The organism is Paenibacillus sp. FSL R7-0179 (assembly GCF_038002265.1).
Lineage (GTDB): Bacteria > Bacillota > Bacilli > Paenibacillales > Paenibacillaceae > Paenibacillus_AQ.
On sequence record NZ_JBBOCC010000002.1, the window covers coordinates 2,209,016 to 2,324,358 of the forward strand.

Genomic DNA, 115,343 nt, shown 5'->3' on the forward strand with positions numbered 1-115,343 from the left:
TCCAGCAGGAGCTGCTGAAGATCAAGCGGCCCACCATTGCGGTGTTCTGGGGAGATCATCTGCCTGCGCTCAGCGCCGGGATCTATACCGCAGCCGGCTGGGATCAGGAGCCAAGACTGAAGCATGAGACGAAGCTGTTGGTACTCGCTAACTTTGAGATCGGGAAGGAGCCGCTCGGGACGCTCAGCCCGGCTTTTCTCGGCCCTGCGGTCTTCCGGTTATCCGGACAGACTTTGCCGGCTTTTTACAAGCTGCTTGAGCAGGTACGGGCGGAAATTCCCGGACTCAGCAAGAAGGTGCTAATCGGTCCGGGAGATACGGGAATCCTGAAGGAGCTAACCCCGGAGCAGCAGGCGCTGCTGGCTGACTACCGTCTAGTTGAATATGACCTGCTGGAAGGGGAGAAATACGCGGAGTCTCTGATGTTCTGAGCACTCCGCCAGGGGTTAACGCAGCCCCACATCATGGAAGCGGTTCTCGATCGGCTCCCGCAGCAGCAGACGGATGGACTGGATCGCTGCGGTCTCGATCCGCTGAGCTTCCCGGAGGAGCGGGAGCAGGCCTTCAGCATCAATGGAGCAAGGAGTCTCAGGAGCTTGTACAGGCTTTTGGATTAGAGTGCCGGTAATTTCGTTATATACAGCAGCCAGAGCTGCATAATGTTCTGCAACACCTTCAACTTCAGGCCAGTACAGGCTCGCTTCCCTGGCGTAGGCTGCCGTATCCTGTTTCATTCTTGCATAGAAAATCAACGTCTCATAGGCTCCGGCAGCATCGTAGGTCTTGCCCGCCAAGGCTTCCAGCATGGCATCATAGGCCTTAAGGCCGCAGGCATATTGCGATTCCGGCAGCATCGGATCATGAACCTCTGCCTTGTACACCGCTTGGATGAAGGACTCTCTGATTACCTGAAGAGTATCTTTTTGGACCTGACCTTCATAGATCTGGCCGTACCAATATGGCGACTCATTTCTTCCGAGTTGATCATAAGGCAGCTCCAGCTCTGCGGCAGCATCGCTTTCCTTGTAATAGAAGAGCTGCCGCTCATCATCACAGCGGGTAATCACTACGAAACGGTCTTTCCAGCAGACCACGCCGGTGCCCTGCTCAAGGGATTGGCGGATTGCCGCAATAGCCTGCTTCTGATAGAGAGGGAAGGTGGGACTGAAGTTAAAGCCTGCACCCTGACTGGCGATAATGCCGATCAGATCAGCCGCTACGAAATGTTCAGCTGCCCAGTTATAAGCCGTAGCAGAATCCGGGTGAAGCTGCCTGTGCACGGACAGGCGGAAACATAAGGCCGTCATTCCGGCCAGCATGGGCTTCGAACGCGTGAACCAGCCTTTAGCCGACAGGACCTGATGCATGGCATCCGCAAAAGAAGATGCGAGCGGCACACGCGGCTGATCCGCAGTGGCTGAAACTTGCTTGTTATGATGGTCATTCATCGTGCGGTATGCGCCCCCCATCTTGGCAGAGTGGACCGCTTACGGTCCGGGTACTGTCCAGAGATTATTTTGACCCGCCCCATGGCCTGCTCCTCAAGCTCCAATGCCCTCTCCAAAGCAGCACAGAGGGACGGAAGCTGCTCCTCATTCAGCACCTTGCCGCTGTTATTCTCTGAGATTGCAGCCGCGAGCGGCCCCCTCAGCTCTTTCGCCAAGTCAGCATACAAGTGCTGAACCTCCTCCAGCCCGGGCAATGCGGACTGAACCTCCCGCAGATAAGCGGAGATTTCAATCCGTGATGTCTGGAAGGATTCCAGGATGTAGACAGCACCGTTACTGTCGAACCCGCCCTCCTGTAGCACCCGGATCAGGAAGCTGTAGGCCAGGCGGCCTGAAGCTATACTCAAGTCGGGTAGTGTTTTGTAAGGCGTATCCCAATCCTCCAGCGCAAGCCGCAGCGACTCCAGCACAGCATCTTTCAGCGGAATCTTCACTCCATCCCCCACATAGTGGCAAAACCAGAAGGGCGTGAAGTTAAGGCCGAAGTTGTCATACAGCACAACCTGTGTCTCGCCGGACCAGCCATCCTGCACATAGAACACCCGGTCATCCTCATCATAACCATGGATCACGCCGAATTCCGGTATCCAGTAGATGCAGGCCCGGCCACGGTCCAGACTCTGCTTGACACTGTCAATAGCGATCCGTTGATACTCCCCGAACGAAGCATGTCTGGTTCTCCCGCCGTCATATTGGAAGAAGATGCCGAGGTTATCGGCGGCCGCACTATGCTCTATGCCCCACTGCCCATAAGCCGTAACGGACAAGGGGAGGAGCTTCTTGTGCACGGTGAATTTGAAGGCCATGCCGCTTAGCCCGGAGAGCATGAATTTTGGACCCTCGAATAAACCGGCGGCAGTGGTTACGGCATAGAGCGCATCGGTAAAAGATTTCGATTCACGCTTCATCTGAACGTCAAGAATTACGCCTGATCGTTTGCTCACTGTTCATTCTCCTGTTCATCCAGCCGTCTCACTGCTGCTTCGCAGATGCTGCGGAGCTTGTCCTTCAGCCATTTGGGGGACAAGAGGGCATTCCACTCGGCCTGGAGCAACTGAGCAATAAACGCGCTGGTATCATAAAAATCAACCTCATAGACCTCATCAGCGGCGGCGCGGAGCTGATAACCGCCCCATGAGCTATCCTGAGGTATTCCGTTCATACGGATTCTCGCCGTGAATGGCTTCAAGGGTCTGGTCTGTTCTGCCGTTGCCGCCGGACCGTCTTCTCCGGCTGCAAAAACCCTGCCAGTCAACGTTAGCTGGCGGATGCCGGACAGGCTGAAATACTCACTCCGTCCGTCGCCCTCCACAGCTGCCACCAGATAATCTTCCTCTACCCGCCGGCTTAGCTGCTGGGGGCAGAGATACAACTCCTGCGGAGTGTCCTGCCCGTTCCGGTAGAGAACATGGACCACCCTGCGGGCCCGGATCGCCTGCTCCAGCATCTCTATCATCTGTATATGGTGGGCATTCACTTCAAAGACGGGCAGCTTAAGCTCCCTATCCGTAAGAGGCTGTTCGGTGAACCGCTCCAGCAGACTCCCGACCTTGCGGATACTCTGGGCATTCTCATAATCATAATGGCTATACCGGTAAGCCAGATATTTAAGCACCCGCTGCTCCTCGTCCGTAATGTACAGATGAGGCAGCACGAAGCTGTTGTCCTCATATATATATCCGCGCTGCTTCGCCACATACCGGAGCGGAGCCCGGAGGGATTCTGTCAGGTATTCAATATCCCGCTGCGCCTGGCGCCCTGAAATTTCGAACTGCTCCGCCAGCTTCCTGCTGTTCGGATAAGCAAGCTGGCGAATCTGCTGGTCAAACCACTGGATCCGGTGGATATGGCTCATACTGCGGCTCCGCTCCTTTCTGTAAGCCTCCAGTATAGCTGGTGGTGACGCATTAGACCAGAGGTGAGCATTCCCCGTCAAGAAACAAGGATGCTGCCCGGCATCCATGCGCGAAGCATGAAGCAGGGGGCATCCTTGCGTCAGTTTACCGGTTTGCTGCGTCCACTCTAACCTGCGTGGCTTTGTCACAGCGCTTGCAGACCTTCAGGGCGGTGCCGTCGGATTTTATTTTGGTGTAGAGCAGCTTGATTCGGGTGGACCCGCAGACAGGACAGGTGCCGCGTCCACGGGATGGAAGGGTCCAGAGTACCCGTCCGCGTTTGGTTTTTGACATTCTTGTAATCCTCGTTTCATTGAATTGATGGTACCTGTCCAGTATAAATCAGCTGGTACGACATAAAATGTCGCAGCAGATAATGATCTTTTAACTATAGGCCCTGTAACGTAATTGACGGAACGGCTGCCAAGCCAGTAGACTAGATTGGACTTAGATGGAAGAACCTGGGGTTTGCGGACCTTCGGCATTCATGAAAGGGGTTACATATGTGAAAAAGCTTGGGCTCGTCTACGTGCTGTTAATCGGCATCTTCGTGCTCTACGTGCTGAATTACAAGCAGCAGGGGAATGCGGCAGATCCGTGGGAGACTACCGGACTGCGCGGTAATATTGAAGACAAATACGTGATGGTTACGTTCCAGATCGGCATTGATTACTGGAAAAGCGTACTGAAGGGCTTCGAGGATGCAGCAGAGGAGCTTAATGTATCCGTCGAGTATCACGGCTCCACCCAGCACAACGCGAGTGAACAGATGACGGTGCTGGAACAGACCATCGCCAAGAAGCCGGCGGGAATTGCCATCTCGGCCGTGAATTCCAAGCTGCTTACAGCGACGATCAACAAGGCTGTGGAGAGCGGTATTCCGGTAGTGCTGTTTGATTCGGGCGCTGAGGGCAGCAAGGCGTATTCCTTCCTGGGAACAGACAATTACAATGCCGGAACGAACGCGGCGGATAAGATGGCCGAACTGACCGGGGGCAAGGGCGAGGTCGCCATTATCACCACACCGGAGCAGCATAATCATCAGCAGCGGACGGACGGCTTCACGAATACAATCCGCAGCAAATACCCGCAGATGAAGCTGGTGGCGGTCAAGGATGGGCGGGGAGATCAGGTGGCGTCCAGGGAGGCTGCCGAGCAGCTGCTGGTGCGGTATCCGCAGCTGGCCGGGATTTTTGCCACAGAAAGTAATGGCGGTATCGGGGTTGCGGAAGCCGTGGAAGCCGCCCCAGGCAGCGGACCGGTCCCGCAGATTATCAGCTTCGATACGGATAAGGGCACGCTCGATCTGGTGAAGGAGGGCAAGATTGCTGCAACCATGGCCCAAGGCACCTGGAATATGGGGTATTGGTCACTGACCGAGCTGTTCCATCTGCACCGTGATTTGGAGGCTGATCCTGAAGCCTATGCCAATAACAAGCCCCTGCCTGTCCCCGATTCTGTAGATACCGGAATTGATGTGGTCACGCGGCAGAATGTGGATAATTATTATGCCAAATAGGCTACAGAGGGGGAGCCAGAGATGCGCAAGACCGGCGTGACAATGGAGAAGCTGAAGCTGAATAATATGCCGATCCGCTATAAGCTGATTATTCACTTTTTGCTGATTAGCATTCTGCCTTCCATTGGACTGGGGCTGTTGATTGGCTGGACGGTGGACCGGATCGTGGAAGAGCAGAGCACCGAGAACACGATGCAGCTCATCCGCAAGGTGAATACGGCCATAGAGAGTGATGTAGAGAATCTGCAGAAAATCACATACCTGATCTCGTTCGATCCGGGCGTCCAGAAGTTCCTGAAGGGAGAGACGACGGTTCCGGCACAGCCGGACCCCGCCGCAGGCAACGGGGAATCGGCGGAATACAATATCCGCAAATTCCTGCAGGGCTTCACTACGCTGAGCTCCGAGATTGCCGGCATTATGCTGGTTAACCGTGAAGGCGGTTTCATCAGCAATGAGATGTATACCCGTTCCGGTACAAGGCTGACGGAGGAGACCTGGTACAAGCAGGCTGCTGAGAATAAGGGGATCTTCCTGATTGTCGGGCATCCGTATGGCCGTGCGGTCAGGTCCCATGTGGACTATAAAGAGAGCGAGGTGGTCTCGGCCGTTCGGGCCATTGTGAATCCTGAGACGCAGGTGGTGCAGGGCGTGGTGCTGGTGGATCTGAAGCTGCGGGTAATCGCGGAGACGGCCAGAGATGTCACGCTCGGCAAGACGGGATATCTGACGGTGGTGGATAATCGCGGAGAGATGATTTACGCGCCGCAGCACCCTTTGATGCGTACTATTCCGGCAGGTTTGTTCACCGAGTCCTCGGGCATTACCTCGGAGACGGTAGACGGGCGTAAGCTTCAGCTGATCTACCGGACCTCGCCGTTTACCGGCTGGACCACGATGGGCGTGTTCCCGATGGATGAGTCGGCTTATGGAATCCGCGAGATTACGTTCAATGTTGTCACCTTTGTCTTTGTGGTCTGTATGCTGGGCATGACCGCCTCGTTCTATCTGGCCTATTCGATCTCCCGTCCTATCGGGCAACTGGCCTCCTTCATGAGCAAGGCGCAGTCCGGCGATCTGACGATCCGCTACTGGGGCAGCCGTTCCGATGAGATCGGGCTGCTCGGCCGCAGCTTCAATACGATGCTGGCCCAGATTGGCCGGCTGCTATCCCTGACCGAGCTTCAGGCGCGGCAAAAGCGTGAGGCGGAGCTGCGCAGTCTTCAGGCGCATATCAAGCCGCATTTTCTGTACAATACCCTGGATACGATTCACTGGATGGCCCGCAGCAAGGGAGCGGAGGATATCGCCGAGGTGGTCCAGTCCCTCTCCAGGCTGTTCCGGCTGGGCTTAAGCAAAGGGAGCGATATCATACCGCTCTCCGATGAGCTGGAGCATATCGTCAGCTACCTGAAAATTCAGTATGTCCGTTACAGCACCAAGCTGACCTATTCCATTGAAGTGGAGCCGCACTTACAGGAGCTGTATGTGCTTAAGCTGCTGCTGCAGCCGATGGTGGAGAATGCGATCTATCACGGCATCAAGGAGCGCCGCGGCCCCGGACACCTCTCCATAGCTGTTGTGGAACGGGATAATGACCTGTACCTTACCGTACGCGATGACGGCGCTGGGATGTCTGAAGATAAGCTGAAGGAGCTCAGGCGGCGGCTTGAAGCGGTAGGTACGGAAGAATTAGAGCGTACAGAGGCGGAAATGGCTGGAACAGGCAGCGCAGGAAGCGGCTATGGCATATTGAATGTGCAGGCGCGGATCAGGCTGACCTACGGAGTGCCGTACGGCATCCAGATTGAGAGCGGGCAGGGGCAGGGGACACTTGTAACCGTACGTCACCCGGTTGTTCGTGAGAATTACCCGGAGAAGCATTAGGATAGAGGAGGATGATCTGTACATGATGGACAAATGGAAAGTAATCATTGCCGATGATGAGCGCATTATCCGGGAAGGCATCCGGCAATGCGTGGACTGGGATAGCCTCGGTATGGAGGTTGCCGCAGAGGCAGAAGACGGGGAGGAGGCGCTGGAGCTGGCCGTGGAGCACGCCATTCATATCGCCCTGGTCGATCTGAACATGCCGATTATGCATGGCATGGAGCTGATGAAGCGGCTGCGGGAAGCGCTGCCCGGCTGCAAGATTATTGTAATCACCGGCCACGATGAATTCGCGTATGCACAGGAGTCGATCCGGCTGCAGGTGAATGATTATATTCTCAAGCCCGCGGAGCCGAAACAATTGATGCAGGTGCTGCGGGGCGTCCGCGATGAGCTGGAGTCCGAGCGGCAGCAGAGCCAGCATCTGGAGCAGGCCTCCCGGCAGCTGATGAAGAACTTCCCGCTGCTGCGCGAGCGCTTCTGCCAGGAATGGCTGGACGGCAATCTCAGCCAGGCGGAGATCAGGGAGCAGCTGCAATTCCTCAAGCTCCCGCCGCAGCGGCCGGAGCTGATCGGCATCATCCGCTGGAGGTGGGAGGGCCGGCAGCCGGCGATGAAGGAGAAGGAGCGGCAGCTCTTCCTGTTCGCCATTGAGAATATCACTACCGAACTGCTGGACCCGTATCCCAAGGTGATGTTCCGGGACGCCGCCGGACTGATTGTTGTCCTGCTCTGGGATGCCGCCGGTGAGCGCATCCTGGCCGGAGTGGAGGCGGCTGTGCGCAGCCATCTCAAAATCGCCGTTGAAGTCGGCATCCGGCTGATCCTGGGAGAGATCACTGAGCTGGCTGCCGCCTACCGCAGCTGCCGGGTGGCGTTGGTCAAGGAGCAGCCGCTATCGCCGCTCGTCCGCAGGGCAAAGCAGCATATCCTGGAGCATTACAGCGAATACGGGCTTACCCTGGAGGCGACAGCAGGGCTGCTTCAAGCCTCCCCGGTCTATCTGAGCCGTCTGTTCAAGCAGGAGCTGGGCGAATCCTTCGGCACGTATCTGACCCAAACCCGTATCCGCAGGGCCGCCCAGCTTCTGCATTCAACCGACCTCAGTATTAACGAGGTGGCCGAGCAGTCGGGCTATGAGACCCAGCATTATTTCAGCGCCGCCTTCAAGAAGCAGACCGGTGTGGCTCCGCTGCAGTTTCGTAAAGGGGTGCAGGCTGAGGTACGCAAGTAATAGAAGATCAGATTAATAGTGGGGAATGCTTCCGCAGCTATCTATAAGCGAGGGGCATTCCTTTTTGCATATATAAAGTTATATTTTCACAAAAACAGTAGCCTCAGTGTAAATACGGTACGTGCTCCCTGTTGCTATACTCGATTTGTCACACGGGAACACCTGTGGAAGACATCAGAATAGTTCAGGGGGTAGTGCAGGAATGAAAAGATATTCAATGATCACGCTTCTGCTAACACTGGTACTCATCTTATCTGCATGCGGCAACAGCGGTAATTCATCCAGCAGTGCCGGCAGCTCTTCCGGCGGCGGGGATACATCCAAGGGCAAGGTGGGCATTGCGATGCCGACCAAATCTTCAGAGCGCTGGGTGAATGACGGCAACAACATGGTCAAGGAGTTCGAGAAGCTGGGCTACGGGACGGATCTGCAATATGCGGAAGATGTTGTCGAGAACCAGGTGTCGCAGATTGAGAATATGATCACCAAAGGCGTGAACGCCATTGTAATCGCTTCAATTGACGGCGAGGCGCTGACGGATGTGCTCCAGAAGGCACATGACGCCAACGTTAAGGTCATCGCCTATGACCGTCTAATCAAAAAAAGTGAATTCGTAGACTACTATGCGACCTTCGATAATTTCAAGGTGGGCGTGCTGCAGGGCTCCTACATTGAGGAGAAGCTTGGCCTGAAGGACGGCAAGGGCCCGTTCAACATCGAGCTGTTCGGAGGATCGCCGGATGACAACAATGCCTATTTCTTCTTCGATGGCGCCATGTCGATTCTGAAGCCGTACATCGATTCCGGCAAGCTGGTGGTCCGCAGCAAGCAGCTTACAATGGATAAGGTAGCTACGCTGCGCTGGGACGGTGCCGCCGCCCAGTCACGGATGGATAACCTGCTGAGTGCGAACTATGCAAGCGATAATCTGGACGCCGTCTTGTCTCCATACGATGGCATCAGCATCGGCATCCTGTCTTCACTCAAGGGTGTAGGCTACGGCTCCGGCGACAAGAAGCTTCCGGTAGTTACCGGACAGGACGCCGAGCTGGCTTCCGTGAAGTCCATTTTGGCCGGAGAACAGACGCAGTCGGTATTCAAGGATACCCGCGAGCTGGCTAAGAAGGCGGTGGAGATGACCGAGAGTGTACTCAAGGGAACCGAAGCCGAAGTCAACGATACCACTACCTACGACAATGGTGTCAAAATCGTCCCGTCCTACCTGCTGGAGCCGGTCTCTGTGGATGCAGGCAACGTGGATAAAGTGCTGGTAGACGGCGGCTACTATACCAAGGAACAGCTGGGACAATAGCCGTCATAGCGCAGGTCTAGCGGGTACCGGCGGCAGCCGTGAAGTGCAAGGAGCGCCGCCGGAGAACCGCTGCACAGTCACAAGGAAAGCTGGGTGAGAGGCACGTGAGTGAGATTATTTTGGAGATGAAGGGCATTACCAAGACATTCCCTGGCGTCAAAGCGCTCTCGGGCGTCAATCTTCAGGTGAAGGCAGGCGAGATCCATGCCCTTTGCGGAGAGAACGGGGCAGGCAAGTCCACGCTGATGAAGGTACTTAGCGGCGTGTATCCGCACGGGACGTATGAAGGGGATATTTTATACCAGGGACAGGTATGCCAGTTCAAGGATATCAAGGACAGCGAGGGCCTGGGGATCGTCATTATCCATCAGGAGCTGGCGCTGATTCCGTATTTGTCGATTTCGGAGAACATCTTCCTCGGCAATGAGCAGGCCAGACGCGGGGTGATCAACTGGAACGAAACGACGGTCAAGACGAAGGCGCTGCTGAACATCGTCGGCCTCAAAGAATCGCCGTTTACAGGAGTCTCAACGATAGGTGTCGGCAAGCAGCAGCTTGTAGAGATCGCAAAGGCGCTCTCCAAGGAAGTGAAGCTGCTCATTCTCGATGAACCGACAGCGGCGCTGAATGAGGATGATAGTGAGAATCTGCTGCTGCTCATTCTGGAGCTGAAGAAGCAGGGGATATCCTCGATTATCATTTCCCACAAATTGAACGAAATCGAGAAGATAGCGGATTCCGTCACGATTCTGCGGGATGGACAGACCATTAAAACCTTGGATATGAAGCAGGATGCCGTTACCGAGGATGTCATTATCAAAGGCATGGTCGGGCGCGATCTGACGAACCGTTACCCTGAGCGGACACCTAACCTAGGCGAGACGATCTTCGAGATCCGCGACTGGAATGTCTATCACGAGACACAGGCGGACCGCAAAATGCTGGATCAGATCAATCTCCACATCCGGCGCGGAGAGGTAGTCGGTATTGCCGGGCTCATGGGCGCAGGGCGTACGGAGCTGGCGATGAGTGTGTTCGGCAAGTCATATGGCAAGCGGATCAGCGGCCAGACTTTTATGCACGGCAAGGAAGTGCACCTGAATAACATCAGTCAGGCGATTGAGAACGGGTTAGCCTACGTGACCGAGGACCGCAAGCATTACGGCCTGATCCTGATCGATGATATCAAGCGGAACATCTCGCTCAGCAGCCTGAAGAAGCTTTCCCGTCACGGTGTCATTAATGAGAACGAGGAAGTGCTGGTCGCAGAGGAATACCGCAAGAAGCTGAACATCAAGACCCCCAGCATCCTGCAAAAAACCGTGAATCTCAGCGGCGGCAACCAGCAAAAGGTGGTGCTCAGCAAATGGATCTACGCCCAGCCGGATGTTCTGATCCTCGATGAGCCTACCCGGGGCATTGATGTTGGAGCGAAATATGAGATTTATTCCATTATCAACAGTCTGGCCGCAGAGGGGAAGGGTGTGCTGGTCATTTCTTCCGAGCTGCCGGAAATTATCGGGATGTGCGACCGGATCTACACCATGTGCGAAGGGCGGATCAGCGGGGAAGTGGAGCGGAAGGACGCCACGCAGGAGCTTTTGATGAAATTCATGACACGAAGCAGGGGGTAACACCGCATGGGAGCTATTAGTGAACTGTTCAAAAAAAATATCCGCCAATACGGCATGATCATTGCCTTGATCTTTATTTCGGTGTTCTTTCAAATTCTGACGGACGGCATTCTGCTGAAGCCGCTGAACGTGACCAACCTGATTCTGCAGAACAGCTACATCCTGGTGCTGGCTATCGGGATGGTGCTGGTAATCATCACTGGGCATATCGACCTCTCGGTCGGCTCGGTAGCTGCCTTCATCGGGGCCCTGTCGGCCATTATGATGGTGGATATGGAGCTGAATCCGGTACTGGCGGTAGTCATCTCGTTGCTGATGGGTGCGCTGGTCGGAGCCTGGCAGGGCTTCTGGGTCGCTTATGTCAAAATCCCGGCGTTCATCGTTACCTTGGCGGGCATGCTGCTGTTCCGTGGTCTGACGATGATTGTGCTGAACGGGCAGTCGATTGCACCGTTTCCTAAGGCTTTTCAGAAGATCAGCTCTGGCTTCATTCCCGATGTCGCAAGCGTGGGTTCGCTGAATATGCTGACTCTGATCATCGGCGTTCTGCTGTCGCTGCTGGTGATCTATCAGGAAATCCGCAGCCGCCGGATCACGGTGAAGTACGGCTTCGAGCAATCTCCGGTCTGGATGTCCGTTGCCAAGGCCGCAGCGCTGGTGATCGTCATCAACCTGTTCACCTATGTGCTGGCGCAATATAACGGGATTCCTAATATCCTTGTGATTCTGATGGTGCTGATCGTGATTTATTCCTTCGTCATGAACCATATGACCATGGGGCGGCATATCTATGCCCTGGGCGGCAATGAGAAGGCGGCAAGTCTCTCCGGCGTCAAAACCAAACGGGTGACCTTCTGGGTATTCGTCAACATGGGTGTACTCGCGGCCCTGTCCGGACTGGTCTTCGCGGCCCGCCTGAACTCGGCCACCCCTAAGGCCGGTACGAACTTCGAGCTGGACGCCATCGCCGCCTGCTTCATCGGCGGAGCATCAGCGTCCGGGGGGATTGGAACCGTGGTCGGCGCGATCATCGGCGGTCTGGTCATGGGCGTCATGAACAACGGCATGTCGCTTGTCGGCCTCGGCGTAGACTGGCAGCAGGGAATCAAGGGACTGGTGCTCCTGCTTGCCGTAGGCTTTGATATCTATAACAAGTCGAAGACAGCCTGAACTAAGGATAAAAACGGGCCGGGACTGCTCCAGATGGGGCGGCTCCGGCTTGTTCGCCAGAATTTATATGTTTTGGGGTCCCCGCAAAGTACCTGAGTCATCACCTACGCTAAAGCCCCACTTTGTGGGGTTATTTGGCGTTCAAGTCTTCCCGCGCAGCTTGCAGCAGGTGCCTCTAGCATGGATAATAGCACCTAAGGTGTTTTATATTTCATGAATAGTAACAGGAGGCTACAGATGCAGATTATTGCCATGCTGACCATGCTGATTGACCATGTTGGGCTGATCTTTTTCCCGGGGGAGCTTGCCTGGAGATATGTGGGGAGAATTGCCTTCCCGATCTACTGCTACGCGCTGGCGCAAGGCTATATTCATACCTCCTCCAGACCCCGCTATCTGCGGCGGCTGTTTGTGATCTCTGTGCTGGCGCAAATTCCGTACAATCTGGCGATTCATCCGGGAGGCTGGAACGTCGTCTTCACCCTGCTCCTCTCAGCGCTGGTCCTTGCCCTGCTTGATAAGCTGCCCAATCTGTGGGCGGGTATTCCAGTAGTGGTAGCCGCTGTGCTGCTGATGGATGCGCTGCCGCTTGACTACAATGCCTACGGACTGCTGCTGGTGCTGATTTTCCGGTATACCCGTTCTTATGTGCTCGTGCTGGCGCATTTGGCGCTGAATGTATTCTATCTGTTCTATTATAATTGGCTGGTGCAGATGGCCAGCATTATTCCGACCGTTCTGATTGCGCTGACCCCGGGTTTTTGGGTGCTGCTGGAGAAGAGACGTCTGCCGCGCTGGGTCTGGTGGAGCTTTTATCCGGCCCATTTAGCAATCCTTGCCATGGTAAAGTTTCTCTTTTTCAAAGAATGGGTATTTATAGAATGGCGGAGTTTATTTAGCGTATGAGGGTTCATCATTTCCAGGTGCTGTATTTACAAATTGATGCTCCTCTGAGATGATGGGTACGTTGCCAAATTATGAGCTAGAGGAGACATGCTATGAAGAAAATGAAAGCAAGAACCAAATGGCTGGTGCCGATTCTCGCCCTGCTGCTGATTCTGTCAGGCTGCCAGAGCGTTGGCGGCTTCGATGTCAATAAGGCACTGCTGGGGGATCTGGATGTTAAATCCTCTGAATCAAGCACTACGATGACCCTGAGCGCTGTTCCTGCCGCAGGCATCACCGCAGAGGACCGGGAAGTTGTTGATCTTATTAATTCCTTATCACTTACGCTCGGCCATGTGAAGGTTCAGGATAACGGCAATGTCTCGGCCACAGGAGTTGTGGGTTACAAGGAGTTCAAGATTCCTTTCTCCCTCTTCACCGACCAGAAGAACCTGGTCTTCACCGCTGAAGGTGCGAAGCAGCCGTTCTACATGCCGCTTCAGAGCAATGAAATGCTGCTTGGCCTGGAAGTAACTGATCCAGCCAAGACTTTGGAATTCACCAAGCTGGCCTCCCAGTTTGTGATCAAGAATCTTCCGAATCCGGGTGCGATCACAGTGACATCAGTAAATGAATCCGTATACGGCCAGCCAACCAGCTTGACGAAGCTACATACGGAAATTACAGGAGAAGAGCTTCCAGTATTGCTTAAGAGTTTCCTGAGATCTGTGTCTAAGGATACCGAAGGCTTCACTGCCCTGATCAGCGGTCTATATGATTATATGTATCCGCTCATCAAAGACAGAGCTGAAGATCTGAACAGCATTGGTCTGGGCGATATTCCGCTGGAGGACAAAGAAGGGGTAGTTACCGTAGTGCATGATGCAGCCAAGCTGGCTGTGGATGCTCTCCTGCTGGTCTATGACAAGCAATTGGAGAACCTCTATGAGAGCACTCCTGAACTTAAGACTGTTCTAGGCAAGGATACCAAGCTGAGCGCGGATATCTTCGTGGACAGCGGCTTCCATGTCCGCAAACAGAACATCGACTTCAATGTCGCTCTTCCGGCCGATGAATATCTGCCGCTGCAGAGCATCAACATGAAGCTGGTATCCGAAACTTGGAATGTGAACGGTCCTGTTACCGCTGATGCGATCAGCACAACAGGTGCAATTGATTACTCCATGGGAGATCTTACTCCAGGGGAGACCCTGAGAAGCTTCGAACCTAATTCACAGGTATATAAGCTGCTCAAAGAAGAGATGGGAATCACCGCTAAGAGCCTGATGATCGCACCGGACGACGATTATTATTATCCGGTTGTGAAGAATGGCACTACCTATGTTCCGCTGCGCTATGTCGCAGAGGATCTGGATGCTAAGGTAGAGTGGGATGGACCTAACAAGTCGATCAAGGTTACCGATGATGTATACGGCGATCAGCTCGTATTCAAAATCGGTTCCGCGCAGGCACTAATTGCCGGCAAGACCGTGAAGCTTCCGTTAGCGGTATTCGTAGATGAGTACGGAGATGCTAATGTGCCGCTGCGTGTATTGGCCGAAGGCCTGCATGCTACGGTTGAAGTAGATGATGACGGCTATATCTGGATCGAACGTCCGTAAGAAGTAAGGCAATAATCAAGAAGCCGGGACCCCTGAGCAATCAGGCGGTTCCGGCTTCTTTTGATAGATAAGAATTTATGTGTTTTGGGGTCCCCGCAAAGTACCTGATTTATCATCGAAGCTAAATCCCCGCTTTGTGGGGTTATTTTGTGCTGGAGGTAACGGGTGTATCCTTGACAATATAGGTTTACTGCAATAGACTTAACATCAGTAGGTCTACTGCAATAAACTTATAAGGAGTGAACAGGATGGAACCCTACAAATTATATGATGCCGAATATAAATTTGCTTGCCTGATCTGGGACCATGAACCGATTAATTCCACTGAGCTGGTGAAGCTGAGTCTAGCGGTACTGGGCTGGAAGAAGTCCACGACCTATACCGTGTTAAGAAAGCTATGTGAGCGGGGAATTCTCAGGAACGAAGGGGCTGTGGTCACCGCCATCATCCCGAAGTCGGAAGCACAGCGGCATGAGAGCCGGACGGTCGTGGACAAAGCCTTTGGCGGCTCGTTGCCGCAGTTTTTGACTGCTTTTCTCGGGGATAAGAAATTATCGGCCAAGGAAGCTGCGGAGCTGAAGAGGATTATCGAGGAGGCCTCTCAATGACGGACCTGTGGATCAGTATTCTGAACATGAGCATTACCGCCAGTTATGTGGCCGTCGCCGTGATGCTGGCGAGAGTCCTGCTGCGGCGCGCTCCCAAAATCTTCTCCTATATGCTGTGGTCAGCAGTAATGATCAGGCTGATCCTTCCGGTTAGCTTCACTTCAAGCTTCAGTATCCTGAAGCTGGCAGGGCCTGCGGGCCCGTCCGGCACAGGGCAGCTGCAATTCGTTCCGAAGAACATCGGGATGCAAGCACAGCCTGCGGTGGAGACCGGAACAGCTTCTCATGGAAGTCTGTTGAACAGCCTGCTTCCGCCGGCTTCACCTGCAGCAAGCGTGAATCCGGTGCAGATCATCCTGTGGGCCGGCAGTATGATCTGGCTGACAGGCGCTATAACACTGCTGCTGTACAGCGTGTTCTCTTATGTAAGAATCATGCGCAGAGTCCGTACGGCAACCCTGGTGAATGGGCATGTTTTTGAGACCGACCAGATTATGACTCCTTTCGTCTTCGGCTTCTTGAAGCCAAGGATCTACATTCCGGCCGGAGTGAGCGAACAGGAGCTGTCCCATATTCTGCTGCATGAGCAGACTCATATTGACCGGCGGGATTATCTGGTCAAGCCGCTGATGTTCCTGCTGGTCATTCTCCACTGGTTCAATCCGCTGATGTGGCTGTCTTTTGTGCTCATGAGCAAGGATATGGAGATGTCCTGCGATGAAGTGGTGATCCGGAAGCTGGGTCCGCAGGTTAAAAGCAGCTACTCAGGCTCCCTGCTTGGCTTCTCAGCCCGCCGGAGCGGTCTTATGACCGGCAGCCCGCTGGCTTTTGGCGAGAGCAGTGTGAAGGCCCGGATCAAGCATATTCTGGCGTACCGTAAACCGACTTCAAGGAGTATGGCCGCTTGTACCCTGCTTATTGTGATCTTGCTTATTGGATGTACAGCCAATCCGAAGACTGTGGAGCCCCCGGCGCAGGTGTTAGATTCCGGTTATGCGGTGGATCAGCTGCTGGAGAGCAAAACAAAGTATATTGGGGACGCCAGCAAAGTCACAGCGCTGCTTGGTGCAATGCCGCTGCCGGAAGGACTGGAGAGGGCAGGCATTGAGCTGACAACCGGCTCCCGCCCGTATGCATTAACCGTCAATTATACAGTGAATGATATTAAGGGAATGTGGAACGATGAGCTTCAGGCAGTAAGCCGTGACCCTCTCCTGAAGAATTCGGTCCTGCTGTTCACCCTCATCGATAATGCAGATATCATTCATTATTCGCTTGCGGATGAAGGGATAAGTTACAGCTTCACATTTACCAGAGAAGAGGTGGATAAGCTGCTGGGCGAGGATGTCCGTCCGTCTGGAGCGGATGAAGCTGGCCTTCGTAGGCTGATCGACCGGCTGGAGAGTGTCAAGCTTACACCTTAGCAGCCGCTTTTTACAGAACATTTACAGAACACTGCTCTACCTTTTATCTAATGCTTGAACTCGGATGATAGTCTGGAATGAGGTATACATTCTAGGGTCAAGGGAGCAATAGATATGCAAGCAGAGAAGCAGGCGGTGCCGGGAGACCATCGGAGGGGGAAGGCTGGGGTGTTACTTGAGATCCTGCTTGTATCCGCCAAACTGGGTCTTACCTCCTTCGGCGGACCGGTCGCCCATCTGGGTTATTTCCACAATGAGTATATCCGCCGCCGGAAATGGATGGATGAACGAAGCTATGCGGATCTGGTAGCGCTCTGTCAGTTCCTTCCCGGTCCGGCGAGCAGTCAGGTGGGGATTGGCATCGGGATGGTGCGGGCAGGCTGGCTGGGCGGGTTGGTCGCTTGGCTGGGCTTCACTTTGCCCTCTGTCCTGGTACTGGCCGCGTTTGCCTTCCTGCTTCAGGGCTATGATATTGCCGGTGCTGGCTGGATTCACGGACTGAAAATCGTAGCTGTCGCGATTGTTGCCCAAGCCATCCTTGGCATGGGGCAGAAGCTGACCCCGGACCGGGAAAGAGTGACCATCGCGGCTATTGCGGCAGCTGTTACATTATCGTGGCAGACCGGCTACAGTCAGATTCTATCGATTGCTGCAGCGGGCATAGCCGGGTTATGGCTGTACCGCCACAGTTCTGCGGAGAGTTTGACGAATGTTCCGGTCCCCATTCGCCGGTCCTCCGGCATCATTTGTTTAGCGTTGTTCGGCTTACTCCTGATTGTCCTCCCATTCCTAAGAGGGACGGCGGAGACTGGAGGAATAGCGATATTTGACAGCTTTTATCGTTCCGGTGCTTTGGTATTCGGCGGCGGACATGTCGTGCTTCCGCTGCTGGAACAAGAAGTAGTTCCTACAGGCTGGGTGAGCCCAGCCGATTTCTTGGCGGGATACGGGGCCACGCAGGCTGTACCGGGTCCGTTGTTCACTTTTGCAGCCTATCTTGGAGCAATGACCGACGGTGTTCCCGGGGCCACCCTGGCCACGCTCGCAATTTTCCTGCCAGCCTTTCTGCTGGTTGCAGGCGCACTGCCTTTTTGGAACAGCTTAAGAAGGAGCCCCCGGATTCAAGGAGCCTTAACCGGAATCAATGCCGCTGTGGTCGGTATCCTGCTTGCCGCCTGGTACGATCCCCTGTGGACGACAGCCATCCTCGCCCCGCTGGACTTTGCCTTGGCTATCATTCTGTTCATAATGCTGGTCTTCTGGAAGCTGCCGCCTTGGTTGGTTGTGTTAGCCGGTGCGGCGGGTGGAATGGTGATCGGGGGAATGTGATCGCTCTATATAGAACTGGCCGTTGCAACTTTGCAGGGTCAGTTTTTTGTTGTGGGTTTCTTTTTGCCACCAGAATCATCCAATCCTAACATTGTAAGCCCATTGATCGTATGATAAAATAGTAATATAGATATTGAAATAGGTAACCTAATTCAAAAAAAGAGGAGACAAGTCAAATTGAGTCAAAATGATTTGAAAATAGGTCTTTCCAATAAAGAAGGTCAATTAGGATTCATGTCTGCAAGAGGAGGTCCCCGGGAGGGAGCAGGCCGCAAGAACATAGGTGTAACGAAAAAAGTCTCGGTAACCTTAACTAATGAGCTTTGGGAGAAGGTCGAACAGCATTGCGCAGAGCATAAATTGTCCCGGTCGGAGCTGATCCGATCTCTGATTGAATCTACCGATTTGTAATGTAGTTTATGGAAGCGGGTGAAGCCAGTGCGGGTCAACGTCAGCAAGGATATTCTTCTCAAAGCTCTTCAGCAAGTGTTAAGGGCTGTGCCGGCAAACCATGTGATTTCCATACTGACAGGCGTTCATATACAAGCTCGAATGAATGAACTTATAGTTACCGCAAGCAATAGCAGTATGACTATCCAATATCGCATTCCTCAAGAGAATACAACCTTGACGCTTCAGAGCAATGGGGAGGTAGTTGTACCGGCAAAGTATTTCTGCGAAATTATACGTAAGTCTGACTCTGGTATGATTACTTTGGAAGTCGACAGTTCCTTAATGCTTACCATCTCCTCAGAACATACACGAATTCGGTTATGCGGAATAGATGCCGCAGATTATCCGGCGATACACCCTGCTGAGAACAATGCTGCAACTAAATTTGTAGTTACAAATCATACATTGAAGGCTTCCATCCTACAGGTGGCAGGGGCAGCTTCTTCATCAGAACATAGGCCTGTGTTGACAGGAGTGTCTTTTCAATATCGAAATCATCGTCTACAGTTAACGGCTACTAACGGTATACGTCTAGCTTCCCGGACTATAGATGTGGAACATGAAGCTGAGATGGAGAGGCATATTATTATTCCTGGCAGAAATTTAATTGAAGCGGTTAAAATTATGGACGGCGAGGCCAGAACAACAGAAGTTGAAGTAACCAATCGTCATGTTAGATTCACTGCTAACCATATTATGGTTCAATCTGCTTTAATTGAAGGGGAGTACCCGTCCCTGCACCATGTGATTCCGCACACTTTTATATCAGAGATTACAATTAGAATAGATCCTCTGTTAAAAGCGGTAGAACGGACGACGGTATTGGCCAGTGAAAGTATTGTAAGGTTAGAGACCACTGCCGACAGACTACGATTGTTATCCCAAACCGCAGAAATTGGAGATATTGAGGACGAGGTATCTATACTCGAGAAGAACGGGGAGGATTTCACGATCTCGCTAAATGGAAAGTATGTTGCAGACATCCTTCATGGTACGAGTAGCGAGTTCATACGGTTGAGATTCACCGGTAAAATGAGCCCGATAGTCATACATCCGTTGAATGATCTTTCTTCAACTTTTTTTCTAATTACTCCAGTGCGAACCGCAAAGTAAGCGTAAGGCATAGCCCTGTTATCCGTAAATATAAAGCAAAAATATGCATTCCTATTTTTTCCAAGACCTAATTCAACATAATAACAGAGCGCAAAGAAACAGTCTATATTTTTTTCCTGGAATGGAATAGAGTGAAGTAGCCGGCAATACAAGAAGAAGCGGAGTGTGGTTACTTGAAATTTCAATGTCATCTGGGGACTGCTGAGTTGCAGGAGTATGTGGAGAAGGTCTTAGGCACGAGTTATACAGTCGTAAAGGTCAGCAGGATGGAGGGCGGTGCCCAGAAGGTGGTCTATAAGCTCGACTGCAGCAATGGGTTCTCCTGTATTCTGTACGTGTGGGACCTGATCATGAATTATTTTCAGGAAGAAATCGTTAATCATAACCTGCATGCAGAGTCCTATGGGAGTGAATTATTTGAGAGTAATAACAGGTTCTTGATAGAGCATGCGATCCGCACACCAATACTCTATGATTTGAATAAGGACAGAGACCGGTACGATTTCGATTATGCGCTGGTTGAGTATGTAGCCGGACAAGAGGCCGGGGGATATTTCAAGCATCCGGACCGTAAGGTTCAGGATAAGGTCTTCCAGCAGGTGGGAGAGATGATTCATGCCATGCATAGGATTCAGAGCAGAACCTACGGTAAACCGGATCAGACTGCGCCTAACAACACACAATGTCATTTGCATCAATTATACAATGGGATCGAACAGCTAACTTACGCCGCAGAGCATGTGGAAGCCATCCGTAAGAATCAAGGGAAACTGCTCGACAAACTATATAGTCTGGAGTCCAAAATAGTACCCCGAAACAGCTACGGATTCATTCACGGGGAGCTTGGACCCAATCATGTGATCGTAACGGATCAGCTGGAGCCTTACCTGATTGATATTGAAGGAGCCGAATTCTATGATATTGAACACGAACACAGCTTCCTGGAGATGCGTTTTGGGAAGCACTACCGCTATCTGAAAGATGTTCAGCTCGATGAGAACCGGAAGCTGTTCTATAAGTTCCATCATCATCTCTCATTAATCTCAGGCGGGTTGAAGCTAGTTCACCGAGGCTTCCCTGACCAGCAGCTCGCACAAGGAATTGCCGATCATCATACAGAGTGTGCGCTCCAGTTCATAGAAGCATAAGCCTGGAACAAGCCTCGCTTTCGTACACCGGAAGGGAGGCTTTGCTGTCAGCTATTGTGTAGTCAGAACCATCTCCAGCGAGGTATTGCTCTCTTCTGCGTGCTCCGCCATACTGCGGATATATCCGGACATGAAGCCGCCCTCCATACTCTCCCACAGCTTGAATCCCGGCATCGCCCGAATCTCCTCCAGCGAATCAGCAGCATTCCCGGCAAAATACTTCACGTTCAGCTTCGACATCACCTCAGCCATCAACTGCTTCTGCGCTTCTGTGAAGCTGCTCTCCTTAAGCCGGCTCATCGCTTTGTCATACGAGTTCTCTGCGAAGATCTGCTCCGCATACGCTTTGAAGTTCAGCAGGTGCGGATCGGTCTTGTGGTTGGCCTTGGCCCAGCCGTCAACATCTACTTGAGTGGTATGGTAGGTCACGGCCCGTGATGCGGGATCGAAGGTCATTCTGCCGTACTGGTGCGGATTCACCGCCATGGCGCTTGTAGCAATATCATAGACAGGTAAGGCCGGATCTATAGAGGCTTCTGGAGGATCGCGGCGGATATCCTGCATATGAATATGCCCGGACAACACCAGATTTAGCCCGTTCCGGCGAAAAGCCTTCATCGTCTCCTGACTGTTATTAAGCTTGAACCCGGATACGGCCATGGAGGTGTGGCTCAGCAGATTATGATGCATCACGGTAATCACAGCTGCATGCTCCTGAGCGGCCAGCTTCACATTATCGTCAATCCAGGCAAGGGTGGAGGGCAGAAGGCGGCCGTCGGTCTGCGGAAAATTATATTCTTCGTTATGAGCATACTGCGCACTGTCAAGCATCAGCAGCCACAGGCCGGGTGCGGCCTTCACCGCATAGCTTAAGCTGTCCGCATCCCGCGAGACCGCCTCGTTATATCCGAAATCGTCATAGATGCGCAGGAAATCCTCTACGTTAATATGCTTGGCCACGACCTGCTTGTCACCGTCGAACGATCTGGCCCAGGGGTTGTTGATATCATGGTTGCCCGGAATGACGTAGACGCGGGTTCCCGCAGCTTCCATCCGGTGCAGCTTCGCAGCCAGCTCCTCATGACTACCTGCTTCCCCGTTATTCGTAAGGTCGCCGCTCAGAATGAGGAAGGCCGGCTTGTTCTGTTCCACATCCCGGACCAGGGCTTCGGTCAGCTCATCGCTGTAAGGAAGCATTTTGCCATCGCCGCCTGTGACATAAGTCTGGAAGGCCTGCCCACCGTCCTCCAGGGCTTTGTCCAGATAATGTGTATCGGTGGCGACCCAGAAGGATACTGGTTCTCCGGGTTCTGTAGCAGGGGTCACGGCCCCGGCGGCGGCTGGAACAGCGTTCAAGGCAGAAGAAGCGGAGTCTTCACACCCGCTGAGGATGAGGAGGGAAGAGAGGAGCATCATTAAGGTGAGCTTCACCATATGAGTTGTGCGGTTATGAAGCGGGACGCGCATAGCTTAACCTTCTTTCTGTATTTTAGCTGAATCATTGTAGCTTATTTATGACAGGGTTGTATATACGATATGTTAGCCGTTGTTTCTAAACCTCCAGAATAGCTTATAGAAAATAGTGGAAGGTGCATAATTGAACTCAATTCAGCGACACTAAGAGCGGATATACAAACAAAGAGCTGGTACAGGAAAAAGTTGTGAATGATGTGTTGTATTCAGACCGGAAAAGTGTTACAATTAAAAAAAGTAAGTTACTTAATTTAATGGAGGTAGTTATTTTATGTCTAAGACTTTTTTTGAAGCGGTAAAAGGCAGACGTTCCATATACGCCATCAGTAAAGAATCCCCAATCTCTGATGAACAAATTCAGAAGATTGTTGAAGAGGCCGTTCTACATAGCCCAACTTCCTTCAACTCGCAAAGCTCAAGAGCTGTCGTATTGCTGGGCGAACAACATGATAAGCTGTGGGATATTACAGCTGAGACCCTGCGCAAGATCGTTCCTACTGAACAATTCGAAGGCACGGCTCAGAAGCTGTCCTCCTTCAAAGCCGGCTACGGCTCCGTGCTATTCTTCGAAGATCAGGCAGTGGTGAAGCACCTGCAGGAGAATTTTGCCCTGTATGCTGAGAACTTCCCGATCTGGTCCAACCAGTCCTCCGGGATTCTGCAATTCGTAGTATGGACTGCCTTCGCAGAAGCAGGTCTGGGTGCATCCCTACAGCACTATAACCCGCTGATCGACGATGAAGTGAAGGAGACCTTCGGTATTGCTGCGGACTGGAAGCTGATTGCCCAGATGCCATTCGGCAACATCCTGACGCCTCCTGGCGAGAAGGAATTCCAACCGATTGAAGAACGCGTGAAGGTCATTAAGTAAGAAAACCCTGCGATAAGCAGTTTAGAACCTCCCTGATCCGGCTAAGTATGAATATAGCCAGATCAAGGAGGTTTTTGTCATGCCATGGAATAAGGAGAACTACCCGGATTCACTGAAGAACTTCACTGCGCCTGTTCGCAACAAAGCGGTGGAGATTGCCAATGCGCTGCTGGACGACGGATATGAGGAGGGGCGGGCCATCGCCATCGCCACTGCACAGGCCAAAGAGTGGGGCGAGAATCACGATAAGCAGATCCGAAAAAAAGGGCAATAGCAGCTCACTCTGCACGAACAATAATTGAGGCAGACATCTGAACACAAATAAAAAGGACAAGCGGATGAACGCTTGTCCTTTTTATTGTAGCCTTCTATATTGTTATAGCTTGTACCAATATCGCAATCTTTATTTCGCAGCAGGAGCTTCCGTTGCCGCAGCAGGAGCTTCACTGGCTGCCGGAGTAGCGGATGCATCCGGTTTGTCGGTCAACGTATTGGTGATCTTGGCATTCTTGTTCAGATCAGCCAGCCACGTAGCAGACATCTCGGATACCTTCTGCGACATCAGAGTTTTCTTGATTTCTTCCTTCTTCTCGGCAAGTGTATATTCTTTGGCTTCCTTGCGGTCAGTAACCTTGATGATGTGGTAGCCGTAATCGGATTTCACAGCGCCGCTGGTTTCGCCAACCTTCAGCTTGAAGGCTGCATCGGAGAATTCAGCAACCATGTCTCCGCGTTTGAAGAAGTCTAGATCGCCGCCCTTGTCCTTGGAGCCGGTGTCAGCGGATTTTTCTTTAGCCAATGCTGCGAAATCCCCGCCGTCTTTGAGCTGCTTCAGAATAGCGTCAGCTTCTTCCTTGGTCTTCACCAGGATGTGGGAAGCGCGAACTTCTTCCTCCTGGTTGTATTTCGCTTTGTTTTCTTCGAAGTATTTGGAGATCTCATCATCGGTAACGGTTACCTTCGGTTCTACCAGCTTGCGGATTTCAACCTGGAGCGGCATTTGCTTCTTCAGGTCTTCAATGGTCATTGAGCTCTGCTGCAGAGCGTTATTCAGAGCTTCCTCGCCGCCGAACTGGGTTTTGAGGTTCTCGATCTCTTCGTTGATGTCGGCATCGGTAACCTTAATGTTGGCTTTTTTGGCTTCCTGGCCCACCAGCGTGGTGGTAATCAGGTTTTGCAGGGTGGATTCCCCGCCGGCTTCAACCAATTTATCATACAGCTGCGCCTTGGTGATGTCTGTTCCGTTCACGGAAGCAACGGCAACTTTGCTGTCATCCTTCTTGAAAGGCTGTACAATCAGCACTACAATCAGTGCTGCTGCCAGTACGAGCGATGCAATCATCCAGCCTTTGCCGCCGCCGGATGGAGCAGGTGAGGATGGGGGAGTACCTCCGCCGCCGACTTTGTTCATTACGGGAACGCTTTCTTCAACTCTTGGAGCTGCTTGTACAGGTTCCTGCGGCACAGGGGCTGTTCCGGCAGGCTCAATTCCTTCTTCCGGAGTAATCACAGAAGTATCATTCTCTTCCGGCGTAATGCCGTTTTCTAGCTTTTCATTTTCATTGAAATCTTTTTTGTCCATTATAATTAATGACTCCCTTCAATATAGGTGGTGCCTGTCTTTCTACAACTTTACCAGAAAACAGAATTCCAAACCTTAAGAAAGTATAAAAAAGCACAATTACTTTTTAAGATTCCATTAAGAAACAGGTAAAACACAGGAAAAACCGGAGCAGCACGGGTGTCCCCATATGCGCTCCGGCCTGATGAGAGAGACTGTAATCATTCGAATAGAAGAGTACCGTACTGCAAGATGTGTGCGGATAACGTGTCCGGCTTAGGAACTCAGACCCTTAAGTAAATGGCGGATGTTCTCCTGCTTACGTCTTGGAACCCGTACAGACTTGGCATAGAGGCCCATCTCACCGAAGTAGATGCAGTCGTCCTCTATGGAGCTGATCTTGTTCAGGTTCACGTAGCAGCCTCCGTACACATGATAATAGCTGTTGCTCGACAATAAGCGGTTCAGTTGCTCGGCAGTCATTCTCTTTTTAATATTGTAGTTTCTGCCGTGAAAAATGACCAGGTCATGGTCCCCGACCTTAAAGAACAGAATGTCTGTCTCCACCTCGAAGTCCTCATATACATTTCTGGCTTCCAGCAGGCTGCTCATTCGTGTTCCCCCTTTATCTTGATTAATAACATTAATGTTAGCGCTTTCATTATATCATACTCTGAACGGCTTGAGAAGTCTTATTTTTGAAATGTTTTTTGTCACTTTTTCCGTTGCATTTGTCAACCCTCACGAAAAATTGTAAATTATATAGATGGCTGTTTAACTTGAGGAGGAATTCTAGATGAACGAAAAGACGAAGCTGCTGTTATTTACCGGTTCCTACGCCACCGCAGAAGAGAGCGGAATCCAGGTGTTTGCCTTTGACGGTGAAGCCGGAGGCACGCTGGAGCGGCTGGATACCGCAGGAGGCCTGACGAATCCTACGTTCGTCAATGTGGACCCTTCCGGTCGCAAGCTGTATGCCATAGGGGAGAAGCCGAACGGTACGGGCGGTAAGGAAGGGGAGGTTATAACCTTCGCTATCGATCCTGAGACAGGCAAGCTGACCGAATTGCAGCGGATTCAGACTATGCCTTCCGAAGGCAAAGGCCAGAGCACGACCTGTAACATTAACCGGGACGCCAAAAATCAACATCTGGTCGTGTGCAGCTATCACGGGGGATCGGTCGGACTCCTCACGCTGGACAAGGGCGGATTGCCTGTGGCATTGACGGATATCGCTCAGCACACAGGACATGGTGGGACTCCGGGCCAGGACCGTCCCCATCCGCATTCTGCCATCTTCAGCCCTGATGGACGTTACCTGTTTGTCTCGGATCTGGGACTGGATCTGATCCGCAGCTACCGGATAGATGCAGAGGCGGGAACGCTGGAAGCGATTGGAGACACTGCGCTGCATGCCGGTGCAGGACCGCGGCATTTCGTGTTCCATCCAGACGGGAAGTCCGCTTATGTCATTAATGAGCTGGACAGCACGGTGACATCATTCCTATATGATGCTGCGGCAGGAACCCTGAAGACGGCTGCTACTGTATCCACACTGCCTGAAGGCTATGAAGCCGGCCAGAACAGCTGTGCAGAGATCACCTTCTCCAAGGATGGCAAATATCTGTACGGCTCGAACCGCGGACATGACAGCATCGTACAGTATGCTGTGAATCCGCAGACGGCAGGGCTGACCCTAGTAGAGCATGTATCCACCAGAGGCGGACATCCCCGTCACTTCACAGTTACACCGGACGGTGCGTATCTGATTGTTGCCAACCGGGACGGCAATAATCTGGTTGTCTTCTCCCTGGACGAAGGCAGCGGCCGCCTGAGCTTCACCGGCAACACAGCTGAGCTGTCGAAGCCGGTGTGCGTGATGCCGGCGGTTTTCCCCGTGTAGGACAAGCTGGCTGACTCAAAGGAGACAACGGCAAAAGGAACACCGGGATGCTGCTCCGGTGTTCCTTTTGAGTTCCTGGAAGGTTCATTTGTAGTAGCTTAGGTTAAAATGTGCGCCGATCAGACAGCTTATTTGAGTGAGACGGGCTTCAGCGGCACCACGGTGGAGACTGCCGATTTGAAGAGTACGTTCTGTCTTCCGTCACCCTGACCCTGCAAGGTGATCGTATAAGCGTCATAAGAGGTTACCAGTCCCTGCATTTTGACTCCGTTAGTTGTAAAGATCGTCACAGGCATCTTTGTTGAGATGCACTGGTTCAACAAACGTTCCTGCAATTTTAGACTTTCCACTTGGCAGCACTCCATCTTTAATTAAAATAATTTCTCCAGGCCATTATAACACGGGAAAGACCTTCCCAGGAAATGTGTTCTTAAGGCCTGAGAAATAGACAAGGGGGTAGTTATGCTATATTATCATTACTGGTCCCGTGGATTCCGGCGGTTTATATGGTTTTTACTGGCTTTTATCCTGATCGCATTACTGGTTAAGCTGGGCGGAGCCCAGGGCTTCGACCATGCGGTGATCCGGTTCGTGCAATCGATGGAATCTCCGCCGCTTACCGCACTGGCCAAAGGCTTATCATTAGTCGGCTCCTCGAAGCTGGCAATAGGGATCTCCGTGCTGACCATGCTCATTTTGTTCTTCGCGCTAAAGCACCGGCTGGAGCTTGCCCTGTTTCTGTGGGTGGGCCTCGGCTCCCAATTGCTGAACACGCTCCTCAAGCTGTGGTTCCACCGGGAGCGTCCCACCATTCACAGGCTGATTGAGCAGGCAGGCTACAGCTTCCCCAGCGGACATTCAATGGCGGCTTTCTCGTTATACGGGGTCATTGCCTACCTGCTCTGGCGGCATATGCACAGCCGTAGCGAGCGGTTCTTGCTGATTCTGTTCACTGTGCTGATGACCGGAGGAATCGGCTGGAGCCGGATTTATCTGGGGGTGCATTATCCGAGTGATGTGATCGGCGGCTATGCCGCGAGCGGAGCCTGGCTGATGCTGTCGGCGGCCTGCTTCGAAGCTTACCGGAATTACAAAGCGAATCCGCATCACACAAAGAATGCCCGGAAGAAGTAACTCCGGGCATTTCAGTGCCTGTTCTCTTACATACGGTATCCATCCGTAAGGAGGACGGTCTCGCTAGCTTGTCTCCCCCGGGACGGTGCCGTACAGTTCAGGGGGCCTTCGTAGCAGCAGGCGGCGGTGACGGCTTGCCTTGGTGAAGCTGGGCTACGCGGCTGAGGCTGCGCTTGATCAGCGTCGGCAAGCCCGGCTTCAGCTTCGCCGCGTCTTCCTGCGTCAGCTTCCCTTCCTTGACGAATCCATCCAGCTTCAGGCTGGCGGCATCGCTCAGCTTCTGGACATACTGGTCTTCGCTCCAGCCCTTCTTCTCCTGGGCCAGACCTGTCAGGGTCTTACCCGATTTCAGGCTGGCAATCAGCTCCTCACGGCCCATTCCCAGGAGCTCAGCCGTTTCGCTGATAATGAAATGGCCTCCGGCCCTGAGATTCCGGTCCCCGCTGCGGTGAGGGGGATGTTCTCTGCCGGTATGCTCTCTGCCGGCATGCGGTGAGGCCGGAGGAGGGGTGGCTGTGCCTTTGGGAAGCTGCTCGCCGAAGGCGGCTGCTGGAGACAGGGCAAGCATCATGGCTGCTGCCCATGCGGATAGGGTTCGGGTCGTTTTTTTCATGAATACACCTCTTCTGATGGTTATAGTGACTACCCGGTATAACAGTATTCCCTGAAAGCTGAAAGAATCCTGAAGCCCGGCTTAAGACATACTAAAATTCGCCAGCGCAGTTCATGGGTAATAACAAGATATACATAAAGGATGAACATCCACAGTAATTATGATAAGCTTCAAGCTCTTGGGAGGGATGGATTTGGCTTTCGGTGCCCGCATACTCAAAACAGGAATGGCCGTAACGCTTGCGCTTTATCTGTCCGTTCTATTCAATTTCGCTTCTCCTGTCGGTGCGGCTATTGCGGCAATCTTTGCCATGCAGCCGTCCATATACAGATCATGGAGGTATTTCCTCGATCAGATCCAGACCAGCACGATGGGGGCCGTGATAGCGCTGCTTGGCGGAATGCTGCTCTCCAATGAACCGATTGCGGTTGGACTGGTATGCATCCTGGTGATTATGATCAGCATGAAAATGAACCGTGCCGACACCATCGGCCTGACGCTGGTCACAGTCATCTCTGTCATGGAGGCTTCCGGCCAGTGGCAGTTTGCCTTAACCCGGTTCCTGCTGACCCTGACCGGGATTTTGTCGGCTTTTATTATCAATATCTCTGTATTTCCGCCCCAGCCGCGCAAGCAGTACATCCGGCAGATCGAGAATGTGTTCACCAGCTTATCGCTGCTGCTGCGGACAGCGGTGTCGCATGAGATGAAGGAAAGTGTATTCCGGGATGAGAAGAACGGGCTGGAAGGCGCGATTAAAGCGCTGGCTGACAAATACGCGTTGTTCGAGGAGGAGCAGAAGCAGCTCCGCAAGGCTAAATACAGTCAGACGAGGCAGATGGTGGTCTACAAAAACCTGCTGGGTTCCCTGCAAAAGGGCTATCAGGTGCTTGAGGCGATTGACCGGCATTACTTCCAGGCTGACCGGACGGAGCAAACGGATGAGCTGTTCGACCGCCATCTGGAGCAGCTGATCAAGTACCATGAGTACATTTTGCTGAAATTCGAGGATAAGCTGAAGCCGGGAGCCAATGATTCCGAGCCGCTGGCGGAGGACAATGACCGCTTCCTGAAATCCGCCATCAACGGGTATGATCCGCAGAAATCCGGGCAGCTCCGGCTGTCGGTGGTGGCTGCGGCCATCTATGACTACGGCTATCAGCTGGAGCGTCTGGATAAAGTGGCTGACCAAATCCACCGCATGAACGCAGATGACAAGGACAGTACAGTGCTGAGTGAGAAAATTTAGAGCGCGAGATCTATATAGCAAAAACTTGTAAAACGACTAAAGAGTTGGTAACATTGTTAGTCAACCTTCCAAAGGGGATGAAATGAATTGGATAAACATGATCACGAGTGGCAAAAGGAGCAGGAGCGGGTAAACGGCATCACCAAGCTGCTGTCTGCCCATATCCGGCTGCTGTCAGAGGAGCTGGGACTCCACCGCACGGATGTCGTGGATATGCGCAAAGACTTCTGGGAAGAGGTCACAGTGAACTTCAGCAGCCCCGACGACCTGGGGGAGACTTCAACCAGTCTGCGGCAGCAGGCACAGATTCTGAACGAACGCGAACGCCATCATCTGCAATCCAGCAAGGCGCTTAAAAAATATAAAAAGCTGGTAGTATCGCCCTATTTTGGCCGGATTGATTTCTCGGAGGCGGGGGATGCTGCGGCTGATACCATCTATCTGGGCATCGGTTCGCTGATGGAGGATAACGGGACCTTCCTGATCTACGATTGGCGCGCGCCTATCTCCAGCTTGTATTATGACGGGGCGCCGGGACCTGCATCTTATGAGACACCTGGAGGACAGATTACAGGCACCATGGAGCTGAAGCGCCAATTCGTGATTGATAACGGTGAGATTGAAGTCATGTTCGACACGGGCGTCACCATCGGCGATGAGCTGCTTCAGCAGGTACTGAGCCATAGTGCCGATGACCGGATGAAGTCGATCGTAGCCACCATCCAGAAGGAGCAGAATGCGGTCATCCGTAATGACCGAAGCCGGATGCTGGTTGTGCAGGGAGCCGCCGGGAGCGGCAAGACATCAGCAGCGCTACAGCGGGTAGCCTATCTGCTCTACAAGTACCGCGAGGTGCTTCAGGCAGATCAGATGCTGCTCTTCTCGCCGAACCCCCTGTTCAACAGCTATGTATCCACTGTGCTGCCTGAGCTGGGGGAAGAGAATATGCAGCAGACCACCTTCCAGATGTACCTGGAGCACCGGCTGGGCCAGGAATTTCAGCTGGAGGATGTGTTCAGCCAGACGGAGAGTCTGCTGAATGCCCCCGACGGGGAGGAAGCCTATATCCGCCGGGAAGGCATTGCTTATAAATCATCAGTAGCCTTCCTTAGCGCCATCCGGCAATATGTGAATCTGCTGGAGCATGAAGGCATGCTGTTCAAGCCATTGATGTTCCAGGGGAAGGCCGTTGCCTCTAAGGAAGAGATGGAGCGCCAGTTCTACAGCTATGACCCGGGCATCAAGCTGGCGAACCGGATTGAACTGATGACGGGCTGGCTGCTCAAAAAAATTGCGGCCTTCGGCGCAGAAGAGCGGAGTGCAGCATGGGTAGACGAGCAGATTGAGCTGATGGACAACAGCGATTATCAGCGGGCCTATAACCAGATGCGCCGCAAGGGCGGAGGGCATAATGACAGCTTCGATGATTATGATGCGGAGCGAATCTTACTTGCCCGCTACGTAGTCAGCCAGCGTCTCAAGCCGCTGCGCGGCTGGACCAAGCGCGGGCGCTTCGTGGATGTGAAGGCGCTGTACAGCCGTTTATTCGAGGGCCGTGAGCTGATAGAACGCCTGGATACCCGCCAGCCGCTGCCTGAAGCGTGGGATGAGATCTGCGCGCAGACGCTTACTGCAATCAGGGGCAATGAGCTGGCCTATGAAGATGCGACACCGTTCCTGTACTTGAAGGAGCTTAGCCAGGGCTTCCGGACGAACACGCTGATCCGTCATGTCATTGTCGATGAGGTGCAGGATTACTCGCCGTTCCAGCTGGAATTCATGCGCCGCCTGTTTCCCCGGGCCAAAATGACCGTGCTGGGCGACCTGAATCAGGCGATCTATGCCCAAGGCGAGGTGCTGGGAGATCTGGCCGGGCTGGTGAGCATCTACGGCGAAGAGAACACCGAGGTGATCTCTTTGACCCGCAGCTACCGGTCTACGTATGAGATTGTTGAATTCACACGGGCGATGATTCCCGGCGGCGAGAAGATAGTACCCTTTAACCGGCGGGGGGAGGAGCCGCTTCTGACGCTGGTGGACAGTGAAGACGATCTGCTCTCCTCTGTGGAGCAGGATGTGCTTAAGCTTCATGCGGAGGGTTATCATTATGTGGCTGTGATCTGCAAGACCGCAGAAGAGAGCGCACAGGTGCACGGTGAACTGGAGAAACGGCTGCCGGTGCGGCTGGTCACGAAGGAAACGCCTAATTTTCAAAAAGGGACGCTGGTGCTTCCAGCCTACCTCGCCAAGGGCGTCGAGTTCGATGCTGTAATCATCTATGACGGTTCCGCTGAGAAATACGGGCGTGAACATGAACGTAAGCTGTTCTATACTGCCTGTACCCGGGCGATGCATCTGCTTCATATCTACAGTCTGGGACAGCCAAGCCCGTTCATGCCTGCTGCTGTGCGTGAAACGGTAACGGCTGGTACGCAAGAGAAGTGAGCAAATATAAAACCGCCTGCGCGTGTGACGCGAGGCGGTTTTGTTCTTATATTAGGAGACTATAGCTTCCTGCTGCTGTGTAGAAGGTGTGTGTTGGACCAAATGTATGTCAAAAACAACATACATTGTGCTCGCAAGCAGGCGCACGGCCTGGATGTATGCCAAAAACAGCATACATTGTGCTCACAAGCAGGCGCACGGCCTGGATGTATGCCAAAAACAGCATACGTTTGCTGGCGTGCAGGCGTGTGGCCTGGATGTATGCCAAAAACAGCATACATTGTGTTCGCGCGAAGGTAATCTTATTTTTCCGTTAGGGTGGTTTTCTCCATTTCACGTTAGCGTAAAGCTATCCCTCTAAGGCAGCTTTGCGCTTACTGTTCTGCCGGGTCATGAGTACCAGAAGATAGATAACGAGCAGCAGCACAGGTGCCAATATCGAGTACCGGTACATCACGGCATAGCTGGTGAACATGGCGACAGCGCCAAGCAGCATGGAGCCGATGGCGACACCGAGATCCAGGGAGTTCAGGAACATTCCGTTGGCTAATCCGCGCTGGCGCGGTTCGACAGACTGGATCATCCACGTCTGGAGCGCAGGCTGCATGGAGCCAAAGCCGAAGCCGTAGCATAGGGCGGCCGGGAACAAGCCCGCTGTTGTGGAGGCGAAGGATAGCAGCAAAAGCCCCGTGGCGATGAACAGGCTTCCCGGGATGAGCAGGGCAGGCGCACCATAGCGGTCGTAGATTCTGCCGGAGAGCGGCCGGATCACGACAATGGCTAAGGCATTGAACAGGAAGAAGTAAGCGATATGCTGGAGGTGCTTCTCTTGCCCGTAGAGCGCCAGGAAGCCGAGCAGCCCGCCGTAAGAGATGGATAAGAGAAAGTTAAGCAGGCAGGGAAGCAGCAGCCTGCGGTAAGGATTGCTTCCGGCAGCTGCTGCCGGAACTGCGGACGGCTCCAAATGACCGCCAGGCAGTGACTTCGCCAGGCGGAAGCCCATCGGCAGGATCAGAGCAAGCGCGACAGCCGTCCCCAGCAGCAGGGACCCGAAGCCTGGTCCTTGCAGCAGGCTGAGTCCGATTAGCGGGCCAGCCGACATGGCGAGGCTGGTGGATAATCCGAAATAGCCCATGCCCTCGCCCATGCGGCGGATGGGAATGACATCGGAGGCCATGGTCGGGAACGCCGTGCTGGCCATACCGAAGCCTATGCCGAACAGGATGCGGAACAGCAGCAGGGTGAGGATGCTGCCTGCGAAATAATAGCCCGCCACCGCAGAGAGGGCAATGGCAAGGCCGAGGAAGATCAGCAGGTTGCGCCCGCCTTTCTCCATGGCTTTGGCGGAGATGAGGCGGGAGGCAATCGCACTGAGGGCGAACAGGCTGGTCACAAGACTGACCTGCACGGGTGAAGCATGCAAAGCACTTTCCGCATAAGCAGGAAGGGTAGATAAGGTCATCTGCAGTCCTATGAACAGCAGAAGGTTGCAAAGGGTCAGTGTAATGAAGGATGTGGTCCATAGACGTTCAGAGGTTTGATTCAAGTGGGTTGACTCCTATTCCTGATGTATATTTCCGGTGTTGTGATAGATCTGCTCTAGCATATTGCGGAGATCTTCAAGCTGCTGCGGCTGCAAACCGGCTACAGCCATATCTATAGTCTGCTGCTCCAGAGCTATAGTGTTCTCAATTAACGCCCTTCCCTCTCCTGTGGCATAGAGCTGGAACGCCCTGCGGTCCTCCGGGTTGGCCGTTTTGGTAATGAAGCCTTTCTTAATCAGAAGCTCCACGATCCGGGCGGTGGTGGGCTGGTCTTTGGCGGAGGCAACGGCCACCTCCTTCTGGTTGACTCCGCTGCGGTCACAGATCATCAGCAGGGTGGACCATTGCTCGGGTGTAATGTCATACGGCTTCAACGCCCGGGCGAAGCTCACTGAGATTCTCCGGTGGGTCGAGCCCAGCAGGAAGCCGAGGAATTGCTGGGGAGAGGACAGGGTCATAAATGAATTGCTCCTTTATAATTACTTGTTGTAACAAGTATAAGCATAACAAGTAAATGAGTCAAGGAAAAATGGTAATCCGTCCCACCTAACAACACCAAAAAAGCCCCGCTCCGCAGAATGCGGAAGGGGGGCTTGAAGATTTGCTTTGTTTTTAAACCTGTGGAACCTTCTCCCAGTCCTTCAGGAAGCGTTCGATACCATTGTCGGTCAGCGGGTGCTTCCAGAGCGATGGCAGGAGTGATCCCGGGATGGTAGCGATGTGAGCACCGGCAATGGCTGCTTGCTCCACATGGGCAATGTTGCGGATACTGGCGGCGATGATCTCGGATTTCAGGTCGTAGTTGGTCAGAATCGTCTTCAGATCCTTGATCAGCTTCATGCCGTCTACACCGATATCATCCAGACGTCCGACGAACGGACTGATATAAGTTGCTCCTGCCTTGGCGGCCATGAGGCCTTGAGCAGCGGAGAATACGAGCGTTACGTTGGTTTTGATGCCTTTTTTGGTCAGTTCATAACAAGCTTCCAGACCATCTTCAGTCATAGGGAGCTTGATGACCACGTTCGGAGCCCATTCAGCGATCTCGTAAGCTTCCTTAAGCATCTCTTCAGCCGTAAGACCGATAACCTCAGCGCTTACAGGACCAGGGACAATAGCTACGATCTCTTTGATTACGTCCTTAAACAATCTGCCTTCCTTGGCGATCAGCGACGGGTTCGTCGTTACGCCATCCACTAATCCGAGGCGGGTAATACGTTTGATTTCCTCAATATTTCCGGTATCCAAGAAAAATTTCATTTCCAGGTATCCTCCCTTGATTTCGTATGGATTTGACAAAACAGCAGGCTCCACTTCATTATGAGACATGCCACGTGAAGTTTCAACTGTTAATTTGAATCTTTCAAAATAACTTTATGGAATCGGCGCAAAAAAATGTTTTTACACGGGTAGGACCATTCACGGACACTTCTGTCCATGATACTATAGAAACGGTATTGTTCATTACAGGCGATGGGCTGGTGACAGGAATGTATACTTTAATTGCGGGAGTGGTGCTGTTTCTGCTGGTCACAGCCGGAATTATTGCTTACCAGAACAGCAGAATCCTTGCGGAGCAAGAGTCGGATGCTTCCAGAGCGCATACCGGCAATCTGATGTACTCGGTATATAATCAGAGATTCTCTGCGGGTGAGGAGCTGCCGGAGGCGGTGCCGCTGTTTCAATTCACGGTGGTTGAGCCCGGGGAAGAAGACCTGCCGGACTCAGAAGCGGGAACAACCCGTGCTTTGTGCAGAGTTGCCGCCGGAACGGGCGAGCTCGTGTTATCGGATGCGCAGAATTATATGCTGGGCATTCTCCGCCAGGCCGCAGTGCAGGGAGGCCGGCTTACGCATGTTTCTTTTTCAGGGAAGGCTGCCCGCAGGGGCGAGAAGGAACTGATTCAGGCGCTGGAGACTGCGGCGAAGGAGGAGACCCGCTATGCAGATCAACGTTAAGGATGTAATCCTGTCGGTTCATGAAGGCGATATCACCTCCTGGCAGGGCGAGATGATCGTCAATGCCTCGAATTCCGGTCTGTATGGAGGCGGAGGAGTGGACGGGGCTATACACCGGGCCGGAGGCCCGGGAATTGCGGAGGAATGCGCGGGAATCCGTCAGAAGCAGGGCGGCATTCTTCCCGGCGAAGCTGCGCTCACCGGTGCGGGGCGGCTTCCTTTTCGCGGAGTGATACATACGGTGGGTCCGATCTGGAAGGGCGGTACGGCCGGTGAAGCGGCTGTGTTGGCGAGATGCTATAAGAGCAGCCTTGATCTGGCTTGCACTCATGGGGTGAAGAGTCTCGCTTTTCCGAATATCAGCACGGGCATTTACAACTTCCCGAAGGAGCTGGCCTGCAAGACGGCGCTGGAAACTGTAGTAGGGTATGTCCGCGCGAAGAGCCCGGCAGAGCTCCCGCTGCGGCAGATCGATTTCGTCTGCTTCGAGCATGAGAATGCCGGGCTGTACGAGGCCATGCTTGGGAACTATAGCTGAACAGCGGCTGGAGCGGCTAGAGAAGAGATGAAGGCCCGGAAGTTAGGCGTGATATTTGCCCGCGGGTGCGTTCAGCACCCATTCCAGCATTAGAATCAGATCTTCCAGCCTGGTCAGCTGGGCGTCAAGTGCTGCCCGCTGAGGGTCGCCGGGAGGCAGCGGGGCCAGCCGTGATTCCAGGGATCTGCGCTGGAGCGTCATTTCGTTGATTTTGGATTGGATTTGGTTCTCGGTTCTCATGCGGATGCCTCCTGATGGATAATTAGTGTCAGGCTGATGGGTTAGGATAAGAATTCCTTGTGGACAGGCACAGCCCATTCCACTTCGTTCATTATAACGGATAACATGGAGGGAATAAAATGAGTATCAATGTGAAACAGCTGGCAGCGGAGAAGGCAGTCGAATATGTGCAGGACGGTATGAAAGTAGGCCTGGGAACAGGCTCTACTGCTTACTGGGCCATCCGCAAGCTGGGTGAGCGGGTGAGCGAAGGCCTGCAAATTACGGCCGTAGCTACCTCACAGGCGTCTGAGGATCAGGCCCGCGAACTGGGCATTCCGCTGGTAGCGTTCAGTGATGTGGACAGCCTCGACCTGACGATTGACGGGGCGGATGAACTCGACGGGGCGCTGCAGCTGATTAAGGGCGGGGGCGGTGCGCTTTTGCGGGAAAAGATTGTCGCCATGGGCAGCGCACGCATGATCGTTGTGGCCGATGAGAGCAAGGCCGTGACCACGCTCGGGAAGTTCCCGTTGCCGGTGGAGATTGTGCCGTTCGCCTGGGAGTGGACGGTCGCCGCGCTCGCTAAGCTGGGCTGCAAGACGGAGCTGCGGCGTAGCGGAGAAGACCTGTACAAGACGGATAACGGCAATTATATTGCCGACTGCCGGTTTGAAGCCATTGAATCGGCGGCAGAGCTGGCGCTTGCCCTCCAGCGTATTCCCGGAGTCGTCGAGCATGGACTCTTCATCGGGATTGCCGATCTGGCGATTATCGGTAAGAGCGACGGCACGATTGAAATAGTTGAAGGTGGCCAGGATCGCTAAGCCGAATGCAGGCCGCCGGAAAGGGAAGACTTCAGCCAAGCAGGCGCTTCCGCCCGGACGCCGCTTCCTGGCCTGGCTGCTCCTGATCGCGTATAGCGGAATGCTGCTGTACTGGATGTTCCTTGGATTCGGACGGACGGTTCAGCTGGACGGACCGCTCCGTTACAATCTTGAACCGCTGCGGACAGTGCGTTTATACTTTGATATGACGAATGGATTATCGTATGCCAGCAGGCTGGTGAATCTCCTGGGGAATGTGGCAGTATTCGCGCCTTTTGGCATTCTGCTTCCGCTGGTGGTCACCGGTTACCGCTCTTTTATCCGGCTGACGCTGCTGTCTGCACTGGGCATCATTGTACTGGAGCTGCTTCAGATGCTGCTGCATGTCGGGAGCCTGGATATCGATGATCTGCTGCTTAACCTGCTCGGGGTGTGGACGGGTTATGCGCTGCTGCGGCTGGTGCGGGGATAGCGGGACGTCGGGTCAGGTATACTTTTAGGAGGATGAGACATATGTTGATTGATTTGAAGCCGCTTGTCGGCACACCGCAGGTGAATGAGCTGCTGGCTTATGCGGTTATAGATGACCCGGATGCGCTGATACGCACTTCGGAGGAATATAGTAAGCTTGCGGCCATGCAGCTGTGCGGCTGGGAGGAGGAAGGGCTGCTGGTCGGACTAACTGGATACGAAGAGACGGAAGACGGCTCGCTCGACATCCGCCATATTGCAGTGCTCCCGGAGAACCGGGGCAAAGGGTATGCGCGCGGCATGATTCTTGAGCTGGTCACCTCCCGTCAGCCGCGTTATCTGGTAGCGGAGACAGAGGACGAGATTGCTGCTGACTTTTACCGCAGTCTGGGCTTTATGGTGTACAGCCTGGGCGAGAACGCTGCCGGAATCGAAATGTTCCGCTGTGTCTATGAGGTGGAAGAGACGGAAGACGAGGAGTAAGCGGGACGGACGGTATCAGGGTATTCAATAGGTGAAATAGTTAATATTAGCCACTCTGCACTATGCGTGCGGGGTGGTTTTTTGCGTTCTTGAAGCTGTTTAATCGCCCTGCTGAAGAACAATGTAAAATTCATGAAAACCAGTTGACTTTTAATGAAAAGGACAATATAGTTTTACTGTGAAACTGTTCTACACGTGAACTATAAGGACAGAAGGAGGAACCGGCTTTGAGAAAAGATGCAGAGCAATGGATTAACCGCTACGTAGAGGCTTATATGGTCGTTACCAGGCAGATCAACTCGCGGCTCCGGGATATTTTTGGAGAAGGCCTGACCTCGGATCAATTCCGCATTCTCAGGCTGATTGGCGGGCAGGAGAAGTGCACCTCCACCTATCTGGCTGAGGCTGTTGCGGTCGGCAAAAGCTCGATTACGGCCATCATCAACCGGCTGGATGAAGCGGGCATGATTCAGCGGACCCGGGATGAGAATGACCGCAGGCAGGTGTACCTGACGATGACGGAGCGGGGGAAGGATGTGTATGAGACCTCTCAGAAGCAGATGAATGAGCTGATCTCCCCGTATCTGTTCCATTTCGATGATAAGGATATTGAGCATTTTGTTGTGATGTTTGAGAAGCTGGCATTTCTGATGCAGGATACAGGGGGGAAAAGCAATTGAGAACGATTTTGAAGGCAAGATGGGCAGTTATCGCGGTGTGGCTGGCGGTGGCGGCAGTGTTATTCCTCACGGCTCCCGGCATGTCGGATCTGGTGCGCGAGAAGGGTCAGATCGCTGTTCCGGCCGGCTATACCTCATCGCGGGCTGCGGAGATTATGAAGGAGGTCGCTGCGGCCAAGGACGGGGAGACGGTGCATCAAGTGGCCCTGGTGTTCCATAAGCCTGAGGGGCTGACGGCCGCAGACACCGAGAGTATTAAGCAGGGTGTGGAGAAGCTGGCCGGGAACAAGGATTCCCTGAAGCTTGGTGCGATTACTGATCCTTTCTCCCAACCTGAGCTGAAGGATACGTTAATTGCCGGGGACGGTAAGACGATTATGGTGGCATTGTCGGTGCAAGGCGGAGAAGCGGCGGTCAAGGAGCTGCCGGGTAAGGCTGCTGAACTGCTAAGTAACGTCACGGCGGAGCATTATATGACCAGCGAAGGGCTGATTACGGAGGATACGATTGCCAGCTCGGAAGCCGGTCTGAAAAAGTCGGAATACATCACAGTCGTGTTTATTCTGCTGATTCTGTTCGTGGTGTTCCGTTCGTTCGTGGCTCCGTTCGTACCGCTGCTGACAGTGGGACTGAGTTATATCGTGTCCCAGTCGGTTGTCGCGTTCCTGGTGGACCGCTTTGACTTTCCGCTCTCGACGTTCACCCAGATCTTCATGGTCGCTGTCATGTTCGGGATCGGGACCGATTACTGTATCCTGCTGATCAGCCGGTTCAAGGAGGAGCTTGCCCAGTCGGAGGATACGCAAAGCGCCATCATCGCCACTTACCGGAAGGCTGGTGGAACGGTGTTCTATTCAGGGCTGGCGGTCTTTGTCGGCTTCGTGGCCATCGGCTTGTCCAAGTTCATGCTCTACCGTTCGGCGGTGGCGGTGGCTGTCGGCATAGCAGTGATGCTGCTTGCACTGGTGACGGTCGTGCCGTTCTTCATGGCAGTTCTGGGTCCTAAGCTGTTCTGGCCCTCCCGCGGCAAGCTGGAGCACAGTGAGAGCCGGATCTGGGGAGCAGCCGGTTCGTTCTCTCTGAAGAGACCCTGGGCTGCGCTGCTGATTGTGGCTGCGGTTGTGGCACCATTCCTGCTTACCTACAGCGGGAAGCTGAGCTTCAACAGTATGGATGAGATCGGGCCTAACTACGCCTCGGTCAAAGGATTCAATATTATATCTGAGAGCTTCGGTCCGGGTGAATCCATGCCGGGCAAGATTGTCATCAAGAATGACGACCGGATGGACACTGCTGAATATATGGGACTTGCCGAGAAAATCAGCCGCGAGCTGGAAAAGGTGGATGGCGTTAAGGCTGTGCGCAGCATGTCCCGCCCTACCGGGGAGCAGATTAATGACTTCCTGATTCCTACTCAGGTGGCTACGCTGTCGGACGGTCTGGATCAGAGCAGTGAAGGGTTAACCAAGATCCAAAGCGGGCTGAGCGAAGCAAGCAAGCAGCTGAAGGACAATGAGCCTAAGCTTGCTGAAGCCGCCTCGGGCAGTGCGAAGCTTACAGAAGGAACGGCTGAGCTGAAAAAAGGCATTGACGCGCTGGGCGCTGGCTTATCACGAATCGAAGAAGGCATCCGCAGCGGCGGGGCCGGAGCGGGAGAGATCAAAGCGGGCCTGGCTCAGGCGGCAGGCAGTGCGAAGCAACTCGCACAGGCCAATGCCGCACTGCTTGAAGGCTACAAGAAGATCGGCAGCGGCCTGACGGCGCTGAACGGGGGCCTCACCGGTCTGCAGACACAGCTTCAAGGCGTGGCAGATGCGCTTAACGGTCTGGGAGCTTCATTCACGGGACTGGAAGCCTCCTATCCGGAGCTGCTCCAGGATGTGAATTACCAGACGATCAAAGGCACAGTCACACAGAGCGGTACGGGAGCAGCGGGACTGGCCGGAGGACTGGGCCAGATCTCGGCCCAGCTGAGCGGAGCGGCGGCCGGTTTGACAGAGGCCAATGCAGGGTATTCCAAAGCGGCAGCAGGCCAGGCTGCGCTGGCGAAAGGGCTGGATCAGCTGGTAGCCGGTATCGGCAAGCTGCAAACCGGGCTTGCGCAGGCGGCAGACGGCCAGGGGCAGATCGTCGGCAAGCTTCCGGCGATCAGCAGCGGGCTTACTCAGCTGCAAGGCGGGCAGAAGCAGCTTGCCGACGGGTTCGGCGAGCTTACGGGCCAGCTTGGACAGCTGACGGACGGACTGACGCAAAGTGCGGACGGTCTGGGACAAATCACCGGAGGCTTAAGCTCGGCGCAGGATTACCTCAAGCAGATTCAGGATGCCAAGGATGATGAGCTGAGCGGGTTCCTGGTTCCGGCAGAGGCGCTCAAGGCCAAGGGGATGCAGCAGGTATTCGATACCTATCTGTCCGGGGACCGCAAGGTCATGACCCTGGATGTGGTTTTCGCCGGGAATCCATACAGCGCGCAGGCCATTGACAGTGTCGGGCAGATTCAGGCAGCGGTGGACCGTGCCGTGGCCGGCACCAAGCTGGAGAATGCGGAGACGGCCATGAGCGGCGTGACCAGCACCTACAATGATTTGCAGACCATCTCCAATGAAGATTACACGCGTACGGTCATTCTGATGCTAAGCGGTATTTTCATCATCCTGGTGGTGCTGTTCCGCTCGATGATTATGCCGCTGTACATTATTGCCTCATTGTTAATCACTTACTTTACGGCGCTGGGCATCACGGAAGCGATCTTCGTGCATCTGCTGAACTATTCGGGGATCACCTGGACGACGCCGTTCTTCAGCTTCGTCATGCTGATTGCCCTCGGAGTAGACTACAGTATCTTCCTGATGGACCGCTTCAATGAGAATAAAACCTGGGATGTGCGTGAAGCCATCCTGCACGCCATGCGTAATATGGGGACAGTGATTCTGTCGGCTGTAGTGATTCTTGGCGGTACCTTCGCTTCGATGTATCCTTCCGGGGTCCTGTCGATGATGCAGATTGCGACGGTTGTATTGTCCGGTCTGGCGCTGTATGCACTGGTATTCCTGCCGTTCTTCGTGCCGGTGATGGTGCGGATGTTCGGCCGGGCCAACTGGTGGCCGTTCCGTCCGGCGGCCGGGGATGATCAGCCTAGATCGCTGGATATGTAACGTTCTTCACCACAAGAGATGAAACCTTAAAGAGCAGGCCTCCCGGTTATACGGGGCCTGCTCTTTGGCTGTTTACGCAGAAAAAAATAAAAAATACCATGCTAATGTAACCTTATCGGCTTGTACATCATCTAAAGAGTATATGAAAGAAAGCACTGAATGGGGATGCGGCAGCTTCCCGTTAGAAGGGGGCAATCATATTTGAACACCGGACAAGGAGATCTGGTCAGGCGTGCCCAGGCAGGTGACAGCGAGGTCTTCATCCAGCTGGTAAAGACTCAGGAGCGGCGGATGTACAGTATGGCCAAGTCCATGGTCAGGAGTGACGAGGATTGTGCAGATGCGATGCAAGAGACTGTACTGAAAGCTTTTAAAGCCATCTCAGGACTGAAAGAAGCGGCGTATTTCAACACATGGCTGTTTCGGATTCTGATCAACGAATGCAACTTGATTCTGCGCAAACGGGAGAGGGTAGTCGTCATGCCCAATCCGCCGGAGAGCGTACAAGCCATATCTTCGTCCGCAGAAGAGATAGATCTGCGCCAGGCCATTGGCAGGCTCGAAGAGATATCAGGGACCATTGTGAAGCTGCATTATTATCAGGGGCTGACTGTGCAAGAGATTGCCGGGCTGCTTGAGTTGTCAGAGAGTGCTGTCAAGACCAGGCTGCACCGCGCCCGCAAGACGTTACAGCAATCCCTGGAGCAACCTGTAGAAAGGAAGGTGAACGGATGAGCCAGCAGCGGTTGGAGAGCAGGCTCGCAGACCTTCAGGAAGAGACTCTTCCTGAACTGCCGGAGCTTGTGCATCTGCGTATGGAGGAGACGTACCGGATCATCAGTGAGAAGGATGAGGCTGGCTTGGAGGCGGCTTCAGAGCATCAGGGGACGCTTAGACGTAAAAGAATGCCCCGGTGGCTGTCCCGGGTGATGATCAGTGCAGCATCTGTGGCCGGAGGGCTGGTGCTCCTGATTAGCCTGGGATTCATCTCCCCGGCCATGGCAGAGACCTTGAAGCAGTTACCCTTCATGTCAAGTGTATTCCAGCTTGCCGGAGATTCCGGACTGCGGAAAGCCAATGAAGCAGGGTTAACCACAAATGTTGAGCAGACCGTTACTCTGGATGGAATGACTCTCAGGGTGTCTGAACAAATGTATGACGGAAGCCGCTTCTCGGTGGTGCTGACCCGTGTTGAGGCTAAGGAGGATCAAAAAAAGGAGGGCTGGTGGAATTTATTGACCCAAGGGGGACAGCCAGCGGGAGGAATAAATAATATCGAGTTTTACGTGAACGGGAAGATGGTCAATACCGGATTCGGTTTTGCCCAGGGAGGTGCCGGCGCACCTGACTCTATCATTGTTTCAGCACTGGATGGACCGAATTTACAAATCCCTGATCAATTTGATCTCACCATGCTGGTCCTTATTAATGGGATGGATGAGAGGTTTCGCTTTGAGTTTCCCGTTAGCAAGAATACTCTGGGCGACCTTGTTCTTGGACCGGGGGAGTTCAAGGTACATGATCATATCCATCTCCGTTATACACGGCTGGAGCTGAGCCAGACATCGACTCGTCTGCTGACAGAAATTAAGGGAGACCCCGGCGCGGATATCAAAGCTATTGAGGAAGCAATTCCAGATAAATATAAGAATGCGGGGACTTTTATGATCTGGTTTGAGCTATGGGATGATCATGGGCAAAAGGCTGTCGTGATTAGTGGCAGCGGCAACGGTAAAGGGGATACGTTCTCATACAGTATGGTCTTTGAACCTTTTGAGAATAGGCCGGAGAGTGTAATTATTAAGTCTTTCTTTACATCAAAGGATGGGGGGAAGCAGTATATTCCCGAGCTTGAGATGACCGTCCCTATACAATAAAACAAACAACCTCCAGGGTCTGCAAAGTGCAGTAGCCGGAGGTTGTTTGCTGTCAAAAGGCTATATGGCAATAATCTGCCGCTCACCGCAGCTTCGCGAAATAACTGCGCAGCGCCCAGCCGCGTTCCTGCCGTTTCTTATACTTAGGCAGAGAGCGGTAGACAGCCAGCGATTCGTTAAAAGCAAGCTTGGCGTCCTCAGTCCGCCCCAGCGTTTTGAACATCGAGCCAGCCAGATAATAGGCTTCGCTGGAGGAGGATTGAATCTCCTGGAATTGGCTTACATATTGCAGCGCTTTGTCCTGGTCCGCATGCCGGAAAATCTCGGCCAGACGCAGGTAAGGCTGCCCGTATTGCGCCCGGCGGTTGATGTCCAGCCCCTTAAGCATCTGCGCTTCGCCTTCGGAAAGCTGTCCCAGCTTGAGGTTGGCGTACCCAAGCTCCACCCAGTATTCAGCGGATGTCTCATAACGGTCAGCGATGGCGGTCAGCAGCTCCTTGGCCTCGCTGTAGCGTTTGCGTTCAATCAGCAGCCGGGCCAGATCGAATTTGGCGGTTACATCGTTCGGGTTCTGGGCGATAGTCAGCCGCAGCTTAGACATCTGACGGCTGCGGCGGAATGGCTTGGATAAGCTGGGCAGAATGCCGACATAACGGCGGTCCAGGAAATACAGGACGGCCAGCAGGATAATCAGGGCCAGAATCGGATTACCGAGCAGCCGGTAGAGGAGCAGGAAACCTAGAATTTTAATCATGGATATGAATTCCCTCCGTTACGTGTGTGGTTCGATTGCGCTTCCTGCAAGTTGGATATGAATAGGCAGGGTAATTATACCATATCATCCTTTTTTGAAGCCACGCTAAAAAGAGTCACGGTGCGCTTGTTCGTTAGACCGGTACGATCGGTGGGAGTCTTGCTTCCGCCCTGCACAGCTGTAATTGACAGCCTGCCTTAGAAGTCATAAGCTTTGTGTACAGTTAAATTGTTTCATGGCTATATTAGCTCTTACAGAAAGAAGGATGAAACATGGACACATTGGCAAGCAAGGTCCAGCTGCGTCCGCTGGGACGCTCTGAGCTGTCCGTATCACCACTTGGTCTGGGCTGCTGGCAGTTCAGCCGGGGCAGCGGAATCGTAGGCCGCTACTGGAGCAACATTACAGATGAGGATATTCTGGAGATTGTGCGGGTCAGCCTGGAAGGCGGCATGAACTGGGTGGATACGGCAGAAATCTATGGCGGCGGCAAATCTGAGCAGGCGCTGGCTCATGTGCTGGATCAGCTGCAGAAGGAGGGCAGTCCCCATGCGGCTCCGCTGATTGCGACCAAATGGTGGCCGATGCTGCGGACGGCAGGCTCCATTACCTCGACGATCGACCAGCGCATTGCCTGTCTGGGCGGTAGAGGAATTGATCTCTATCAAATCCATCAGCCGTTCTCGTTATCCTCCATTGCCAGTGAGATGAAAGCAATGGCAGGATTGGTGAAGGCCGGTAAAATCCGTTATGTCGGAGTGAGCAATTATTCCGCCAAGCAGATGACAGAAGCGCACCGGCTGCTGAAGACTTACGGTCTGTCGCTCGTATCCAATCAGGTCAAATACAATCTGCTGCACCGGAGTATCGACCAGAATGGTCTCATGGCGGCTGCCAAGGAGCTGGGGATCTCGATTATCGCGTATTCTCCGCTTCAGCAGGGCATCCTGACCGGCCGCTTCCATAATGATCCTTCACAGGTGGCTGCCGTCTCGCGTCCCCGGCGGATGATGTCCGGCCTGGACGACAAGAGCTTGGCCCGCAGTAAGCCGCTAATCACTTCGCTGACTGCACTGGCTGACAAATACGGGGTTACTCCCGGACAGATCGCGCTGAACTGGCTGATTCATTATCATGGCGACACTGTAGTTGCCATTCCGGGCGCATCCAAGGCCCGCCATGCCCGGGAGAATGTCGGCGCCATGAGCTTCAGGTTGGAGCCGGAGGAGCTGGAGCTGCTGAACGAGGCTTCCTGGGCAGCCCTGAAGTAGTAGCCTGGAAGAAATCCATAAGTCTGGTGGTGAACACAAATGAATGATAAGCATTGGCTCGTGGTACAGTATCCCTTGAAGAGCGCCAAGGGAAGCAAGCGTGATGAATGGCTTAGAGACAAAGTAACCGAATACTTGAATCTGTTCCTGGCGGATGCCGAACTTGGTTATGTGGATGGCTTTGATATGGGCAAGAGTATGGCTGACCCGGCCAAATATGTGCTTAATCTATTCTGCGTAGTGACAGATGAAGCCCGCGGAATTGCTCTGGTCAAGAGAGTCTTAAAAGATCACAGGCTGGACTATACCCGGATCACCATCGCCACGATGCCTTTTGAGGGCGGAGGAACGTATATGCTGAAGTATGCCGCCAAGAAAGGCGTGACTGATTTTTCGATATAAGTCTTTCTTAAAAATATAAGAAATTATATGTTTCACACGATAACTTGTCCTTCTATTTCTCGCTGAAACGGTACCGTCCTTACAAAGGACGGCAAAGCCGTTTCCACTTGTATCAATCAGGGGTTGTGTATCACGTAACGTGATACAGTACGATTGGTGTAAGAGGTGATAGAAATGAACAATATTATAAGAATGCTATCCGTGAAACAAGATTTCAGAATGGCTGTTGCGGATACCCGTCAGATAGCTGCAAAAGCATTAAATGCGTTTACCGGGACAGCTGGCATGCGCAGCCTTTTGCAGGAGATCATAACGAATGGTGTATTATTATCTTCCATTAATGATGCTCCTCCTAAAATAAGCTCTTCTTTTCGTCTTTCTCAAGGCGTCTCAATTTTTTGCCAGATCTCTGATGCGAAGTTTACTATGGAGTATAGTGCTGAAATGAATAAATTTGACGGGGTAGCCGCTGATCTATTTGACGATAAATCTGTGCTGTCGGTAACGACAGGGAATTGGGAGACGGGGATACACACTAGTACAGTTGAGGCGCATATGGATAGCGTTGTTATGCTGTTTTCTCACTTTACAGTACAGAGCGAGCAGCTTCCAAGTCATATTATACTCGGTGAGGACAATGCTTCCAGGGGGATTTTGATGCAGCCCTTACCCTTCGCAGATCACAAATTGATGGGAAAGGCTGCTTATGAAGTGGTATATCAAGCTAAGGAATTGGGAGAACTGCCTTGGGGGCAGGTTCCCGGGAAGTTGTCCTGTTTAGCAAAGGTAATTTCAGAAAATACTATAGAGTAGAGTGTATGACTATGGAAAAATACATTAAAACCAAAGAATTTGCAGAGCTGACTGGGGTCAGTGTGCGTACTTTGCAGTACTATGATGACATAAAAGTTCTCACTCCGGCCTATGTCAACGAGCAGGGGCACCGGTTTTATGACTCAGATTCCTTCTCTAGTATGTTTGTTATTCTTTCACTTAAAAATATGGGGATGACGCTCAGCGATATTCAGCAATATCTCAACAATGACAGCTTTGACGTCAGGCTCTTTATCCGTGAGGAAAAAGAAAGGACTCAGACAGCGCTATCGGATCTGCAGCTTCGATTCATGCGTCTATCCGCTCTTGAGGAGAAGGTTAGTAAGGAGCAGGACGTAACCCCGTATATTCTTCCGCTTTTTTCACCGCTGCCGGATACAGGCGATCTTCCAAAAGGCAAACCGGCTTCCTTTAACCTTAAGCTTTGGAATACCTTCATCAAGGAATTGGATTTCTGTGCGGAACACCGCTTGTCTGCAAAAGATGATAGAGCGGAAAAATGTGTTCAATACTGGAAAAAGAATATTCTTGAGGCAAATCAGGTGCCGGAGGATACGGTAAAGAAATCAGAGGAATATTACCAGCAGAATCCGGCGAATACTTTCGGGATCACGCAGGAAAATTACCGCTATTTAGTCCAGTTGATTGATGAGTGCCGGCTTGTAAGCCATAACAAAGAGCAACGATTCTCCATGAGGGGAGAACCGCTTGCTCTTTTTATTTGGATAAATGTATAGCATCATTACCAATAATTCAGATAAAACTGTTTAGGACTGGAAAGAGCGGTTTAAATAAGGGATAAGAAACTTCGCACTCACGCAAATTCAGGGTGAAGATTATGGAAGGAGGTTGAACTTCAATGAGTATGAGCGTACATAACCTTATGGCTTTTAATCATCAGTTTTTTAGACCTCAGCCCGTTCTAAGTCCGAAAGTGCAGAGACAGGAAGATAAGGTCCAGAGCTTTCAGGAAGTCCTGAATGAGAAGCTGCGCAGCCATGGCGATATGAAGAAATAAGCAATAGAGCCGCAGAACCATTTTTACACAGAAGACCTTGCAGCAAATCATAGAGCCTTCAGCAAAAACAGCAAAAAGGTGCCTCCCGGAACTCGGAAGGCACCTTTTTGCTGCGCACTGGATATGGGAGCACCAGCATCATCCTGCTGATTAACGTTTGCTTCGCACCCGCTTTGATTTGCGAAGCTTCGGTTCGGCGCCTGGCGCCTGCCGCATGATCCATTTCAGATAAGCGGCAATCTGCGGGTCGCTCCGCAGGCTGTCCAGTGTTGTAAGGCCAAGAACAACGAGATCGCTGTTGGTATACAGGGCATGAATCTGCCGGTGGCAAGCCTTGCACAGAAGGGCAGTCGGGAGCAGGCTGCCGCCTTTCTCACGGGGAATCAAATGATGAACGGTAGTTGCAAGAGGAGAACGGCCGCACAGCTCACACGTGTCCAAGGCCCGGGCAGTCATCCTTTAAGGCCGGACTCCGAAGAATTCACAGCGGCTGCGCGAATAATAGGTTAGATCACTGACCCGCGACTGGATCACAACATCCGAATCCGTGAACCGCACTATAGTTGCGCCGGAATTCACCAGATGGTCATCCTGGAAGACGCGGACGGGCAGCTTGCGGTCTATCGCTTCCTGCAGATCCTGGTCAGTGAGTAGTGGTCGGTTGATGGGCATGGAATAAATCTCCTTTAGATAGGGATAACTGCTGCTTCAGCAAATACGATCAGTATACCCGTCTGTCCGCCAGAAATCCACTTAACACTTACTTGGTCTGTTCCTTCACTTTATAAGTACAGGAGGACGGGGTTCCTTGAATGTCATATCGAAGGGTTAGAACGTCATCCTTCCTTTCGGCCTCGACAGAGAACGCAGGAGCTTCCGGGTTGGTCAACTGCACCTCAAGGGACTGATTTTTGCCGGTTGAATAATTTCCGTAAGACATCTGTACAACGTTCCCGTTAGTCTCTTCTATAGAGACAGCTCCTCCAGAAGTAGCAGGGGTTGCTACAAAACGGACTGTCGTATAACAGCCTGTGTCTCCGGAAGACAAGGCCCACTTGCCTTCGATGTCTGCTGCGATGCCTGAGCGTTTCGTGTAGCCATACCAGCCCAGCGCCGCAATCAGCACGATGAGCACGGGAACTATAATTGTCAATTTCTTCATCGCGGAAGCTCCTTTCCTGGTAACTAATACATTATTTACCCGCTGGAAATGGAAGTTAAGCTACTGCGCGGGGGGCAATCAGAATAATTTCCACCATAAATCAGCAATATGCCTCCTCAAAAAAAACAGTGGCCTACGGTACACTAAATCTTGTAAAAGAAACCTTTGAGAGGGGTACAGAGGAATGAAAAAAACAAAGAACCTGGCGCTGGCGCTGGTCTCCATCATGCTCATGAGTTCACTTGCGGCATGCGGAGGAAGTAACAACGGCGGGAACAAGTCTGCGGAAGGAAATACGGGTAACAACGCGTCAAGCACAGCAGCACCCGCAGGTGAAGGAGACAAGGCAGAGAAGGTGGAGCTGTCGTTCTGGACGCTGGGCAATGTGAACTACGAAGAGCTGGCGGCTGCCTACACCAAGGAACACCCTAACGTAACCATTAAAATTCAGAATACCGGTGACCAGACGGCCCACCACAACAATCTGACCACGGCACTCTCGGCGGGTTCAGGCGCACCTGACATTTTCCAGCTTGAGATCGGTTTCATGGAACGCTTCCTGGGAGCCCAGGACAAATTTTACAACCTGAATGACCTCGGAGCGAAAGACATCCAGGCCAACTATCTCGACTGGAAATGGAAGCAGGCTTCCTCCATCGACGGCAGCTTCCAGCTCGGACTTCCGACAGATATCGGCCCGACGGTAGTCTATTACCGTACTGACCTGGCTGAAGCAGCCGGACTGCCAAGCGATCCTGAAGGCTTCGGTGCAGCCATTGATACATGGGACAAATTCGCCACTGTAGCAAAAGCATTCAAAGACAAGACGGGCAAGTATTTCTCCGACCTGACCGATCTGACGTACAATGCGCTTCGTGACCAGTCGGCGGACGAGATCTATTTCAGCAAAGCAGACGGCAGCTTCATCGGCGATACCAATCCGCAAGTGAAGAAGGCATATGACTTTACCGTTAAGGGGATTCAAGAAGGCTGGATCAGCAATGTTATGCTCTGGTCGCCTGAATGGGGTCAAGGCATGAACGATGGATCGTTCGCCGTCGTGATGGGCCCGGCCTGGATGGCCGGTAATATCAAGAGCAACGCGCCGGACTCCTCCGGAAAATGGAAAATTGCCCAGCTTCCTGAGGGCGCCGGTAACTGGGGCGGTTCATTCATCACGCTGCCGAAGGAAGGCAAGCATTCCAAGGAAGCTTATGATTTCATCCAGTGGCTCGTGAACAAGGATAACCAGCTGGAATCCTTCAAGTCCAAAGGCCTGATGCCTTCTATTCCTGCCCTGTACGAAGATCCTGCGTTCGTAGATTTCAAGGATGACTTCTTCGGCGGACAGCAGACGGCGGTAGAATTCGGCAAAGCGGCTAACCGCGTGAAGCCGGTATACTACGGACCGCTGCATGACCAGACCGATACCTTCTTCAAGAATGCACTGAAGAACGTGCTGGAGAAGAAAGCCGATCCGGCCAAAGAGTGGGACGATGCTGTGAAGCAGGCAAAAACGCTTGCAGAACGCGGCTAACCTGTAATTCGCGGGGAACAGGCTTCCCCAAATGTCCGGATTCACGGAGTATTCCTCTGTGAATCCGGATTTAGATATGAATTCCCTGGAGGTGTGACATGGCTGAGCCCGTAATTACGAGTCCGCATGCCGAGAGCAAAAGACCCTTCTTCACTGAACAAAGACGGAGCCGCTTCACTGCGTATACTTTCATTTCACCGTTCTTTATTCTGTTCTCGATATTCGGACTATATCCAATCTTCTTCACATTCTATTTATCGTTCTTCAAGTGGGATGCCTTGGGTCCAATGAAATACGTGGGCTTCAAAAACTTCGAGCTGATCACCACGGACCCGACCTTCTGGATCTCCTTCAGTAACACGCTGATTATGGGGCTTATGGGTACTGTGCCGCAGGTCATGCTGGCGCTGCTTCTGGCGGTGCTGCTGCATTCGGGGATGACCCGGTTCAAGAAGACCTTCCGCATTCTCTACTTCATGCCGAATATCACTTCGATCGTGGCGGTTACGCTGGTCTTCAGTACGCTGTTCGGCAATAACGGGATGATCAACTGGCTGCTTAACGGAATCGGGTTAGAGAGCATGGCCTTTAACTCCGGCTGGTGGGGGGTCAAAATTGCCATCTCCACCATGGTTATGTGGCGCTGGACGGGCTACAATGCCATCCTGTTCCTCTCGGGACTGCAGAGTATTCCAATGGATCTTTACGAATCCGCCAAAATCGACGGGGCCAACCGCAGACAGCAGCTTTTCTTCATTACACTGCCGCTGCTTAAGCCGTTCATTATCTTCGTATCCCTGCAATCCACTATTGGTGCGCTGCAGCTCTTCACAGAGCCTTATGTCTTCCTCGGCCAATCCGGCACCGGATCTACCCGGCAGGAAGGGATTACGATGGTTACTTATTTGTACAGTGAGGCCTTCCGTAACGGCTTCTTCGGCACAGCGGCGGCTACAGCGGTTCTGCTGTTCCTCGTTACGATCCTGTTCTCTGTCCTCAATATGCTGATCTCCAGAGGCGGCGGCAGACAGACTGGAGGGAAAAAAGCGTGAGTACATTGCGTATGTTCAGAAAAAAGCCGGATGATCCCGGATTCTTCGGTAAGCTGGGCTTCTATTTTCTGCTGATTCTCGGGGCGCTGGTCTCCATCTTCCCGTTCTATTGGATGTTTGTGGTAGGGACCAATGACAAGGGAGCCGTGTTCCACGTACCGCCGCTGCTCACCATCGGAGACCAGTTCTTTGAGAACTTCAAGCGGGTGCTGGACAAATCGGACTTCTTCCAGGCGCTCGGCAACTCGCTGTTCGTCTCGTCCATGGTGACCATTTCGGTCGTGTTCTTCTGTACACTGGCCGGGTATGCTTTTGCCAAATATGAATTCCCTGGTAAAAACATGCTGTTCGTCTTCGTTATCGCCACCCTGATCGTTCCGCAGCAGCTCGGCGTATTGCCGACCTATGTCATTATGGCCAAGCTTCACTGGATCGACAGCTTCAAGGCGCTGATAGTTCCCGCTATGGTCAATGCCTTCGGGATCTTCTGGATGCGGCAGTACATCTCCTCGGCCGTGCCTACCGAACTGATCGAAGCCGGGCGTATTGACGGGGGAGGCCACTTCCGGATTTTCTGGAGGATTGCCGTTCCGGTCATTACACCGGCGATGGCTACCCTGGGTATTCTGAATTTCATGACGGTATGGAATGATTTCTTCTGGCCGCTGGTCGTCTTGAAGAACAAGGAGCATTTCACGATTCAAATTGCATTGCAGCAGCTGTTCACTACACGTGACGGTCTTGATTACGGGATGATTATGTCCGCTACCTTCACGGCCACGCTGCCGCTGCTGGTTGTCTTCCTCTTATTCAGCCGCTGGGTGATTGCCGGACTGACTTCAGGCGCCATCAAGAGTTAACCGTCTTTCTATCGGATAAGTAAGAGGATTTACAGAATGCTTTGAAGAATAATACATGGACATAGACCGCAGGAGGAAGGGACCCGTCATGAAGCTCCGCCGCAAAATCTTGTTCGCTATTATTCTTCTTGTATTCATTCCCGTGATTGTTATGGGGATTGTTACGTATGTGAATTATTCGAACGCCATGGAGAAGAAATCAAGCAATTTCTACTGGATCTCCCTGCTGGAGACGGACCGCAAGCTGAAGTTCGCCCTCAGTGAGATTTCATCGATCACCAATTCAGCAATCACACAGCCTGCGATTCAGCAGTCGCTGAAGCAGCAGAATTTCGTCCTCACCTATGACCGCAAGCAGGAAATCAACAACCTGCTGATTAACCATCCGATGATCACCTCGTTCAGCCTGTACGGCAAAGACCGGCTGCTGTACCAATACAATGCGCCGATGTCTTTTGCAGATATGCACAAGCAGGTCTGGTTCGGGGCCATGGAGGCTGCCGAAGGGCGTCCTGTCTGGTCCGGTCCCGGAGAGAATGGTTCGGCCAGCGGCGATAAGCCGGTGCTGGTCCATGCCAGAGTGATTAAGGACTATTATTCGCTGGAGGATATCGGCTATCTGGTTGTATATGTGAAGCCGGATCTGCTCGATCAGATTTTCTGGGAGGCTGCCACCCTGAAGAAAGGGGATATTCTGCTGGTCAACAAGCAGGGCAATATCGTCTTTAACAAGTCCGGGGAGCATATTGGGGAACGGACGGATTTTCCTTTTTTACAGGAGAATTATAACCAGGACCAGGATTATTACATTGACAATTATCAAGGGGAGCGGTCACTGATCACTTTCCTGCCTTCACATAACGCGGACTGGTATCTGGCGGCCATTACGCCGATGAACCTGATCTCCTCCGAATCGGACTCCATCCGCAATATTGCGATTATTCTCGGCATGGTATCGCTGCTGTCGGCCTTCCTGTTCGACCGTTATTTCATCCGCAGGCTGGTCCGCAGCATTAACAGTGCCGTGAACGGGATGAAGCGGGTCAAGCAGGGGATCTTCACCCCGATTCCGGTACCGCTGCGGGCCAATGATGAGAGCGATTCCCTGATTGACGGCTTCAACCGGATGAGCTCGCAGATCAATGAGCTGATTGACCAGGTCCAGACCGAACAGGGACGGAAAAAGGAAGCGGAGATGCAGGCGCTGATGGCCCAGATCAACCCGCATTTCATCTATAATTCACTGGAATCGATCAATTCCATGGCGGTGCTGGCAGGCAACAGGGATATCAGCAAGATGGTCATCTCACTCGGCCGGCTGCTGCGGATCAGCATCAGTCAGAATCAGGAGCTGATCCCGCTGCAGATGGAGTTCGAGCATGTCCGCCATTACCTGGATATCCAGAAATTCCGGTTCGAGGACAAATTCTCCTATGAGCTGGAGCTGCCAGAGCCGCTGAAATATGTGATGACCCAGAAGCTGATTGTTCAGCCGATTGTGGAGAATGCCTTGTATCATGCCATTGAGCAGATGGAGGAGCACGGGACAATTACGGTTACCGCCCAGGAGAACGGCAAGGATATAATCATTATTGTGAAGGATAACGGGCCCGGGTTCGATCTTGAGGTGCTGATGAGCCAGTGGGACAAGGAGCGGAGCAATCCCAAGAAATACAGCGACAGCGGAGTCGGGCTGAAAAATGTGCATGAGCGCCTGAACATCCGGTTCGGCAATCCCTATGGTATTCTGGTCTGTTCCTCACCGGGCTTCGGATCAGCCATCTGCATCCGGATTCCGAGGATACAGCCGACATGAGGGGGAGAAGCCAAATGAAGGATCAGCGGCATGTGCTTAGATGGTTGACCAACTGGGGATGGATTCTCCTTTATATTGTGCTGATGTCCGGCGCTGTATGGTTCATTATGCAGGAGGACCGGGAGCAGATTGAGGATACCTCGCCCGAGAAGATCACACTGACCTTCCGGCATTTCTGGATCAAGGAGCATGACCGGCCGCTTCTGGCGATCTTCGAGGAGGTTGTGCGAAGCTACCAGGAGAGCCATCCGAATGTGAAGGTGAACTTCGAGGGGCTGGATCAGAATATCCACCGCGAGCAGAAGCTGAAGAGTGAGATGGTAACCGGAACAGCGCCCGATATGTTCGTTCTGTTCGGCGGGGCGGAGATTGAGCCATATGTGCGTTCAGCCCGGCTGATGGATCTGACCGATTTCACAGCCGAGAACGGTCTCAGCAACCAGTTCAAGGATCTGCATCTCTGGACATTTAATAACCATATCTACGGACTGCCAATTGAGGGCAATGCAGAACCGCTCTACTACAATAAAAAAATCTTCACCAAGCTAGGTATTAATACTCCGACTACGTTGGCTGAGCTGGATACGGTGATGGCGAAGCTGAAGGCAGCGGGTTACATCCCGTTTGCGCTGGGGAACGAAGACCGCTGGCCTGCGGGGATATTCGCCCATTATCTGATGGACCGCTACGCCGGACCGGACTTGATTCAGAAGCTGGTTACAGGAGAGGACATGTCGAGCTTCCGCAGCAGCGGCTACCTGGAAGCGTTCCGGCACCTGAACAGATGGGTGGAGGCAGGCTATTTCAGTGAAGACTCTAACGATACCTCTACTGAGGGGGCGGTCCGTCTGTTCACTGAAGGCAGGGCAGCTATGTACCTGAACGGCAACTGGGATATCAATTTATTCTCGGGAGACAATGCACCGGACGATTTCCAGAGCCGGGTAGGAGTCATTCCCTTCCCGGCGCGGGAGGCCGGGACAGAGCCGTCCATTGCCGGAGGGTATACGATTGGCATCGGGCTGTCTTCAAGTCTCACCGGAGCGAAGCGGACAGCGGCCCTGGAATTAATGAAGGGCTTCTATACGAAAGAGATTCAGACGCGGATTGTCTATGAAGGGCTCCGGATTCCGTCGATGCGTATTGCATTTGACCCGGAGAAGACCGGACCGGTCTTCGCCCAGGTAATGGATATGATGGAGGAGCACCAGCAGAGCTTCGTCCCGTATGATAATCTGTTATCGCCTGAAGTGAAGAAGACCTTCCTCAGTGTCATTGAAGAGATGATTGATGGAGGGCTGCAGGCGGAGCAGGCCTTGCAGCAGCTGCAGGATGCATCCAAGCAGTATTGGAATCTGATCCGGAGTTCTTCGGGTCAATAAGCCTGGGGGTGTAGTAGATGAAGGAACAGCAGGAGAAATATAAGGTCCTGCTCGTTGATGATGAGCCGATTATACTTCGCAGCCTGAAGGTTGCAATTCCATGGGAGGAGCTGGGCCTGAGCATTGTGGGGGAAGCGAAGAACGGCGAGGCCGCATTGCAGCAGATTCAGCAGACCGCCCCGCATATCATAATCAGCGATATCCGCATGCCGGTAATTGACGGGATTACGCTAATGAAGGAGGTGCTGCCGCGCAGCGCCAAGCTGATCTTCATCTTCATCAGCGGCTACGGGGAGTTCGAATATGCCAGGGAAGCGCTGCGGCTGGGGGCTTTTGATTATTTGCTGAAGCCGATCGATCATGACGAGCTGGTAGAGATGCTTAAGCGGGCCAAGGAGCGCCTGGACCGCCAGAAGGAGAACGAGCAGCTGATGCTCTCGGTGCAGACCTTGTCGCTGCTGGCCCGCGAACGCATGCTGGCCGAATTCACGCTGGGCAATCCGCGGCCGCTCCAGCACCTCAAATGGCTGGAGAACAGTGAGCTGGAGGGCGAATACTTCATGGCGGTGGTCCGTCTGGATGACTACGCCGCGCTGACGGCGAAATGGAGCGCCGAGGAGAAGCGTCTGTGGCTGTTTGCCGTGCGCAATATCCTGGAGGAGTGGTCGCTTACGAACGGGGCATTGTCCATCTTCCCGTTCTATAACGGGGAATGGATTCTGCTCTTCCCGGCGAGCCTGAATGACAGCAAGCAGGAACTCGGAGAGCAGCTCATAGCCGGGATCAAGCGCTATTCCAAGCTGAACTGCTCTGTCGGCATCAGCAGAAGCACCAGCGGGATTGATCAGCTTAGCACGGTATACCCGTTAGCCTCCCAGGCGCTGTACCAGCGCTTCTATTCCGGCCAAGCCGGAGTCTTCCTGGAAGAGGAGACAGCAGCGGCGGGCAACCGCGAGGTGCAGTATCCGAAGGAGCTGGAGCTGTCGCTGATTGAGAGCATCCGCACGTTGAATCTTACGCGGATGCTGGCTCTTTTTGACGAGATGTCCCTCTTCATTGAAGCCCAGAGTCTGCCCCAGCCGCTGGCGGAGCGTCTGATGATTGAGATGAGTGTGGTGCTGTACCGGCAGTTCGCACATCTGAATACCCATAATGACTGGTCCATCGAAGGGCTGCTCAGCAAGCTGAACGGACTCGGCACACTGCCTGCCATGATGGATGTTCTGAAGACCACCTTTGGCGACTGGCTGGAGCAGAGTCATAAGACCGCAGCCCGGGAGGACGGCCGGAGCATCATTGAGAAGGTCCAGCGTTACATTGAATCCAATTACCACAAGGATCTCAGCATCGAGGAGGTATCCGAGGTGGCCGATCTCAGCATCAGCCATTTCTGCACCCTGTTCAAGCAAATCTCCGGCTACACGTTCCTCGAATTCGTTACCCACTGCCGGATGGAGAACGCCAAATACATTCTGCGCAGCAGCAATGTGAAGGTCTATCAGGTCGCGCCGCTGGTCGGCTATCAGGACCCGAGATACTTCACTCAGGTATTCAAAAAAGCGACCGGCAAGACCCCCACGGAGTACCGTGAGGAGCATGTGAAGCAGGCTTAGCACGGGTGAGGGTACAGATATATACATAGACAGAAGATACTTAACGTGTAAAGCGAAACCTGTGTAAGCACCTAAGGAGACTTAGGTGCTTTTTTGTCGTTTGCTGGAAGGGATAAATCCATTTGAATGCGCCGGAAACGGGCGATACGGGGGAAATGAAAGGGATAAATCCCTTTGAATACGCCGAAAGTAGGCGATAGGGAGAAATGAAAGTGATAAATCCCTTTGAGTACTCTGAAAGTAGGCGATAGGGAGAAATGAAAGGGACAAATCCCTTTGAGTACGCCGGAAGTAGCGGTATGGGGAAATGAAAGGGTTTGTCCCAAACGCTCTTGTCCCCAGATTTTATTTTTCTCTTTAGCGGTGAAAATCCAGAGACCAAGGCGACCTCCATCACTTTTACGCGGGGCGTTCCGTCCGATCCGCTGGTTCGCCGGTCTTGCCGCCGGACTGTCCAGCCGCTGGGCGTCTTCATCATTATGGAGAATCTGGGCAGAGACAAAAGCTTCCTGCAGTGGGTGATGATGGCGAATGGAGCGGCGATGCTGATGGGCGGAATGTTTATTATGAGTAAAGGCAAAACTATGAAGCCGCAGACAATGTTATCCCTAGGCCTGCTGATTAGTGCGGCCGCAACGGTAGGAATAGGCTGGTCGCATCATACAGTGCTGACGCTGGCGCTCCAGACAGTTAGCGGCTTCTTTTACCCTTGTATTCATATCGGTATCAATACTCTGTTGCTCCGTCATAAAGACACTGCTTATATGGGCAGGGTGGGCGGCATTATGGGGCCGATGTTCATGGCTTCATGGTGATCGGAATGTCTGTAGCTGGCTATGCAAAAGGTATACTCTCCTTATCCGCAGTCTTCACCGTTAGCGGCGTACTGTTCCTGATTGCGGTGCTGATTCTGCTGCCGCTGCTCGGAACGAAGGAGGGGGGCAGACAAGCCATTCAGAGCAGACTATGACATTTGTCATACATCAGAGTTGATATATATGACTTACGGGGATGACACTGTCTTCTTTATACTGGAAATATAAGAAGTGTCCTTGAATGGATGCATCCGAGGAGGAACTGATTCCGATGACCAACAACCAGATACCCCAGCTCTCTACATTGAAGAAAAGCGTAGCCCCTTACGAGAAAACAGACCGCAACACGAGTATAAAACAGCTCATGAATACGCTTGGGCCGCTGGTGCTGCTCTGGGCAGCCGCCTACTTCAGCTTATCCGTGTCCTACTGGCTGACGCTGCTGTTTGCGGTTCCGGCTGCCGGATTTGTCATCCGCACCTTTATTATTTTTCATGACTGCTGCCACGGGTCGTTCTTCAAGAACCGTAAGGCCAATGATATTGTCGGCACCATCACCGGTGTCCTTACCCTGGTCCCTTACCGCCAGTGGAAGCACAGTCATTCGATTCATCATGCCGGAAGCAGCAATCTTGACAAAAGAGGCATTGGGGATATCTGGATCATGACGGTGGAAGAATATATGGCTGCCAAGCCGCTCCAGCAGCTCTATTACCGGATCTACCGCAACCCGCTGGTAATGTTCGTCATCGGACCGATTGCTGTATTCCTTATCCAGTACCGGTTCAATGCTAAAGGGGCAAGACGCAAGGAGCGCATGAATACGTACCTGACCAATGTGTCCATTGCGGCTTTATATACTGGAATTATTCTGCTCATAGGCTGGCAGGCGTTCCTGCTGGTACAGCTGCCGATTGTGTTCGTGTCCGGTTTCCTCGGCATCTGGCTGTTCTATGTACAGCACCAGTTTGAACATACCTATTTCGAGCATGATGAAGAGTGGAGCTATGTGAACGCCGCTGTAGAAGGAAGCTCTTACTATAAGCTGCCGAAGGTACTGCAATGGATTACAGGAAATATCGGGTTCCACCATGTGCATCACTTGAGCCCGAAGGTGCCGAATTATAATCTGGAATTGGCTCACAATGCCAGCCCGCCTTTGCAAAAGGCAACCACCATTACACTCAGCACGAGTCTCGAAGCACTGAAATACCGTCTGTGGGATGAAGAGCATAAGGTCTTCGTCAGCTTCAAGCAGTTGAAGCAGCGCTTGCGGAAGAGTGAGCCTGCCGTGAAAGAAGGGCTGAAGGTAATCAAACCGGGATTCCAGAGCGAATAGAAGAGGGAACATGCAGAAAGACAGATCCGGGGAGCAAGAGGCCGGGTCTGGTCTTTCTTTTTAGAATATACACAGGTTGTTTAGAAGGAAGTTGCCGGTCGGATACTGGTTTATGTTAAAATGGGGGTATAAACTTGCTGGCAAAAAGGATGGCTAACATGCAGAAGTGGCATCATATTTTTCATAAAAGTACGGGACTAAGCCCTTATGTATGGGTTATTTTTTACATTCTTCCCTTCTATTTCATCTTCCGTTCCTCTACGGCGGACCGCTGGGTGTATGGCATCCTGATGATTATGGTCTTCTTCGCCTGCTATGTGCTGTCGTTCAAGTCGAGGGGGTGGGTGGTCTATTTCTGGACGAGTGTGCAGATGGTGGTCTCGATTACGATGACGCTGCTGTTCGGGTATATGTACTTTGCGCTGTTTCTGGCTTTTTTTATCGGGAATATCCAGAAAAGAGCAGCCTTTTTCACCCTCTATCCGATCCACTTGCTCACTACGATTGTAGCGATTAACTATGAGCTGATTATGCGCAATCCCGTCTTCCTCTCGCAGCTGCCGTTTGTACTGGTCAGTATCATTGCGGTGGTGCTGCTCCCGGTCACAACGTATAACCGCAACAGGCAGGATAAGCTGCAGGGGCAGCTGGAGGATGCCAACAAACGGATCTCCGAGCTGGGCATTATGGAGGAGCGTCAGCGGATCTCACGGGATCTGCATGATACGCTGGGGCAACGTCTGTCATTGATCGGACTGAAGAGCGACCTGGCCGGTAAACTGATCACCAAGAATCCCGCGCAGGCCATGATCGAAATTAACGATGTGCGCATGACGGCCCGCAGTGCACTGAAGGAAGTCCGGGAGATGATCACGCAGATGCGGGGCATCCGGCTGGAAGACGAGCTGGTGCGCATCCGCCAGCTTCTCCAGGCCGCTGAGATTGATTATGTGCTGGAAGGCAACACCGATTTGACCCAGACCTCGCTGATTACCGAGAACGTGCTGAGCATGTGTATGAAGGAGGCGGTAACCAATGTGGTCAAGCACAGCGGCGCCACACTATGCCGGATTCAGATCGAATCCTCGCGGACGGAACTGGTCATCAAAGTGAAGGACAACGGCGGAGGGATTGAGGGGACCAAGCTGTACCACAAGGGACATGGCCTGCAGGGAATGAGGGAGCGGCTTGAGTTCGTCAACGGTTCGATGGAAGTGATCCAGGATGAAGGAACTACGCTAGTGATTAAGGTGCCTAATGCGGCTCAGCAGCCGGATATGGAGGTGAACGCGCAATGATATCAATCGTGATAGCTGAAGACCAGCGCATGCTGCTGGGGGCGCTATCGGCTCTCCTGGATCTGGAGGAAGACATGCAGGTAGTCGGTAAAGCGGGCAACGGGGAAGAAGCGGTGAAGCTGGTGAAGCAGCTGCAGCCGGATATCTGTATTATGGATATTGAAATGCCGGCGATGACAGGCCTGGAGGCGGCAGAAGCGTTGAAGGGGGAAGGCTGCAAAATCATGATTCTGACCACCTTTGCCCGGGCAGGTTATTTCGAGCGTGCGGTCAAGGCGGGAGTGGACGCCTATCTGCTTAAGGACAGTCCGAGCGAAGAGCTTGCGCTGTCGATCCGCAGTGTCATGGACGGCAAGCGCATGTACGCGCCGGAGCTGATGGATGAGGCGTACGGGAAGGAAGCGAATCCGCTGACCGAGCGGGAGAAGGAAGTGCTGGGGCTGATCGCGGACGGCAAGAATACGAAGGAGATCGCCAGCCAGCTCTATATCACCACCGGAACGGTCCGCAACTACATCTCGGTCATTCTGGACAAGCTGGATGTGGGCAACCGGATCGAGGCGATTACACGCTTCAAGGAAAAAGGCTGGTTCAAATAAAATATCCCTATCGGGGAAGTATGAACGGCGGCTGTCTCTAGGAGGGCTGGCCGTTTTTTTTGTTCAAATATAAGGTTACATAAACCGCTTAGAACGAGGTTTGACAGGACTGGAATCTAGGACCTACCACCCATTTTTCATCTGAAAGCGGTTACTCTATTGGATCGGACGCCAAGATTTGCTAAAATAAATGCAAACATATGATCCTATTTGTAGTCGTTTCATGTGAAGTTGGGTAATAAATACTTGTGCCCTGTATGCACGTCTATTCATTCTGCTTACATCCTAATTCAGCCGGGAGGAATCTAATTTGCCAGAGCTAACATCCACGTATGTCGATTCACTTGCACCCAATGCTGCTGCGATCAAGAACGGCCAGGGACTGGTCCGCAAAAAGAGTTTTGTGGAGCTCCATCAGTCGGAGAACGGAGAGCTATTATTCGGAAAATGTGCCGGAAGCGGCAAAACGCCCTATGAGTGTTCAGTGGACTTCATCGTATCAGACAGCCCGGTTTTCCGCTGCAGCTGCCCCAGCCGCCAATTCCCCTGTAAGCATGCACTAGGTCTGCTGTATGCCTATACCGAAGGCCAGACGTTCACACCTGCTCCGGTTCCCGAAGACATCGCATCGAAGCGTGAGAAGGCCGAGAAGCGGGAAGAGAACAAGGCCAAGCAGGCGGCTGAAGGGACAGATCCCAAGCCGAAGAAGGTTAACAAATCCGCCCTGAAGAAAAAAATTAACGCACAGCTCGAAGGGCTTGAACTGCTGGAGAAGCTGGTGCTATCCTTTGTACGCAGCGGCCTGTCCACGATTGACAAGTCTGCGGCCAAGACGGTTCAGGGGCATGTGAAGCAGCTCGGGAACTATTATCTGTCCGGTGCGCAGATTGAGCTGCGCCGCTTCGCGAATCTGATGTTCAGCGGCAAGGATCAGGAGCAGAACTATACATATGCGGTGGAGCAGCTGACACGGCTACACGCATTTATCAAGAAGGGCCGGGCGTATCTGCAGGCCCGGAGCGAGGACCCGGAGCTGGCGCTCGATCACGAATCCACTATTGATGAATGGCTGGGCCATGCCTGGCAGCTTAGCGAGCTGAAGGAATACGGGCTGGTGAAGGAGGGGGCGGAGCTGCTGCAGTTATCCTTCTACAGCTACAACGATGCTGCCCGCCAGGAGTTCGTAGACCTTGGCTTTTGGCTGGATCTCACTGCGGAAGGCGGGGAGATCCGCCGGACCTTTAACTACCGCCCATACAAGGCGGCGAAGCTGATGCGTGAGGAAGACAGCTTCTTCGACATTGCTGTGGTTCCACAGCTATACACCTATCCTGGAGACATGAATGCCCGTATCCGCTACGAGTCCATGTCTTCAAGAACGGTACAAGGCTCAGATCTTGAGCGGGCGGCCGCCAAGGCTCACCGTTCATATTCAGAAGTCTTCAAGAAGGTGAAGAACCAGATTAAGAACCCGCTGAGCGACAAGCAGCCGGTCATGCTGCTGCATACCGCAGCTCTGGGCGTTACAGAGAACGGCCAGTATGTTATGACTGACGGGGAAGGTACAAGGCTGCTGCTGGAGGATCTTCCATCGATGCCGCAGGGCACGGTGGGCCTGCTGCCGTTCCTGCCAGCCGGCGCCCGCGAGGATTGTGCGGTTCTGGTCATGTTCGAGCATGACCTGGACCAGGGACGTCTGCGTGCCCAGCTGCTAAGTGTCATTAAGGACGAAGAGATCATTCGTCTGCTGTACTGACAGGAGGGGCGTCTATGAGCACAGCGTTGTTACAGGAGCTGCATCAGGAGTATAGGAGGTTGTATATTGCCGGAAGTGAGCTCGCAGCGGGAGATTTCCGCCTGAAACGGCTGCTTCAGCAGTTTCAGCAGTTCGGTGAGCGGTCGCCAGTCTTCAAGAGACTCGGTGAAGGAATTGCAGTGTTGCTTGAACCCGGCAGTCCTGACGGGCCTGCCCCCGGCGTTCTATTGCAGGAGCAGACTCTGCTGCTGGAATCCGTGCTGTACACCCAAGGGACAACAGCTGTGGAAGGAACCCCAGGCCCCATGCCTCTGAGGAGCTTCACGCTTCAGACTGCTCAGCCGTACCGGAATCTGGCTCCTGTGCTGGAAGCGCTCAGCACGACGGGCAGCGGCAGATATGAGATCGTGGCCGATGCCTTCCAGAAAGGCGTCTTCGGGGATCTGCGTCTGCTGCCGCTGGCGGTCTCAGCGCTGAATGACTCTTACTCGGAGCTTGCGGATTACGTGAAGGAACATATTCTACCTTCGTATGGGCCGGAGATTAGCGGCTACCTGCTGGAGAGCTTCAATCCGGCAGGCGGTCGGAGTGAGGCCCGTAAGCTGGAGGTCATCGCCAAGGCAGGTGCCGCCGGGCATCTGGAGACGGTCTTTCAGGCTGCTGAGAGCGGCAGCGATGAGGTCAGAGTTGCTGCGATCCCTTGCCTGGCAGAGGATGAGAAATATACACCAGCCTTGCTGGAGTGGTCCGCTGACAAGAAGAAGGCGATTCGTGAAGCGGCTTATAAGGCGCTGGCAGCCGGCGGGAGTGAACAGGGAGCAGAGCGGCTCTACGAAGCTTTCTGTGGCGCAAAGGACCGTGAGATGGTTGCCGAGGTACTCGCTAACCGGCCCGCTGCCCTGGCGGTGGAGAAGCTGGCAAAGTTGTTCATGGAGAAGCTCCGCCAGGCGCCGCAGGATAACAGAGACCCGCAGCAGACGGAGGCTGCCTGGACAGAGATTAAGCAGTTCATGAGAGCGCTGCTGATGGCCCGCAGCCGCAGGCTTGATGAAATCTACAGCTATGTAATCAGCGAATATGATTGCTTCCAGTTGCTGGGATGGAAGTATCTAATCATTCAGGCAGTGCGGTACAAGGAGAGGACAGTAACAGATTCCAGCCTTAGGGAGCTGCAGGAATTGGCGGAGCGTGACTACAACTATCTGCTGTATTATTTCCAGGCCGCCCGGAAAATGATGACTCAACAGGAGCTGTATAACCAGTTCGCCGGGGGCTTGAAGCAAAGGCTGCTCTCCTTCATGAAGAAGGATGCCGCGCAGCGGGAACAGGCACTGATTGACATTCTGGACCGGGTGATTATTAATCCACGGCCACGGTACTACTACAAGGCTGAGGATACCTTTGATCGAATGAGCGCTGAGGCGATTGAAGCCGCCTGGGACCCGCGCTGGCTCGACTGGTTCATCCAGCGGGATGCACTTAATCTGGTCTGCACTTTCGCCCGGCCGGGACATAAGGGGGTGCGGGAATATCTGCTGAAGAAGCTGAAGGTTCCCCCGCAACCCATAGATGACGAGGTTCTTCCTAACATTTTCATTGGACTTGAGCGTGCAGGAGTGCCCGAGGCGGAACGCCTGGAGCTGCTTATGTCTGCACTGGAGAGCGGCAGATTCGATCAGACGAAACAGTTTAGCAATTCGCTGACCCGCCTATTGGAGCGGTTGCCGGCCGTATACCGTTCCCGGCTGGAAGCTGCGGCGCCAAGGTACACGTTCGTGGCCAAGCGGCAACTGGAGCACCTGATCAGCATCATGAACTAATTATATTAACTTAGGGAGGACAATCCATGAGCACAGCGTTATTGCAGGAGCTGCATCAGGAATACAGAAGACTGTATATTGCCGGAAGTGAGCTGGCGGCCGGAGATTTCCGCCTGAAGCGGCTGCTTCCGCAATTTCAGCAGCTAGGCGAGCGGTCACCGGTCTTCAAGAAGCTAGGCGAGGGAATTACTGCACTGATTGAACCGGGTAGCCCGGAGGGTCTTGCCCCGGGTATTCAGTTGCAGGAGAATACCCTGCTGCTGGAGTCCGTGCTATACACCCAGGGAACGACAACCGTGGATGGAACTCCCGGACCCTTGCCGGTCCGGAAGTTCACCCTTCAGACGAATCAGACCTTCCGGAAGCTTGCGCCTGTGATTGAAGCACTCACCACTACCGGAAGCGGCAGATATGAGATTGTACTGGATGCCTATAAGGAAGGAGTCTTTCAGGATCTTCGTCTGCTGCCGCTGGCTGTCTCAGCACTGAACGACCCGTATTCGGAGCTGGCGGAATATGCGAAGAACCATATTCTCCCTTCCTATGGGCCGGAGATCGCCGGATATCTGCTGGAGACCTTTAACCCGGCCGGGGGTCGGAGCGAGGTCCGCAAGCTGGAGGTCATTGCCCAAGCAGGCGCTTCCAGTCACCTGGATGTTATTGTTCAAGCAGCCGAGAACGGCAGTGATGAGATCCGGGCAGCGGCCATCAAGTGTCTGGGAGAATATGAGGAATATACAGGACTCCTGCTGGAGTGGTCTGCCGACAAGAAGAAAATCATCCGTGAAGCCGCCTACACAGCGCTGGCAGCGGGTGGATCTGCACAGGGAGCAGAGCGGCTCATTGAGGTGTTCCTCCAGAAGAAGGACCGTGAGATGTTAGCCGCAGTGCTGGCGTATGGGGCTCCTGCAGCGGTCTATGCTAGGCTTACGGCATTATTCATGGATGAGCTTACAGCCGCACCGGAGACGAATGCCGATAAGAAAATCACTGAGAAGGCCTGGGATGAGCTGGCTCCCTTCATGGCTGCTCTCCACCAGGCAAAGAGTGCGGAACTGGATGCCATTTATAGCTATGTTCTTAAGGAGTATCAACGTTATACTTCCCTCGGGTGGATTCATCTGATTGACCAGGCAGCCCGATACAAGCAGGAATCAGCGGATAACGCCGCGCTGGAAGAGCTCGCGGAGCTGGCGCAGCGCAGCGTGCGGTATCTGCCGAACTATTTCCATGCCGCGAAAAGGAGGGTCAGCCCGCAGGAGATGTTCGACCGGTTCGCCGGACTCACGGAGACCAAGCTGGTAGGTCAGGCGGCCAAGCAGGCCGCTCAGCGCACACAATTGCTGATTCATACGATCGAGGAGCAGGCCGTGGACCTTTACTGGGACTATGAGGTACGTTGGGATGCCTCGGGCGTAAGACAGTACAACAGACGGATCATGTCGGCTGAAGAGGTTGCTGCGGAATGGGACCCGCGCTGGCTGGAATGGTCTATCAAGCAGGATGCCATGAATCTGGCCTGTGTCTTCGCCCGGCCCGGACATCAGGGAGTACAGAATTACCTGCGGGGCAAGCTGGAAGGAACGCTCAAGCGGTACACGTATGACCGTCTGGCCAATATTTTCAAAGGACTGGAGAGGGCAGAACTGCCTGAGACGGAGCGGCTGGAGCTGCTGATTTCTGCGCTTGAAGAGAACAACGTCCGCAATTTGTATACCTTTGACCACTACTTGTTCGAGATGATGGAGCGCTTCCCGGCCAGCTATGTGGACCGGGTGAAGGAGATCGCTCCCCGGTTCAAATATGAATCCAAGCGCCAGCTGGAATATATACTGGACCAGCTAGTGAGTAAGCAGTAAAGTCTGCAATATACTTACGAGTCAGTACGGAAGAGATAGTCCCGGATAGACGGGGATATACAAAGGAGAGGTGTACATGTCAACAGAACAAGGTCAGCTTCAGGATTATATGCGTCTGCCGGCTGAAATCCTGTACCGTGAGGAGCTGGAGGCTCTGCGCAAGGAGGACACCGGACGTATTCCTGCCGGCTGGCAGATGTCCCCGCGCTCAGTTCTCACCTTCATTACTGGCGGCAAGGCGGGCAAAACCGTGATTACCCCGAAATATATCGGGAACATCCGGCTGATTGAGATGGCCGTTGCCACGCTGGTCACTGACCGGGCACTGCTGCTGATCGGGGAGCCGGGCACCGCCAAATCCTGGCTGTCCGAGAATCTGGCAGCGGCGATCTACGGCAACTCAGGTATGGTAGTGCAGGGGACAGCGGGAACAAGCGAAGAGCATGTGCGTTATTCCTGGAACTACGCCATGCTCCTGGCGAACGGGCCGACGCCGGAGGCGCTGGTCAAGAGCCCGATTATGCGGGCGATGGAGGACGGCGGTATTGCCCGGTTTGAAGAAATCTCCCGTTGTGCCTCCGAGGTGCAGGACGCATTGATCTCCATTCTGTCGGAGAAGACAATCTCCGTGCCGGAGCTGGGCAAGGAGACCAGTGCCCGCAAGGGCTTCTCGATTATTGCCACTGCTAATACTCGGGACCGCGGAGTCAATGAAATGTCCGCTGCTCTGAAGCGGCGATTCAATATCATTGTGCTGCCTGCGCCATCTGACCTTGAGACGGAGCTGTCCATTGTGAAGAAGCGTGTCGGTGAGATCGCCTCCTCCTATGAGCTGCAGGCTGCTGTTCCGGCAGATGAAGCGCTGCTGAAGGTGGTTACCATCTTCCGCGAGCTGCGCAGCGGCATGACCCTCGACAAGAAGGAGAAGGTGAAGACTCCAGCCGGTGTAATCTCTACGGCAGAAGCCATCTCGCTGCTGACGAACAGCATGGCCCTGGCGGCAAGCTTCGGGAGCGGGGAACTGACCGACGAGGATCTGGCAGCGGGACTCCAAGGGGCGATCGTCAAGGATGACGATAAGGATAAGCTGGTCTGGAAGGAATATCTGGATAATGTAATGAAGAAAAAAGGAGCGGACTGGCGCGGACTCTATCAAGCCTGCAAGGAGATGAACGAGTGAGCAGGGCAGCGGTTGCCGGCGTTCATGTCTTCGGAGTCCGGCATCTGTCTCCGGGCGGTGCCAGGCATGTCCTGGAATACTTGAACGAGCTGCAGCCGACCGCCGTCTTGATTGAGGGGCCGAGTGATGCCAGCGGAGAGATCCGTCATTTAACCCATGCGGTAACGAAGCCGCCGGTAGCTATTCTGGCCTTCACCGAGGATTTGCCTGTGCGGACGGTGCTCTGGCCGTTCGCTGTGTATTCCCCGGAATATCAGGGGATGAAATGGGCGCAGGAGCATGGAGCACAGGCAGAGTTCATCGACCTGCCTTCCTCTGTAACACTGGGGCTGCAGGATGCGTTACGGCAGGATGCCGGTGGACGCCCAGAACTGAAGCCTGTGGCTGACGAACAGGGGGAACCGGCGGAAGAGGAAGTTCGTGAGCCGGAGTCAGTATACAGCCGGATTGCCCGGATTGCCGGTGAGCATGACTATGATATGTACTGGGAGCGTAATTACGAGCATAACGCCAGCAGCGGCGCATACCGCGCCGCGATCCTGGCCTTCTCTGCCCAGATGCGGGAGCTGTCGGAGTCCACGGAGCGCGCAGAGCAGCCGCGGGAATATGCATATAACGCATTGCGCGAGTCTTATATGCGGCGGCAGATTCAGCTCAAGATTGACGAAGGGCATGTGCCGGAGAAGATTGTTGTGATCTGCGGGGCATACCACGCCGCCGCGCTGGCCGATCTCTCGGAGGGAATGAGTGATGCGGAGCTGGCGTCACTGCCTTCACGCTCTACCAAGCTGACGCTGATGCCGTATTCCTACTATAAGCTCTCCACTATGTCGGGGTATGGTGCGGGCAACGCAGCTCCGCACTACTTCCAGATGATGTGGGAGCTGATGGCCTCCGGCCGCGCTGAGGAGCTGCCCCATCTCTATCTCTCCTCCGTGGCCCGGATGGTGCGCAGGGCAGGGACGCACCGCTCCACGGCTGAGGTCATTGAAGCGGTACGGCTGGCGGAGTCGCTGGCTGCGCTGCACGGCGGAAGCGCACCTACGCTGCGTGATCTGCGCGATGCCGCCCAGACCTTGCTCGGGCATGGGGATCTGGCTGTTATCGCTGATTCGCTGGCCCGGGTCGATGTCGGTACGAACATCGGAAGGCTGGCCGATGGCGTCAGCCAGACGCCGATTCAGGATGACCTGAACCGGCTGCTGAAGCGCTACAAGCTGGAGAAGTACAGATCGACCGTAGCCAGCGACCTGACGCTGGATCTGCGCGAGAACCGCCGGGTGTCAAGCAGCGAAGCGGCTTACCTCGATCTGCACCGCTCCGTGCTGTTCCACCGGCTGGAACTGCTCGGTATCCACTTCGCCCGGAATGTGCCAAGCGGCCAGTCCGGGGCGACCTGGGCGGAGCACTGGATACTCCAGTGGGCGCCGGAGGTGGAGATTGAGATTGTGGAGTCTACCCTGCTGGGGGAGACCATAGAAGTGGCGGCAGCCTATGTGCTGCGCGAGAAGCTGCTGGAATGCAGCTCCATCGCTGAGGCATCCGCGCTGATTGTCACCGCCTGCGAATGTGCCATGACCACACAGATGGAGGAGAGCAGTCGCGTGCTCCAGCGCCTTGCGGTAGACAGCCGGGATGTCGTCTCGATTGCCACGGCTGCCAGGGAGCTGGCCAAGATCATCGGCTATGGCGACATCCGCAAGGTGGATACGGCCCCGTTCATACCGCTGCTGGAGGAGCTGTTCCGCCGGGGCTGCCTGTTCCTGCTGGATGCCAGCGGCTGCAATGATGAAGCGGCGGCGCTGATGATCGGCGCAATGAATGATCTGAACAACATCTCGCAGGAGCATAGCGAGATTGCAGATACGGCTCTGTGGCTGCAGGAGCTGCTGCAGCTGGCGCAGCGGGATGACCGCAACCCGCGGCTGTCGGGCTTCGCCTGTGCAATTCTGATGGAGCGGGGAGCCATCCCTGCCGGAGAGGTTGCGGCAGAGGTGTCGCGCCGCTTGTCTCCAGGGATACCGGCAGACCTGGGGGCAGGCTGGTTCGAAGGGCTGTCCATGCGTAACCGCTATGGGCTGCTGTCGCGGATGAGCCTGTGGGAGCAGCTGAATGACTATATCAACGCCTTGGAGGATGAGGAATTCAAGCGTGCGCTGGTCTTCCTGCGCCGGGCGTTCAGTACCTTCTCCCCGCGTGAGAAGACGATGATCGCCGAGCTGCTGGGTGAGCTGTGGGGCGTGAACACAGAGCAGGCCGCCGAGATTCTGACAGGAGAACTGAAGGAGGAGGAAGCCAAAATGCTGGATGATCTGAATGATTTTGACTTCGGGGATTTGTAGATGAGTGAAGAAGAACTGAAGGAAGAACTGAAGGATGATAACCGGAACGGAGCGCTTACACGCTGGCGGCTGATTCTGGGGCAGGAAGCAGAAGAGGCCTTGCCCGGCTTCGGCCCGGGCAGCGGACGGATCTTAAGCGAGGAAGAGCTGATTATGGATGCCGCACTGGCGGCTATCTATAATGAGACAGGCGCAGGTAAGGCAGAAGGGAGTGCCGCTGCCGCATCGAAGGGCAGAGGTTCAGGCTCGGGAAAGTCAGCAATTAACCTGTCCAAGTGGCTCGGGGATGTGCGGAATTTCTTCCCGGAGGATGTGGTCTCGGTTATTCAGACCGATGCGATGGAGCGCAAGGGCTGGAAGCAGCTGCTCTTCGAGCCGGAGCTGCTGGCGGCAGTGAAGCCGGATATCCAGCTGGTCGGTACGCTGCTGGCACTTAAGGGTAAAATCCCGGAGAAAACCAAAGATACCGCAAGAATGCTCGTTCAGGCGCTCGTGGATGAGCTGGTCAAGCTGCTGGAGACTGATATCCGCCGTGCAGTTACCGGAGCACTCAATAAGCGGCAGCATTCCCCGCTGCCTTCGCTTAGCGGCCTGGACTGGAAACGGACAATTGAGCGCAACCTGAAGCACTACGATGCGGAGCGGCGGATGATTATCCCCGAACGCTTCTTCTATTTTGACCGGGCCCGCCGCAGCAAGGAATGGACGGTCATTGTAGATATTGACCAGAGCGGCTCGATGGCCAGCTCCGTGATCTGGGCTTCGGTGATCGGCTCGATCTTCGCCAGTATCCCGGCGCTGAACACGCGTGTCGTTGCTTTTGATACCGAGGTGGTTGACTTGACGGAGCAGTGTGCGAATGATCCTGTTGACATGCTCTTCGGCATCCAGCTCGGGGGCGGTACGGATATTCATAAGTCGGTGAAGTATTGTGAGCAGTTCATCGAGGAGCCGAAGAAGACACTGTTCATCATCGTATCGGACCTGTACGAGAACGGCAATCAGGCCGGGCTGGTCCGGCGGATGCGCGAGCTGCGGGAATCCGGGGTGCGGACGATGACGCTCCTGGCCCTCTCCGATGAAGGCAAGCCTTCCTATGATGAACGGCTGGCCGCCCAGCTCGCCCGTGATGGAACGCCTTGCTTCGCCTGTACTCCGGCACTGCTGCCTGTCCTGGTGGAGGGAGCACTCAAGGGCCAGGAGCTGGGTGAGCTGGCGAAGCGGCTGGGGATGACGCGGTGATTTTGTTTAAACAGGAAACACTTACTTTATAATCACATATTGTGTAACATGCCGCTATCATTTATAATCGGTTATTAAAAAGCACCTTTCGCTAGGCGCTGCTTGAAAGGAAATGAATTTCTTATGTCGAGGAAGCTCAGAGCGGGTATTGTTGGCGGTACCGGTATGGTCGGCCAGCGTTTCATTGCACTTTTGGAGAATCATCCATGGTTTCAGGTAACAGCGATTGCGGCGAGCGCGAATTCAGCCGGCAAGTCCTATGAGGAGTCTGTTCAAGGCAGATGGAAGCTGTCCACTCCTATGCCTGACGCAGTTAAAGGCATCATGGTTCAAGACGCCTCCAAGGTGGAGGAAGTGGCTGCGGATGTGGATCTGATCTTCTGCGCCGTAGATATGAAGAAGGATGAGATTAAGGCGCTGGAAGAAGCTTATGCGCGTACCGGAACTCCGGTGATCTCCAACAATTCGGCGCACCGCTGGACACCGGATGTTCCGATGGTGATTCCTGAGATCAATCCGGAGCATCTGGAGGTTATCGCCCAGCAGCGGAAGCGTCTGGGGACAGAGACCGGCTTCATCGCTGTGAAACCGAACTGTTCCATTCAGAGCTATATGCCCACCCTGAATGCACTTCATGAGTTCAAGCCTTCTAAGGTGGTTGTAACCACTTATCAGGCGATTTCAGGTGCGGGTAAGACCTTCGCGGACTGGCCGGATATGGTGGATAACGTGATTCCTTACATCGGCGGAGAAGAAGAGAAGAGCGAGCAGGAGCCGCTGCGGATCTGGGGTAAGGTAACCAGTGAGGGGATCGTCCCAAGCGAGCAGCCGGTAATCACTACCCAGTGTATCCGTGTGCCTGTTGCTGACGGCCATATGGCGGCTGTCTTTGCCTCCTTTGAGCAGAAGCCTTCCCGCGAAGAGATTCTGGAACGCTGGAACAGCTTCCAGGGGCGTCCACAGCAGCTCGGTCTGCCGAGTGCTCCTAAGCAGTTCATCACGTATTTTGAGGAAGAGAACCGTCCGCAGACCCGTCTGGACCGTGACATTGAGAATGGCATGGGCATCTCCGCAGGACGGTTGCGCGAGGATTCACTGTACGATTACAAATTCGTCAGCCTGTCCCACAATACGGTAAGAGGCGCTGCCGGCGGTGCGGTACTGATCGCCGAATTGCTGAAGGCCGAAGGATATATTCAGCCCAAATAAGCATATCTATGCTCTTGGACGGATACCCGTTATGCAGCCTGCCGGAGGCTCTCCGCGCAGGCTGTTTGCAGTTTGACCTGACAATCCGCCCGAAATAATGGTAAGATAGAGTAATGTACGGCGAAAACTGAATATTGACGGAGTGATATTGTGGCAAAAAGTAAAGGCGGCGGCACAGGCAGAGGAACAGGCAGCAAGGGCTGGACCCGCTGGAACAAGACGGCAAAACCCGTGAAGCCGGCCCGAAGCGGCCCTCCCGGCAGCCCAGGTGCCAAAGGAACCAAGCAGGCTAAGACCAGCAGCGGCAGCAACAAAACCGGAGGCGCTAAATAAGCGGGCATCTGCCCCTTGAGGATGACTAATTATAAGGGTTATAGGTTGGAGGCAACATCTGATGGCTATGTGAATCAGATGTTCTTTCATATGTAGGACCTGAAAGCGGGAACTTCATGAGAATTAACAAATACATCAGTGAGACCGGCGTCTATCCGCGCAGAGAGACGGGCCGGCTGATTGCCGCCGGAAGGATCACGATTAACGGGAAGGTCTGTGCGCCTGGAGCAAGTGTTGAACCTGGAGATATGGTGGCTGTAGACGGAATTACTGTGACTCCAGACCGGGAGGAGCGGGTCTATCTGGTGCTGAACAAGCCGGTAGGCATCACCTGTACAGCCGCCCGGCACGTGGAAGGGAATATTGTAGATTATATCAATTATCCCTCCCGGATCTTTGCCGTCGGCAGACTGGACAAGCGCTCGGAAGGGCTGATTCTGCTGACCAATGACGGGTCGATTGTCAACCGGATGATGCGGTCCGAGCATAGTCATGAGAAGGAGTACCGGGTGAGCGTGGATAAGCCGGTCACAGAAGACTTTTTGACGGAGATGTCGGCAGGTGTAGATATTCTGGAGACCCGCACCAAGCCATGCCTCACCCGGCGGATCTCGGAGAAGGAGTTCATGATTATTCTGACCCAAGGGCTGAATCTGCAGATCCGCCGGATGTGCAAGGCGCTGGGCTATCGTGTGCTCCGGCTGGAGCGGATACGGATTATGCATATCACGCTCAGCGGTCTGCCGCAAGGGCAGTGGAGACGGCTGACGGAGGAAGAGCTCGCGGAGCTTCATGCCAGATTGGAAGGATAGCCGCAACTCACATACCAGTTTATGTTTCCGAAGCGGGCTCCGGATGGGTATACAGGAAGTCTTGCTACCACGACACGACATTTAGGAGGATCACATGCGGATTATAAGCTTATTGTTAGCCTTAGCAATCATAGCAGGTTGCTCACGAACAGGGGATGGCGGATCAGCAGATCCGTCTGCAGTGCCAGCCGCTTCCCCGGCAGCGGATCTCTCAGCAGCACCTGGAGGGCATCTTGAGGAAGACGCAGCTGCCGCAGCACTCGCAGAAGTGTCCCCTGAGATTGCAGATGAGTATTCGGGGTTCGTACATATGGATGCGGTTCAGTTGAACGGGCAGATTTTTCAGGTATATTACTGGAACAAGGGAGAATTCAGCTATACACAGTTCGCCATCGTCAAGGAGGGCAAGATGGTCTTTGACAGCAAAAAGGCCGGGCTTACCCTGGAAGGCGGGGACATTTGGAATGAGGAGGAGCAGCTCTGGGCTGAAGCGGTTGTGCAGAACAACCGGAATACCTTCTTGTTCAGTCTGATGGATAACCGTCCTAACTACGCGTCTATTGTGGTCGAAGAGATTGACGGAACGATGCAGGTCACCGTTAACGATCTGTTCAGCGTGAATTATGAGGACGTGGATCAGGACGGAAGCGAGGATCTGCTGGCCAGTCCTTATCCGGGTAAATCGCCCCTGGGTCCGGCGCTGACGGGCATCTACCAGCTGGAAGGGACGAACTATGTACCGGATAAGCTGCTTACCAAGCAATATGCGGACGATCAGCTTCAGCTCAGTGAGCAGGAGTATAAAAACAATCCGTCCGAGCAGACGTTAGAGCAGCTGCTGAACGCCTACCTGATTCTCGGGAAGCGCAGTATCGCACTGACACGGTTCGAAGAGTTCCATGAGTGGGCCGGACAGCTCGCCGGGGACGGCGGTTATGTGGACGAATATCAGCAGCTGCTGCGGAATACGGAGACGGCAGAACAAATCAGCGGCTGGATGGACAAGCTGAAGCCGCTGCGCAGTGCGCGGTAAGCCGGAGTAATCGCGGACAAGAAGAGAAGGGATTCCCAGGGCAGGCGATGCTGCTCCGGGAATCCCCTTTTCAAAATATAAGAATGTATATGTTTCACTCTATACATTATCCTTCTATTTCTCGCTGAAACGGTACCGTCCTTTTAAAGGACGGCAAAGCCGTTTCCTCTTGTATGCGAATATGCCTAATGGCTTATGAATCTTCCCGCTGAAACTGCTTGTTGTACAAATCCCGGTATACCCCATTCACTGCCAGCAGGGAGGCATGCTGCCCCGACTCTACAATCCTGCCGTCCTGAACAACCAGAATATTGTCGGCTGCCATGATGGTGGAGAGACGGTGGGCGATGACCATGCTGGTCTTGCCGCGCAGCAGTTCATGCATCGCTTGCTGGATGTAATATTCCGATACGGTGTCCAGCGACGAGGTGGCTTCGTCCATGATGATAATGGGCGGATTCTTGAGCAGCACGCGCGCGATGGACATCCGCTGCTTCTCACCACCGGACAGCTTAATGCCCCGGTTGCCGACGACGGTGTTGTAGCCCTCAGGCAGCTTCAGAATGAAATCATGAATATAAGCAGCTTCGCAGGCGGCCGTCAGCGCGGCTTCCGTGGCTTCAGCGTTAGCATAGAGCAGATTCTCACGGATCGTTCCGTTGAACAGGTACGTGTCCTGGGTGACGAGGCCAATCTGCGAGCGAAGCGAATGCAGTGTGAACTCGCGGATGTCCTTACCGCCAATACGTATTGCACCTGAATCCAGCTCATAGAGACGGGGGATCAGGTTGGTAATGGTGGTTTTGCCTGCTCCGCTGGGTCCGACCAGGGCAGTCAGTGATCCGGCGGCTGCCGTGAAGGAGATCCCGCTCAGAGCGGGCTTGTCCGGGGCATAGGCGAAATTTACTTGCTCGAAGACGATGTCTTGTCCCTCCACACGGCTTGGAAGAGCCAGCTTAGTGTCCACAATCAACGGATCCATATCGAAATAGTCAAAAATCCGTTCAAACAGCGCTACCGAACGGTTCACATCCACGTAGAGATTGGTCATTTGCATAACCGGAATATACAATCTGCTCAGCAGTGCCACAAAGGTGATAATTGCTCCGATGCTCAGCTCTCCCTGGATGAATAAATAACCTCCGTACAAATAAATCAGCATCGGCCCGATACTGGTGAAGGTGGTAAGGACCAGCATGAACCAGCGGCCAGCCATGGATTCGCGGATTTGCAGCCGTGTTGCCTGGGCATTTACGGTCCGGAAGCTGTCCAGCGCGGTGTCCTCTCTGGTGAACAGCTTCATTAGCATGTACCCGCTGAGGCTGAGCGTCTCCTCAATGATCTGATTCTGCTCCGAGATCTTCTCCTGCGTCTCTTTGGCCAGCTTCCAGCGCACATTGCCCATTTTGCGGGTGGGTATGATGAATAAGGGGATGACCAGGACACCTAGCAGTGCGAGCTTCCAGTTCATGATGAACAACGTTGCCGCTGTGGAGATCAGAATGAACAGATTGCTGGCACAATTGACGATGGTGCTGTTGAAGACGCCCTGAATTCCGGCAATATCACTGGTCATCCGTGTGATAACCTCGCCTTGCTTGACGCCTGAGTAGAACTGAAGCGGCATGCTCTGCAGATGGCGGTACATTTGGTTTTTCATATCATGGACAATATTCTGTGAGATAAAAGAGTTCAAATAATTCTGCAGCACGCCGAGCAGTCCTGACACTACCGTTGTAGCCAGCGAGGCAGCAACGAGCAGGAAGAGCAACTGCAGATTCTTGTCCGGGAGCGCCCGGTCAATGATCTGCTGAATCAGGATAGGAGGGAGCAGCCCCAGCACTGCGGATATGCACAGCACAGTCATCACCAGCAGCGTCTGCTTCCAGTATGGGACGAAATATTTCACTATGCGTAATAGCAGCGCTTTGGATATATCCGGCTTCGCCTCCTCCTCATCGAACTTTAATTTGCCATGCCCGAAGCCTCCTCCGGGTCCCATGGCTCTGAAGCCTCTCGACAATAGGGTCACCAGCTTTGCTTAAATTTTAGGGATGCGTTATATGTAAAAATAATCCTGCACAGGGTCTGACATGGGCATTATACGCCTGGATTATCCGGATGTAAATGCTAAACTGGATAGGCTGGAATGAACTGGAGAACTAAATTGCAGCCCCAAGATTGAAAGGAGAGGAACAGAATGATTATTAATGCACTGGGATATGAAAATAAAGGGCTCCACTATACGGTGAGATCCGCCGTGCCGCAGGATGCCCCGCAGTTGTCCGCGCTGAGATTGAAGGTTGACGGGGAGACGGAGAATTTAGACCGGGTTCAGGGGGAAGCCTTCATCGGCCCGGGGGACTTCCAGTCGCTCATAGCGTCGGATACGGCCAGTGGCACGAACCTGTTCCTGGTAGCCGAGGTTCAGGACAGGCTGGCAGGTTTCGCCAGATGTGAAGGAAGTCCGCTCCGCAGATTGGCCCATCAGGCCGAGTTCGGAGTCGGAGTGCTGCAGGAGTTCTGGGGATACGGAATCGGCCGTAGCCTGCTGGAGCAGTCTATCGGCTGGGCGGAAGCCATCGGTCTGGAAAAGCTGAGCTTGAAGGTTCTAGAACGAAATGACAAGGCGATCCTACTCTATGAGAGCCTGGGCTTCGAGGTCGAGGGTGTCCTGCGCAGAGACAAGCTGCTGGCCGACGGACAATTCTATTCCACTATTGTTATGGGCAGATTACGCGGGGACAGAGGGGGGAGCGCAAGCCAAATGTAATCGAAAAACCGAACATAATTGGACTGGGCGCGCCACGTAGGCCGAATGTGATCGAAAAACCGAACACGATGTGTGTGCGCCCTGGTTAATGTTATATGCCGCTACCATGAGGCGGGGGAAAAGTGGGGTACAACTTATGCGCGGCGTGAGTATCAATATCGTACCACCCGCAGTGTGCCTGGTCTAAAATTAAGGAGCGGTGACGAGCTGCGCGAATCTTCGCGTGGTCTCGTATATATCCTCAGCTCCGGCAATGGCCGAGATGATGGAGATCCCATCTGCACCTGCCCGGAAGACCGGCGGGGCATTCACCATGGTGATGCCGCCGATTCCGACTACAGGAATGCTCAGGCCGCTTCGTCTTAGCTCTTCAATGACAGTAGTTCCCCGGACGGCCTGGGCATCATCCTTGGACGAAGTAGGATAGACAGGGCCGACTCCGAGATAATCGGCTCCGTCCGCAATGGCCTGCCGGGCTTCCGTCAGACTATGCGCGGAGACTCCGATGATCTTATGCTCACCGAGCTGCTCCCGGATCAGCCGGGCAGGCAGGTCATCCTGGCCGACATGAATGCCATCGGCATCCAGCGCAGTTGCAAGCTCCAGGTCATCGTTTACGATGAACGGGATGTTATAGCTCCGGCATATCTGCAGGAGCTGTTGCCCCAGACGGAGCAGAGCGGCACCTTTAAGCGCAGCGGGACCCTTTTCCCGGAACTGGAACAGACTAATGCCCCCGTCAGCGGCAGCGGTTAATGTCTCCTCCGGCGAGAGGCGGCAGTTCACACTGCCCATAATGAAGTACAGCTTCAGCAGTCTGCGCATATCCTCGTTGTCAATCCGTGTCATAGCGTGATCCCCCTTGATCTCATCCGGTTCCCGTAAGCAAAATGATTCGTCGGCCCCTGCCCGGCCCCGATGTTCAGGCTATCCTCAATCGCCGCTTGAATGAAGACCTTGGCGGTCTGGACAGCTTCTGGCATGGAATGGCCCAACGCAAGACCTGCCGTCACCGCAGCTGAGAAGGTGCAGCCGGTTCCGTGAGTATGCTTCGTCGCAATCCGTGGACTGGACATGTAATGGAATTCCCTTCCATCATAGAGAAGATCCACCGCCTCGTCTCCCGAAGGGTCATGTCCGCCCTTCAAAATAATGTACTTGGGTCCCATCCGATGAAGCAGTCTTGCTGCCTGTTCCCGGTCTTCCCGGCCCTGAATCTTCATTCCCGTCAGCATCTCTGCTTCAGGAAGATTGGGCGTAATGGCGAGCGAAAGTGGAAGCAGGCTTGTAATCAGGGCCTGCACTGCCTCCTGGAGCAGCAGCTGTGAGCCGCCCTTGGCGACCATGACCGGATCGATCACCAGCTTTTGCTGCCAGCCGTACTGCTGCACTTTACCGGCAACCACGCGGATAATGTCACTGCTGAACAGCATCCCTGTCTTAATGGCATCCGGCGGCAGATCACTGCCGATCGAATCCAGCTGGGCCGCAACGGTTTCCGGCTCCATCGGATAGACTCCCTGAACACCAAGTGTGTTCTGGGCAGTGAGTGCAGTAAGTGCAGACATGCCGTACACTCCCAGCTCCTGAAAAGTCTTCAAATCCGCCTGGATCCCGGCCCCGCCGCCGCTGTCAGAGCCGGCAATGGTCAACGCTTTGCGTATGCTAGTCATCTTGTTCTCTCCTTTGGGGTGCACGTTTTAGGCTTCGAGCAGCTTCAGCCGTGAGCGGCTGCTGTATTGCTCCGGGGTCACCAGCGCCAATTGGTTCAGGAACCCAATTTGGAAGCTGCCCGGACCTTGGTCTTCAGCCGCCTCAGCAGCAAGCTCTGCTGCCACGCCGTAGAAGGAGAGGGCCTCGGCAGCCGCCTCAAGCACATCGCCTCCGCATACGGCAAGAAATGCACCCACCACAGCACTTAACAGGCAGCCGGTTCCGGTCACCCGGGTCAGGATGGAGTGCCCGTTGCTGGCGATATAAGTGCTCTTGCCGTCTGTGATGATGTCTTCCTTGCCGGTGATAATTACGACACAATTCAGCTTCTGCGCCGCCTTATTCGCTAGAGCGACTACATCGCCTTCGCCTGCTCCGGCATCCACGCCTTTGCTTGCCCAGCTCACCCCGGCTACATTGGCAACCTCGGCCACATTGCCGCGAAGCGCTGTAAGCTGAAGCTCACTGAGCAGCTTAGCCGTAACATCGGTGCGGTAGGCGGTAGCCCCGGCTCCAACGGGATCAAGCACGAGCGGCACATGGTGGCGGTTAGCAGCCTTGCCGGCTTCGATCATGGAAGCAATGGCGGCTTCATTCAGTGTGCCGATGTTCAGCACAACCGCCCCGGACATGGCGGCGACATCCGCTACTTCTTCAATGGCATCGGCCATGAATGGCGAAGCTCCCAGAGCCAGCAGCCCGTTCGCAGTGAAGTTAGCAACTACGATATTCGTGATATTATGCACCAGCGGGTTCGCCTGGCGTACTTTGGACAGATAAGACATATGAATTCCTCCTAAAGATGTAATTAAAAATTAATAAAAGCATTCTTAACATCCACTTCTCCAGCCAGCAGGCCGTTCTCGCTCAGCCACTGGTTCACCTTCTCCCATGAGGCGCTGTCCTGGTAGCCGAAGGGCTGGGAACCGGCATCCATCAGCGGCAGCAGGATCTCCAGACTGCGCTTCTCAATCTTTTCATCCAGCGGGGCGGTGTCCTCCTGATGGGCGAGCAGCAGCTTCAGCGCTTCATCCGGGTGACCGGCTACATACTGCTGGCCTTTTCTGATAGCATCCACGAATTTCTGATAAAAGCCCTGTGAATCCTGCAGTCCCTGCTCACTGGCGACCAGCACCAGCTCATAATAATCCGGGACCCCGTAATCCACGGGATTGAAGGAACGGACCGGATGGCCTTCCTGCTCCAGAATCAGCTGCTCATGATTGATGAACCCGCCCATAATTCCATCTACCCGTCCGGTGGAGAGAGCAGGAATCAGCTCAAAGCCAACATCGACCAGCTTGAGGGAGGAAGGGTCCCCGCCGTCGCTCTTGACCATCGTATTCAGCATCGCTTCATATAACGGAACGGAGGAATATCCGGCTTGTCTGCCTGACAGCTCTCCCGGGCGGGTAATGCCGCTGTCTGCGGCTACCATGAGATGATTCAGCGGGTGGCGCACCAGCGCAGCGATCGACTTGACCGGAATCTGCTCGCCACGTGCCATCAATACCTGCGGCTGATAGCTGAGTGCCAGATCCACCTTTCCCGCCGCCACCAGCTTCAGTGCATCATTGGTATCGGCCGGCATCTGAATCTCAACCTCCAGACCTTCCGCAGCGAAATAACCTTCAGCCTCTGCCGCGTACAAAAAAGAGTGAACAGCATTGGGGTACCAGTCGAGCATAATCGTAAGTTTATGGGCTCCATCTTTAGCCTCAGCCCCTGCCCCAGAGGTGGCGGTAGTAACAGCCGGAGAGCCGGAGGCCGCCGGACTATTCGTATTGGCGCAGCCTGCCAGGACAGGCAGCATACAGAGCAGCAGAGCGGACAGCAGCATGGCTGGCCTTGAGATTGCATGGTACAGATAACGGGTATAGCGGATAGTAGTCATGAATAACGTCCTCTTTTCTTCAGAATAAACTTCTCCAGCGCGGCGACTGCCAGAAACAGCAGGATACCGAGTATAGATAACAAGACAACAGCAGCGAACATCTTGGCGGTCTGGAGATTCCCGGCCATTCTGCGGCTGAAATAGCCCAGCCCTTCGCTGCCCCCAAGCCATTCCCCGATCGTTGCGCCAATCACACAGTACACTGCCGACAGCTTTAGCCCGGAGAAAAAAGAAGGCAAAGCCAGCGGAACGCCCACCTTCCTTAGAATCTGCCAGCGGTTCGCGCCGTACGTCAGCAGCAGCTCCCGGTAGGCGTCTGTATTCTTGGACAAGCCATCATAGGTGCCAATGACCACCGGAAAGAAAGCGGTCAGGAAGACAACGGCGACCTTGCTCCATAAGGTGTAGCCGAACCACATGATGAACAGGGGCGAGAGGGCGATCAGCGGAACCGTCTGGCTGATAATCAGCAGCGGATACAGCGCCTTGGCCAGCGGACTGAACAGGTGCATGGCGGTTCCCAGCAGGCTGCCGCAAATCACCGACAATGCGAAGCCTGTGAGTACCTCCAGCAGTGTAGCAGGCAGATGCACCCCGAATAACAAGCGGCGTTCCTCCAGTAAGGCCTTGCAGATGGCGGACGGAGCCGGAAGGATGAAGGGAGGAACCAGCCCCAGGCGGGCTACAGTCTCCCATACCGCAAGCGTCAGCAGAGCGAGAAGGACAGCCGGAGCGTAATGCTGGAGCAATCTTCTAGGGGCGGCGGTTCTCATATAGCTTCAGCTCCAATTCCTGGCGCAGGGCGGCGAACTGCGGTTCATAGTTCAGACTGTGATGGCGCGGACGGGGGAGGGCGGTTGAGAATTCCTGCATACCGCTGCCCTCCCGGCCAGTCATTAGATAGATTCTGTCACTAAGCAGGAGCGCCTCCTCCAGATCATGGGTGATGAACAGCACTGTCTTGTCCAGCTCCGCCCATAACTCCAGCAGCCAGCGCTGCAGCGAGCGCTTCGTAATGGCATCAAGCGCCCCGAACGGCTCATCCAGCAGCAGCAGGTCATTCCCGGCCGCCACGGTGCGGAGGACAGCCACACGTTGGCGCATTCCGCCGGACAACTCCTGCGGATAAGCTCCTTCGGTCCCGTCAAGGCCGAAGCGCTGCAGCAGGGTGCGGATCTCGGCCATAGCGGCTGCTTTGGGACGGCTGCGCTTGAGCTCCCAGGGCAGCAGACAATTGTCCATTACGGTCCGCCAGGGTAGGAGGAGATCCTGCTGCGGCATGTAGGCGACACTGCCCAGTCTCTTCGCTGCTGCAGCGGACTCGGCTCCGTTCAGCATAATCCTGCCGCTGCCGGGCTCCAGCAGACCGGCGATGATTTTGAACAAGGTGCTTTTGCCGCATCCGCTTCCGCCTACGACAGATATGAATTCGCCGCGCTGCACATTCATGGATAGCCCTGAGAAGACGGGGGTCCGGGATGAACCGGTCCCGAAGGCATAGGACAGATTGCTAATGTTGATCATAAGACTATGTATGAAGCCTCCTCGGATTGAAATATTTACTGCGCTGAACACCAAAAAGCCCCATTCATTCCCGGAGGCAATGAATGGGGCGGAAGGTACAGTCAGCTGCGGCCCTGTGACGGGAACCACTGATACATTCTGCTCCACTTCCCTCCGCTGGTATGATCCAGATCAGGTTCAAAGGGTCCGGAGCTTAAGCTCCGTCTCAGTCGGCCGACTCCCCTAGTGAATAATGCTGCTATTAAATTCGTAATTGCTACTTAATATACCACAAATTCCCCTCTTGTAAAGAGCAGGCGGTCAGCGTTTTGCCAGTCCGGTCACGAACAAAGCGACGATGCCCCTGGAGATGTCGAGCTTGGAGGAGTGGTGCCGCTTCTGCTCATACAGGTACAGATCGGGACTGAGGACAGAGATTAAGGCCGTAGCCGCAAAGGCCGGATCAATGTCAATAATCTCACCGCCCGCCGCAGCACGCTGCAGCAGCTCTGTTATCATCACCCCCAGCCGCTGGAAAAAAGGATGCTCAAACTGGGTCAGCTGCTTCTTGCCGGTGAACTCGGCTTTGATCATATTCAGCAGCTCGGCATATTGCTCAATGAAATCGGCAATCTGCTCAATGCTGCTCTGCAGCTGAGCTAGCGCCGGAGCTTCACCGGCACTGGCAGCGACCTGCTGCTCCAGACTGGACAGGAATTGATCTGCGCTGCCCTTCAGCAGGGCAGAACAGATCTCACCCTTGTCCGTGAAACGGCGGTACAGGGAGCCTTGCCCTATACCTGCCCGCTTGGCAATGCTGTACATGCTGACCGCCTCAAGTCCGCTCTCGGTGAATAACTGGCGGGCAGCTTCAAGAATCCGCTGTACATAAGGATCGGCGGACTCCGGCGGGGAGGATTCTATGGCTTGCGGAGCTGACGGAGGGAGCTGTGCAGCATCGGTGTCTGGCTTGTTCATGAGGACCCCTTTCAGAAATGAATCAGTGATTTACAGAAAAACAAATAAAAGAATTGACACAACGGACAATTGTCCGTAGACTATGAATTGCAATTACGGACAGTTGTCCGTTCACTCATTATATAGAACAATCTGCCCGCAGGTCAATGTAGAACGCGGACAGCTTTAGGAGGAGAAGAGACATGGATCAGACCTTGAAGCAGGAAGCCGATTTCCGGCTGTCCAGCATTCTGGTTCCGCTGCTGGCCATTATTGCAGGCGTATTTATGGTTGTGCTGGACAGTACGGCAATGAATGTAGCCTTGTCCAGGCTGGTAGTGGATTTCAAGACGGATCTGCATACGCTGCAGTGGGTAGTTACGGGTTATATGCTGGCTCAGGCTTCCGTTATCCCGTTGTCAGGCTGGCTGTCTGACCGGTTCGGAGCCAAGACAGTCTTCCTGACGGCGGTCATTGTGTTCACGGTAGGCTCGATTCTGTGCGCTACACCAAGCAGCGCCGAATGGCTGATTGTGTTCCGGGTCATTCAGGGACTTGGCGGCGGCTGTGTGCTCCCTGTCGGGATGGCCTATGTGTACAGACTTGCTCCCAAAAGTAAGGTTGGCGTAGTCATGGGCATTATGGGCATTCCCGTTCTGTTCGCACCGGCTATTGGTCCGGTATTGTCGGGCTGGCTGGTTGAATACCATTCCTGGCGCTGGATCTTTCTCATTAATATTCCAATTGGCATCATTGCGGTGCTGATTGGACTGCGCAAGCTGCCGAATGCGGCGAAGAACAGCGTGCCCGGCATGGATAAGTTCGGTATGGTTCTGGGTCCGCTGGCCTTTGCTTCGTTAACCTACGGGGTTAGCCAGGGCGCCCAGAGCTGGACCTCCGAGAAAACGCTGATCGGGCTGCTGCTGGGCGCTGTGGCGCTGATCGCTTTTGTCATCGCAGAGCTGCGCTCCAAGACACCGCTGCTGGAGCTGCGGATTCTGAAGTCCGTAGATTTCACGACAGGAATCATCGTGCAGTGGATCGCCCAGTTCGGCTTATACGGCGCGTTATTCCTGCTCCCGCAATTTCTGCAACAGGCCCGCGGCTTCGGTGCATTTGATACCGGTCTGACGCTGCTGCCGCAAGCGATCGCTTCCGGGCTGATGATGCCGATTGCCGGGATACTGTTCGACCGGATCGGTGTGCGCTGGCTCGTGGTCTGCGGCCTTAGTCTGGTCTCCGGGGCGTTATTCCAGTATTCGCATGTAGACCTTACCACGCAGAGCCGGGACCTGATCCTTCCGCTGATCATGTGCGGGGCGGGCATGGGGATGATGATGATGCCGATGAACACGCATCTGCTCAACAAGGCGCCTAGCCACCTGGTGAACCGGGTAACCTCGCTGACGAACTCGATGCAGCAGGTAATTACTTCGCTGGCCGTTTCGACGCTGGTTACCATTCTGACCGCAAGAACAACGGCGCGTGGCATAGAGATGCAGGAAGCGGCGGCGGCTGCCGGGAAAAGTTCCGCAGGCGCTTCACAGCAAGCGTTGCTGCTGGCTAAGCAAACCGTATTATCGCAGGGCTTCGCGGACACGTTCCACATTATGATGTTTGTCGCGCTTGGCGGTGCGGTCCTTGGACTGCTGCTGCGCCGGGGCCGCCATTCTGGAACAGAACGTTCTAAGGAGAAGGCAACGCCAGAAATCATGCACGTATAGTAATACCCATATAGAAGCAGAGCTTATGTTGTCCATAGAGCAGCGATTCTCCTTTTCCGGGAGGGTCGCTTTTTGTGTTGCAGGAGCAGAATTTGGGGCAAGCTAAGCTATGGGAAATCAATATACGGTGTCTATAAAGAAGATACGAGAGGGGATTCATCGAATGAAAAAACTTAGTCTGACTATTATGCTGCTCCTGACCATAGTCACGGCTGCGGCTTGCGGAAGCAACAATAATGACAAGACAGCAACGGGCGGCAATACCGGGGCTGAACCTACGGCAGCGGCTACAGAGGGCGCAGCTTCCGGGCAGCAGAATAGTCTGGAGGCCGTCAAAGCCAGCGGCAAGCTGCGCATCGGAACAGAAGGAACCTACGCACCGTTCACCTTCCATGATGCGGACGGCAAGCTGACGGGCTTCGATGTCGAGATTGCCGAGGAAGTGACCAAGCGTTTGGGTGTGAAGCCGGAGTTCATTGAGACACAGTGGGACGGAATTTTTGCCGGGATGGATGCGAAGCGCTTCGATGTGATCTTCAATGAAGTCTCCATTACCGATGAGCGTAAAGTGAAATATGATTTCTCCGATCCGTATATTGTCTCCAAGGCTGTGCTGATCGTTCCTGAAGATAATCAGGATATCAAGACCTTCGCTGATCTGAGGGGTAAAAAAGCCGGCCAGTCGCTCACCAGCAACCTCGGCAAAATCGCCACAGACAACGGTGCCGAGATCGTATCCACCGAGGGCTTCAATCAGGCGATTGATCTGCTGACCTCCGGCCGGATCGATGCTACCGTCAATGACGGCTTGTCCTACCTCGACCTGAAGAAGCAGAAGCCCGGTGTCAAGATCAAGAAGGTGGATGAGATTGCCGAAGGCTCGCATAGTGCTGCAGTTTTCCTGAAAGGGAACGACGAGCTGGTGCAGGCAGTGAATGAAGCGCTGACCGCTATGAAGAACGACGGAACCTACCTTAAAATCTCTGAAAAATACTTCGGCGCTGACGTATCGAAATGATGGATGACCGCCAAATACAAATATTTCTCGATTCACTGCTGCCTCTGTTCAAAGCCGGGGTGGCTTTTACCCTTCCACTTGCGGTAGCATCCTTTATTCTGGGTCTGCTGCTGGCGGTGGTTACTGCACTTGCCCGGCTGTCCTCCTGGAGGCTTCCGAGGCTGATCGCGCGTTTCTATGTCTGGGTGATCCGGGGAACGCCGCTGCTGGTACAGCTGTTTATTATTTTCTATGGACTGCCCGCCGCCGGGATTGTGCTTGATCCGTTTATCGCTGCTGTGATCGGGTTCACGCTCAGTGTCGGGGCTTATTCCTCGGAGATTGTCCGGGCTGCTATTCTGTCTATCCACAAAGGCCAATGGGAAGCCGCGTTCTCTGTGGGGATGAGCCGGAAGCAGGCTCTGCGCCGGGTGATCTTGCCTCAAGCTGCCCGCGTGTCGGTTCCGCCGTTATCGAATTCTTTTATTAGCCTGGTTAAGGATACCTCGCTTGCGGCCAGTATTACCTATGTTGAGATATTCAGAAAAGCCCAGCAGATTGTGGCGACATCTTATGAACCCCTGCTGTTGTATTGCGAAGCAGCGCTGTTCTATCTGCTGTTCTGTTCCGTATTGTCGGCGCTGCAGAATTACTTGGAGAAGCGGCTGGACCGGTATTCGGCCAGTTAAGGTTAAGGAGGCACACGCATGATTGAAATACGCGGTTTACATAAGTCCTTTGGCCCGCTTGCGGTGTTAAAAGGGGTAGATCTTACCGTTCCACACGGCCAGGTAATGGTCATTATCGGACCTTCCGGCTCCGGCAAAACCACACTGCTGCGCTGCTTCAACCTGCTGGAGACCCCCGACAAGGGCAGTCTTACGCTGAACATGATTAAGCTGGATTTCACCCCAGGCGCCATAATTCCACAGCGTACCGTACTCTCCCTGCGCCAGCAGACAGGAATGGTGTTCCAGTCGTATAATCTGTTCCCGCATATGACGGCGGTCGGCAATGTCATGGAGGGCCAGGTCACGGTGCAAAAGCGTTCCAAGGAAGAAGCGCGCAGCAAGGCACTGGCCCTGCTGGACAAGGTGGGTCTGGCAGACAAGGCAGATGCGTATCCGCATCAGCTGTCCGGGGGCCAGCAGCAGCGTGTAGCGATCGCCCGCGCCATGGCTGTGGAGCCGGAGGTGCTGTTATTCGATGAGCCGACCTCGGCGCTTGACCCTGAGCTGGTCGGCGAGGTGCTGAAGGTCATCAAGCAGCTGGCCCGGGAAGGAATGACGATGGTCATCGTCACCCATGAGATGAAATTCGCGGCCGATGTGGCCGACCAGATTATCCTGATGGATAACGGAATTATTCTGGAGCAGGGCACCCCCCGGGAGGTTCTGGAGCAGACGAAGAACCCGCGTGCCCTGCAATTCTTGAACCGCTTGAGCGGGGAAGAGTGACTTTGTTTCTGAACGTTGCTCAAGCTGAAGGTATGCATACAACCGGTTGCATTGGCTGATACAACGGTACATGAACCAATGTGTATTAAAAACAGCATACATTGTTCTCGCAAGCAGGCATATGGACCTAATGTATGTCAAAAACAGCATACATTGTGCCCGCAGCAGGCATTTGGTCTGAATGTATGTGGAAAACAGCACACATTGTACCCGCAGCAGCCATATGGACCAAATGTATGTGAAAAACAACATACATTGTGTTTACGCGAAGATGAGGTGGGTGGCGAACGTAACGAAGAAGTGCACTTGAATCTGTGTTTGTAACTCCCCCTCTTAAACAGCGGAGCGGGCGGAATGACCCGCGGAAAAGCGGAGCGATTGGAACAACATTCCGTTTGCGGAGCGTGCTCCTAAGCGCCGCCGTAATATATACTCAGCAATGCTTCATCTCATAATAAGCCTACGTATTTCCTGCCCAAAAAACAAGGCTGCCCCTAGCCGTAACGGCTTCCGGGACAGCCTTTTATCTATCATACGCGGGGGAAGCGTTATGAACAAACCTAACCTTCATTTACTTCTGTGTGCCGCCATCGCTTACGGACTTCAAGTAGTCCAGCGTGTTGTACAGCATAACTGCTGCTTCAGCGCGGGTAATGGTGCTCTTCGGATTGAACTTGCCGCTGGCATCAAGGGTAGTGATCTTGTATTTCAGCGCCCGCTGAATGCTGCCCTGGTAGGAAGGGTCCAGCGCGTCTGCATCTGCAAGCGTAGCCGGGACGAGATTGATCATCGGCAGGTTACCGGCCTTCTCCACAGCTTGAACCAGCATACTGGTATACAGCTCTTTGGAGATCGGCTTCGCCGGATCGATATTGGCCGGGATATTCACACCATTATAGTGCGCATTGATGAAGGCTTCCGCGTACCAGGCATTGTCCTTTACTTTGGAGAAAATAGCACTGGCCTGGGGGGCCTTATTGAAATCAATTGCGGCCAGGCTAAGCTGCAGACCACCGGAGATGAACTGAACACCTTGTGCAGTCGATACTATAGCTCCGGGTAGAAACTGTGTGTCTGATATTCCTTTGATCCGTCCTTGCTCCTTTAGTGTATCTATTTTATCCTTGCCGCTTATACTGCCGATATCCTTGAAGCTGCTGCCGGCTGCGAACATCTGCCCACTGAGCGAGAAGGAGAGTAGGGTGGCTGCGGTTATAGCTGCGATGGTGTATTTTCTCATTAACATTTGAATTCCACCTCTATTATAGGTTGGGCCGCTTGGCCTGTATCAACTCCCTTGACGGAATAAGGTTAGAAAAGGTTGCAGCGCTCTACATCATTTCCTGAAACAGCAAATTGCGGTAGGGGTACCGGCTGAAGCGGGTCTTGAACAGCAGCGCTATTCCGCTTTCTTCAATCGTTACGGATTTCAGTGTCGTTGTCTTCACATGGCTGCGCACCAGCGCCCTTACCGCCCGGTTGTCTTTACGCCGGATGGCAGCTGCCATAGCTTCCGCGAAGCTCCGGTTAACCGCAAGCTCACGGTACAGCGGGATAATGGAACGCGCTATGCAGCGGTGAGCGTCTGTATTGAAGGTGAACTGAACGGTTCCAGGCGGAATCGTCGTTCCATTGGTATAGAAGGCAACCGGCAGCGGAAAAGGGAAAGAGATAAAATATCCGATCCCGTTCGTTCCGTAATTCTCCACGCCAGCAAGTGCGGGAATGCTGTGAAGCAAGCTGCCCATCAGGTCCAGGTCGGCAGTGACAACTGCGGTTGTCCATTGCCTGGCATAACTCCGGTTTCCGGCAATTTTCCGGTAGAACGGCAGCATGGCCGCAGCTACGCTGCGCAGTACACGGGCTGTTACAAGCCGCTGCGTCTGCTTAGGTTGTACTTTCGCCATCCGGATCCTCCTCACTTTCTACAGATTTTTTCCAAGTATAAGCATGTATCGGTTACATGTGATCTTGATATAGAGTATGGGGATAGCGGGTACTTCGGAATGGGCGGACCCGGTTTCGGCAGAAAAATTATCTGTACGGGGAGTGGCGAAAGGGGGCTATTGCGGGCAAGTGATGTTATACTGGTGTCAGGACTTTTCTTTGACGGGCAAGTTTGTTATGCTTATATCGTAACGATTACTAATTATTCTGCGGGAATTGTTCTGCTTCCGGAAAGGTGGGAACCCGGGTGAACCGAGTAGCAAATATCAGCCAGCAGTTTGCGGCTCATAATTATAAGCTTACACCACAGCGTGAGGCTATAGTGAGGGTGCTGCTGGATAATGAGAAGGATCATCTAAGCGTGGAAGAGGTATATATGCTGGTCAAGCGCAGTTACCCGCATTTGGGGCTGGCGACGGTCTACCGTACCTTGGAGCTGCTGTGTGAACTTCATATTGTGCAAAAAATGAATTTCGGTGACGGCGTCGCTAGGTATGATCTGCGCGATGACGATCATGTGCATATGCATCATCACCTGATCTGCAATGTATGCGGGAAGCTGGAAGAGATCAAGGATGATTGGCTGGTGGAGCTGGAGGCGCGGGTAGCCCGTGAATATGGCTTCAGTGTGACTGATCACCGTCTCGATTTCAAAGGCACCTATAATAGCTGTCAAAAGAACGGCTGCAAGGGCGACAAGGACTGCCGCGCCGTCTCATAAGCACATTGGCAACGCACAGAAGGCGCAGGGCTGAAGTTCAGCCTGCGCCTTCTTATTTGTATGCCAGCAGGCCGGACTCGACTGCTACGAGCGGTTTGGCACAAAGGATTTGATCCAGGTTCCGAAGCTGCCGGGATTGCGGGTCTGAACCAGAATCACCCCTTCGCCGCGGAACCGGCAGACCAGGGCCTCGCCGCTAGTTAAGCTGTTCAGCCAGCCGGAGGCAGCTTTTTCTATCTTGTAATCCATATAATCCGGCCAAGCTACAAGATGTCCGTTATCGATGATCATCTCTTCGCCCGGTCCGAGGTTAATAGCGTGAATCGCTCCGAAGGAGGAGAGGAAGACGGTGCCCCTGCCGCTGATTTCGAGAATGAAGAAGCCTTCGCCGGAGAACAGGCCGCGGGTCAGATTCTGCATCTTGGTATTGACCTGAATGCCTTGGGTTCCCGCCAGGAAGCCGTCCTTCTGAACAATCAGCTTGTACGACCCGTCCAGCTCAATCGCCTGTACATCCCCGATTGCACCGGGTGAGAGCAGCACCTCACTCTGTCCGCGCGTGGCGGTCAGCTCCTGGAAGAAGAATTTCTCCCCGCTCAGCATGCGGCCGAGGCCGCGCATAATTCCGCCGTCTACGGTGCCCCGCAGCTCCACATTCGGTGACATGGCGACCATCGCCCCCATCTCCGCCTTGACGCTCTCGCCCGGCTCCAGCAGAACCTTCAGCATGGCGAAGGCGCCGTCATACAGCACATCGTATTTCATATAGTACTCCTCCTCATTCTTGCGGTTATTGGTTATGATCACAGGTATGTATCTTACTCTTCAAGCATACTTTACCAGATAGTCCAACTGCAAGCTGCGCAAGGATCAGAATAATGTGTTAGAATGAAAAAGACAGTGCAGCCGCACTGAATATATGAATGACGAAGGAGTGTCGCAGCTTATGGCACGGACAAGAACGCAGAAGGCGCTGCTTAAGGCAGAGCGCTCAGGCACATGGTGTGCAGAAAGAAACCGCAGACTCAATCAGGATTACGGGGCCATCTCCCAGCATGTCAGAGTTACACCCGGCAAACGCGAGCAACTGAATAAGGTCAAACACAAGGAGCGGATCTTCCATGATGGCGCTCCTTTTGCATGCCTGAGAGCAGCCTGGTAATACTTATACCTGTGCCCTGCTATGAATACGGTACTCCTTAGGCGACATGCCGAACCGGCTGCGGAAAATCCGGTGGAAATAGGTATAGTTCGCAAATCCGCAGGTCTCGGAGACATGCTCCAGCGGCATAGGGCTGAACGTAATCTTTTCCCGCGCCATATCCAGCCGTACGTCATTTACATATTTGACAATCGTGGTGCCGAACGCTTCCTTGAACAGATGAACCGCACGGGAGACCGAGATATCCACGTGACCGGCCACATCCTCAAGCCGGAAGGCGTAAGAGGCGTGCTCTTCAACGTACTGCTTCATCCGGTAGGCCAGATAAGCCTTCGGTGAGATCGCGGGCTGATCAATCATCAGCCGGTCAATCTCCATACATAGAATCTGCAGATAACAAGAAGAAATGTCCGGTGAGGAGTCCGACAAGCGGCGCTGCTCCAGCACAAGCTGGCGGAAGAGGCCGAGAATATGATCGCTCATCGGCAGGCGGAGTACCGCCGGACGCTGCTTGCGTCCCCACCATTCTTCAATCCACGGGCCGCTGCAAAAGATATGATAGTCGCCGCTCTCGATTCTCGGCTTGCCGACGGGATAGACTTCCTTATCGATACTCAGATAGTAGGGGTCATCCGGTGCGAAGAGCATAAGATCACCGCTCTCAACGGTCGTGATGACTCCGTTCTCCCTGGTGCGGCTGCGTCCTTCGGTCTGGAGCCGCAGCAAATAATACTGTACACCCTCGCTGCGTGACATATGGAATGGTTTGCGGTGGAAGGAGAATCCGGCGGAAAGAATGTGGCAAGCGGCAGATGTTGTCATGAGTCCCTCCTAGTCTGATAAATGATAAGCAGATTGTTCATGTTTTAATCATATTATTCATTTTATTATATACGCTTTCATATTACCATGTAGCTAAGCAAAAAACATACAAATGATGTGGAGAAGGCCGTATTGCGGCGCTAATCGCTACATTTACAAACTCTGGAAGCAGTGGATGAAACCAAGAGAACACATCGTTCTCCAATGTTTACAGCCCGTTTGTTCAGGTGATGCACTTCAGGGAAGGTAGCCGGGAGTGCGGCGGCAGCAAGAACAGGATAACTCCGGATCATATAAGGAGTGGAAAGAACAATGCTTAAGGTTGGATTGCAGCTGTACACACTTAGAGAAGAACTGGAACAGGATTTCGAGGGAACTATACGTAAGGTAGCCGAGCTGGGCTACAGCGGTGTGGAGTTCTTCCACTATTTCGGCCGCACGGCCGCGCAGGTGAAGGCGCTGCTTGAAGAGACAGGGCTTGTTGCTGTCGGAGCCCACCGCCCGTACGATGCGATGCTGAATGATACGGAGCAGGAGATCCGCTTCAATCTGGAGATCGGTAACCGCAATCTGATTGTGCCTTATCTGACAGAAGAACAACGGAACTGGGCGGAGGTAGCGGAGGGTCTGCGGACCATCGGCGAGAAATGCAAGGCTGCCGGTGCTGTTCTGTCTTATCATAATCATGATTTTGAATTCACGGAGAAGGTTGACGGCCAGCCGGCCTTTGATTATTTGTTCGAAGCGGTGCCTGCTGAGCAGCTTCAAGTAGAGATGGATACATGCTGGGTGTATTACGGCGGATATGATCCGGCAGAATATATCCGTAAGTACGCAGGACGCCTGCCGATCATCCACCTCAAGGATCTGAAGAAGAAAGAAGACGGCTCACCGGAGACTGTAGTACTCGGCGAAGGTGAAGTGAATCTGGCTGCGATTATTGAAGCGGCAGCTAGTGCTGGTGTGGAATGGGCAGTGGTGGAGCAGGACTTCTGCAGCCGCTCGCCGCTTGGTAGTGTGGCTGACAGCCTGAACTGGATCAAAACATACGAGAATCAAGGAGGAAGTATTCATGTCTAACAAACTCAAAATTGCTATTATCGGTTGCGGTGGTATCGCAAACGGGAAACATATGCCAAGCCTTGCCCGTCAGGAGGATGCCGAAATGGTGGCATTCTGTGATATCGTAGAAGAACGTGCCCAAGAGGCTGCCAAGACCTACGGTGCGGAAGGCGCTGCCGTATTTACCGATTTCCGTGAGCTGCTGGCAACGGGCGGATTCGATATCGTGCATGTCTGCACGCCGAATGACAGCCACTCCGAGATTACAGTTGCTGCACTGGAAGCCGGCAATCATGTGCTATGTGAGAAGCCAATGGCCAAGACCACTGCACAGGCTAAGGAAATGCTGGACGCCGCTAAGCGTACAGGCAAGAAATTGTCCATCGCCTATCAGAACCGTTTCCGCGCAGACAGCGAATATTTGAAGGGGCTGTGTGAAGAAGGGGAGCTTGGCGATATCTATTACGGTAAAGCTATTGCGCTTCGCCGTCGTGCGGTTCCAACCTGGGGCGTGTTCCTGGATGAAGAGAAGCAGGGCGGAGGACCGCTGATCGATATCGGTACCCATGCGCTGGATCTGACACTCTGGCTGATGAATAACTACAAGCCGCGTATGGTGGTAGGCTCTACCTTCCATAAGCTGGGCCAGAAGAAGAACGCCGCGAATGCCTTCGGTCCGTGGGACCCTGAGCAATTCAAGGTTGAAGATTCCGCGTTCGGCTTCATTACAATGGAGAACGGTGCTACAATTGTACTTGAATCCAGCTGGGCGCTGAACGTATCTGAATTCGGTGAAGCGAAGACGATGCTTGCCGGAACGGAAGGTGGAGCGGATATGAAGGACGGGCTGCGTCTGAACGGCGAACGTGCCGGTCGCCTGTATGAGACCAAGGTGGACCTGTCCTCCGGCGGTGTTGCCTTCTACAGCGGAGCAGCTGAGAATGAAGCAGACCGTGAAGCCCGTCTGTGGCTGGAAGCCGTAAGAGAAGACAAGGACCCGGTGGTTCTGCCGGAGCAGGCCTTCGTAGTTACCCAGATTCTTGAAGCAGTGTATGAATCAGCACGTACCGGACGCGCCGTATATTTCGACGGAAGTTCTGACAACTAAGAGCATCTCCGGGTCACGCGACTATTTAGAGAAACAGGAGTGGAATCCATGAGTTCAATCAAACATACTGTAGCCATCATTGGTTACGGCGGAATGGGAAGCTACCATACCCAATTAATCAAAGAGAGTGACCGGGTGGTAGTGACCGGTGCCTTCGATCTGCTGGAGAACCGGCGCGCCTTGGCTGAGGAAGCAGGCTATACCGCGTATGCCAGCTATGAAGACGTGCTGGCAGATCCGGCTGTGGACATTGTTCTGATTGCTACACCGAATGATGTCCACAAGGACATTGCCCTTCAGGCTTTTCAGGCGGGCAAGCATGTAGTCTGTGAGAAGCCGGTGGCCATGTCCTCGGCTGAATTCATCGAGATGCAGGCTGCTGCGGAGGCAGCCGGACGGGTGCTGATGGTGCACCAGAACAGACGCTGGGATGAGGACTTCCGCGTAATCAGGGAGATGTATGAGCAGGGGACGATTGGATCACTCTTTCAGATTGAATCCCGGGTGCACGGCGCCAACGGAATTCCCGGCGACTGGCGTCATGTGAAGGAGCAAGGCGGCGGGATGCTGCTGGACTGGGGCGTGCATCTGCTGGATCAGCTGTTGTTCATGATTGACAGCAAGGTGAGCAGTGTAAGCAGCAGCCTGAGCTTCATCCTCGGCAATAACGTGGATGACGGCTTCGATGCCGTGCTGCAGTTCGAGAATGGCATCAGAGCCATCGTGGAGGTAGGAACAACCAACTTCATCACGATGCCAAGATGGTATGTGAAGGGCACCGGGGGAACCGCAATTATTGAAGACTGGTCCCTGAGAGGCAGAATTGTAGCACCCAACCACGAATCGGAAAAGATTGAACCGACACCGATCCGCGCAGGTGTAGGCTTGACCAAGACAATGGCTCCGCCTTCAGAAGGCTCAACGGTCCTTGAAGATCTGCCTGCGGCTATGGAGATGCCCTCCAGCTTCTATGATAATCTGGCAGCTGTCATCGAAGGCACGGCGGAGCCGATTGTCAAGAATGCCGAGGTGCTTCGTGTGCTGAGACTCATTGAGGCGATCTTCGAAGCTGCGGAGCGTAATGAAACAGTTAAGCATTTCGATATCTACGGAGCTTAAGCAAGCTCCAATACGACTCTAGGAGAGGTGGAATCTGCAAATGAAACTTGGAGTATTTATGGTGTTGTTCGGCGGCCGTAAGCTGGAGGATGCACTGGATTATGTGGTCTCCAAAGGACTTAAGGCCGTTGAGATCGGTACCGGAGGGTATCCCGGGAACAGCCATTGCAATCCCAAGGAGCTGCTGGAGAATGAAGCGGCCCTTCAGGAATTCAAGCAGCAAATAGAATCCCGCGGCTTGATCATCAGCGCACTAAGCTGCCACGGCAACCCGCTGCACCCGCAGAAGGAGCTGGCAGACAAGGATCACGAGGTGTTCGTAGACACCGTGAAGCTTGCACAGAAGCTGGGCGTTAAGGTTGTGAATACCTTCTCCGGCTGTCCGGGCGATCATGAAGGCGCTAAGTATCCGAACTGGCCAGTTGCCCCGTGGCCGAATGATTACCAGGAGATTCTGGCCTGGCAGTGGGAGAACAAGGTCATTCCTTATTGGACTGAGCAGGCGGCCTTCGCTACTGCACATGATGTGAAGATTGGTCTTGAGCTGCACGGTGGCTTCTCGGTACACACTCCGGCTACCCTGCTGAGATTAAGAGAAGCTGCCGGGGATGCCATCGGGGCCAACCTTGACCCGAGCCATATGTGGTGGCAGGGAATTGATCCGGTACAAGCCATTCATATTCTCGGCCGTGAAGGTGCAATCCATCACTTCCATGCGAAGGATACCGTTATTGATCCGGTGAACGTCAACAAGTATGGCCTGACGGACATGCAGTCTTATGCGAATATGCTGGACCGCGCCTGGCAGTTCCGTTCCGTAGGCTACGGACACGATGTTAAGGTCTGGGCAGATATGATGAGCGCACTGCGTCTGGTGGGCTACGACTTTGTAGTCAGCATTGAGCATGAAGACGGCCTGATGTCCATTGAAGAGGGCTTCTCCAAAGCGGTAGACAATCTCAAGCAGGTGCTGATCGAAGAGCCGCTGTCTGAGATGTGGTGGGTCTAACCAAGTGGAGAGCTTCACAAAAGTCCAATTGAACGACTGGCAGCTAAGCCTCTTGACTGCCGCAGCCTTTGGGACAGGTGTGCAGATCCTCAGCAGCAGGGAGCTGACCGCTGGATTCTTTAATACGGCCTATGATCTAGAATTAAGCGATGGCCGATCGGTCATTCTTAAGGTGGCTCCGGACCCGGAGACAGAGACCCTGAGCTACGAGAAGGATATCATGCATGCTGAGGTGGAAGCTCTCCGGCTGGTACGTGCTGCTGGCGGTGTGCCTGTGCCGGAAGTGTACAGCTATGATGATAGCCTGCAGTTGATCTCCTGTCCGTATTTCTTCATGGAGAAGATTGAAGGGCAGCCGTATAACGAGGTGAAGGAGAGTCTTACCGAGGAACAACGGTATTCCATTGAATTCGAGCTGGGCCAGTACCAGCGGAGAATCAATGCAATTGAGGGATCAGCCTTCGGGCTGTTCGGCAAAGAGCCTGACGGGAGAGGACTCACCTGGAGGGAAACCTTCAAGTCGATGCTGCTGAATGTGCTTCAGGATGCGGTCAGGCTGGAGGCACGGCTACCGGCCAGCCAGCAGGAAATAGAGCAGGTGCTGGAGCTGTATCTGCCGGCCCTGGATGAAGTGACGCAGCCGCGATTGGTACACTGGGATCTATGGGGCGGCAACCTTTTTGTACAGGATGGGGTAATCGTATCGGTTATTGACTGGGAGCGGGCGATGTGGGGCGATGTGCTGCTGGAGTATTATTTCCGGCATTTCGAGAGCTCGGCGGCGTTCTATGAAGGGTATGGGGCAGCTTTTACCAGCCGCAATGAACTGCTGCGCAAGCAGCTATATGACCTGTATCTGGATCTGATCCTGGTGATTGAATGTTACTCGCGCCAGTATAAGAATGAGAATCATATTAACTGGGTGCATGATAACCTTGCGGAATCCTGGACACGGTTCACAACTTTGGTACTATAGCATACTTATGAGGCCGGGTCTCTTATTGAGATCCGGCTTTATGGCGGTTTGTTTTTTTGCCAACAAAGCGTTCTTCGTGTATATTTTGAGAGTGGCTGCGCAACCTGTGAGGAGCATAGCTGACATGAAATGATGGGTTACGGTGGCGTTTTCAGAAAAATCTTGACGTAAGCCCCCTAAGATAGATAAAATAATAGTATTGCGTGTTTTTTCGATATTAAGAATGAAGATCATACTTGAAAAGAAACAGAGAGGGTGACAGGATGGAGCGCCTTTTAGAGGTAAAAGACCTGGCTATATCATTCAGAACACGCGGAGGAGAAGTGCAAGCAATCCGTGGTGTCAGCTTTCATGTAAATAAAGGGGAGACTCTGGCGATTGTTGGCGAATCCGGTTCCGGTAAGAGCGTAACCTCGCAAGCCGTCATGAAGCTGGTTCCTCAGCCTGCGGGCGAATATAAGCGTGGACAGATTCTGTTCGATGGACAAGATCTGATCGGCAAGAATGAGAAGCAGATGCAAAAAATCCGCGGCAAAGAAATCGGAATGATCTTTCAGGATCCGATGACTTCACTTAACCCGATGATGAAGGTTGGCCGGCAGATTACGGAAGTGCTGTTCAAGCATGAGAATATCACGAAGGAAGCTGCCTACAAGCGTGGTGTTGAATTGCTTAATCTGGTAGGGATTCCGTCACCGGAACGCCGTTTCCAGCAGTATCCGCATGAATTCAGCGGCGGGATGCGCCAACGTGTTGTAATCGCTATGGCACTGGCGGCTAACCCTAAGCTTTTGATTGCCGATGAGCCTACAACCGCGCTTGATGTAACTATTCAGGCACAGATCCTTGATCTGATGAAGGACCTGCAGAAGAAGATTGATACAGCGATCATTTTCATCACCCATGACCTTGGGGTTGTGGCAAGAATGGCTGACCGTGTAGCTGTTATGTATGCCGGACAGATCGTCGAAATGGGTACCGCAGAAGAGATCTTCTACGATCCAAGACATCCGTACACTTGGGGCCTGCTGGCTTCCATGCCAAGTCTGGAGAGCAAGGGCTCGATGCTTACAGCGATCCCGGGTACGCCTCCCGACCTGATCAAGCCGCCTAAGGGAGATGCATTTGCCCTGCGCAGCACGTATGCAATGGCGATTGATATGGAGAAGGAACCGCCAATGTACAAGGTATCGGACTCCCATCTTGTGAAGTCCTGGCTGATGCATCCAATGGCACCGGCGGTGGAGCCGCCGGATGTTGTGAAGAAGCAGCGCCGCGTCTTGAGCAATGCCTACCCAGAGCCGGTACTTGTCGGCAATAGCGGCGATTACTAAGTTTAAATGATTAGATCAGCGTCAGGCCTTCATGGGCCTGGCGTTTTTTTTGTTATTTTGTTTTATGGGTGAATATATTTCATATAAATATAAAACAAAACTAATTAATATAAATAAAAGTATTGACTAAATCTCATTTTCCCAGCAAAATGTAAGGGTATACATAGGGAGGTTATGATGAGATGAGAAAAAGATCCTTAACGGCATTGATATCCTTATCCCTGCTGTCGGCATGCGGTGGAGGGAACCCGGAAGGGCCGCCGGAGTTCGGGAATGTATCTGTGCACGATCCCTCTGTGATTAAGGTGGAGGATACATATTACGTGTTCGGTTCGCATCTGGCCTCGGCCAAATCCAAGGACCTGATGTCGTGGACGCAGATTTCTTCCGGCGTGACGGATGATAACGTACTGATACCGAATGTAACGGAGGAGCTCAGCGAGACGCTTAGCTGGGCCCAGTCGGACACGCTGTGGGCACCGGATGTCATTCAATTGGCCGACGGTAAGTTCTACATGTATTACGATGCCTGTAAAGGCGATTCTCCGCTGTCAGCGCTAGGTATTGCCGTGGCTGATAAGATTGAAGGTCCCTACAAGAATAAAGGTATTATTCTAAAGTCGGGAATGTCCGGCATCGGGGATGATGGTGAGGTCTATGATTCTACGGAGAAGCCGAATGTGGTGGACCCTGATGTGTTTTGGGATAAGGACGGCAAGCTGTGGATGGTCTACGGCTCCTACTCCGGCGGAATCTTCATCCTGGAGCTTGACCCGTCTACGGGCTTCCCGCTGGAGGGCCAAGGCTACGGCAAGAAGCTGCTTGGAGGGAACCATGCGCGGATTGAAGGTCCGTATATGCTATATAGCCCGGAGACCGGCTATTACTACCTGTTCCTCTCCTACGGCGGGCTTGATGCAAGTGGCGGTTATAATATCCGTGTCGCCCGCTCCAAGCATCCGGCTGGCCCGTTCGAGGACTCGGAAGGTAAGGCTATGCTGAACGCCCAGGGTACGCCTGGGGTGTTGTTCGATGATCCGGCGTACGCACCTTACGGCGTGAAGCTGATGGGGAATCATGAATTTGTGAATACAGCTGAAGAAGCCGCCGGATCGGATACAGGCTATGTCTCCCCGGGACATAATTCGGCTTACTATGATGAGAAGAGCGGGAAGTATTATCTGATCTTCCACACCAGGTTCCCGGGTCTCGGAGAGCAGCATGAGGTTCGGGTTCACCAGATGTTCATGAATGAAGCGGGCTGGCCAGTTGTCGCACCCCACCGTTACGGAGGCGAGAAGATCGGCAAGTACACAGCCAAGGAGGTAGCGGGTGCCTACAAACTGGTGAACCACGGCAAGGAGATTACGGCTGAGCTGGCGGAGTCGCAGTTGGTGGAGTTGAACGCAGACGGCACGGTAAGCGGGGCAGTAACAGGTACATGGGCCTTGAGCGATGATCATAAGGCGAAGCTGACGCTAGAAGGTGCGGAGTATAGCGGGGTGTTCCTGCGGGAATGGAATGAAGCGGCCTCAAGCGAGGTAATGACATTCACGGCACTTTCAGCGGAAGGCGTTGCAATCTGGGGAAGCCATGTCTCACCGGAGACTAAGTAACCTGATCCTGTGAGCATTCTAGTCACAGCCGGCATCATACCCTTAACCATTACAAACAGCGGGTCTCCCATAGAATGGGCGATCCGCTGTTTGCTTTACATAGGAATTAGCTGCGATTACGCTTCATACTTGCGCAGAACGATTACAGCGTTGTGGCCGCCGAAGCCAAAGGAATTGGAGATCCCGATCTTCAGGTCTGCTTGGCGGGCTACGTTAGGGACATAATCCAGGTCGCAGGATTCGCCCGGCTGCTCCAGATTAATTGTCGGCGGGATCAGCCCTTCCTGCAGGCTTTTGAGCAGAGCAATGGCTTCCAGACCACCGGCTGCGCCAAGTGCATGTCCGGTCATCGATTTGTTAGCCGTGACCGGAATCCGGTAGGCCTGCTCTCCGAATAGCTTCTTAATCGCCAGGGTCTCCGAAAGGTCTCCGACCACCGTGCTGGTTGCGTGTGCGCTAATGACATCTACCTCCCCGGGACTGATGCCAGCCTCGCTAAGTGCCAGCTTCATCGCCTGGTAGGCTCCTATCCCCTCAGGATGAGTAGCCACCATATGATAAGCGTCGGAGCTTGCGCCATATCCGGTGACCTCGCCATAGATAACGGCATCTCTGCGCAGGGCATGGGAGAGGGACTCCAGGATCACAATAGCTCCGCCCTCCGCGATGACAAACCCGTCCCTGTTCCGGTCAAAAGGCCGGCTGGCCCCCTGCGGGTCCCCGTTCCGGGTAGACAAGGCGGTCGCATTGCCGAAGCTGGCCAGGGCAATCTCGGTCACCGCCGCTTCCGCACCTCCCGCAACAATCACATCGGCTCCGCCGTACCGGATCAGGCGGAAAGCTTCCCCAATGGCCGTGTTCCCAATGGAACAGGCGGTCACCGGGGAGAGTGTCGGCCCCTGTGCCCCGAGCCTGATGCTGATCATCGCTGCCGCCATATTGGAGATCAGCATCGGGATCAGGGTAGGGCTTACCCGCTCCGGTCCCCGGGACCGCAGCAGTTCGCCCTGGTCCATCAACGTCTGGATACCACCTACGCCGGAGCCCACATAGACGCCCAGCCGTTCCCGGTCCAGCTCCTCCAGCCGGAGACCGGAGTGCGTCCAGGCCTCCTCTGCGGCGGCAAGCGCGAACTGGTTGAACCGGTCCATCCGCCGGGCCTCCTTGCGGCCGAATCTGGCATCCGGGTCGAAGGCCTGCACCGAGCCGGCAATCTTGGTTTTGAAATGGGTGGTATCAAAAGAATCAATCGGCGTAATCCCCGATTCTCCTGCCGTAAGGCGGCTCCAAAACTGCTCCACAGTATTGCCAAGCGGGGAGATGACACCCATTCCTGTAATCACGACACGTTCCATCTGCTATTCCTCCTGTTATTCTGGATAAGCTTATTTTTTCATGTTGCTTATCCTATTACAAGTTGTAGTTTATACTAGTATAATTACTACTACACTAACAGGCAGACGAACAATATGGCAGGAGGAAGCAGGATGTCCAATCAGAACAGACTTCAAGCATTATCAGAATTCCTGAAAGCAAGACGTGCAGCCATTACCCCGGCAGCGGCGGGGCTCCCGGAGGGCACCCGCAGGCGGACACCCGGGCTCCGGCGCGAGGAAGTGGCTCAGCTCTCCGGAGTAAGCAGTACCTGGTATACCTGGCTGGAGCAGGGGCGGGATATTAAAGTGTCTCCATCCGTTCTTGATTGTATTGCCGCAGCACTCCAACTGACGAAGGATGAGCGGAGTTACTTGTTCGCTCTGGCGCTGGAGAACGGACCGGGAATCGCAGACTATACCCAGGAGGAGCCTTCGGTGATTCATCCTTCCCTGCAAAAGATTTTGCAGGAGCTGAAGACCTGCCCGACCATCATCTCGGACCGGCACTGCGGCATTGTCGGCTGGAATGAGGCTGCGGCGCATGTGTTTCTTGATTTCGCTAAGCTGGCTCCGCAGCAGCGCAATATGATCTCACTGCTGTTCGAACGCAAGGAGTTCAGGCGGCTGGCGGTGAATTGGGAGCAGTTCGTCCGGGGATACTTATCGATCTTCCGCGCCTATTACGGGCAATATCTGGAGGACCGCTGGTACGATGAATTCATCGCGGAGATGAAGGAACGGCATCCGGAATTCAATCATTTATGGGAAGAGAGCCGGGTCAGCTCCGCGCCGGATGTTGTACTGGAATTCCGGCATGCCAAAGCCGGCAAAATGCTGTTCCATCTCACCTCCCTACAAGTGCAGGGTGCAGCGGATCTGCGTTGCAGCATCTACACGCCAGCGGGTGAATCAGGTACAGAAGCCAAGCTGAAGCAGCTCATGGAGCTTAAGTAATGAAGGTGATAGATTTTCCTTATGGATTCATAAAAAACAATAAATATGCAATATAGATTTAGCAGTTTATACTCCTAATATGATGAATTTCTTCCTGCGGGGGACCGGAAAAGGGGTAAAGATATAATGGCTAAAGTAACGGGATTAGAAGGCGTAGTTGCCGGAGAGACAGCAATTGGATTGGTAGATGGAGAGAAAGGGTATTTGGTGTACCGCGGATATTGGGCAAAGGAGCTTGCGGTGAGCAAAAGCTATGAAGAAGTCGCTTATTTGCTCTGGAACGGACACCTGCCTGATGCGGAGGAGCTGGCGCAGCTCAAGGCGCAAATGGCAGCGGAGAGAAGGGTTCCTGAATATCTCTGCAAAATGCTTGATCTGTATCCGGCTTCTGTCCCGCTGATGCTGGTACTACAAAGTGCAGTGGCTGCCCTTGGGGATGAGGAGAACGCTACCTGGCCGCCCACGCTGAAGCAGGCCGTGCGGCTGACGGCAATGCTTCCGGCGATCATAGCTTACAGGTACCGTAGCCTTCAGGGCTTGCCGCCGCTGAAATCGCTTCCTGAGCTTGGCCATGCCGCGAATTATCTGTATCTGCTCACAGGCAAGCTGCCTGAAGAGGCTCATGTGAAGGCACTTAGCGCCTATATGATCCTTTGCATGGAGCATGGCATGAATGCCTCAACGTTCGCCGGGCGGGTGGTGCTGTCCACGGAATCGGATCTATGTGCGGCTGTAGCCGGATCAATCGGAGCGATGAAGGGTCCGCTGCATGGCGGTGCGCCATATGAAGTGATATCGATGCTGGAGGAGATCGGAACGAAGGAACGCGCAGAGCCTTGGCTGAGAGGGAAGCTTGAGGCTGGAGAGAAGCTGATGGGCTTCGGGCACCGGATCTACAAGACTAAGGACCCGCGGGCTGAAGCCCTGCAGATTGCGACACTTACGATGATCGGCAAGGACGCCTACTTTGATCTTGCGCTTCATGTGGAGGCTACTGCGGTTGCGCTGCTGAAGGAATACAAGCCGGGCCGCCGCCTGTTCACCAATGTTGAATTCTATGCTGCGGCTATACTGAAGGCGCTGAAGCTGGCGCCGGAGATCTTCACGCCTACATTCACAACGGGAAGAATTGTCGGCTGGACGGCCCATTTGCTGGAGCAGTCAGCCCATAACCGGATTTTCCGGCCACAATCTACTTATATCGGACCTATGCCTGAATCAGAGACAGTTTGATAGCAGCTGCTTCTCTATTGAACGTGCAAAAGCACCCCCGGCCGTCTACCAGCCGGAGATGCTTAACAAGGGAATGTTAATGAGAGAGTATGAGGGGGGATACTCTTACATTAGATTAGAAATCAGAGGTTGCCACTTCGATTGTGCCGAAGACTGCACCGGCAGCTGTGCTGAGAAGTCCTGCGACCAGCAGGGCATGCACGGATAGAGTGAGACTGTTAAATGCAGGGATAATATAAGTCACCACAGGTGCATTGACTCTGTAAATAACAAGATCCACGGGGAACCCGGAATTGTTGTTTACAGTCACTGCCGCGTTGATGCCACCTGCCAGATTTTCATAGAAAGATTTACCTACAGAAGCCGGCAGATTGAAGAATTGTTGCGGTAATAAGATAGCCATTGTAATGTCCTCCTTTTCCTTGTGATAGGATAGTATATTCGGCAAAGCTATGATTGCTGTAACGTATGTCATGGGAGATTCACACATTTCAATAGGATGCCGGCAGATTCATAGACAACCCGAATCTATGGTACACTGGATGTAATCTAGTGACAGGTAAGGGGAAATGACAACAATGAAGCTGGTGTCCTGGAATGTGAACGGTCTGAGAGCTTGTGTGAATAAAGGGTTTAACGAGTATTTCCGGGAGGTTGACGCAGATATCTTCTGTGTGCAGGAGACGAAGCTCCAGGAGGGGCAGGTTGTTCTGGATCATGGAGAGGAATATGCGGAGTACTGGAATTATGCACTCAAAAAAGGATATTCGGGTACGGCGGTATTCACCAGAATCAAGCCGCTATCCGTACGATATGGACTGGAGCAGGAGACGGAGGATGAGGGGCGGATTATCACCCTGGAATTCCCGGATTTCTATCTGGTGAATGTGTATACGCCGAATGCCAAACGCGATCTGTCGAGGCTGGACTACCGGATGGAGTGGGAGGACCGGTTCCGCGCCTACTTGCTGAAGCTGGATGAGCATAAGCCGGTTGTCGTGTGCGGGGATCTGAATGTGGCGCATCAGGAGATTGACCTGAAGAATGCGAGATCGAACCGGGGGAATTCAGGCTTCACTGACGAAGAACGCGGCAAAATGACCACGCTGCTCGCAGCCGGCTTCGTGGATACCTTCAGATGGTTCTATCCTGAACTGGAGGGTGCCTACAGCTGGTGGTCCTACATGCCTAAGGTCAGAGAGAAGAATGTGGGCTGGCGGATCGATTATTTTCTCGCTTCCGAGCGCTTGACCCCGCGTCTGCTGGACGCCGGAATTGAATGTAATGTGCTTGGCAGCGATCATTGCCCGGTAGTCCTCCATCTGGCGGATACGGCGGAAGTATAGACAGAGTGTATATCTATCATATAAAAAGAGGCTGTATCCCGGAGTTCGGGATACGGCCTCTTTCAGTTGTAACGCCGGTTGAGGGCGGCTTGCCCGGTTATTCTGACGAGCTGCCTGGCTCCAGTACCGGCGTCCGCCGGTGCTTCGTGGCCTGCTCGTAACTATAAGCAATCCCTAGCAGCATAGCTTCACTATGGGCTGAGGCACAGAAGGTGATGCCCTGCGGTCCCTTGGTAAGATAACCGCCTGGTGCAACAATACCCGAGCAGGTGTAGCCGGCAGGAATTGTAATCAGCGGATAACCCGCTCTGGCCGCTACTTCACATCCGTGATCTCCAGGGAACAGAAGCGCATCCAGAGCGTAATGCTCCAGGGCATAATCGATTCCCTGACTACCGGCCAGTGAACGGGAAGATTGCAGCTGCTCCAAATATTCCTGCTCTGTAATATCATCCCCCGAGGTGTTCAGCCATTCCAGTGTACCCTGGCCGTATTTGAGTGCCTGTTCGCAATGCTGCTGATTGAAATCTATCAGCCCCTGCAGTGAATGCACAGGAGCAGATTCCGGCAGGCTTCCCAGATAGCTGTTCAATCCACGCTTGAATTCATATTGTAGAATCGTAGCCTTCCATTCAGCATCCTGACAGGGAAGCACCACGGGGTCAACGATCTCTGCCCCCAGCTCTCTCAAGGCCGCTATGGCAGATTCCATCATCTTAAGAGCTTCACTATCCAGATCTTTATAATAGAATCGCGGAATTCCGATCCGCTTGCCTGCCAGTGCATGAAGCTCCAGACCTGCCGAATAATCCAGTACAGCTGAGGAAAAAGAGCCGGCGCTCCCGGCCAATACATTAAGCAGGAGTGCAGCGTCCTTGACCGTTCTGGCCATCGGACCGGCGCTGTCCTGGCTCCCGATTCCCGGTATAATGCCCTTGTTGTTGACCAGACCCCAGGTAGGCTTAAGGCCGACCAGGGAGTTATGGGCCGCCGGGCTGATGATGGAGCCGGAGGTCTCCGTGCCTACGGCGATGGTGACAAGGTTAGCGGCAACTGCCGCCGCGCTTCCCGAACTCGAGCCGCCAATGAACAGCTCGCCCGGGCCGTAAGGACTCAGTACAAGTCCGCCCCGCGAGCTGTAACCAGCCCACATCGCCGGCGACATGAGGTTGGCCCATTCGGTCATATTGGCTTTGCCGAGAATCACTGCCCCGGCTGTTCTTAGCCGGGTGATAAGCTCAGCATCTTCTGCTGCTATGCACTCTGCAAGCGCCAAGGCTCCTGCACTGGTGTGCAGCTTATCAGCTGTGCCGATGTTATCTTTGACCAGGACCGGAATACCGTGCAGCGGTCCCCGGCTGCCCTGATCTCTTCGTTCCTGATCGAGCTTCGCGGCAATCGCAAGAGCCTCTGGATTCACCTCCAGTACGGAGCGGAGCAGACCGTCCAACCGGTTGATCCGTTCCAAATACCAGCCTGCCAGCACTTCGGAGGTTAAGCTTCCTTGTGCCATTTGCTCCTGAATACTAGTGATGTCTGCTTCTATTAACCAATCAAGCTCATTTGGAGCAGAGGAGATACGGGTGGAATCGTTATTATTCATAAGGATACTATACCTCTATTCATTGATTACTGTCTTATTTAGGGTCTCGTTTACCGCTGCCTGATGCCGCTCCGGCCAGGTGATTCCATTGCGGGTTCTGCTAAGCTCTTCATAGATGAGCGGACGGTCACGCTTAATCAGCCGCAGCACCAGATGGATGAAGAAGGCCAAATCTGCCAATAGGATGACCATTTTCACTACAGCAGCCAGGGCTTTACCGATGTAGACGAAGAAGGAGGAGTCAGGCCCCAGGGAATTCATTCCGCCTAAGACGCCATAGAGTAATCCATATCGTGCCCATACCCTCCAGGGTCTGGCCGGGCCGCCGTCCTCACTCCTTAGCCGGATACGCACAACCCATTTGCCGAAGGTTCGTCCGCCTGTGAACAGAGGAATGCTCAGGAAATACACCATACTAACTGCCCACCACGAAATACGCAGCGAGAGCAAATTAAGGAGGATGGTTACCGCGAGCAGCAGGATCGAATCCAGCAGGAATGCAAGGGCGCGGCGGGTGTAGGTCACTTTTTTGGCGGAAAGGTCCTCTTGGCTGTCAAGCTTCTCAATCCTCGGCAGCAGGCCGGAGATCCATAGGGAGAGCTTGAAGCCGATCATGCCGCCCAGTGTGTTCGTAATCATGTCATCGACATCGAAGATCCGGTAGGGATGATCGAAGAACCCGTAAATGCCGGTAATCTGCGTAATCTCGAACAACAGCGACAGCGCAAAGGACAGGATAATGCATACTACCCAGCGCGTGCGGAAGTAGTAGCCAAGGAACATACCAAAGGGTACGGTCAGCAGAACATTGAAGGCCGCCAGCAGAAAATCCGCTCCGCTCAGCACATTAAGGTAGCTGGAAGGGTCGCTGCGCGTAATGGGCGTATTGTGCAGAATATCCTGAATGAACTGCAGCGGTACAAGCTGGATCATACTCCCGGAGGGGGCTGCATTGTGCCTGGAATCAGGCAAGGGAAGCAGAACCAGGAAGAACGCGTTAAGCAGGTACAGCAGCAACAGATACAGCACCAAGGCCCTGATTTTATTGATATAGCCGTGCCGGCGGTACTGCACAATTAGGAACGGTAACGTGAAGAATAGCGCCGCAACCGGAAAGGCCATGAATGCATAGGAAATGGGGAATAGATAAGTCTGGAACATGGGTTCACCTGCTGTCAGTTTTTTGAAATACAAGAAGTTATATGTTGCACGCGATAACTTATCCTTCTATTTCGCGCTGAAACGGTATCGTCCTTTAGTAGGACGGTGTAGCCGTTTCCACTTGTCACACAACGACTCCATTATAGAATTAAACATAAACCGTCTCAACAGAATTAATCATTCTAACTGTTCTTTCCTGCATAGACATGTTAGGAGAGGAGCGTGAGCACTGTATGGAAAAGAAGGTTCAACAGTATTACAAGCTCAAGGCGAAGCAGAAGGAGCTGGAAAAGGAGCTGGCCGGACTCCGGCAGGAGATCCTTGCCCACATTAATGAAGCGGGGCAGACAGAAGCGGTGTTCGGCAGCTACAAGGTCAAGCTGGTTACGCAGAACCGCAAGGAGTATGATGATGACAAGCTCTATCAGACCTTATCCGACCCCGAGCTGTGGAGGCTGCTCTCCCGGGCAGACCCGGCCAAGGTAGCCAGCCTGACGAAGCTGAAAGTGATTGCGGAAGAGAAAATCGCCCATACGTACGATGTGAAGACCATTCACCTGCTGCAGGTGGATAAGCAATAGCGGAAGCGCTGCCGGAAGCGGAGGAGTTACGATATGCTCAGCTTCCGGTTGTACATAGATCATAGATACGTGCCATCTCCCCGGTCTTCCGCTATAATTATACAGAGACAGTGAAGATATGGAGGAAGAGATGAAATGAAGGATTTTGAACAGATGCTGGAGAAATACGCAGAGCTGGTAGTGAAGGTCGGTGTGAATGTGCAGGCGGGACAAGTTCTGATGGTTCACGCGCCGCTGGAGACGGCGGAGCTTACCCGGCTGATTGTAGGCAAGGCCTATGAAGCCGGAGCGAAATACGTGCTTGTAGACTGGGACGATGAAGCGGTCACACGCATCCGTTACGAGAAGGCTCCTGAGGAATCATTCGGGTATTATCCGCAGTGGCATGCCGATATGCTGGAGGGATTCGCTGAAGAAGGCGGAGCTATATTACATATAAAGGTGCCAGACCCGGAATTATTCCGCGGGATCGATTCGGCCAAGGTCTCCACTGCCGTTAAGGCAGCTGCAGTTGCGCGCAAGAAGTACCAGGTCTACACCCGTAACAGCAGAATCAGCTGGTCGCTGATCAAGGCGCCGACACGTGCCTGGGCGGACAAGGTGTTCGCAGATCTGCCGGAGGACGAGCGGATCGATGCGATGTGGCAAGCGGTGTTCCAGATGAACCGGGTGAACAGCGAAGATCCGGTGGCCGCCTGGCGCAGTCATATCGGCGAGCTGAAGCAGAGTCAGGACCGTATGAATGCCAAGCGCTACAAAAGCCTGCATTACCGTGCTCCCGGCACGGATCTGCGTGTCGAGCTGCCGGAAGGCCATTTATGGCGTGGCGGCGGCGGGGAGAACGAGCGTGGCGTCTATTTTGTAGCGAATATGCCTACCGAAGAGATCTACACGATGCCTCGCCGCACCGGCGTGAACGGCACCGTCAAGAGTACGCTTCCGCTGAACCTGAACGGGCGGCTCGTCGACGGAATTACCGTTACTTTCACAGACGGCAAGGTTACTGCCTATGATGCTGAATCCGGCCGTGAGCACCTGACCTCCCTGCTGGAGACGGATGAAGGTGCCTCTTACCTCGGAGAAGTGGCCTTGGTGCCGCATGATTCGCCGATCTCCCGGCTGAACAGAGTGTTCTACAATACCGGAATTGACGAGAATGCTTCCTGTCATTTCGCGCTGGGCAGTGCCTATCCGGTGAATATTGAAGGGGGAACCTCCATGACCAGCGAGGAACTGCTATCTAGAGGGGCCAACGTCAGCCTCACACATGTCGATTTCATGGTAGGCTCCGATGCGCTAGATATTGACGGAGAACTGGCTGACGGCACGATTGAGCCGGTGTTCCGCAAGGGGAATTGGGTGCTCTAGGTGTATCCTATCTGGAAGTGAAATAATCTCCAGAACAAAATCATCCTAACCGGATGAATAAGATTGCCTTTGCGCGAGCATAACGTATGCTGTTTTTAGCATACAAATGAGACTGTGTGCCTGCATGATAGCACAATGTATGCTGTTTTTAGCATACAATTAGGCTGTGTGCCTGCATGATAGCACAATGTATGCTGTTTTTAGCATACAATTAGGCCGTGTGCCTGCTTGTGAGCAAATGTATGCTGTTTTTGACATACATTCAGTCCATATGCCTGCTTGCGAGCCCATGTATACTGTTTTTCACATACAATTAGACGTGCGCCTGCTTGCAAGCACAACGTATGCTGTTTTTGACATACATTTGGTCCAGCACCCTCTCCACAGCAGCAGGAAACTATAGTTTCATATATAACAAGAAAGGCCGCAACATTCCCAGCAGCGGGGATTGCGGTTTTTCTGTCGTTCATGAGGATTATAAAATAATTACCGCAGACTAAAACTGTTTGCATAACCTCTCCGTCTAATTCATGTAAAAGGGATGGAGAGGAGAGGGAGAGATGACGATGTCCGGGGCAGAGATGAAGCGGGTAACTGCCGCTGTACCGCTTGAGGAGACGGACTTTGTCAAAGCGGTGATGGAGCATAGCGACCAGCTATACCATATTGCATACAGTTATCTGGGCAACCGCAATGACGCACTTGAAGCGCTCCAGGAGACCACCTGCCGGGCCTGGATGAAGCGGCGGACCCTGAAGGACCCCAGCGCGTTCAAAACCTGGCTGATCCGAATATTAATCTATGTCTGCATCGACGAGCAGCGCAGAAGAAAGAAGGCAGTCCCTACAGCGGCAGAGAATATGCAGGAGCCGGTCATTCAGAATAGTACGGATTCCATGGAAATGCAGTGGGCGCTTTCGCAGGTAAAGGTGAAATACCGCCATGTGCTGCTGCTCAAATATTATAATGATCTGACCCTGGCCGAGATCGCAGTCCTGCTGGGCAAGCCGGAGGGAACCGTCAAAACCTGGCAGCACAAGGGCCTGAAGCAGCTTAGGGAAATTATGAAGAACCGGGGTGAATGGAATGAACAATAGCAGAGAAGAACAGGCGATGTTGTTCGATGCGCTTCGTATCCGTGAAGAGGTACGGGTGGACTGCGGGGGCAATGAGGTCAGAGCGGCAGTTCAAGCAGGGATCGAGCGCGGACGCCGCAAAAGCTGGCAGGGCAGACTAACCAAAGGCTCCTTCATCGGATTCGCCGCAGCCGCGATTGCTGCAGTGATTCTGTTCTTCATCCCGGTCATTCATAATGCAGCACCCCGTGCTGCCGGACCTGCCGGAGAAGTGAATTGGGGCGGGCTGGAGATGTTCAAGCGGCTCTATGAATTCGATTTAGAGGCACCTACACTGGATTCAGCGATCCGGCACGGCTACATTCAGGAGATTAATCAGAGCGCAGCCAGCGGGGATTACCGGATTACCTTGAATGCGGTAACGGCGGATGAGAACAAAATCATCTTTTTGTATACAGCAAATGTTGCGGAAGGGCAGGAGATCTATGGTATTAGCAGTGCGAGAATCAAAAATTTGGCAACCGGATACGATTTGAACAGCGGCGGTCAGATTGGCGCTAATGCTAAGACAAGCGGGTACGACGATTATCGCATTTTCTATGGTCGGGGTGTTATCTATCTGGACCGCAGCAAGCCGTTCCCGGAGCAGGTGGAAGCCAATTTTCTGATTGCCTCGATGAATGAAGGGAAAATGAAAGATCTGGGGAAGAGCAAGGGTGTGAATTTAGCTGATGTGCATTATTCCCCGAGACTCAGGATCAGCTTCAAGCTGGACCCGAAATTCAAACAGCAGCAGACGGTCATTGTCAAGCCGCAGGAGGACTTCATGCTGGAGGGCATTCAAGTGACGCTGGAGCAGGTGGAGCTCTCCCCCTTGATGACCCGCACTATATTCAAAATTAAAAACGAGTCTGAGGTTACATGGCAGAACCGGCAAAAGATATTTGGCGCGGCATATGGGGAGAAAATTCAATCGATAACGAAGTACGGAACCACCGAGATAGGAATGTCATCAGGATCAGGCACTTATGAGGGCTTTGAATGGTACTCTGGCAGCAATCTGCTCGATAAACCTGAAACGATGAATATGATTATGAAGACAGGGACGGGCAAGAGTACTAGGGATATTAACTTGCCCATTCTGCCGTGAACACTTGTACACGAAAAAGGCTGACTACTGGTATATCCAGCGGGTCAGCCTTTTTGCGGTGAGGTCAGAGTAGTTCTAACCCCCCCGGTTATTGAACCTGAATGCAAGCTTCTGTCCGTCAAAAGTCTCCCCGCTCCGCTCCGAATATTGGCCCTGCGTGTAGCGGGAGACCGTCTTGCGCCAAAATTTCTGGCCGGTGATATTCTTCGCTGCCGGGTTGGTGAACAGCTCCCATTCGCCGCGAAACTGTTCAAACACCAGCACCGCCGCCTGTTCCGCGATTCCCGTCCCTCTGAAGGGCTGCAGCAGAAAGTAGTCGCTCACGAAATAATCGACGCCCTGCGCACAATATGGAGGGGTAGCAATCCGTGCGAAGCCTGCCGGCATCGAATGAGCTTGAATCAGAAAAGAGTACAGAATGCCCGGCTTGTCCCACCAAATATTCTGCACCTCATACTGATCTGCCAGCGTGCGGTATTCGTCCGTGTCCTCAAAGATGCCATGCCGGTTAGGCAGATGCCCCTCCACAAGTCCGTAATGACCTGAAAGATCATGCAGATAGAGCGGTAACATATTTTTGATAATATAGGCTTCATCCGGCCCGGTTAGCTTGATCGATATATTCATTGCCAGCCTGCTTTCTGTAATTATCTATAACACCTACTCCCACTGTATACCGGAAATCATGCCTGTTCATAGGCAAGTCTCTGTTATAAACTGAACTTTATCTATTCGCATTTCTAAAAAAAGCCGAAACTTCCGATATCGGAAATTCCGGCTTATTCTCTCTGTATATTACTTCGCGGAGACCAGCGCTATATAGCTAACCGGGCCAGTGGACAGCTTGTTTTTGGTTTTGCCGTCATTGCTGTACCGGTATAAACAATCGTTATCCAGACCGTTGATATAATACAAGCCGGGAATATTGTTTGTAATTACAGAGTAATCGGATTCTACTCCGCTCAATTTGATCAAGGATGAGTCGGCATTCAGCAAGTAAGCATCGGCTGCGGTAAACAACACGGTGGTAAGCGCCGCCCCGTTCTTAACCGTTCGGATATCTTGAACATTCGACAGCGGCAGCGTCTTGGAGGAGGTGACTTTGCCGTTAGCCAGCGTGCTGATGTAGGCTTTGCCTTTGGAGTCTGCATATACCAGTTTATTCGCAGCAATCTCGCTGATGCTGATCACACTGTTCTGGCTTAGCTGCAGGATCTTCCCGTTCTTATCCATCAGGAAGCCTGCGCCTGTACTGTAGTCGAAATCCTCTCCCTCGGCATCCAGCTTGATTCCCTTGTTGAACAAGAAATAATTATTGGACCAGGTCCCGGAGGAGACATCATTGGATTGAAGCGGATTCTTCGCATTGGCTGCTTTGGCAGCTCCGCCGCTTAGAGGCAGGGTGTAGAGCACCATGGAGTTCAGAGAATACTCGGTTTCAGCAGGTTTGTTGTCAATCATAAGGTTAATACTTGTAGCGTAAGGATGATAGAATTTGCTCTTCTGAATAGCTCCGCTGGCAATCCACTGAATGACCCCGCTCCCGTCGCGGGACCTCGAAGCAACCCAGGTTGTGTTGTTCTTCAGCGCATTATAGTAGATCCGCCCGCCCGAGACGTTGAAGGTCCGGAAATTCACATCGGCGTTATCTGCTATAAGGGTAAGGTGTGTATCATCGTCAGCGTCGGCTAAGGTGCGGTAGATGTGCCCTGTATCATCCAGGAAGTACAGATATGGACCCTCGAACAGGTAAAAGAGGATATTCCGGTCCCCGAGGAAGCTTGTAATTAAAGCATCGGGATCGCTAAGGGACAGCCGCTGAATTCCCATACCGTCATCATAGTAAAAATACAGATATTTGCCGGTCGAGTCTAATCCGTTGCCGTCATAGTTCTCTACGATCGTCTGTGTCTCACTTCCATCTGAGGTCACACGGTATAGAACATCGTCAGAGACATAGTACACATATGATTTCGCAGAAGCAGCCGCTGCCGCTGTGTGTGAGTATCTGCCGCCTCCAACTGTACCGAGTGACGCCAGTATCAGCACGAGCAGAAGGACACCTGTTTTTCTGGATAGTAAGTATAAAGCCTTCATAGTCATTCTCCTCTTCAGTAAGTGTAGATGTGTTGTACATCAATGCGATAAGCAATAGATCAGAATGGCCTGCTGAAGATAGATCAGGCTTTTCTTGAACCCGAATCCGGCAAAATAAGGCGAAGCAATAACCTCTTCACTGACCTCCTCATTGCGGAAGAAGGGAGGACAGGGGTTCAGCAGCGCCCCGGGTCTTGTCTGCTTCATCCGGTCCAGTGTAATCTGGTAGGCATGGATATACTCCGGGGTCAAGAAATCCTTGGGCAATGAATCGGTAAGAATCACATCACTCTCTGGTAACACGCTATCCAGACTCGTATGAAAAGTATAGCCGGGGTGATTGCCGCTGGCCATCTCATGACCTGGCGTGCATACATGATGGAACGAGAGATTCAGGGCTTGCGCCGCCTCCAGCCAAGTT

The 115,343-nt window shown here is 53.5% G+C and carries 114 protein-coding genes and 1 riboswitch (2 of these 115 running past the window's edge); of the genes, 77 read left to right on the top strand and 37 right to left on the bottom strand.

Translation table 11 applies throughout. The features are described 5' to 3' along the window. A protein-coding gene (locus MKX63_RS25960; RefSeq protein WP_341021228.1) for an LTA synthase family protein crosses the window boundary here: on the top strand, nt 1–431 show its final stretch. 1,381 nt of this gene lie to the left of the window's left edge; only the last 431 of its 1,812 coding nucleotides appear in the window; its start codon lies beyond the left edge, outside the window; the stop codon is at nt 429–431. A gap of 15 nt (nt 432–446) precedes the next feature. Here the strand turns inward: MKX63_RS25960 and MKX63_RS25965 are convergent, their stop codons facing one another. From MKX63_RS25965 to MKX63_RS25980, 4 genes are all read right to left on the bottom strand, one after another. Further along, on the bottom strand, nt 447–1,448 hold the full coding sequence (locus tag MKX63_RS25965) for a hypothetical protein (RefSeq protein WP_341021230.1): 1,002 nt from the start codon (nt 1,446–1,448) through the stop codon (nt 447–449). Continuing rightward, nucleotides 1,445–2,452, bottom strand: coding sequence for a hypothetical protein (locus MKX63_RS25970; protein ID WP_341021232.1), 1,008 nt, complete (start codon nt 2,450–2,452; stop codon nt 1,445–1,447). Before MKX63_RS25970 ends, MKX63_RS25965 begins: the two co-directional genes overlap by 4 nt. Beyond that, the gene (locus MKX63_RS25975; RefSeq protein ID WP_341021234.1) at nt 2,449–3,363 is read right to left on the bottom strand and encodes a helix-turn-helix transcriptional regulator; all 915 of its coding nucleotides are present in this window, start codon (nt 3,361–3,363) and stop codon (nt 2,449–2,451) included. The genes MKX63_RS25970 and MKX63_RS25975 overlap by 4 nt, the downstream gene beginning before the upstream one ends. Before the next feature lie 145 nt (nt 3,364–3,508). Next, nucleotides 3,509–3,697, bottom strand: coding sequence for a hypothetical protein (locus tag MKX63_RS25980; protein WP_341021236.1), 189 nt, complete (start codon nt 3,695–3,697; stop codon nt 3,509–3,511). Between the two features lie 211 nt (nt 3,698–3,908). On the opposite strand from MKX63_RS25980, the gene MKX63_RS25985 reads away from it, so the two are divergent. From MKX63_RS25985 to MKX63_RS26050, 14 genes are all read left to right on the top strand, one after another. Further along, a complete protein-coding gene (locus MKX63_RS25985; RefSeq protein ID WP_341021238.1) occupies nt 3,909–4,922 on the top strand; it encodes a substrate-binding domain-containing protein in 1,014 nt (337 codons plus the stop codon). Nucleotides 4,923–4,943: 21 nt separating this feature from the next. Then, entirely contained in the window at nt 4,944–6,809 is a 1,866-nt protein-coding gene (locus MKX63_RS25990; RefSeq protein ID WP_341021240.1) for a cache domain-containing sensor histidine kinase, read from the top strand. 22 nt (nt 6,810–6,831) lie between these two features. Beyond that, nucleotides 6,832–8,046, top strand: a complete 1,215-nt coding sequence (locus tag MKX63_RS25995; RefSeq protein WP_341021242.1) for a response regulator — start codon at nt 6,832–6,834, stop codon at nt 8,044–8,046. Between the two features lie 202 nt (nt 8,047–8,248). Then, the gene (gene chvE / locus MKX63_RS26000; protein WP_341021244.1) at nt 8,249–9,358 is read left to right on the top strand and encodes a multiple monosaccharide ABC transporter substrate-binding protein; all 1,110 of its coding nucleotides are present in this window, start codon (nt 8,249–8,251) and stop codon (nt 9,356–9,358) included. Between the two features lie 104 nt (nt 9,359–9,462). Next, nucleotides 9,463–10,992, top strand: coding sequence for a multiple monosaccharide ABC transporter ATP-binding protein (gene mmsA, locus MKX63_RS26005; RefSeq protein ID WP_341021247.1), 1,530 nt, complete (start codon nt 9,463–9,465; stop codon nt 10,990–10,992). A 6-nt stretch (nt 10,993–10,998) separates the two neighbouring features. Next, nucleotides 10,999–12,162 carry a multiple monosaccharide ABC transporter permease gene (gene mmsB / locus MKX63_RS26010; protein WP_341021249.1) on the top strand — a complete coding sequence of 388 codons (1,164 nt, stop codon included), beginning with the start codon at nt 10,999–11,001 and terminating at the stop codon, nt 12,160–12,162. A gap of 237 nt (nt 12,163–12,399) precedes the next feature. Then, nucleotides 12,400–13,068 (top strand): TraX family protein, encoded by a 669-nt coding sequence (locus MKX63_RS26015; protein ID WP_341021251.1) that lies wholly within the window; start codon nt 12,400–12,402, stop codon nt 13,066–13,068. 92 nt (nt 13,069–13,160) lie between these two features. Then, nucleotides 13,161–14,669, top strand: coding sequence for a copper amine oxidase N-terminal domain-containing protein (locus MKX63_RS26020; protein WP_341021252.1), 1,509 nt, complete (start codon nt 13,161–13,163; stop codon nt 14,667–14,669). 248 nt (nt 14,670–14,917) lie between these two features. Continuing rightward, entirely contained in the window at nt 14,918–15,277 is a 360-nt protein-coding gene (locus MKX63_RS26025; protein WP_341021254.1) for a BlaI/MecI/CopY family transcriptional regulator, read from the top strand. Beyond that, the gene (locus tag MKX63_RS26030; protein WP_341021256.1) at nt 15,274–16,701 is read left to right on the top strand and encodes a M56 family metallopeptidase; all 1,428 of its coding nucleotides are present in this window, start codon (nt 15,274–15,276) and stop codon (nt 16,699–16,701) included. Before MKX63_RS26025 ends, MKX63_RS26030 begins: the two co-directional genes overlap by 4 nt. A 114-nt stretch (nt 16,702–16,815) precedes the next feature. Beyond that, a complete protein-coding gene (locus tag MKX63_RS26035; RefSeq protein ID WP_341021257.1) occupies nt 16,816–18,030 on the top strand; it encodes a chromate transporter in 1,215 nt (404 codons plus the stop codon). Nucleotides 18,031–18,207: 177 nt separating this feature from the next. Continuing rightward, on the top strand, nt 18,208–18,441 hold the full coding sequence (locus MKX63_RS26040) for a ribbon-helix-helix domain-containing protein (protein ID WP_341021259.1): 234 nt from the start codon (nt 18,208–18,210) through the stop codon (nt 18,439–18,441). A gap of 27 nt (nt 18,442–18,468) precedes the next feature. Then, nucleotides 18,469–19,596, top strand: coding sequence for a DNA polymerase III subunit beta (gene dnaN / locus MKX63_RS26045; RefSeq protein WP_341023282.1), 1,128 nt, complete (start codon nt 18,469–18,471; stop codon nt 19,594–19,596). A gap of 218 nt (nt 19,597–19,814) precedes the next feature. After that, nucleotides 19,815–20,744 carry a phosphotransferase gene (locus MKX63_RS26050; RefSeq protein ID WP_341023284.1) on the top strand — a complete coding sequence of 310 codons (930 nt, stop codon included), beginning with the start codon at nt 19,815–19,817 and terminating at the stop codon, nt 20,742–20,744. 51 nt (nt 20,745–20,795) lie between these two features. Here MKX63_RS26050 and MKX63_RS26055 read toward each other — a convergent pair whose 3' ends face one another. Continuing rightward, a complete protein-coding gene (locus MKX63_RS26055) occupies nt 20,796–22,211 on the bottom strand; it encodes a metallophosphoesterase (protein WP_341021260.1) in 1,416 nt (471 codons plus the stop codon). Between the two features lie 277 nt (nt 22,212–22,488). Here MKX63_RS26055 and MKX63_RS26060 point away from each other — a divergent pair, with 277 nt between their 5' ends. Then, entirely contained in the window at nt 22,489–23,088 is a 600-nt protein-coding gene (locus tag MKX63_RS26060) for a nitroreductase family protein (protein ID WP_341021262.1), read from the top strand. Between the two features lie 79 nt (nt 23,089–23,167). Continuing rightward, complete coding sequence (locus tag MKX63_RS26065; protein ID WP_341021264.1) at nt 23,168–23,362, top strand: DUF2188 domain-containing protein; 195 nt, start codon at nt 23,168–23,170, stop codon at nt 23,360–23,362. A 129-nt stretch (nt 23,363–23,491) separates the two neighbouring features. On the opposite strand, the gene MKX63_RS26070 is transcribed toward MKX63_RS26065, so the two are convergent. Both MKX63_RS26070 and MKX63_RS26075 read right to left on the bottom strand, forming a co-directional pair. Then, nucleotides 23,492–24,670, bottom strand: a complete 1,179-nt coding sequence (locus MKX63_RS26070) for a peptidylprolyl isomerase (RefSeq protein WP_341021266.1) — start codon at nt 24,668–24,670, stop codon at nt 23,492–23,494. Nucleotides 24,671–24,925: 255 nt separating this feature from the next. Then, nucleotides 24,926–25,261 carry a LytTR family transcriptional regulator DNA-binding domain-containing protein gene (locus tag MKX63_RS26075; protein ID WP_173126417.1) on the bottom strand — a complete coding sequence of 112 codons (336 nt, stop codon included), beginning with the start codon at nt 25,259–25,261 and terminating at the stop codon, nt 24,926–24,928. A gap of 184 nt (nt 25,262–25,445) precedes the next feature. On the opposite strand from MKX63_RS26075, the gene MKX63_RS26080 reads away from it, so the two are divergent. Continuing rightward, complete coding sequence (locus tag MKX63_RS26080) at nt 25,446–26,552, top strand: lactonase family protein (RefSeq protein WP_341021267.1); 1,107 nt, start codon at nt 25,446–25,448, stop codon at nt 26,550–26,552. A gap of 128 nt (nt 26,553–26,680) precedes the next feature. Here the strand turns inward: MKX63_RS26080 and hfq are convergent, their stop codons facing one another. Further along, nucleotides 26,681–26,917, bottom strand: coding sequence for an RNA chaperone Hfq (gene hfq, locus MKX63_RS26085; RefSeq protein ID WP_036694444.1), 237 nt, complete (start codon nt 26,915–26,917; stop codon nt 26,681–26,683). 97 nt (nt 26,918–27,014) lie between these two features. Between hfq and MKX63_RS26090 the strand changes: the two genes are divergently transcribed. Further along, nucleotides 27,015–27,686, top strand: a complete 672-nt coding sequence (locus MKX63_RS26090; protein WP_341021270.1) for a phosphatase PAP2 family protein — start codon at nt 27,015–27,017, stop codon at nt 27,684–27,686. A gap of 97 nt (nt 27,687–27,783) precedes the next feature. Here MKX63_RS26090 and MKX63_RS26095 read toward each other — a convergent pair whose 3' ends face one another. Next, complete coding sequence (locus MKX63_RS26095) at nt 27,784–28,299, bottom strand: hypothetical protein (RefSeq protein ID WP_341021271.1); 516 nt, start codon at nt 28,297–28,299, stop codon at nt 27,784–27,786. A gap of 193 nt (nt 28,300–28,492) precedes the next feature. On the opposite strand from MKX63_RS26095, the gene MKX63_RS26100 reads away from it, so the two are divergent. Beyond that, nucleotides 28,493–29,548 carry an FUSC family protein gene (locus MKX63_RS26100; RefSeq protein ID WP_341021272.1) on the top strand — a complete coding sequence of 352 codons (1,056 nt, stop codon included), beginning with the start codon at nt 28,493–28,495 and terminating at the stop codon, nt 29,546–29,548. Between the two features lie 87 nt (nt 29,549–29,635). Next, nucleotides 29,636–31,993: an RNA polymerase recycling motor HelD gene (helD, locus tag MKX63_RS26105; RefSeq protein WP_341021273.1), complete on the top strand. Its 2,358-nt coding sequence runs from the start codon at nt 29,636–29,638 to the stop codon at nt 31,991–31,993. A gap of 349 nt (nt 31,994–32,342) precedes the next feature. On the opposite strand, the gene MKX63_RS26110 is transcribed toward helD, so the two are convergent. From MKX63_RS26110 to fsa, 3 genes are all read right to left on the bottom strand, one after another. Next, nucleotides 32,343–33,539 carry an MFS transporter gene (locus MKX63_RS26110; protein WP_341021274.1) on the bottom strand — a complete coding sequence of 399 codons (1,197 nt, stop codon included), beginning with the start codon at nt 33,537–33,539 and terminating at the stop codon, nt 32,343–32,345. Between the two features lie 12 nt (nt 33,540–33,551). Further along, on the bottom strand, nt 33,552–33,995 hold the full coding sequence (locus tag MKX63_RS26115) for a MarR family winged helix-turn-helix transcriptional regulator (protein WP_341021275.1): 444 nt from the start codon (nt 33,993–33,995) through the stop codon (nt 33,552–33,554). A 154-nt stretch (nt 33,996–34,149) separates the two neighbouring features. Beyond that, nucleotides 34,150–34,797: a fructose-6-phosphate aldolase gene (gene fsa, locus MKX63_RS26120; protein WP_036694437.1), complete on the bottom strand. Its 648-nt coding sequence runs from the start codon at nt 34,795–34,797 to the stop codon at nt 34,150–34,152. A gap of 116 nt (nt 34,798–34,913) precedes the next feature. On the opposite strand from fsa, the gene MKX63_RS26125 reads away from it, so the two are divergent. After that, nucleotides 34,914–35,495, top strand: a complete 582-nt coding sequence (locus MKX63_RS26125; protein WP_341021277.1) for a hypothetical protein — start codon at nt 34,914–34,916, stop codon at nt 35,493–35,495. Next, entirely contained in the window at nt 35,479–36,033 is a 555-nt protein-coding gene (locus MKX63_RS26130) for a macro domain-containing protein (RefSeq protein ID WP_341021278.1), read from the top strand. The genes MKX63_RS26125 and MKX63_RS26130 overlap by 17 nt, the downstream gene beginning before the upstream one ends. Nucleotides 36,034–36,075: 42 nt before the next feature. Here the strand turns inward: MKX63_RS26130 and MKX63_RS26135 are convergent, their stop codons facing one another. Then, nucleotides 36,076–36,273, bottom strand: coding sequence for a hypothetical protein (locus tag MKX63_RS26135; protein ID WP_036694433.1), 198 nt, complete (start codon nt 36,271–36,273; stop codon nt 36,076–36,078). Nucleotides 36,274–36,398: 125 nt separating this feature from the next. Between MKX63_RS26135 and rpiA the strand changes: the two genes are divergently transcribed. From rpiA to MKX63_RS26170, 7 genes are all read left to right on the top strand, one after another. Then, a complete protein-coding gene (gene rpiA / locus MKX63_RS26140; protein WP_341023285.1) occupies nt 36,399–37,079 on the top strand; it encodes a ribose-5-phosphate isomerase RpiA in 681 nt (226 codons plus the stop codon). Next, nucleotides 37,063–37,551: a VanZ family protein gene (locus MKX63_RS26145; RefSeq protein WP_341021279.1), complete on the top strand. Its 489-nt coding sequence runs from the start codon at nt 37,063–37,065 to the stop codon at nt 37,549–37,551. Before rpiA ends, MKX63_RS26145 begins: the two co-directional genes overlap by 17 nt. Before the next feature lie 41 nt (nt 37,552–37,592). Beyond that, nucleotides 37,593–38,033: a GNAT family N-acetyltransferase gene (locus MKX63_RS26150; RefSeq protein ID WP_341021280.1), complete on the top strand. Its 441-nt coding sequence runs from the start codon at nt 37,593–37,595 to the stop codon at nt 38,031–38,033. 227 nt (nt 38,034–38,260) lie between these two features. After that, a complete protein-coding gene (locus tag MKX63_RS26155; protein WP_341021282.1) occupies nt 38,261–38,713 on the top strand; it encodes a MarR family winged helix-turn-helix transcriptional regulator in 453 nt (150 codons plus the stop codon). Continuing rightward, nucleotides 38,710–41,868 (top strand): MMPL family transporter, encoded by a 3,159-nt coding sequence (locus MKX63_RS26160; protein WP_341021284.1) that lies wholly within the window; start codon nt 38,710–38,712, stop codon nt 41,866–41,868. Before MKX63_RS26155 ends, MKX63_RS26160 begins: the two co-directional genes overlap by 4 nt. Nucleotides 41,869–42,069: 201 nt before the next feature. After that, nucleotides 42,070–42,603 (top strand): sigma-70 family RNA polymerase sigma factor, encoded by a 534-nt coding sequence (locus MKX63_RS26165; RefSeq protein ID WP_340826932.1) that lies wholly within the window; start codon nt 42,070–42,072, stop codon nt 42,601–42,603. Beyond that, complete coding sequence (locus MKX63_RS26170) at nt 42,600–43,745, top strand: DUF4179 domain-containing protein (protein WP_341021286.1); 1,146 nt, start codon at nt 42,600–42,602, stop codon at nt 43,743–43,745. The genes MKX63_RS26165 and MKX63_RS26170 overlap by 4 nt, the downstream gene beginning before the upstream one ends. An 82-nt stretch (nt 43,746–43,827) precedes the next feature. On the opposite strand, the gene MKX63_RS26175 is transcribed toward MKX63_RS26170, so the two are convergent. Further along, nucleotides 43,828–44,499 carry a tetratricopeptide repeat protein gene (locus MKX63_RS26175; protein ID WP_341021287.1) on the bottom strand — a complete coding sequence of 224 codons (672 nt, stop codon included), beginning with the start codon at nt 44,497–44,499 and terminating at the stop codon, nt 43,828–43,830. A 272-nt stretch (nt 44,500–44,771) separates the two neighbouring features. On the opposite strand from MKX63_RS26175, the gene MKX63_RS26180 reads away from it, so the two are divergent. The 5 genes from MKX63_RS26180 to MKX63_RS26200 all read left to right on the top strand — a co-directional run bounded on the left by MKX63_RS26180 (nt 44,772) and on the right by MKX63_RS26200 (nt 48,024). Further along, nucleotides 44,772–45,770, top strand: coding sequence for an aldo/keto reductase (locus MKX63_RS26180; protein WP_341021289.1), 999 nt, complete (start codon nt 44,772–44,774; stop codon nt 45,768–45,770). 39 nt (nt 45,771–45,809) lie between these two features. Beyond that, entirely contained in the window at nt 45,810–46,172 is a 363-nt protein-coding gene (locus tag MKX63_RS26185) for a hypothetical protein (protein ID WP_341021291.1), read from the top strand. A gap of 174 nt (nt 46,173–46,346) precedes the next feature. Further along, nucleotides 46,347–46,985 (top strand): Hsp33 family molecular chaperone HslO, encoded by a 639-nt coding sequence (locus tag MKX63_RS26190; protein WP_341021293.1) that lies wholly within the window; start codon nt 46,347–46,349, stop codon nt 46,983–46,985. Between the two features lie 11 nt (nt 46,986–46,996). After that, the gene (locus tag MKX63_RS26195; RefSeq protein WP_341021295.1) at nt 46,997–47,743 is read left to right on the top strand and encodes a MerR family transcriptional regulator; all 747 of its coding nucleotides are present in this window, start codon (nt 46,997–46,999) and stop codon (nt 47,741–47,743) included. Nucleotides 47,744–47,865: 122 nt separating this feature from the next. Beyond that, nucleotides 47,866–48,024: a hypothetical protein gene (locus tag MKX63_RS26200; RefSeq protein ID WP_341021297.1), complete on the top strand. Its 159-nt coding sequence runs from the start codon at nt 47,866–47,868 to the stop codon at nt 48,022–48,024. Between the two features lie 150 nt (nt 48,025–48,174). Here MKX63_RS26200 and MKX63_RS26205 read toward each other — a convergent pair whose 3' ends face one another. From MKX63_RS26205 to MKX63_RS26215, 3 genes are all read right to left on the bottom strand, one after another. Next, nucleotides 48,175–48,480 (bottom strand): HNH endonuclease, encoded by a 306-nt coding sequence (locus MKX63_RS26205; protein WP_341021298.1) that lies wholly within the window; start codon nt 48,478–48,480, stop codon nt 48,175–48,177. 3 nt (nt 48,481–48,483) lie between these two features. Beyond that, nucleotides 48,484–48,696, bottom strand: coding sequence for a hypothetical protein (locus tag MKX63_RS26210; RefSeq protein WP_341021299.1), 213 nt, complete (start codon nt 48,694–48,696; stop codon nt 48,484–48,486). 88 nt (nt 48,697–48,784) lie between these two features. Next, nucleotides 48,785–49,186 carry a hypothetical protein gene (locus MKX63_RS26215; protein ID WP_341021302.1) on the bottom strand — a complete coding sequence of 134 codons (402 nt, stop codon included), beginning with the start codon at nt 49,184–49,186 and terminating at the stop codon, nt 48,785–48,787. A 184-nt stretch (nt 49,187–49,370) separates the two neighbouring features. On the opposite strand from MKX63_RS26215, the gene MKX63_RS26220 reads away from it, so the two are divergent. The 20 genes from MKX63_RS26220 (at nt 49,371) to MKX63_RS26315 (ending at nt 74,050) form a co-directional block, all read left to right on the top strand. Then, nucleotides 49,371–50,723 carry an ABC transporter substrate-binding protein gene (locus MKX63_RS26220; RefSeq protein WP_341021304.1) on the top strand — a complete coding sequence of 451 codons (1,353 nt, stop codon included), beginning with the start codon at nt 49,371–49,373 and terminating at the stop codon, nt 50,721–50,723. A gap of 98 nt (nt 50,724–50,821) precedes the next feature. Further along, on the top strand, nt 50,822–51,775 hold the full coding sequence (locus MKX63_RS26225) for a carbohydrate ABC transporter permease (protein WP_341021306.1): 954 nt from the start codon (nt 50,822–50,824) through the stop codon (nt 51,773–51,775). Continuing rightward, on the top strand, nt 51,772–52,635 hold the full coding sequence (locus tag MKX63_RS26230) for a carbohydrate ABC transporter permease (RefSeq protein WP_341021308.1): 864 nt from the start codon (nt 51,772–51,774) through the stop codon (nt 52,633–52,635). The genes MKX63_RS26225 and MKX63_RS26230 overlap by 4 nt, the downstream gene beginning before the upstream one ends. Nucleotides 52,636–52,723: 88 nt before the next feature. After that, nucleotides 52,724–54,451, top strand: a complete 1,728-nt coding sequence (locus MKX63_RS26235; protein ID WP_341021310.1) for a cache domain-containing sensor histidine kinase — start codon at nt 52,724–52,726, stop codon at nt 54,449–54,451. Between the two features lie 14 nt (nt 54,452–54,465). After that, nucleotides 54,466–55,833 carry an ABC transporter substrate-binding protein gene (locus tag MKX63_RS26240; protein ID WP_341021312.1) on the top strand — a complete coding sequence of 456 codons (1,368 nt, stop codon included), beginning with the start codon at nt 54,466–54,468 and terminating at the stop codon, nt 55,831–55,833. 17 nt (nt 55,834–55,850) lie between these two features. Next, nucleotides 55,851–57,446, top strand: coding sequence for a response regulator (locus tag MKX63_RS26245; protein WP_341021314.1), 1,596 nt, complete (start codon nt 55,851–55,853; stop codon nt 57,444–57,446). A gap of 332 nt (nt 57,447–57,778) precedes the next feature. After that, complete coding sequence (locus MKX63_RS26250; protein ID WP_341021316.1) at nt 57,779–58,261, top strand: hypothetical protein; 483 nt, start codon at nt 57,779–57,781, stop codon at nt 58,259–58,261. After that, nucleotides 58,255–58,416 (top strand): hypothetical protein, encoded by a 162-nt coding sequence (locus tag MKX63_RS26255; protein WP_341021318.1) that lies wholly within the window; start codon nt 58,255–58,257, stop codon nt 58,414–58,416. Before MKX63_RS26250 ends, MKX63_RS26255 begins: the two co-directional genes overlap by 7 nt. 116 nt (nt 58,417–58,532) lie before the next feature. Continuing rightward, nucleotides 58,533–59,600 carry a fatty acid desaturase gene (locus tag MKX63_RS26260; RefSeq protein WP_341023286.1) on the top strand — a complete coding sequence of 356 codons (1,068 nt, stop codon included), beginning with the start codon at nt 58,533–58,535 and terminating at the stop codon, nt 59,598–59,600. 158 nt (nt 59,601–59,758) lie between these two features. Beyond that, nucleotides 59,759–60,898, top strand: coding sequence for a sensor histidine kinase (locus MKX63_RS26265; RefSeq protein ID WP_341021320.1), 1,140 nt, complete (start codon nt 59,759–59,761; stop codon nt 60,896–60,898). After that, on the top strand, nt 60,895–61,497 hold the full coding sequence (locus MKX63_RS26270; protein WP_341021321.1) for a response regulator transcription factor: 603 nt from the start codon (nt 60,895–60,897) through the stop codon (nt 61,495–61,497). Before MKX63_RS26265 ends, MKX63_RS26270 begins: the two co-directional genes overlap by 4 nt. A gap of 310 nt (nt 61,498–61,807) precedes the next feature. After that, entirely contained in the window at nt 61,808–63,253 is a 1,446-nt protein-coding gene (locus MKX63_RS26275; RefSeq protein WP_341021322.1) for an SWIM zinc finger family protein, read from the top strand. A gap of 14 nt (nt 63,254–63,267) precedes the next feature. After that, nucleotides 63,268–65,073, top strand: a complete 1,806-nt coding sequence (locus tag MKX63_RS26280; protein ID WP_341021323.1) for a HEAT repeat domain-containing protein — start codon at nt 63,268–63,270, stop codon at nt 65,071–65,073. A 26-nt stretch (nt 65,074–65,099) separates the two neighbouring features. Next, nucleotides 65,100–66,932 (top strand): HEAT repeat domain-containing protein, encoded by a 1,833-nt coding sequence (locus MKX63_RS26285; RefSeq protein ID WP_341021325.1) that lies wholly within the window; start codon nt 65,100–65,102, stop codon nt 66,930–66,932. A 76-nt stretch (nt 66,933–67,008) separates the two neighbouring features. Continuing rightward, a complete protein-coding gene (locus MKX63_RS26290) occupies nt 67,009–68,112 on the top strand; it encodes an AAA family ATPase (RefSeq protein ID WP_341021327.1) in 1,104 nt (367 codons plus the stop codon). Then, nucleotides 68,109–70,454: a DUF5682 family protein gene (locus MKX63_RS26295; RefSeq protein ID WP_341021328.1), complete on the top strand. Its 2,346-nt coding sequence runs from the start codon at nt 68,109–68,111 to the stop codon at nt 70,452–70,454. Before MKX63_RS26290 ends, MKX63_RS26295 begins: the two co-directional genes overlap by 4 nt. Beyond that, nucleotides 70,455–71,696, top strand: coding sequence for a VWA domain-containing protein (locus MKX63_RS26300; RefSeq protein ID WP_341021329.1), 1,242 nt, complete (start codon nt 70,455–70,457; stop codon nt 71,694–71,696). 123 nt (nt 71,697–71,819) lie between these two features. Next, a complete protein-coding gene (gene asd, locus MKX63_RS26305) occupies nt 71,820–72,905 on the top strand; it encodes an aspartate-semialdehyde dehydrogenase (protein ID WP_341021331.1) in 1,086 nt (361 codons plus the stop codon). Between the two features lie 147 nt (nt 72,906–73,052). Then, a complete protein-coding gene (locus MKX63_RS26310; protein WP_341023288.1) occupies nt 73,053–73,238 on the top strand; it encodes a DUF3934 family protein in 186 nt (61 codons plus the stop codon). A 116-nt stretch (nt 73,239–73,354) separates the two neighbouring features. Beyond that, nucleotides 73,355–74,050, top strand: coding sequence for a pseudouridine synthase (locus MKX63_RS26315; RefSeq protein WP_341021334.1), 696 nt, complete (start codon nt 73,355–73,357; stop codon nt 74,048–74,050). Between the two features lie 128 nt (nt 74,051–74,178). Here MKX63_RS26315 and MKX63_RS26320 read toward each other — a convergent pair whose 3' ends face one another. Further along, nucleotides 74,179–74,310: a hypothetical protein gene (locus tag MKX63_RS26320; RefSeq protein ID WP_341021336.1), complete on the bottom strand. Its 132-nt coding sequence runs from the start codon at nt 74,308–74,310 to the stop codon at nt 74,179–74,181. Between the two features lie 8 nt (nt 74,311–74,318). Between MKX63_RS26320 and MKX63_RS26325 the strand changes: the two genes are divergently transcribed. After that, on the top strand, nt 74,319–75,083 hold the full coding sequence (locus MKX63_RS26325) for a hypothetical protein (protein ID WP_341021337.1): 765 nt from the start codon (nt 74,319–74,321) through the stop codon (nt 75,081–75,083). A 193-nt stretch (nt 75,084–75,276) separates the two neighbouring features. Here the strand turns inward: MKX63_RS26325 and MKX63_RS26330 are convergent, their stop codons facing one another. Beyond that, the gene (locus MKX63_RS26330; protein WP_341021339.1) at nt 75,277–77,085 is read right to left on the bottom strand and encodes an ABC transporter ATP-binding protein; all 1,809 of its coding nucleotides are present in this window, start codon (nt 77,083–77,085) and stop codon (nt 75,277–75,279) included. Between the two features lie 198 nt (nt 77,086–77,283). Here MKX63_RS26330 and MKX63_RS26335 point away from each other — a divergent pair, with 198 nt between their 5' ends. Then, entirely contained in the window at nt 77,284–77,856 is a 573-nt protein-coding gene (locus MKX63_RS26335; protein WP_341021341.1) for a GNAT family N-acetyltransferase, read from the top strand. 189 nt (nt 77,857–78,045) lie between these two features. Here the strand turns inward: MKX63_RS26335 and thiE are convergent, their stop codons facing one another. From thiE to MKX63_RS26370, 7 genes are all read right to left on the bottom strand, one after another. After that, nucleotides 78,046–78,705 carry a thiamine phosphate synthase gene (gene thiE / locus MKX63_RS26340; RefSeq protein WP_341021342.1) on the bottom strand — a complete coding sequence of 220 codons (660 nt, stop codon included), beginning with the start codon at nt 78,703–78,705 and terminating at the stop codon, nt 78,046–78,048. Continuing rightward, on the bottom strand, nt 78,702–79,529 hold the full coding sequence (gene thiD, locus MKX63_RS26345) for a bifunctional hydroxymethylpyrimidine kinase/phosphomethylpyrimidine kinase (protein ID WP_341021344.1): 828 nt from the start codon (nt 79,527–79,529) through the stop codon (nt 78,702–78,704). Before thiD ends, thiE begins: the two co-directional genes overlap by 4 nt. Before the next feature lie 27 nt (nt 79,530–79,556). Further along, on the bottom strand, nt 79,557–80,354 hold the full coding sequence (gene thiM / locus MKX63_RS26350) for a hydroxyethylthiazole kinase (RefSeq protein ID WP_341021347.1): 798 nt from the start codon (nt 80,352–80,354) through the stop codon (nt 79,557–79,559). Nucleotides 80,355–80,377: 23 nt separating this feature from the next. Further along, nucleotides 80,378–81,463 (bottom strand): ABC transporter substrate-binding protein, encoded by a 1,086-nt coding sequence (locus MKX63_RS26355; RefSeq protein WP_341021349.1) that lies wholly within the window; start codon nt 81,461–81,463, stop codon nt 80,378–80,380. After that, a complete protein-coding gene (locus tag MKX63_RS26360; RefSeq protein WP_341021350.1) occupies nt 81,460–82,236 on the bottom strand; it encodes an ABC transporter permease in 777 nt (258 codons plus the stop codon). The genes MKX63_RS26355 and MKX63_RS26360 overlap by 4 nt, the downstream gene beginning before the upstream one ends. Further along, the gene (locus tag MKX63_RS26365; protein WP_341021352.1) at nt 82,217–82,987 is read right to left on the bottom strand and encodes an ABC transporter ATP-binding protein; all 771 of its coding nucleotides are present in this window, start codon (nt 82,985–82,987) and stop codon (nt 82,217–82,219) included. Before MKX63_RS26365 ends, MKX63_RS26360 begins: the two co-directional genes overlap by 20 nt. Before the next feature lie 131 nt (nt 82,988–83,118). After that, nucleotides 83,119–83,221, bottom strand: a riboswitch (TPP riboswitch). A 66-nt stretch (nt 83,222–83,287) separates the two neighbouring features. After that, nucleotides 83,288–83,944: a TetR/AcrR family transcriptional regulator gene (locus MKX63_RS26370; protein ID WP_341021354.1), complete on the bottom strand. Its 657-nt coding sequence runs from the start codon at nt 83,942–83,944 to the stop codon at nt 83,288–83,290. A gap of 182 nt (nt 83,945–84,126) precedes the next feature. Between MKX63_RS26370 and MKX63_RS26375 the strand changes: the two genes are divergently transcribed. From MKX63_RS26375 to MKX63_RS26390, 4 genes are all read left to right on the top strand, one after another. Further along, nucleotides 84,127–85,647, top strand: coding sequence for a DHA2 family efflux MFS transporter permease subunit (locus MKX63_RS26375; protein WP_341021355.1), 1,521 nt, complete (start codon nt 84,127–84,129; stop codon nt 85,645–85,647). 163 nt (nt 85,648–85,810) lie between these two features. Further along, nucleotides 85,811–86,665 (top strand): amino acid ABC transporter substrate-binding protein, encoded by an 855-nt coding sequence (locus MKX63_RS26380; protein WP_341021356.1) that lies wholly within the window; start codon nt 85,811–85,813, stop codon nt 86,663–86,665. Further along, nucleotides 86,665–87,333 carry an amino acid ABC transporter permease gene (locus tag MKX63_RS26385; protein ID WP_341021357.1) on the top strand — a complete coding sequence of 223 codons (669 nt, stop codon included), beginning with the start codon at nt 86,665–86,667 and terminating at the stop codon, nt 87,331–87,333. The genes MKX63_RS26380 and MKX63_RS26385 overlap by 1 nt, the downstream gene beginning before the upstream one ends. An 18-nt stretch (nt 87,334–87,351) precedes the next feature. Further along, nucleotides 87,352–88,101, top strand: a complete 750-nt coding sequence (locus tag MKX63_RS26390; RefSeq protein WP_341021359.1) for an amino acid ABC transporter ATP-binding protein — start codon at nt 87,352–87,354, stop codon at nt 88,099–88,101. Between the two features lie 571 nt (nt 88,102–88,672). Here MKX63_RS26390 and MKX63_RS26395 read toward each other — a convergent pair. After that, nucleotides 88,673–89,347: an S-layer homology domain-containing protein gene (locus MKX63_RS26395; RefSeq protein WP_341021360.1), complete on the bottom strand. Its 675-nt coding sequence runs from the start codon at nt 89,345–89,347 to the stop codon at nt 88,673–88,675. An 85-nt stretch (nt 89,348–89,432) separates the two neighbouring features. After that, the gene (locus tag MKX63_RS26400; RefSeq protein ID WP_341021361.1) at nt 89,433–90,008 is read right to left on the bottom strand and encodes a hypothetical protein; all 576 of its coding nucleotides are present in this window, start codon (nt 90,006–90,008) and stop codon (nt 89,433–89,435) included. A gap of 287 nt (nt 90,009–90,295) precedes the next feature. Here MKX63_RS26400 and fur point away from each other — a divergent pair, with 287 nt between their 5' ends. Further along, nucleotides 90,296–90,769, top strand: coding sequence for a ferric iron uptake transcriptional regulator (gene fur, locus MKX63_RS26405; protein WP_036729146.1), 474 nt, complete (start codon nt 90,296–90,298; stop codon nt 90,767–90,769). 84 nt (nt 90,770–90,853) lie between these two features. Here the strand turns inward: fur and MKX63_RS26410 are convergent, their stop codons facing one another. Beyond that, entirely contained in the window at nt 90,854–91,534 is a 681-nt protein-coding gene (locus MKX63_RS26410) for a TIGR00266 family protein (protein ID WP_341021362.1), read from the bottom strand. Between the two features lie 181 nt (nt 91,535–91,715). Between MKX63_RS26410 and MKX63_RS26415 the strand changes: the two genes are divergently transcribed. Continuing rightward, the gene (locus MKX63_RS26415; RefSeq protein ID WP_341021363.1) at nt 91,716–91,931 is read left to right on the top strand and encodes a hypothetical protein; all 216 of its coding nucleotides are present in this window, start codon (nt 91,716–91,718) and stop codon (nt 91,929–91,931) included. A gap of 3 nt (nt 91,932–91,934) precedes the next feature. On the opposite strand, the gene MKX63_RS26420 is transcribed toward MKX63_RS26415, so the two are convergent. Continuing rightward, nucleotides 91,935–92,753 carry a helix-turn-helix domain-containing protein gene (locus tag MKX63_RS26420; RefSeq protein ID WP_341021364.1) on the bottom strand — a complete coding sequence of 273 codons (819 nt, stop codon included), beginning with the start codon at nt 92,751–92,753 and terminating at the stop codon, nt 91,935–91,937. A gap of 312 nt (nt 92,754–93,065) precedes the next feature. On the opposite strand from MKX63_RS26420, the gene MKX63_RS26425 reads away from it, so the two are divergent. The 7 genes from MKX63_RS26425 to MKX63_RS26455 all read left to right on the top strand — a co-directional run bounded on the left by MKX63_RS26425 (nt 93,066) and on the right by MKX63_RS26455 (nt 100,977). After that, nucleotides 93,066–93,833, top strand: coding sequence for a sugar phosphate isomerase/epimerase family protein (locus MKX63_RS26425; RefSeq protein ID WP_341021365.1), 768 nt, complete (start codon nt 93,066–93,068; stop codon nt 93,831–93,833). Continuing rightward, nucleotides 93,826–94,923 (top strand): Gfo/Idh/MocA family protein, encoded by a 1,098-nt coding sequence (locus MKX63_RS26430; protein ID WP_341021366.1) that lies wholly within the window; start codon nt 93,826–93,828, stop codon nt 94,921–94,923. The genes MKX63_RS26425 and MKX63_RS26430 overlap by 8 nt, the downstream gene beginning before the upstream one ends. A gap of 48 nt (nt 94,924–94,971) precedes the next feature. Beyond that, nucleotides 94,972–96,042, top strand: a complete 1,071-nt coding sequence (locus MKX63_RS26435; protein WP_341021367.1) for a Gfo/Idh/MocA family protein — start codon at nt 94,972–94,974, stop codon at nt 96,040–96,042. Nucleotides 96,043–96,082: 40 nt separating this feature from the next. Continuing rightward, the gene (locus MKX63_RS26440; RefSeq protein ID WP_209985768.1) at nt 96,083–97,051 is read left to right on the top strand and encodes a sugar phosphate isomerase/epimerase family protein; all 969 of its coding nucleotides are present in this window, start codon (nt 96,083–96,085) and stop codon (nt 97,049–97,051) included. Nucleotides 97,052–97,055: 4 nt separating this feature from the next. Further along, on the top strand, nt 97,056–98,027 hold the full coding sequence (locus MKX63_RS26445; protein WP_341021369.1) for a phosphotransferase family protein: 972 nt from the start codon (nt 97,056–97,058) through the stop codon (nt 98,025–98,027). Between the two features lie 263 nt (nt 98,028–98,290). Then, nucleotides 98,291–99,361 (top strand): ABC transporter ATP-binding protein, encoded by a 1,071-nt coding sequence (locus tag MKX63_RS26450; protein ID WP_341021371.1) that lies wholly within the window; start codon nt 98,291–98,293, stop codon nt 99,359–99,361. 182 nt (nt 99,362–99,543) lie between these two features. Next, nucleotides 99,544–100,977 (top strand): glycoside hydrolase family 43 protein, encoded by a 1,434-nt coding sequence (locus tag MKX63_RS26455; protein ID WP_341021373.1) that lies wholly within the window; start codon nt 99,544–99,546, stop codon nt 100,975–100,977. Between the two features lie 116 nt (nt 100,978–101,093). Here MKX63_RS26455 and fabF read toward each other — a convergent pair whose 3' ends face one another. Further along, nucleotides 101,094–102,332 (bottom strand): beta-ketoacyl-ACP synthase II, encoded by a 1,239-nt coding sequence (fabF, locus tag MKX63_RS26460; protein WP_341021374.1) that lies wholly within the window; start codon nt 102,330–102,332, stop codon nt 101,094–101,096. A gap of 132 nt (nt 102,333–102,464) precedes the next feature. Here fabF and MKX63_RS26465 point away from each other — a divergent pair, with 132 nt between their 5' ends. Beyond that, nucleotides 102,465–103,307, top strand: a complete 843-nt coding sequence (locus tag MKX63_RS26465) for a helix-turn-helix transcriptional regulator (protein WP_341021376.1) — start codon at nt 102,465–102,467, stop codon at nt 103,305–103,307. A 126-nt stretch (nt 103,308–103,433) separates the two neighbouring features. Then, nucleotides 103,434–104,540 carry a citrate synthase/methylcitrate synthase gene (locus MKX63_RS26470; RefSeq protein ID WP_341021378.1) on the top strand — a complete coding sequence of 369 codons (1,107 nt, stop codon included), beginning with the start codon at nt 103,434–103,436 and terminating at the stop codon, nt 104,538–104,540. Nucleotides 104,541–104,655: 115 nt separating this feature from the next. Here MKX63_RS26470 and MKX63_RS26475 read toward each other — a convergent pair whose 3' ends face one another. Beyond that, nucleotides 104,656–104,943, bottom strand: a complete 288-nt coding sequence (locus MKX63_RS26475; RefSeq protein WP_340023200.1) for a hypothetical protein — start codon at nt 104,941–104,943, stop codon at nt 104,656–104,658. Nucleotides 104,944–105,118: 175 nt separating this feature from the next. Here MKX63_RS26475 and MKX63_RS26480 point away from each other — a divergent pair, with 175 nt between their 5' ends. Beyond that, nucleotides 105,119–105,886, top strand: coding sequence for an exodeoxyribonuclease III (locus tag MKX63_RS26480; protein ID WP_341021381.1), 768 nt, complete (start codon nt 105,119–105,121; stop codon nt 105,884–105,886). A 97-nt stretch (nt 105,887–105,983) separates the two neighbouring features. Here the strand turns inward: MKX63_RS26480 and MKX63_RS26485 are convergent, their stop codons facing one another. Beyond that, a complete protein-coding gene (locus tag MKX63_RS26485) occupies nt 105,984–107,489 on the bottom strand; it encodes an amidase family protein (protein ID WP_341021383.1) in 1,506 nt (501 codons plus the stop codon). Nucleotides 107,490–107,504: 15 nt separating this feature from the next. Beyond that, nucleotides 107,505–108,650 carry a VanZ family protein gene (locus MKX63_RS26490; RefSeq protein WP_341021384.1) on the bottom strand — a complete coding sequence of 382 codons (1,146 nt, stop codon included), beginning with the start codon at nt 108,648–108,650 and terminating at the stop codon, nt 107,505–107,507. Nucleotides 108,651–108,883: 233 nt separating this feature from the next. Between MKX63_RS26490 and MKX63_RS26495 the strand changes: the two genes are divergently transcribed. From MKX63_RS26495 to MKX63_RS26510, 4 genes are all read left to right on the top strand, one after another. Then, entirely contained in the window at nt 108,884–109,231 is a 348-nt protein-coding gene (locus MKX63_RS26495) for a hypothetical protein (RefSeq protein WP_341021385.1), read from the top strand. 135 nt (nt 109,232–109,366) lie between these two features. Further along, complete coding sequence (locus MKX63_RS26500) at nt 109,367–110,599, top strand: aminopeptidase (protein WP_341021386.1); 1,233 nt, start codon at nt 109,367–109,369, stop codon at nt 110,597–110,599. 560 nt (nt 110,600–111,159) lie between these two features. After that, entirely contained in the window at nt 111,160–111,696 is a 537-nt protein-coding gene (locus MKX63_RS26505; RefSeq protein ID WP_341021387.1) for a sigma-70 family RNA polymerase sigma factor, read from the top strand. Beyond that, entirely contained in the window at nt 111,686–112,825 is a 1,140-nt protein-coding gene (locus MKX63_RS26510; RefSeq protein WP_341021388.1) for a DUF4179 domain-containing protein, read from the top strand. The genes MKX63_RS26505 and MKX63_RS26510 overlap by 11 nt, the downstream gene beginning before the upstream one ends. Before the next feature lie 75 nt (nt 112,826–112,900). Here MKX63_RS26510 and MKX63_RS26515 read toward each other — a convergent pair whose 3' ends face one another. The 3 genes from MKX63_RS26515 to MKX63_RS26525 all read right to left on the bottom strand — a co-directional run. Next, the gene (locus tag MKX63_RS26515; RefSeq protein WP_341021389.1) at nt 112,901–113,452 is read right to left on the bottom strand and encodes a hypothetical protein; all 552 of its coding nucleotides are present in this window, start codon (nt 113,450–113,452) and stop codon (nt 112,901–112,903) included. Nucleotides 113,453–113,620: 168 nt separating this feature from the next. Next, nucleotides 113,621–114,922: a DUF5050 domain-containing protein gene (locus MKX63_RS26520; protein WP_341021390.1), complete on the bottom strand. Its 1,302-nt coding sequence runs from the start codon at nt 114,920–114,922 to the stop codon at nt 113,621–113,623. A gap of 39 nt (nt 114,923–114,961) precedes the next feature. Then, nucleotides 114,962–115,343: the final stretch of an ornithine carbamoyltransferase gene (locus tag MKX63_RS26525; protein ID WP_341021392.1), read on the bottom strand. Its footprint extends 467 nt past the window's final position; the window shows 382 of its 849 coding nt (coding positions 468–849); its start codon lies off the right edge, out of view; it ends in the stop codon at nt 114,962–114,964.

Excerpts from the sequence above, each read along its gene's own strand:
- MKX63_RS26455 (WP_341021373.1), top strand. The coding sequence starts at position 99,544 with ATGAGAAAAAGATCCTTAACGGCATTGATATCCTTATCCCTGCTGTCG.
- MKX63_RS25995 (WP_341021242.1), top strand. The coding sequence starts at position 6,832 with ATGATGGACAAATGGAAAGTAATCATTGCCGATGATGAGCGCATTATC.
- MKX63_RS26025 (WP_341021254.1), top strand. The coding sequence starts at position 14,918 with ATGGAACCCTACAAATTATATGATGCCGAATATAAATTTGCTTGCCTG.
- MKX63_RS26260 (WP_341023286.1), top strand. The coding sequence starts at position 58,533 with ATGACCAACAACCAGATACCCCAGCTCTCTACATTGAAGAAAAGCGTA.
- chvE (WP_341021244.1), top strand. The coding sequence starts at position 8,249 with ATGAAAAGATATTCAATGATCACGCTTCTGCTAACACTGGTACTCATC.
- MKX63_RS26390 (WP_341021359.1), top strand. The coding sequence starts at position 87,352 with ATGATTGAAATACGCGGTTTACATAAGTCCTTTGGCCCGCTTGCGGTG.
- MKX63_RS26425 (WP_341021365.1), top strand. The coding sequence starts at position 93,066 with ATGCTTAAGGTTGGATTGCAGCTGTACACACTTAGAGAAGAACTGGAA.
- MKX63_RS26415 (WP_341021363.1), top strand. The coding sequence starts at position 91,716 with ATGGCACGGACAAGAACGCAGAAGGCGCTGCTTAAGGCAGAGCGCTCA.
- MKX63_RS26380 (WP_341021356.1), top strand. The coding sequence starts at position 85,811 with ATGAAAAAACTTAGTCTGACTATTATGCTGCTCCTGACCATAGTCACG.
- thiM (WP_341021347.1), bottom strand. The coding sequence starts at position 80,354 with ATGTCTTATCTGTCCAAAGTACGCCAGGCGAACCCGCTGGTGCATAAT.
- mmsB (WP_341021249.1), top strand. The coding sequence starts at position 10,999 with ATGGGAGCTATTAGTGAACTGTTCAAAAAAAATATCCGCCAATACGGC.
- MKX63_RS26115 (WP_341021275.1), bottom strand. The coding sequence starts at position 33,995 with ATGACCCTGTCCTCTCCCCAGCAATTCCTCGGCTTCCTGCTGGGCTCG.
- MKX63_RS26130 (WP_341021278.1), top strand. The coding sequence starts at position 35,479 with ATGCAGATCAACGTTAAGGATGTAATCCTGTCGGTTCATGAAGGCGAT.
- MKX63_RS26015 (WP_341021251.1), top strand. The coding sequence starts at position 12,400 with ATGCAGATTATTGCCATGCTGACCATGCTGATTGACCATGTTGGGCTG.
- MKX63_RS26420 (WP_341021364.1), bottom strand. The coding sequence starts at position 92,753 with ATGACAACATCTGCCGCTTGCCACATTCTTTCCGCCGGATTCTCCTTC.
- MKX63_RS26205 (WP_341021298.1), bottom strand. The coding sequence starts at position 48,480 with ATGACTGCCCGGGCCTTGGACACGTGTGAGCTGTGCGGCCGTTCTCCT.
- asd (WP_341021331.1), top strand. The coding sequence starts at position 71,820 with ATGTCGAGGAAGCTCAGAGCGGGTATTGTTGGCGGTACCGGTATGGTC.
- MKX63_RS26185 (WP_341021291.1), top strand. The coding sequence starts at position 45,810 with ATGAATGATAAGCATTGGCTCGTGGTACAGTATCCCTTGAAGAGCGCC.
- MKX63_RS26125 (WP_341021277.1), top strand. The coding sequence starts at position 34,914 with ATGGAATCGGCGCAAAAAAATGTTTTTACACGGGTAGGACCATTCACG.
- MKX63_RS26030 (WP_341021256.1), top strand. The coding sequence starts at position 15,274 with ATGACGGACCTGTGGATCAGTATTCTGAACATGAGCATTACCGCCAGT.
- MKX63_RS26195 (WP_341021295.1), top strand. The coding sequence starts at position 46,997 with ATGGAAAAATACATTAAAACCAAAGAATTTGCAGAGCTGACTGGGGTC.
- MKX63_RS26215 (WP_341021302.1), bottom strand. The coding sequence starts at position 49,186 with ATGAAGAAATTGACAATTATAGTTCCCGTGCTCATCGTGCTGATTGCG.
- MKX63_RS26490 (WP_341021384.1), bottom strand. The coding sequence starts at position 108,650 with ATGTTCCAGACTTATCTATTCCCCATTTCCTATGCATTCATGGCCTTT.
- MKX63_RS26265 (WP_341021320.1), top strand. The coding sequence starts at position 59,759 with ATGCAGAAGTGGCATCATATTTTTCATAAAAGTACGGGACTAAGCCCT.
- MKX63_RS26365 (WP_341021352.1), bottom strand. The coding sequence starts at position 82,987 with ATGATCAACATTAGCAATCTGTCCTATGCCTTCGGGACCGGTTCATCC.
- MKX63_RS26330 (WP_341021339.1), bottom strand. The coding sequence starts at position 77,085 with ATGGGACCCGGAGGAGGCTTCGGGCATGGCAAATTAAAGTTCGATGAG.
- MKX63_RS26075 (WP_173126417.1), bottom strand. The coding sequence starts at position 25,261 with ATGAGCAGCCTGCTGGAAGCCAGAAATGTATATGAGGACTTCGAGGTG.
- MKX63_RS26360 (WP_341021350.1), bottom strand. The coding sequence starts at position 82,236 with ATGAGAACCGCCGCCCCTAGAAGATTGCTCCAGCATTACGCTCCGGCT.
- MKX63_RS26090 (WP_341021270.1), top strand. The coding sequence starts at position 27,015 with ATGCTATATTATCATTACTGGTCCCGTGGATTCCGGCGGTTTATATGG.
- MKX63_RS26210 (WP_341021299.1), bottom strand. The coding sequence starts at position 48,696 with ATGCCCATCAACCGACCACTACTCACTGACCAGGATCTGCAGGAAGCG.
- MKX63_RS26505 (WP_341021387.1), top strand. The coding sequence starts at position 111,160 with ATGACGATGTCCGGGGCAGAGATGAAGCGGGTAACTGCCGCTGTACCG.
- MKX63_RS26070 (WP_341021266.1), bottom strand. The coding sequence starts at position 24,670 with ATGGACAAAAAAGATTTCAATGAAAATGAAAAGCTAGAAAACGGCATT.
- thiE (WP_341021342.1), bottom strand. The coding sequence starts at position 78,705 with ATGACACGGATTGACAACGAGGATATGCGCAGACTGCTGAAGCTGTAC.
- MKX63_RS26410 (WP_341021362.1), bottom strand. The coding sequence starts at position 91,534 with ATGAAATACGATGTGCTGTATGACGGCGCCTTCGCCATGCTGAAGGTT.
- MKX63_RS26035 (WP_341021257.1), top strand. The coding sequence starts at position 16,816 with ATGCAAGCAGAGAAGCAGGCGGTGCCGGGAGACCATCGGAGGGGGAAG.
- MKX63_RS26065 (WP_341021264.1), top strand. The coding sequence starts at position 23,168 with ATGCCATGGAATAAGGAGAACTACCCGGATTCACTGAAGAACTTCACT.
- MKX63_RS25990 (WP_341021240.1), top strand. The coding sequence starts at position 4,944 with ATGCGCAAGACCGGCGTGACAATGGAGAAGCTGAAGCTGAATAATATG.
- MKX63_RS26500 (WP_341021386.1), top strand. The coding sequence starts at position 109,367 with ATGAAGGATTTTGAACAGATGCTGGAGAAATACGCAGAGCTGGTAGTG.
- MKX63_RS26355 (WP_341021349.1), bottom strand. The coding sequence starts at position 81,463 with ATGACTACTATCCGCTATACCCGTTATCTGTACCATGCAATCTCAAGG.
- MKX63_RS25975 (WP_341021234.1), bottom strand. The coding sequence starts at position 3,363 with ATGAGCCATATCCACCGGATCCAGTGGTTTGACCAGCAGATTCGCCAG.
- hfq (WP_036694444.1), bottom strand. The coding sequence starts at position 26,917 with ATGGAGTGCTGCCAAGTGGAAAGTCTAAAATTGCAGGAACGTTTGTTG.
- MKX63_RS26225 (WP_341021306.1), top strand. The coding sequence starts at position 50,822 with ATGGCTGAGCCCGTAATTACGAGTCCGCATGCCGAGAGCAAAAGACCC.
- MKX63_RS26200 (WP_341021297.1), top strand. The coding sequence starts at position 47,866 with ATGAGTATGAGCGTACATAACCTTATGGCTTTTAATCATCAGTTTTTT.
- MKX63_RS26470 (WP_341021378.1), top strand. The coding sequence starts at position 103,434 with ATGGCTAAAGTAACGGGATTAGAAGGCGTAGTTGCCGGAGAGACAGCA.
- MKX63_RS26220 (WP_341021304.1), top strand. The coding sequence starts at position 49,371 with ATGAAAAAAACAAAGAACCTGGCGCTGGCGCTGGTCTCCATCATGCTC.
- MKX63_RS26270 (WP_341021321.1), top strand. The coding sequence starts at position 60,895 with ATGATATCAATCGTGATAGCTGAAGACCAGCGCATGCTGCTGGGGGCG.
- MKX63_RS26495 (WP_341021385.1), top strand. The coding sequence starts at position 108,884 with ATGGAAAAGAAGGTTCAACAGTATTACAAGCTCAAGGCGAAGCAGAAG.
- MKX63_RS26485 (WP_341021383.1), bottom strand. The coding sequence starts at position 107,489 with ATGAATAATAACGATTCCACCCGTATCTCCTCTGCTCCAAATGAGCTT.
- MKX63_RS26400 (WP_341021361.1), bottom strand. The coding sequence starts at position 90,008 with ATGGCGAAAGTACAACCTAAGCAGACGCAGCGGCTTGTAACAGCCCGT.
- MKX63_RS26280 (WP_341021323.1), top strand. The coding sequence starts at position 63,268 with ATGAGCACAGCGTTGTTACAGGAGCTGCATCAGGAGTATAGGAGGTTG.
- MKX63_RS25980 (WP_341021236.1), bottom strand. The coding sequence starts at position 3,697 with ATGTCAAAAACCAAACGCGGACGGGTACTCTGGACCCTTCCATCCCGT.
- MKX63_RS26235 (WP_341021310.1), top strand. The coding sequence starts at position 52,724 with ATGAAGCTCCGCCGCAAAATCTTGTTCGCTATTATTCTTCTTGTATTC.
- MKX63_RS26475 (WP_340023200.1), bottom strand. The coding sequence starts at position 104,943 with ATGGCTATCTTATTACCGCAACAATTCTTCAATCTGCCGGCTTCTGTA.
- MKX63_RS26180 (WP_341021289.1), top strand. The coding sequence starts at position 44,772 with ATGGACACATTGGCAAGCAAGGTCCAGCTGCGTCCGCTGGGACGCTCT.
- MKX63_RS26395 (WP_341021360.1), bottom strand. The coding sequence starts at position 89,347 with ATGTTAATGAGAAAATACACCATCGCAGCTATAACCGCAGCCACCCTA.
- MKX63_RS26515 (WP_341021389.1), bottom strand. The coding sequence starts at position 113,452 with ATGAATATATCGATCAAGCTAACCGGGCCGGATGAAGCCTATATTATC.
- MKX63_RS26135 (WP_036694433.1), bottom strand. The coding sequence starts at position 36,273 with ATGAGAACCGAGAACCAAATCCAATCCAAAATCAACGAAATGACGCTC.
- MKX63_RS26255 (WP_341021318.1), top strand. The coding sequence starts at position 58,255 with ATGGTGATCGGAATGTCTGTAGCTGGCTATGCAAAAGGTATACTCTCC.
- MKX63_RS26385 (WP_341021357.1), top strand. The coding sequence starts at position 86,665 with ATGGATGACCGCCAAATACAAATATTTCTCGATTCACTGCTGCCTCTG.
- MKX63_RS26335 (WP_341021341.1), top strand. The coding sequence starts at position 77,284 with ATGATTATTAATGCACTGGGATATGAAAATAAAGGGCTCCACTATACG.
- MKX63_RS26520 (WP_341021390.1), bottom strand. The coding sequence starts at position 114,922 with ATGAAGGCTTTATACTTACTATCCAGAAAAACAGGTGTCCTTCTGCTC.
- MKX63_RS26060 (WP_341021262.1), top strand. The coding sequence starts at position 22,489 with ATGTCTAAGACTTTTTTTGAAGCGGTAAAAGGCAGACGTTCCATATAC.
- MKX63_RS26430 (WP_341021366.1), top strand. The coding sequence starts at position 93,826 with ATGTCTAACAAACTCAAAATTGCTATTATCGGTTGCGGTGGTATCGCA.
- MKX63_RS25965 (WP_341021230.1), bottom strand. The coding sequence starts at position 1,448 with ATGAATGACCATCATAACAAGCAAGTTTCAGCCACTGCGGATCAGCCG.
- fabF (WP_341021374.1), bottom strand. The coding sequence starts at position 102,332 with ATGGAACGTGTCGTGATTACAGGAATGGGTGTCATCTCCCCGCTTGGC.
- MKX63_RS26095 (WP_341021271.1), bottom strand. The coding sequence starts at position 28,299 with ATGAAAAAAACGACCCGAACCCTATCCGCATGGGCAGCAGCCATGATG.
- MKX63_RS26480 (WP_341021381.1), top strand. The coding sequence starts at position 105,119 with ATGAAGCTGGTGTCCTGGAATGTGAACGGTCTGAGAGCTTGTGTGAAT.
- MKX63_RS26080 (WP_341021267.1), top strand. The coding sequence starts at position 25,446 with ATGAACGAAAAGACGAAGCTGCTGTTATTTACCGGTTCCTACGCCACC.
- fsa (WP_036694437.1), bottom strand. The coding sequence starts at position 34,797 with ATGAAATTTTTCTTGGATACCGGAAATATTGAGGAAATCAAACGTATT.
- MKX63_RS26290 (WP_341021327.1), top strand. The coding sequence starts at position 67,009 with ATGTCAACAGAACAAGGTCAGCTTCAGGATTATATGCGTCTGCCGGCT.
- MKX63_RS26370 (WP_341021354.1), bottom strand. The coding sequence starts at position 83,944 with ATGAACAAGCCAGACACCGATGCTGCACAGCTCCCTCCGTCAGCTCCG.
- MKX63_RS26300 (WP_341021329.1), top strand. The coding sequence starts at position 70,455 with ATGAGTGAAGAAGAACTGAAGGAAGAACTGAAGGATGATAACCGGAAC.
- MKX63_RS26240 (WP_341021312.1), top strand. The coding sequence starts at position 54,466 with ATGAAGGATCAGCGGCATGTGCTTAGATGGTTGACCAACTGGGGATGG.
- MKX63_RS26510 (WP_341021388.1), top strand. The coding sequence starts at position 111,686 with ATGAACAATAGCAGAGAAGAACAGGCGATGTTGTTCGATGCGCTTCGT.
- MKX63_RS26190 (WP_341021293.1), top strand. The coding sequence starts at position 46,347 with ATGAACAATATTATAAGAATGCTATCCGTGAAACAAGATTTCAGAATG.
- MKX63_RS26150 (WP_341021280.1), top strand. The coding sequence starts at position 37,593 with ATGTTGATTGATTTGAAGCCGCTTGTCGGCACACCGCAGGTGAATGAG.
- MKX63_RS26245 (WP_341021314.1), top strand. The coding sequence starts at position 55,851 with ATGAAGGAACAGCAGGAGAAATATAAGGTCCTGCTCGTTGATGATGAG.
- MKX63_RS26440 (WP_209985768.1), top strand. The coding sequence starts at position 96,083 with ATGAAACTTGGAGTATTTATGGTGTTGTTCGGCGGCCGTAAGCTGGAG.
- MKX63_RS26055 (WP_341021260.1), bottom strand. The coding sequence starts at position 22,211 with ATGCGCGTCCCGCTTCATAACCGCACAACTCATATGGTGAAGCTCACC.
- MKX63_RS26020 (WP_341021252.1), top strand. The coding sequence starts at position 13,161 with ATGAAGAAAATGAAAGCAAGAACCAAATGGCTGGTGCCGATTCTCGCC.
- MKX63_RS26285 (WP_341021325.1), top strand. The coding sequence starts at position 65,100 with ATGAGCACAGCGTTATTGCAGGAGCTGCATCAGGAATACAGAAGACTG.
- MKX63_RS26435 (WP_341021367.1), top strand. The coding sequence starts at position 94,972 with ATGAGTTCAATCAAACATACTGTAGCCATCATTGGTTACGGCGGAATG.
- MKX63_RS26450 (WP_341021371.1), top strand. The coding sequence starts at position 98,291 with ATGGAGCGCCTTTTAGAGGTAAAAGACCTGGCTATATCATTCAGAACA.
- MKX63_RS26315 (WP_341021334.1), top strand. The coding sequence starts at position 73,355 with ATGAGAATTAACAAATACATCAGTGAGACCGGCGTCTATCCGCGCAGA.
- MKX63_RS26375 (WP_341021355.1), top strand. The coding sequence starts at position 84,127 with ATGGATCAGACCTTGAAGCAGGAAGCCGATTTCCGGCTGTCCAGCATT.
- MKX63_RS26175 (WP_341021287.1), bottom strand. The coding sequence starts at position 44,499 with ATGATTAAAATTCTAGGTTTCCTGCTCCTCTACCGGCTGCTCGGTAAT.
- MKX63_RS26465 (WP_341021376.1), top strand. The coding sequence starts at position 102,465 with ATGTCCAATCAGAACAGACTTCAAGCATTATCAGAATTCCTGAAAGCA.
- MKX63_RS26170 (WP_341021286.1), top strand. The coding sequence starts at position 42,600 with ATGAGCCAGCAGCGGTTGGAGAGCAGGCTCGCAGACCTTCAGGAAGAG.
- thiD (WP_341021344.1), bottom strand. The coding sequence starts at position 79,529 with ATGACTAGCATACGCAAAGCGTTGACCATTGCCGGCTCTGACAGCGGC.